This is a genomic window from Lelliottia amnigena, assembly GCF_019047465.1.
Taxonomy (GTDB): domain Bacteria; phylum Pseudomonadota; class Gammaproteobacteria; order Enterobacterales; family Enterobacteriaceae; genus Enterobacter; species Enterobacter amnigenus.
This window is the reverse complement of record NZ_CP077236.1, coordinates 2,472,903-2,588,245: the sequence shown is the minus strand read 5'-3', so window position 1 is coordinate 2,588,245 and position 115,343 is coordinate 2,472,903. Positions and strand designations below refer to the sequence as shown.

99 protein-coding genes and 1 riboswitch (2 of these 100 cut by a window edge) are annotated in these 115,343 nt (G+C 53.6%); of the genes, 40 read left to right on the top strand and 59 right to left on the bottom strand.

What is annotated here, in order from left to right; all coding sequences use genetic code 11:
- From I6L74_RS12115 to I6L74_RS12100, 4 genes are all read right to left on the bottom strand, one after another.
- A protein-coding gene (locus tag I6L74_RS12115; protein WP_059180091.1) for a polysaccharide deacetylase family protein crosses the window boundary here: on the bottom strand, window positions 1-118 show its beginning. 1,130 nt of this gene lie to the left of the window's left edge; 118 of the gene's 1,248 nt are visible here — the first part of the coding sequence; the start codon lies at window positions 116-118; the stop codon falls past the left edge of the window.
- Window positions 119-180: 62 nt separating this feature from the next.
- Window positions 181-621, bottom strand: a complete 441-nt coding sequence (locus I6L74_RS12110; protein WP_059180092.1) for a PTS sugar transporter subunit IIA — start codon at window positions 619-621, stop codon at window positions 181-183.
- A gap of 107 nt (window positions 622-728) precedes the next feature.
- Window positions 729-1,499 carry an ABC transporter permease gene (locus tag I6L74_RS12105; protein WP_059180093.1) on the bottom strand — a complete coding sequence of 257 codons (771 nt, stop codon included), beginning with the start codon at window positions 1,497-1,499 and terminating at the stop codon, window positions 729-731.
- Window positions 1,496-2,422, bottom strand: coding sequence for an ABC transporter ATP-binding protein (locus I6L74_RS12100; protein ID WP_059180094.1), 927 nt, complete (start codon window positions 2,420-2,422; stop codon window positions 1,496-1,498). Before I6L74_RS12100 ends, I6L74_RS12105 begins: the two co-directional genes overlap by 4 nt.
- A gap of 107 nt (window positions 2,423-2,529) precedes the next feature.
- Here I6L74_RS12100 and can point away from each other — a divergent pair, with 107 nt between their 5' ends.
- Window positions 2,530-3,192 (top strand): carbonate dehydratase, encoded by a 663-nt coding sequence (gene can, locus I6L74_RS12095; RefSeq protein ID WP_059180095.1) that lies wholly within the window; start codon window positions 2,530-2,532, stop codon window positions 3,190-3,192.
- Between the two features lie 43 nt (window positions 3,193-3,235).
- On the opposite strand, the gene hpt is transcribed toward can, so the two are convergent.
- Window positions 3,236-3,772: a hypoxanthine phosphoribosyltransferase gene (hpt, locus tag I6L74_RS12090; RefSeq protein WP_012016081.1), complete on the bottom strand. Its 537-nt coding sequence runs from the start codon at window positions 3,770-3,772 to the stop codon at window positions 3,236-3,238.
- 206 nt (window positions 3,773-3,978) lie between these two features.
- On the opposite strand from hpt, the gene I6L74_RS12085 reads away from it, so the two are divergent.
- Entirely contained in the window at window positions 3,979-6,369 is a 2,391-nt protein-coding gene (locus I6L74_RS12085) for a glucose/quinate/shikimate family membrane-bound PQQ-dependent dehydrogenase (protein WP_059180096.1), read from the top strand.
- A 183-nt stretch (window positions 6,370-6,552) separates the two neighbouring features.
- On the opposite strand, the gene cueO is transcribed toward I6L74_RS12085, so the two are convergent.
- Window positions 6,553-8,127, bottom strand: a complete 1,575-nt coding sequence (gene cueO, locus I6L74_RS12080; RefSeq protein WP_059180237.1) for a multicopper oxidase CueO — start codon at window positions 8,125-8,127, stop codon at window positions 6,553-6,555.
- Window positions 8,128-8,271: 144 nt separating this feature from the next.
- On the opposite strand from cueO, the gene I6L74_RS12075 reads away from it, so the two are divergent.
- From I6L74_RS12075 to speD, 3 genes are all read left to right on the top strand, one after another.
- The gene (locus tag I6L74_RS12075; RefSeq protein ID WP_041689592.1) at window positions 8,272-8,619 is read left to right on the top strand and encodes a YacC family pilotin-like protein; all 348 of its coding nucleotides are present in this window, start codon (window positions 8,272-8,274) and stop codon (window positions 8,617-8,619) included.
- 116 nt (window positions 8,620-8,735) lie between these two features.
- The gene (gene speE, locus I6L74_RS12070) at window positions 8,736-9,605 is read left to right on the top strand and encodes a polyamine aminopropyltransferase (protein WP_059180097.1); all 870 of its coding nucleotides are present in this window, start codon (window positions 8,736-8,738) and stop codon (window positions 9,603-9,605) included.
- 1 nt (window position 9,606) lies between these two features.
- Complete coding sequence (speD, locus tag I6L74_RS12065; RefSeq protein WP_012016076.1) at window positions 9,607-10,401, top strand: adenosylmethionine decarboxylase; 795 nt, start codon at window positions 9,607-9,609, stop codon at window positions 10,399-10,401.
- Between the two features lie 31 nt (window positions 10,402-10,432).
- Here speD and yacL read toward each other — a convergent pair whose 3' ends face one another.
- A complete protein-coding gene (gene yacL, locus I6L74_RS12060; protein ID WP_059180098.1) occupies window positions 10,433-10,795 on the bottom strand; it encodes a protein YacL in 363 nt (120 codons plus the stop codon).
- 190 nt (window positions 10,796-10,985) lie between these two features.
- The gene (gene acnB, locus I6L74_RS12055; protein WP_072241938.1) at window positions 10,986-13,583 is read right to left on the bottom strand and encodes a bifunctional aconitate hydratase 2/2-methylisocitrate dehydratase; all 2,598 of its coding nucleotides are present in this window, start codon (window positions 13,581-13,583) and stop codon (window positions 10,986-10,988) included.
- A gap of 415 nt (window positions 13,584-13,998) precedes the next feature.
- Between acnB and I6L74_RS12050 the strand changes: the two genes are divergently transcribed.
- Both I6L74_RS12050 and I6L74_RS12045 read left to right on the top strand, forming a co-directional pair.
- The gene (locus tag I6L74_RS12050) at window positions 13,999-15,552 is read left to right on the top strand and encodes a DUF3300 domain-containing protein (protein ID WP_059180100.1); all 1,554 of its coding nucleotides are present in this window, start codon (window positions 13,999-14,001) and stop codon (window positions 15,550-15,552) included.
- 10 nt (window positions 15,553-15,562) lie between these two features.
- Window positions 15,563-16,357, top strand: a complete 795-nt coding sequence (locus tag I6L74_RS12045) for a DUF2950 family protein (RefSeq protein WP_059180101.1) — start codon at window positions 15,563-15,565, stop codon at window positions 16,355-16,357.
- A 65-nt stretch (window positions 16,358-16,422) separates the two neighbouring features.
- Here the strand turns inward: I6L74_RS12045 and traT are convergent, their stop codons facing one another.
- From traT to pdhR, 5 genes are all read right to left on the bottom strand, one after another.
- Entirely contained in the window at window positions 16,423-17,154 is a 732-nt protein-coding gene (gene traT, locus I6L74_RS12040) for a complement resistance protein TraT (RefSeq protein WP_059180102.1), read from the bottom strand.
- A 195-nt stretch (window positions 17,155-17,349) separates the two neighbouring features.
- Window positions 17,350-18,774, bottom strand: coding sequence for a dihydrolipoyl dehydrogenase (gene lpdA / locus I6L74_RS12035; protein ID WP_012016070.1), 1,425 nt, complete (start codon window positions 18,772-18,774; stop codon window positions 17,350-17,352).
- 176 nt (window positions 18,775-18,950) lie between these two features.
- Window positions 18,951-20,840 carry a pyruvate dehydrogenase complex dihydrolipoyllysine-residue acetyltransferase gene (gene aceF / locus I6L74_RS12030; protein ID WP_059180103.1) on the bottom strand — a complete coding sequence of 630 codons (1,890 nt, stop codon included), beginning with the start codon at window positions 20,838-20,840 and terminating at the stop codon, window positions 18,951-18,953.
- Window positions 20,841-20,854: 14 nt separating this feature from the next.
- Entirely contained in the window at window positions 20,855-23,518 is a 2,664-nt protein-coding gene (gene aceE / locus I6L74_RS12025) for a pyruvate dehydrogenase (acetyl-transferring), homodimeric type (RefSeq protein WP_059180104.1), read from the bottom strand.
- Window positions 23,519-23,713: 195 nt separating this feature from the next.
- Window positions 23,714-24,478, bottom strand: a complete 765-nt coding sequence (pdhR, locus tag I6L74_RS12020) for a pyruvate dehydrogenase complex transcriptional repressor PdhR (RefSeq protein WP_012016067.1) — start codon at window positions 24,476-24,478, stop codon at window positions 23,714-23,716.
- Window positions 24,479-25,015: 537 nt separating this feature from the next.
- Between pdhR and aroP the strand changes: the two genes are divergently transcribed.
- The 3 genes from aroP to I6L74_RS12005 all read left to right on the top strand — a co-directional run bounded on the left by aroP (window position 25,016) and on the right by I6L74_RS12005 (window position 28,909).
- Entirely contained in the window at window positions 25,016-26,389 is a 1,374-nt protein-coding gene (gene aroP, locus I6L74_RS12015) for an aromatic amino acid transporter AroP (protein WP_096759570.1), read from the top strand.
- A gap of 162 nt (window positions 26,390-26,551) precedes the next feature.
- Window positions 26,552-27,949, top strand: coding sequence for a glycoside-pentoside-hexuronide (GPH):cation symporter (locus I6L74_RS12010; RefSeq protein WP_059180106.1), 1,398 nt, complete (start codon window positions 26,552-26,554; stop codon window positions 27,947-27,949).
- Between the two features lie 9 nt (window positions 27,950-27,958).
- On the top strand, window positions 27,959-28,909 hold the full coding sequence (locus I6L74_RS12005; RefSeq protein WP_059180107.1) for a glycoside hydrolase family 43 protein: 951 nt from the start codon (window positions 27,959-27,961) through the stop codon (window positions 28,907-28,909).
- Between the two features lie 18 nt (window positions 28,910-28,927).
- Here I6L74_RS12005 and ampE read toward each other — a convergent pair whose 3' ends face one another.
- A complete protein-coding gene (gene ampE / locus I6L74_RS12000) occupies window positions 28,928-29,782 on the bottom strand; it encodes a beta-lactamase regulator AmpE (protein ID WP_059180108.1) in 855 nt (284 codons plus the stop codon).
- Window positions 29,779-30,342 (bottom strand): 1,6-anhydro-N-acetylmuramyl-L-alanine amidase AmpD, encoded by a 564-nt coding sequence (gene ampD / locus I6L74_RS11995; RefSeq protein ID WP_059180109.1) that lies wholly within the window; start codon window positions 30,340-30,342, stop codon window positions 29,779-29,781. Before ampD ends, ampE begins: the two co-directional genes overlap by 4 nt.
- A gap of 87 nt (window positions 30,343-30,429) precedes the next feature.
- Here ampD and nadC point away from each other — a divergent pair, with 87 nt between their 5' ends.
- From nadC to hofC, 4 genes are all read left to right on the top strand, one after another.
- Window positions 30,430-31,323, top strand: coding sequence for a carboxylating nicotinate-nucleotide diphosphorylase (gene nadC / locus I6L74_RS11990; protein WP_059180110.1), 894 nt, complete (start codon window positions 30,430-30,432; stop codon window positions 31,321-31,323).
- A gap of 185 nt (window positions 31,324-31,508) precedes the next feature.
- A complete protein-coding gene (ppdD, locus tag I6L74_RS11985; RefSeq protein WP_012016060.1) occupies window positions 31,509-31,946 on the top strand; it encodes a prepilin peptidase-dependent pilin in 438 nt (145 codons plus the stop codon).
- A gap of 11 nt (window positions 31,947-31,957) precedes the next feature.
- Complete coding sequence (gspE, locus tag I6L74_RS11980; protein WP_059180111.1) at window positions 31,958-33,343, top strand: type II secretion system protein GspE; 1,386 nt, start codon at window positions 31,958-31,960, stop codon at window positions 33,341-33,343.
- Window positions 33,333-34,529, top strand: a complete 1,197-nt coding sequence (gene hofC / locus I6L74_RS11975) for a protein transport protein HofC (RefSeq protein WP_059180112.1) — start codon at window positions 33,333-33,335, stop codon at window positions 34,527-34,529. Before gspE ends, hofC begins: the two co-directional genes overlap by 11 nt.
- A 32-nt stretch (window positions 34,530-34,561) precedes the next feature.
- Here hofC and I6L74_RS11970 read toward each other — a convergent pair whose 3' ends face one another.
- Entirely contained in the window at window positions 34,562-35,605 is a 1,044-nt protein-coding gene (locus I6L74_RS11970; RefSeq protein WP_059180113.1) for a GMP reductase, read from the bottom strand.
- 228 nt (window positions 35,606-35,833) lie between these two features.
- On the opposite strand from I6L74_RS11970, the gene coaE reads away from it, so the two are divergent.
- The 3 genes from coaE to yacG are packed head-to-tail and all read left to right on the top strand — an operon-like array spanning window position 35,834 to window position 37,401.
- Window positions 35,834-36,457 carry a dephospho-CoA kinase gene (gene coaE / locus I6L74_RS11965; RefSeq protein ID WP_059180114.1) on the top strand — a complete coding sequence of 208 codons (624 nt, stop codon included), beginning with the start codon at window positions 35,834-35,836 and terminating at the stop codon, window positions 36,455-36,457.
- Window positions 36,454-37,197: a cell division protein ZapD gene (gene zapD, locus I6L74_RS11960; RefSeq protein WP_059180115.1), complete on the top strand. Its 744-nt coding sequence runs from the start codon at window positions 36,454-36,456 to the stop codon at window positions 37,195-37,197. The genes coaE and zapD overlap by 4 nt, the downstream gene beginning before the upstream one ends.
- A 9-nt stretch (window positions 37,198-37,206) precedes the next feature.
- Window positions 37,207-37,401 carry a DNA gyrase inhibitor YacG gene (gene yacG, locus I6L74_RS11955; protein ID WP_059180116.1) on the top strand — a complete coding sequence of 65 codons (195 nt, stop codon included), beginning with the start codon at window positions 37,207-37,209 and terminating at the stop codon, window positions 37,399-37,401.
- Between the two features lie 33 nt (window positions 37,402-37,434).
- On the opposite strand, the gene mutT is transcribed toward yacG, so the two are convergent.
- The 23 genes from mutT to leuO all read right to left on the bottom strand — a co-directional run bounded on the left by mutT (window position 37,435) and on the right by leuO (window position 64,681).
- Window positions 37,435-37,836 carry an 8-oxo-dGTP diphosphatase MutT gene (gene mutT, locus I6L74_RS11950; RefSeq protein WP_059180117.1) on the bottom strand — a complete coding sequence of 134 codons (402 nt, stop codon included), beginning with the start codon at window positions 37,834-37,836 and terminating at the stop codon, window positions 37,435-37,437.
- Window positions 37,837-37,893: 57 nt separating this feature from the next.
- The gene (secA, locus tag I6L74_RS11945; protein WP_059180118.1) at window positions 37,894-40,599 is read right to left on the bottom strand and encodes a preprotein translocase subunit SecA; all 2,706 of its coding nucleotides are present in this window, start codon (window positions 40,597-40,599) and stop codon (window positions 37,894-37,896) included.
- Window positions 40,600-40,659: 60 nt separating this feature from the next.
- A complete protein-coding gene (gene secM / locus I6L74_RS11940) occupies window positions 40,660-41,163 on the bottom strand; it encodes a secA translation cis-regulator SecM (protein ID WP_072241940.1) in 504 nt (167 codons plus the stop codon).
- Between the two features lie 277 nt (window positions 41,164-41,440).
- The gene (lpxC, locus tag I6L74_RS11935; protein ID WP_059180119.1) at window positions 41,441-42,358 is read right to left on the bottom strand and encodes a UDP-3-O-acyl-N-acetylglucosamine deacetylase; all 918 of its coding nucleotides are present in this window, start codon (window positions 42,356-42,358) and stop codon (window positions 41,441-41,443) included.
- A gap of 101 nt (window positions 42,359-42,459) precedes the next feature.
- On the bottom strand, window positions 42,460-43,611 hold the full coding sequence (ftsZ, locus tag I6L74_RS11930; RefSeq protein WP_006173842.1) for a cell division protein FtsZ: 1,152 nt from the start codon (window positions 43,609-43,611) through the stop codon (window positions 42,460-42,462).
- 112 nt (window positions 43,612-43,723) lie between these two features.
- Complete coding sequence (gene ftsA / locus I6L74_RS11925) at window positions 43,724-44,980, bottom strand: cell division protein FtsA (RefSeq protein WP_012016049.1); 1,257 nt, start codon at window positions 44,978-44,980, stop codon at window positions 43,724-43,726.
- Window positions 44,977-45,825, bottom strand: a complete 849-nt coding sequence (gene ftsQ, locus I6L74_RS11920) for a cell division protein FtsQ (protein ID WP_059180120.1) — start codon at window positions 45,823-45,825, stop codon at window positions 44,977-44,979. The genes ftsA and ftsQ overlap by 4 nt, the downstream gene beginning before the upstream one ends.
- Window position 45,826: 1 nt before the next feature.
- Complete coding sequence (locus I6L74_RS11915) at window positions 45,827-46,747, bottom strand: D-alanine--D-alanine ligase (protein ID WP_059180121.1); 921 nt, start codon at window positions 46,745-46,747, stop codon at window positions 45,827-45,829.
- Window positions 46,740-48,215 (bottom strand): UDP-N-acetylmuramate--L-alanine ligase, encoded by a 1,476-nt coding sequence (gene murC / locus I6L74_RS11910; protein ID WP_059180122.1) that lies wholly within the window; start codon window positions 48,213-48,215, stop codon window positions 46,740-46,742. The genes I6L74_RS11915 and murC overlap by 8 nt, the downstream gene beginning before the upstream one ends.
- 58 nt (window positions 48,216-48,273) lie before the next feature.
- Window positions 48,274-49,338, bottom strand: coding sequence for an undecaprenyldiphospho-muramoylpentapeptide beta-N-acetylglucosaminyltransferase (gene murG / locus I6L74_RS11905; RefSeq protein WP_059180123.1), 1,065 nt, complete (start codon window positions 49,336-49,338; stop codon window positions 48,274-48,276).
- On the bottom strand, window positions 49,335-50,579 hold the full coding sequence (gene ftsW / locus I6L74_RS11900; protein WP_059180124.1) for a cell division protein FtsW: 1,245 nt from the start codon (window positions 50,577-50,579) through the stop codon (window positions 49,335-49,337). The genes murG and ftsW overlap by 4 nt, the downstream gene beginning before the upstream one ends.
- The gene (gene murD, locus I6L74_RS11895; RefSeq protein ID WP_059180125.1) at window positions 50,579-51,895 is read right to left on the bottom strand and encodes a UDP-N-acetylmuramoyl-L-alanine--D-glutamate ligase; all 1,317 of its coding nucleotides are present in this window, start codon (window positions 51,893-51,895) and stop codon (window positions 50,579-50,581) included. Before murD ends, ftsW begins: the two co-directional genes overlap by 1 nt.
- Window positions 51,896-51,897: 2 nt before the next feature.
- Window positions 51,898-52,980, bottom strand: coding sequence for a phospho-N-acetylmuramoyl-pentapeptide-transferase (gene mraY / locus I6L74_RS11890; RefSeq protein WP_012016042.1), 1,083 nt, complete (start codon window positions 52,978-52,980; stop codon window positions 51,898-51,900).
- Window positions 52,974-54,332 carry a UDP-N-acetylmuramoyl-tripeptide--D-alanyl-D-alanine ligase gene (gene murF / locus I6L74_RS11885; protein ID WP_059180126.1) on the bottom strand — a complete coding sequence of 453 codons (1,359 nt, stop codon included), beginning with the start codon at window positions 54,330-54,332 and terminating at the stop codon, window positions 52,974-52,976. The genes mraY and murF overlap by 7 nt, the downstream gene beginning before the upstream one ends.
- A complete protein-coding gene (murE, locus tag I6L74_RS11880; RefSeq protein ID WP_059180127.1) occupies window positions 54,329-55,816 on the bottom strand; it encodes a UDP-N-acetylmuramoyl-L-alanyl-D-glutamate--2,6-diaminopimelate ligase in 1,488 nt (495 codons plus the stop codon). Before murE ends, murF begins: the two co-directional genes overlap by 4 nt.
- Window positions 55,803-57,569, bottom strand: a complete 1,767-nt coding sequence (locus I6L74_RS11875) for a peptidoglycan glycosyltransferase FtsI (RefSeq protein WP_012016039.1) — start codon at window positions 57,567-57,569, stop codon at window positions 55,803-55,805. Before I6L74_RS11875 ends, murE begins: the two co-directional genes overlap by 14 nt.
- 15 nt (window positions 57,570-57,584) lie before the next feature.
- Entirely contained in the window at window positions 57,585-57,950 is a 366-nt protein-coding gene (ftsL, locus tag I6L74_RS11870) for a cell division protein FtsL (protein ID WP_014068894.1), read from the bottom strand.
- The gene (gene rsmH, locus I6L74_RS11865) at window positions 57,947-58,888 is read right to left on the bottom strand and encodes a 16S rRNA (cytosine(1402)-N(4))-methyltransferase RsmH (RefSeq protein ID WP_059180128.1); all 942 of its coding nucleotides are present in this window, start codon (window positions 58,886-58,888) and stop codon (window positions 57,947-57,949) included. Before rsmH ends, ftsL begins: the two co-directional genes overlap by 4 nt.
- Before the next feature lie 2 nt (window positions 58,889-58,890).
- The gene (gene mraZ, locus I6L74_RS11860; protein ID WP_012016036.1) at window positions 58,891-59,349 is read right to left on the bottom strand and encodes a division/cell wall cluster transcriptional repressor MraZ; all 459 of its coding nucleotides are present in this window, start codon (window positions 59,347-59,349) and stop codon (window positions 58,891-58,893) included.
- Between the two features lie 600 nt (window positions 59,350-59,949).
- Window positions 59,950-60,954: a catabolite repressor/activator gene (gene cra, locus I6L74_RS11855; RefSeq protein WP_059180129.1), complete on the bottom strand. Its 1,005-nt coding sequence runs from the start codon at window positions 60,952-60,954 to the stop codon at window positions 59,950-59,952.
- Between the two features lie 178 nt (window positions 60,955-61,132).
- On the bottom strand, window positions 61,133-61,624 hold the full coding sequence (ilvN, locus tag I6L74_RS11850) for an acetolactate synthase small subunit (protein WP_012016034.1): 492 nt from the start codon (window positions 61,622-61,624) through the stop codon (window positions 61,133-61,135).
- Window position 61,625: 1 nt separating this feature from the next.
- Window positions 61,626-63,350, bottom strand: a complete 1,725-nt coding sequence (gene ilvI, locus I6L74_RS11845; RefSeq protein ID WP_059180130.1) for an acetolactate synthase 3 large subunit — start codon at window positions 63,348-63,350, stop codon at window positions 61,626-61,628.
- Between the two features lie 386 nt (window positions 63,351-63,736).
- Window positions 63,737-64,681, bottom strand: coding sequence for a transcriptional regulator LeuO (leuO, locus tag I6L74_RS11840; protein ID WP_059180239.1), 945 nt, complete (start codon window positions 64,679-64,681; stop codon window positions 63,737-63,739).
- Between the two features lie 632 nt (window positions 64,682-65,313).
- Here leuO and leuL point away from each other — a divergent pair.
- The 5 genes from leuL to leuD all read left to right on the top strand — a co-directional run bounded on the left by leuL (window position 65,314) and on the right by leuD (window position 70,172).
- Window positions 65,314-65,400 (top strand): leu operon leader peptide, encoded by an 87-nt coding sequence (gene leuL, locus I6L74_RS21640; protein WP_106379788.1) that lies wholly within the window; start codon window positions 65,314-65,316, stop codon window positions 65,398-65,400.
- A gap of 90 nt (window positions 65,401-65,490) precedes the next feature.
- Window positions 65,491-67,062, top strand: coding sequence for a 2-isopropylmalate synthase (gene leuA, locus I6L74_RS11830; protein WP_059180131.1), 1,572 nt, complete (start codon window positions 65,491-65,493; stop codon window positions 67,060-67,062).
- Window positions 67,062-68,153 (top strand): 3-isopropylmalate dehydrogenase, encoded by a 1,092-nt coding sequence (leuB, locus tag I6L74_RS11825; protein ID WP_059180132.1) that lies wholly within the window; start codon window positions 67,062-67,064, stop codon window positions 68,151-68,153. The genes leuA and leuB overlap by 1 nt, the downstream gene beginning before the upstream one ends.
- Window positions 68,154-68,155: 2 nt before the next feature.
- On the top strand, window positions 68,156-69,556 hold the full coding sequence (gene leuC, locus I6L74_RS11820) for a 3-isopropylmalate dehydratase large subunit (protein ID WP_059180133.1): 1,401 nt from the start codon (window positions 68,156-68,158) through the stop codon (window positions 69,554-69,556).
- 10 nt (window positions 69,557-69,566) lie between these two features.
- Window positions 69,567-70,172 carry a 3-isopropylmalate dehydratase small subunit gene (leuD, locus tag I6L74_RS11815; RefSeq protein ID WP_059180134.1) on the top strand — a complete coding sequence of 202 codons (606 nt, stop codon included), beginning with the start codon at window positions 69,567-69,569 and terminating at the stop codon, window positions 70,170-70,172.
- A gap of 71 nt (window positions 70,173-70,243) precedes the next feature.
- Here the strand turns inward: leuD and I6L74_RS11810 are convergent, their stop codons facing one another.
- Together I6L74_RS11810 and sgrT are read right to left on the bottom strand one after the other, a co-directional pair.
- Window positions 70,244-71,422, bottom strand: coding sequence for a sugar efflux transporter (locus I6L74_RS11810; RefSeq protein ID WP_059180240.1), 1,179 nt, complete (start codon window positions 71,420-71,422; stop codon window positions 70,244-70,246).
- A gap of 117 nt (window positions 71,423-71,539) precedes the next feature.
- Entirely contained in the window at window positions 71,540-71,692 is a 153-nt protein-coding gene (gene sgrT, locus I6L74_RS11805) for a glucose uptake inhibitor SgrT (RefSeq protein ID WP_072241948.1), read from the bottom strand.
- Window positions 71,693-71,780: 88 nt separating this feature from the next.
- On the opposite strand from sgrT, the gene sgrR reads away from it, so the two are divergent.
- The 4 genes from sgrR (at window position 71,781) to thiQ (ending at window position 76,865) form a co-directional block, all read left to right on the top strand.
- The gene (gene sgrR, locus I6L74_RS11800) at window positions 71,781-73,436 is read left to right on the top strand and encodes an HTH-type transcriptional regulator SgrR (RefSeq protein WP_059180135.1); all 1,656 of its coding nucleotides are present in this window, start codon (window positions 71,781-71,783) and stop codon (window positions 73,434-73,436) included.
- Window positions 73,437-73,472: 36 nt separating this feature from the next.
- Window positions 73,473-73,573: riboswitch (TPP riboswitch) on the top strand.
- Window positions 73,574-73,604: 31 nt separating this feature from the next.
- The gene (gene thiB / locus I6L74_RS11795; protein WP_059180136.1) at window positions 73,605-74,588 is read left to right on the top strand and encodes a thiamine ABC transporter substrate binding subunit; all 984 of its coding nucleotides are present in this window, start codon (window positions 73,605-73,607) and stop codon (window positions 74,586-74,588) included.
- On the top strand, window positions 74,564-76,174 hold the full coding sequence (gene thiP, locus I6L74_RS11790; RefSeq protein WP_059180137.1) for a thiamine/thiamine pyrophosphate ABC transporter permease ThiP: 1,611 nt from the start codon (window positions 74,564-74,566) through the stop codon (window positions 76,172-76,174). The genes thiB and thiP overlap by 25 nt, the downstream gene beginning before the upstream one ends.
- Window positions 76,158-76,865: a thiamine ABC transporter ATP-binding protein ThiQ gene (gene thiQ / locus I6L74_RS11785; RefSeq protein WP_059180138.1), complete on the top strand. Its 708-nt coding sequence runs from the start codon at window positions 76,158-76,160 to the stop codon at window positions 76,863-76,865. Before thiP ends, thiQ begins: the two co-directional genes overlap by 17 nt.
- Window positions 76,866-77,142: 277 nt before the next feature.
- Here the strand turns inward: thiQ and I6L74_RS11780 are convergent, their stop codons facing one another.
- Both I6L74_RS11780 and araC read right to left on the bottom strand, forming a co-directional pair.
- A complete protein-coding gene (locus I6L74_RS11780; protein ID WP_059180139.1) occupies window positions 77,143-77,910 on the bottom strand; it encodes a DedA family protein in 768 nt (255 codons plus the stop codon).
- Window positions 77,911-78,038: 128 nt separating this feature from the next.
- Window positions 78,039-78,881 (bottom strand): arabinose operon transcriptional regulator AraC, encoded by an 843-nt coding sequence (gene araC, locus I6L74_RS11775; protein ID WP_059180140.1) that lies wholly within the window; start codon window positions 78,879-78,881, stop codon window positions 78,039-78,041.
- Between the two features lie 337 nt (window positions 78,882-79,218).
- Between araC and araB the strand changes: the two genes are divergently transcribed.
- The 6 genes from araB (at window position 79,219) to rluA (ending at window position 89,374) form a co-directional block, all read left to right on the top strand.
- Window positions 79,219-80,928, top strand: a complete 1,710-nt coding sequence (gene araB, locus I6L74_RS11770) for a ribulokinase (protein ID WP_059180141.1) — start codon at window positions 79,219-79,221, stop codon at window positions 80,926-80,928.
- Window positions 80,929-80,938: 10 nt separating this feature from the next.
- Entirely contained in the window at window positions 80,939-82,441 is a 1,503-nt protein-coding gene (araA, locus tag I6L74_RS11765) for an L-arabinose isomerase (protein ID WP_059180142.1), read from the top strand.
- Between the two features lie 51 nt (window positions 82,442-82,492).
- Complete coding sequence (araD, locus tag I6L74_RS11760) at window positions 82,493-83,188, top strand: L-ribulose-5-phosphate 4-epimerase (protein ID WP_059180143.1); 696 nt, start codon at window positions 82,493-82,495, stop codon at window positions 83,186-83,188.
- A gap of 120 nt (window positions 83,189-83,308) precedes the next feature.
- Window positions 83,309-85,666: a DNA polymerase II gene (gene polB, locus I6L74_RS11755; protein WP_059180144.1), complete on the top strand. Its 2,358-nt coding sequence runs from the start codon at window positions 83,309-83,311 to the stop codon at window positions 85,664-85,666.
- Window positions 85,667-85,795: 129 nt separating this feature from the next.
- Window positions 85,796-88,702: an RNA polymerase-associated protein RapA gene (rapA, locus tag I6L74_RS11750; RefSeq protein WP_059180145.1), complete on the top strand. Its 2,907-nt coding sequence runs from the start codon at window positions 85,796-85,798 to the stop codon at window positions 88,700-88,702.
- Between the two features lie 12 nt (window positions 88,703-88,714).
- Window positions 88,715-89,374: a bifunctional tRNA pseudouridine(32) synthase/23S rRNA pseudouridine(746) synthase RluA gene (gene rluA / locus I6L74_RS11745; RefSeq protein WP_059180146.1), complete on the top strand. Its 660-nt coding sequence runs from the start codon at window positions 88,715-88,717 to the stop codon at window positions 89,372-89,374.
- Between the two features lie 33 nt (window positions 89,375-89,407).
- Here the strand turns inward: rluA and djlA are convergent, their stop codons facing one another.
- On the bottom strand, window positions 89,408-90,229 hold the full coding sequence (gene djlA / locus I6L74_RS11740; protein ID WP_012016013.1) for a co-chaperone DjlA: 822 nt from the start codon (window positions 90,227-90,229) through the stop codon (window positions 89,408-89,410).
- Window positions 90,230-90,469: 240 nt separating this feature from the next.
- Between djlA and lptD the strand changes: the two genes are divergently transcribed.
- From lptD to apaH, 6 genes are read left to right on the top strand one after another with little or no spacing between them, the layout of a single operon-like run.
- A complete protein-coding gene (lptD, locus tag I6L74_RS11735; protein WP_059180147.1) occupies window positions 90,470-92,815 on the top strand; it encodes an LPS assembly protein LptD in 2,346 nt (781 codons plus the stop codon).
- A gap of 53 nt (window positions 92,816-92,868) precedes the next feature.
- Entirely contained in the window at window positions 92,869-94,155 is a 1,287-nt protein-coding gene (gene surA / locus I6L74_RS11730) for a peptidylprolyl isomerase SurA (RefSeq protein WP_059180148.1), read from the top strand.
- Window positions 94,155-95,141, top strand: coding sequence for a 4-hydroxythreonine-4-phosphate dehydrogenase PdxA (pdxA, locus tag I6L74_RS11725; RefSeq protein ID WP_059180149.1), 987 nt, complete (start codon window positions 94,155-94,157; stop codon window positions 95,139-95,141). Before surA ends, pdxA begins: the two co-directional genes overlap by 1 nt.
- Window positions 95,138-95,959, top strand: coding sequence for a 16S rRNA (adenine(1518)-N(6)/adenine(1519)-N(6))-dimethyltransferase RsmA (gene rsmA, locus I6L74_RS11720; RefSeq protein WP_012016009.1), 822 nt, complete (start codon window positions 95,138-95,140; stop codon window positions 95,957-95,959). Before pdxA ends, rsmA begins: the two co-directional genes overlap by 4 nt.
- A 3-nt stretch (window positions 95,960-95,962) precedes the next feature.
- The gene (gene apaG, locus I6L74_RS11715) at window positions 95,963-96,340 is read left to right on the top strand and encodes a Co2+/Mg2+ efflux facilitator ApaG/CorD (protein ID WP_059180150.1); all 378 of its coding nucleotides are present in this window, start codon (window positions 95,963-95,965) and stop codon (window positions 96,338-96,340) included.
- Between the two features lie 3 nt (window positions 96,341-96,343).
- Window positions 96,344-97,192 (top strand): bis(5'-nucleosyl)-tetraphosphatase (symmetrical) ApaH, encoded by an 849-nt coding sequence (gene apaH / locus I6L74_RS11710; protein WP_059180151.1) that lies wholly within the window; start codon window positions 96,344-96,346, stop codon window positions 97,190-97,192.
- 47 nt (window positions 97,193-97,239) lie between these two features.
- Here the strand turns inward: apaH and folA are convergent, their stop codons facing one another.
- From folA to I6L74_RS11665, 9 genes are all read right to left on the bottom strand, one after another.
- Window positions 97,240-97,719 carry a type 3 dihydrofolate reductase gene (gene folA, locus I6L74_RS11705; RefSeq protein WP_059180152.1) on the bottom strand — a complete coding sequence of 160 codons (480 nt, stop codon included), beginning with the start codon at window positions 97,717-97,719 and terminating at the stop codon, window positions 97,240-97,242.
- Window positions 97,720-97,833: 114 nt separating this feature from the next.
- Complete coding sequence (gene kefC / locus I6L74_RS11700) at window positions 97,834-99,699, bottom strand: glutathione-regulated potassium-efflux system protein KefC (protein ID WP_059180153.1); 1,866 nt, start codon at window positions 99,697-99,699, stop codon at window positions 97,834-97,836.
- Entirely contained in the window at window positions 99,692-100,222 is a 531-nt protein-coding gene (gene kefF / locus I6L74_RS11695) for a glutathione-regulated potassium-efflux system oxidoreductase KefF (protein WP_059180154.1), read from the bottom strand. Before kefF ends, kefC begins: the two co-directional genes overlap by 8 nt.
- A 104-nt stretch (window positions 100,223-100,326) precedes the next feature.
- On the bottom strand, window positions 100,327-100,560 hold the full coding sequence (locus tag I6L74_RS11690; protein ID WP_012016003.1) for a YgdI/YgdR family lipoprotein: 234 nt from the start codon (window positions 100,558-100,560) through the stop codon (window positions 100,327-100,329).
- A 101-nt stretch (window positions 100,561-100,661) separates the two neighbouring features.
- Window positions 100,662-101,150 carry a toxin-antitoxin system YwqK family antitoxin gene (locus I6L74_RS11685; protein ID WP_059180155.1) on the bottom strand — a complete coding sequence of 163 codons (489 nt, stop codon included), beginning with the start codon at window positions 101,148-101,150 and terminating at the stop codon, window positions 100,662-100,664.
- A gap of 127 nt (window positions 101,151-101,277) precedes the next feature.
- Window positions 101,278-104,502, bottom strand: coding sequence for a carbamoyl-phosphate synthase large subunit (carB, locus tag I6L74_RS11680; RefSeq protein ID WP_059180156.1), 3,225 nt, complete (start codon window positions 104,500-104,502; stop codon window positions 101,278-101,280).
- 18 nt (window positions 104,503-104,520) lie between these two features.
- Complete coding sequence (carA, locus tag I6L74_RS11675; protein WP_059180241.1) at window positions 104,521-105,669, bottom strand: glutamine-hydrolyzing carbamoyl-phosphate synthase small subunit; 1,149 nt, start codon at window positions 105,667-105,669, stop codon at window positions 104,521-104,523.
- A gap of 454 nt (window positions 105,670-106,123) precedes the next feature.
- Window positions 106,124-106,945, bottom strand: a complete 822-nt coding sequence (gene dapB / locus I6L74_RS11670; protein WP_059180157.1) for a 4-hydroxy-tetrahydrodipicolinate reductase — start codon at window positions 106,943-106,945, stop codon at window positions 106,124-106,126.
- 152 nt (window positions 106,946-107,097) lie between these two features.
- Window positions 107,098-107,727, bottom strand: coding sequence for an alanyl-tRNA editing protein (locus tag I6L74_RS11665; protein ID WP_059180158.1), 630 nt, complete (start codon window positions 107,725-107,727; stop codon window positions 107,098-107,100).
- Between the two features lie 92 nt (window positions 107,728-107,819).
- Between I6L74_RS11665 and I6L74_RS11660 the strand changes: the two genes are divergently transcribed.
- Window positions 107,820-108,725, top strand: coding sequence for a LysR family transcriptional regulator (locus I6L74_RS11660; RefSeq protein ID WP_059180159.1), 906 nt, complete (start codon window positions 107,820-107,822; stop codon window positions 108,723-108,725).
- 17 nt (window positions 108,726-108,742) lie between these two features.
- Here the strand turns inward: I6L74_RS11660 and ispH are convergent, their stop codons facing one another.
- The 5 genes from ispH to ribF are packed head-to-tail and all read right to left on the bottom strand — an operon-like array spanning window position 108,743 to window position 114,492.
- A complete protein-coding gene (gene ispH / locus I6L74_RS11655) occupies window positions 108,743-109,693 on the bottom strand; it encodes a 4-hydroxy-3-methylbut-2-enyl diphosphate reductase (protein WP_059180160.1) in 951 nt (316 codons plus the stop codon).
- Window positions 109,674-110,144 carry an FKBP-type peptidyl-prolyl cis-trans isomerase gene (gene fkpB / locus I6L74_RS11650; protein WP_059180161.1) on the bottom strand — a complete coding sequence of 157 codons (471 nt, stop codon included), beginning with the start codon at window positions 110,142-110,144 and terminating at the stop codon, window positions 109,674-109,676. Before fkpB ends, ispH begins: the two co-directional genes overlap by 20 nt.
- Before the next feature lie 55 nt (window positions 110,145-110,199).
- The gene (gene lspA, locus I6L74_RS11645; RefSeq protein ID WP_059180162.1) at window positions 110,200-110,700 is read right to left on the bottom strand and encodes a signal peptidase II; all 501 of its coding nucleotides are present in this window, start codon (window positions 110,698-110,700) and stop codon (window positions 110,200-110,202) included.
- Window positions 110,700-113,516 (bottom strand): isoleucine--tRNA ligase, encoded by a 2,817-nt coding sequence (ileS, locus tag I6L74_RS11640; RefSeq protein WP_059180163.1) that lies wholly within the window; start codon window positions 113,514-113,516, stop codon window positions 110,700-110,702. The genes lspA and ileS overlap by 1 nt, the downstream gene beginning before the upstream one ends.
- A gap of 37 nt (window positions 113,517-113,553) precedes the next feature.
- Entirely contained in the window at window positions 113,554-114,492 is a 939-nt protein-coding gene (gene ribF / locus I6L74_RS11635; protein ID WP_059180164.1) for a bifunctional riboflavin kinase/FAD synthetase, read from the bottom strand.
- 328 nt (window positions 114,493-114,820) lie between these two features.
- On the opposite strand from ribF, the gene rpsT reads away from it, so the two are divergent.
- A complete protein-coding gene (rpsT, locus tag I6L74_RS11630) occupies window positions 114,821-115,084 on the top strand; it encodes a 30S ribosomal protein S20 (RefSeq protein WP_012015991.1) in 264 nt (87 codons plus the stop codon).
- 57 nt (window positions 115,085-115,141) lie between these two features.
- Here rpsT and nhaR read toward each other — a convergent pair whose 3' ends face one another.
- On the bottom strand, window positions 115,142-115,343 hold the 3' end of the coding sequence (nhaR, locus tag I6L74_RS11625; protein ID WP_059180165.1) for a transcriptional activator NhaR. The gene runs 701 nt beyond the window's last position; only the last 202 of its 903 coding nucleotides appear in the window; the start codon falls outside the window, past its right edge; its stop codon occupies window positions 115,142-115,144.

Sequence of the window (115,343 nt, the reverse complement as noted above, 5' to 3'; positions counted from 1 at the left end):
TGGCCGCATCTTCGGTGGTTTGCATGTACTGAGCGGGTAAGCCTTGCTGGCTTAATAAACTGGCAGAAACGCCGCCGGATACCAGTAGCAAAAGCAGGAAAATGATACGCGTGAGCATGAGGTTTGTGTCGAAGCGGAAAACTGGCGTTATTGTAACAAAAGCGGCATCAATACCAATGTTTAATTCTTATACAGGTCGTGCAGCAGGACAAAAGGCGGGTTTTTCTGTTGCTGATGCCACAGGCTGCTTACACCGGGGATCTCCTGTCCGACAATCATATCGCGAAATTCAGCGCTGCTAAGCGTTTCCCGTAGCGGATACATCATTTCGAGTAGCTCATAATTAATGCCGGAAATGACTTCGCAATTTTCATGCTTATGGCTCAACAATGCGGCCGCACGATAGGGTGCCGCACCGGATTTGTCGGTGAGGAAAATCACACCCTCGCCCGTATCCGTTTGATGCTGGGCATCACACATCATACGACTGAGCATATTGGTGCTCAGCCCAGGCCAGTAGTTGACCGCGAGACATTGTGGCAGCGGACCAAAATTCTTCTCCAGGCGTTCGAGAAAAGCCTGAGCGTTGTCATCATGACAGGTAATCACCCAACCCAGCATAGCGTCTCTCCTTAGCAGACGAGTAGTTTAGCGGAGTGACGATGAGTTTACGGTGATAACAGTCAAGAAAATGTCCCGGCAGACTCAGTACTGCCGGGATAGTGAGCTTAGCTGCGCAGACCGCGCCCACGCTGGATCAGATACCAACACAAAATGTAGAAAGCGATGATAAAGACGCCCAGAACCGCGACAGTGGTGAACAGCGGCACGTCCGTGATACCGAGGAAACCAAAGCGGAAGCCGCTGATCATGTAAACAATCGGGTTCAGGTGCGACAGCGCCTGCCAGAATGGCGGCAGCAGCGTCAGCGAATAGAACACCCCGCCGAGATAGGTCAGCGGCGTTAACACGAAGGTGGGGATCAGGCTGATATCATCAAACGTGGTCGCAAATACGGCGTTCAAGAGACCCGCTAACGAGAACAGAATCGCCGTCATCAGCAACGTTAACGCAACGAACAACCACGAATGTACCTGGAACGGTACAAAGAACAGTGAAATGGCCGTCACCAGAATGCCAACACACAGGCCACGCGCCACACCACCGCCAACATATCCGGCGATAATCACGTGCGTAGGAACCGGCGCGACCAGCAGCTCTTCAATGTTTCGCTGGAATTTGGCGCTAAAGAACGACGACGCCACGTTCGCGTACGCGTTGGTGATCACCGCCATCATGATTAAACCTGGGACAATGAATTGCATGTAGGTGAAACCATGCATTTCGCCAATACGGGAACCAATCAGATTACCGAAGATGATGAAATACAGCGTCATGGTGATCACGGGCGGGACCAGCGTCTGGATCCAGATGCGCATAAAGCGGTTAATTTCTTTCGCCCAGATACTTTTCAGCGCCACCCAGTAAAGATGCGTCATGCCTGCTCTCCTCTTTTATCATGGACCAGCGAGACGAACAGTTCTTCCAGTCGGTTGGCTTTGTTTCGCATACTCAATACCTGCACGCCCTGCGCGCTCAGCTGTGAAAACACGCTGTTAATACCCTGCTCACGCAGAACTTCCACTTCCAGCGTCGACGTATCCACCAGACGATACTGGTAGCCTTCTAGCGTTGGCAGCGGGCTTTTCGATGCCAGATCGAGGATGAAGGTTTCCGACTTCAGCTTGGAGAGCAGATTTTTCATCGAGGTATTTTCCACCAGTTCACCGTGCTGGATGATACCGATGTTACGACAGAGCATTTCGGCTTCTTCAAGGTAATGCGTTGTCAGAATAATCGTGGTGCCTTTATCGTTTAAATCCTTCAAAAAGCCCCACATTGAGCGGCGAAGTTCGATATCCACGCCCGCAGTTGGCTCATCAAGGATCAGCAGCTTGGGTTCGTGCATCAGCGCACGAGCGATCATCAAACGACGCTTCATCCCGCCGGATAACATGCGCGCACGTTCGTCGCGTTTTTCCCACAGATCGAGCTGTTTTAAATACTTTTCGCTACGCGCGACCGCGTCATGGCGCTCGACGCCGTAGTACCCCGCCTGATTGACCACAATCTGCTGCACGGTTTCAAAGGGGTTGAAGTTAAACTCCTGCGGCACCAGCCCCAGTTGGCGTTTGGCGTTGACCACGTCTTTTTCCAGGTCATATCCGAACACCGCGACTTTGCCGGAAGATTTGTTTACCAGCGAGCTGATAATACCGATGGTGGTGGATTTCCCCGCGCCGTTCGGCCCCAGCAGGGCATAAAAATCCCCGGCCTCCACTTTCAGATCGATCCCGCGTAGCGCCTGGACGCCGCCCGGATAGACTTTTTTAAGCTGCTCAAGCTCCAGTGCAATTGTCATGAAATAAGCTTACCTATAGTTCTGACACACGTTGTGTGGTTTCAATAAAAGTCGAGTTACCCTATATTAGCGCAACGCTATTACTCGGTTACAGGTCGTTAACCTCTATGAATGACATAGATACACTCATCAGCAACAATGCACTATGGTCAAAAATGCTGATAGAAGAGGATCCGGGATTTTTCGAAAAACTGGCGCAAGCGCAGAACCCGCGCTTTCTATGGATTGGATGTTCCGACAGCCGCGTCCCGGCAGAACGCCTGACAGGTCTTGAACCCGGCGAACTGTTCGTTCACCGTAACGTTGCAAACCTGGTGATTCACACCGATCTCAACTGCCTGTCCGTTGTTCAGTACGCCGTGGACGTTCTGGAAGTTGAACATATTATTATTTGCGGCCACTACGGCTGCGGTGGCGTACAGGCAGCAATCGAAAATCCGGAACTGGGTTTGATCGATAATTGGCTACTGCACATTCGCGATATCTGGTTCAAACATAGTTCACTGCTGGGTGAAATGCCGCAGGAACGTCGTCTGGACACGCTATGTGAACTTAACGTGATGGAACAAGTGTACAACTTAGGACACTCGACCATTATGCGTTCAGCGTGGAAGCGCGGGCAGAAGGTGTCAGTTCATGGCTGGGCATACGGTATTCATGACGGGTTGCTGCGCAATCTGGAAGTTACCGCGACTAACCGCGAAACGCTTGAACAACGCTATCGTCAGGGTGTGTCTAACCTGACAAAAAAACACGTCAATCATAAATAAGCGTGCAAAAACCGGGCGTGACCCGGCTTTTACTTTTCTTCGTTTACTCGTCCAGCAACACGACTTTGCCGACATACGGCAGATGGCGATAACGCTGCGCATAATCAATGCCGTAACCCACCACGAACTCATCCGGAATCGAGAAGCCGATAAATTCCACCGGAACGTCGACTTCACGACGCGAGGGTTTATCCAGCAGGGTGCAAATCGCCAGCGATTTTGGCCCACGCAGGCTCAGGATTTCGCGCACTTTAGACAAGGTGTTACCGGAGTCGATGATGTCCTCAACGATTAACACATCTTTGCCACGAATATCTTCATCCAGGTCTTTCAGGATTTTCACATCACGCGTGGTCGACATGCCGCTGCCGTAGCTGGAGGCGGTCATAAAATCGACTTCGTGGGACACCTGCACTTCGCGGCACAGGTCTGCCATGAACATGAAGGAGCCGCGCAGCAGACCCACCAGCACCATTTCGCTGCCGCTGTCCTGATAACGCTCGGTGATTTGACGACCCAGTTCAGCGATACGCGCTTTGATCTCCGCTTCCGGGATCATCACTTCAACAGTATGTTTCATTTTACTAACCGTATGATTTTAAAACCAATCTATCAATGAGGATGCCCTGGCGTCCGGCATTGATTCACAAGCCCTGCAGTATACCAGCAAATGGATTGGCCTGGCGCATGAGTTGTTAAAAGCTCAATTTGTGATTCCGATCACACTTGTTAATACCTATAATTAATTGCTATCAAAATTTTAACAAAACTGAAGAGTACTTTTCTATGGCTGAAACAAAAGTTCAACAGTCGCGTCTACTGGTGACATTAACAGCAGCGTTCGCAGCGTTTTGCGCACTCTATCTGTTAATCGGTGGCGTCTGGCTGGTCGCATTAGGCGGCTCCTGGTATTACCCGATTGCGGGCCTGGTTATGGTTGGCGTAACCGTTCTGCTCTTAAAGGGTAAACGATCCGCACTGTGGCTCTATGCTGCACTGCTTCTTGTCACAATGATTTGGGGAGTCTGGGAAGTTGGCTTCGACTTCTGGGCGCTGACGCCGCGCAGCGACATCCTGGTCTTCTTTGGGATTTGGCTGATCCTGCCATTCGTCTGGCGTCGCCTGAGGGTTCCTTCCAGCGGTGCGGTTGCCGCGCTGGTGGTTTCCCTGCTGATTACGGGCGGCATGCTAACCTGGGCTGGATTTAACGATCCGCAGGAAGTGAAAGGCACGCTGAGCGCAGATTCCACACCCGCTGCGGCAATCTCTGACGTTGCAGACGGTGACTGGCCGGCTTATGGCCGCAACCAGGAAGGCCAACGTTATTCTCCGCTGAAGCAAATCAACGCCGATAACGTTAAAAACCTGAAGGAAGCCTGGGTGTTCCGCACTGGCGACCTGAAGCAGCCAAACGATCCGGGCGAACTGACCAACGAAGTGACGCCGATCAAAGTGGGCAACATGCTTTACCTGTGTACCGCGCACCAGCGTCTGTTCGCGCTTGATGCCGCTACCGGTAAAGAGAAATGGCACTTCGACCCGCAGCTTAATTCTAATCCGTCCTTCCAGCATATTACCTGCCGTGGCGTGTCCTATCACGAAGCCCGTGCGGATAATGCCAGCCCGGAAGTGGTGGCCGATTGCCCGCGTCGCATCATGCTGCCGGTCAACGATGGCCGACTGTTCGCCATTAACGCCGAAACCGGCAAGCTGTGCGAAACCTTTGGCAACAAAGGCATTCTGAATCTGCAGACCAATATGCCGGATACCACGCCGGGTCTGTATGAACCGACCTCCCCGCCGATTATCACCGATAAAACGATTGTGATCGCAGGTTCGGTCACGGATAACTTCTCGACTCGCGAAACGTCCGGTGTGATCCGTGGTTTCGACGTTAACACGGGCAAACTGCTGTGGGCCTTCGATCCGGGCGCGAAAGATCCTAACGCGATTCCGGCGGATGAACACACGTTCACCTTCAACTCGCCGAACTCCTGGGCGCCTGCGGCGTATGACGCGAAGCTGGATCTGGTGTATCTGCCGATGGGTGTGACCACCCCGGATATCTGGGGCGGTAACCGTACCCCAGAGCAGGAACGTTACGCCAGCGCCATCGTGGCGCTGAATGCAACGACCGGGAAACTGGCCTGGAGCTATCAGACCGTACACCACGACCTGTGGGATATGGATATGCCGTCCCAGCCGACGCTTGCAGATATCACCGTTAACGGCAAAACCGTTCCGGTGATTTATGCCCCGGCGAAAACCGGCAACATCTTTGTACTCGACCGTACCAACGGCAAACTGGTGGTTCCAGCGCCGGAAAAACCGGTTCCGCAAGGTGCAGCCAAAGGTGATTACGTCACTAAAACGCAGCCTTTCTCGGATCTGAGCTTCCGTCCGAAGAAAGATCTGACCGGTGCCGATATGTGGGGCGCCACCATGTTCGACCAGCTGGTGTGCCGCGTGATGTTCCATCAGCTGCGCTATGAAGGCATCTTCACGCCGCCGTCTGAGCAGGGCACGCTGGTCTTCCCGGGGAACCTGGGGATGTTCGAATGGGGCGGAATTTCGGTTGATCCTAACCGTCAGGTAGCGATCGCTAACCCAATGGCGTTGCCGTTCGTCTCTAAGCTGATCCCACGCGGTCCGGGTAATCCAATGGAACAGCCGAAAGACGCGAAAGGTAGCGGTACAGAAGCGGGTATTCAGCCGCAGTACGGCGTACCGTTTGGCGTGACGCTGAACCCGTTCCTGTCACCGTTTGGCCTGCCGTGTAAACAGCCTGCATGGGGTTATATTTCCGCGCTGGATCTGAAAACCAATCAGGTTGTGTGGAAAAAACGTATTGGTACGCCACAGGACAGCATGCCGTTCCCGATGCCAATTCCAGTGCCGTTCAATATGGGTATGCCGATGCTGGGTGGACCGATTTCCACCGCAGGTAACGTCCTGTTCATCGCGGCGACCGCAGATAACTACCTGCGTGCATACAACATGAGCAACGGTGAAAAACTGTGGCAAGGCCGTCTGCCTGCGGGTGGACAAGCGACGCCGATGACCTATGAAGTGGATGGCAAGCAGTATGTTGTTATCTCTGCGGGCGGTCACGGTTCGTTTGGTACGAAGATGGGCGACTACATTGTCGCGTACGCTCTGCCTGACGATGTGAAATAAAAGCAAAAAGGCAACTTCGGTTGCCTTTTTTAATGTCTGTTCCCTCTCCCGCGCGAGAGGGCCAGGGTGAGGGCATCAGTCCGCACAAGGTCAAAGCAAAAAGGCAACGCCAGTTGCCTTTTTTAGTGCCTGTTCCCTCTCCCGCGGGAGAGGGCCAGGGTGAGGGCATCAGGCGACGCGGGTCTACACCGTAAACCCGAGCATCATTCCCGTATCTTCATGCTCCAGCAGATGACAGTGCGCCATATAGGCGAATTCCTTCGGCGCGTCGTGCTCGAATTTCACCAGTACCTCACTCACGCCACCTTCCACGCGAACCGTATCTTTCCAGCCCGTACGATGGGCCGCTGGCGCTTTACCGTTCTCTGATAAAATGCGGAACTGCGTGCCGTGAATGTGGAACGGATGCAGCATCATGTCGCCTTCACCCGATATCACCCAGCGCTCATACTGCCCTTTCGCGGCAGCAAACATCGGCGTATCCATATCAAAGGCCTTGCCATTAATGCGGTTAGCGTTGTGGAAATCAAATTTATGATCGCCGTGATTCATCCCGCCCATATTCCCATGGTCCATCTTGCCGTGGTCCATATTCATATGGCCCATCATTTGTCCGTGCTGCATCCCGGCCATCGCCTGGTCGCCGTATTTATTCATCAGCGCCTGCATGCCCATCATGTCGAGCATCGGATCCATAGAGAGCTGGAGTTTACGCTGCGTTAATCCCTCCAGGGACGGCAGCGCAGGCATGGCGGCGAGCGTGTCTGGCATTTCGCCAGAAGCCGTGACCAGCAGTGGCTGAATGCGCAAAACGGGATGCGGTTTATCGAACGGTGCGACGGCCATGCCCATCTGGCTTACGGGCAGCGTGAGGAGATCAAACGGCTTACCGTCGCTGATATCAACCAGCACTTCGAAACGCTCGCCCATCAGCATCGGCAGTTCGCTGACCTTCACCGGCTCGGCCAACAGCCCACCATCGCTGGCTATCACGTACATCGGGCGCCGATCGCTGGTGGCAAAATTGAGTGAACGCGCGTTACACCCGTTAAGCAATCGCAGCCGTAGCCAGCCTTTCGGGGCGGCGTGTTGCGGATAAATCGCGCCGTTGGTCAGAAGCGTGTCGCCAAACCAGCCCACCGCCGCCGTCATCACATCCAGCTGATAATCGATTTGCCCGTCAGCACTGAATTTTTTGTCCTGCACGATGACCGGCACATCGTCGATGCCCCACTGTTTTGGCAGGCGCAACAAGCGGCTTTCGTCATCCTCAATCAATACCAGCCCCGCCAGCCCCATTGCCACCTGATGGCCCGTTTTACCGTGCTGATGCGGATGGAACCAACAGGTCGCTGCGCGCTGGTCAGGCGTAAACGTCACCGTGCGCTGGCCGCCCGGTTTGATAATGCCCTGCGGCCCACCGTCAACGTCGCCCGGAACCTCAAGGCCATGCCAGTGCAACGTCGTCTCTTCAGCAAGCGTGTTATGAATATTAACCGTGACCTCTTTGCCTCTGCGCAATTGAAGGGCAGGCCCAAGCAAATTGCCGTTATATCCCCATGTGGTGGCGTTATGGGGGCCAAAGGCAGATTTCCCTGACTGTACGACGAGCTGAATGCGGCTGCGCGCATCTGCGGCCAATAAATCAGGGATCGGTAATGCGGGTCTGTCGACGGCAAAAGCAGTGCGACTCCAAAGCGGTAATGCGCTGGCAGCCCCCAACACAGCTGAATATTTCAAAAAATCACGACGTTGCATGTTCATTCCTTTTTTCCTGCAGGCGATATTTTGAGCTTAAACCCTCCCCTAACCGGAAGGTCAAGTAAAGTGGCAATAATAAAGGTCGTCTCGCTGGTCGCAAATATGCTAACGTTAAATTTCCGTGATGCAGTGGTAGAAGCAATGAAGACGTTTTTCAGGACAATTTTGTTCGGCAGCCTGATGGCTATGTGTGCGAACAGTTATGCGCTAAGTGAAAATGAAGCGGAAGATATGGCCGATTTAACGGCGGTTTTTGTTTTCCTGAAAAACGATTGCGGTTACCAGAATTTACCCAATGGGCAGATTCGTCGCGCACTGGTCTTTTTTGCCCAGCAGAATCAATGGGATCTCAGCAACTACGATAGCTTTGACATGAAGGCGCTCGGTGAAGACAGTTACCGCGATTTAAGCGGCATTGGCATTCCTGTCGCGAAAAAATGCAAAGCGCTGGCCCGCGATTCGCTCAGCCTGCTCGCCTACGTCAAATAATCTTCCCGACGCCCCTTTGTTGAAATAATGGCCGTGCTTGCGCGGTTCTTGTTCGCTATGATGTTGCGCCCATATTGCGTGGGTGTAATAGATATTAACAAAGGAGGGTTCAGCTCATGACCGATAAAACAGTGTGGCACGAAACGCTGCATGACCAGTTTGGTCAGTACTTTGCCGTGGATAACGTGCTCTATCACGAGAAAACCGATCATCAGGATTTGATCATTTTCGAGAACGCTGCATTTGGGCGCGTGATGGCGCTGGATGGCGTAGTGCAAACGACCGAACGTGATGAGTTTATTTATCATGAAATGATGACCCATGTGCCATTACTGGCGCACGGACACGCAAAACATGTGCTGATTATCGGCGGTGGCGACGGCGCAATGCTGCGTGAAGTGTCTCGCCATAAATCTATCGAAACGATCACGATGGTGGAAATCGACGCCGGTGTCGTCTCGTTCTGCCGCCAGTACCTGCCCAATCACAACGCTGGCAGCTATGACGATCCGCGCTTTACGCTGGTGATCGACGACGGCGTCAACTTTGTGAATCAGACCAATCAAACGTTTGACGTGATCATCTCCGATTGCACCGATCCGATTGGCCCTGGCGCCACGCTCTTCACCTCGTCATTCTACGAAGGCTGCAAACGCTGCCTGAACCCTGGCGGGATTTTCGTTGCCCAGAACGGCGTCTGCTTCCTGCAACAGGACGAAGCGATCGACAGTCATCGTAAACTGAGCCATTACTTCGGTGATGTCAGTTTCTATCAGGCTGCGATTCCTACCTATTACGGCGGGATTATGACCTTCGCGTGGGCGACGGATAACGACGTTTTACGCCATCTCTCCACCGAGATCATTGCTGCACGCTTTCATCAGACCCACCTGAAATGCCGTTACTACAATCCGGCCGTCCACACGGCAGCGTTCGCCTTGCCGCAATATTTGCAAGACGCACTGTCCTCTAAGGAGGTGAGCTAAATTGAAAAAACTGAAACTGCATGGCTTTAACAATCTGACGAAAAGCCTGAGTTTTTGTATTTACGATATCTGCTACGTTAAAACCGCAGAAGAGCGCGATGGTTATATCGCCTATATCGATGAACTCTACAATGCCAACCGTCTGACCGAAATTCTGTCAGAAACCTGCTCCATCATCGGAGCCAATATTCTAAACATTGCGCGTCAGGACTATGAGCCGCAGGGCGCGAGCGTCACGATTCTGGTGAGCGAAGAGCCTGTGGATCCACAGCTTATCGATCCGACCGAACATCCAGGCCCTCTGCCAGAAGCGGTGGTGGCCCATCTCGACAAAAGCCACATCTGCGTGCATACCTATCCAGAGAGCCACCCGGAAGCCGGGCTGTGCACTTTCCGCGCCGATATCGAAGTGTCGACCTGCGGTGTGATTTCACCACTCAATGCGCTGAATTATCTTATCCACCAGCTTGAATCCGATATCGTGACGATTGATTATCGCGTGCGCGGTTTTACCCGTGACATCAATGGCATGAAGTATTTTATCGATCATGAAATTAACTCGATTCAGAACTTTATGTCTGAAGACATGAAGGGGCTGTACGACATGATGGACGTGAACGTGTATCAGGAAAATATTTTCCACACCAAGATGTTGCTTAAGGAGTTTGACCTTAAGCACTACATGTTCCATACCCAGCCAGAAGACTTAAGCGAAGAAGAGCGAAAGGTCATCACCGACCTGCTCTGGAAAGAGATGCGCGAAATCTACTACGGCCGCAATATTCCGGCCGTGTAAAACACGCCAGGAGCAAGGATGCTCCGGTGGATCACTTCTGTTGCATAAACTCACGGTAGGCTTTCACGACCTGTAAAAAGTCCTCAACGCCGCACAGCGAGAAACTCTCTTCATCGTAATAGCTCATACCCTCTTCCATTTCGTCGCCCGAGATTTCCATCTGGTTGGCGCGCACCATGACTTCTTCACCGTCCATCCATAAGGTGTATTCGTGTCCAATACGCTGCCAGGATCGCTCGCTGCCTTTTATCGTGCGTGCCGCTTGTTCCACTTCATCGAGCAACGCGAGGTTTTCTTTGACCTCTTCGTTAAACCAGTGCCCGACCACTTCGTGGCCCATCGACATACGCACTTTCACCACACCGGTGATATCGCGTAAGAATTCGTAATCCATCGTATTTTCCTCTGCAAAGCCAATAGCGTAATTATCGCAGCAGAGAGGAAGAAAAAAAGCGGAACGCGCGGGAGGAATGAAAATAAAAAGGTGAGAGCACGACGTTGCGGTCTGATGCCCTCACCTCTGCCCTCTCTCATGGGAGAGGGTTCAAACATTTAAACCGTCTGCGAAGAGACGGTTTTGCTGTTTATACTGCCGTCTGGAAAATCACGCCGTCCGCTTTCTCGGTGTACTGAGAGAGCTTATCGAAGTTCAGATAACGGTAGGTATCCACCGCCGTCTTATCTACCTGCGCCACGAAGGTCTGGTACTCTTCCGGCGTTGGCAGTTTGCCAATCAGCGCCGCTACCGCCGCCAGTTCCGCAGAGGCCAGGAAGACGTTCGCGCCCGTCCCTAAACGGTTCGGGAAGTTACGGGTCGACGTAGAAACCACCGTTGCACCGTCAGCGACACGCGCCTGGTTGCCCATACACAGAGAGCAGCCAGGGATTTCGATACGCGCACCGCTCTTACCAAACACGCTGTAGTAGCCTTCTTCGGTCAGCTGTGCGGCATCCATACGGGTTGGCGGAGCCACCCACAGACGCGTTGGCAGCTGGCCTTTATGCGTATCCAACAGCTTACCAGCAGCGCGGAAGTGGCCGATGTTGGTCATGCAGGAACCGATAAACACTTCGTCGATCTTTTCTCCTTGCACGGCAGACAGCGGACGCGCGTCATCAGGATCGTTTGGTGCGCACAGGATTGGCTCTTTGATATCCGCCAGATCGATGTCGATCACTGCGGCATATTCTGCATCAGCATCGGCTTCGAGCAGCTGCGGATCCGCCAGCCATTTCTCCATGCCCTGGACGCGACGCTCCAGCGTACGACGATCGCCGTAGCCTTCTGCGATCATCCACTTCAGCAGCACGATATTTGAGGTGAGATACTCAATAATCGGTTCCTGATTGAGCTTGATGGTACAGCCCGCAGCAGAACGCTCAGCGGAAGCATCGGTCAGTTCGAACGCCTGCTCCACTTTCAGATCTGGCAGGCCTTCAATCTCAAGGATACGGCCAGAGAAGATATTGATTTTGCCTTTCTTCTCAACGGTCAACAGACCCTGTTTGATCGCATACAGCGGGATCGCATGCACCAGATCGCGCAGCGTAATGCCCGGCTGCATTTTGCCTTTAAAGCGCACCAGAACGGATTCCGGCATATCCAACGGCATCACGCCCGTTGCGGCCGCAAACGCCACCAGACCAGAACCCGCCGGGAAGGAGATGCCAATCGGGAAACGGGTATGGGAGTCACCGCCGGTGCCGACGGTATCCGGCAGCAGCATACGGTTCAGCCACGAGTGGATAACACCATCGCCAGGGCGCAGTGAGACGCCGCCACGGTTCATGATGAAGTCAGGCAGCGTGTGGTGCGTGGTCACATCGACCGGTTTTGGATACGCAGCCGTATGACAGAACGACTGCATGACCAGATCGGAAGAGAAGCCCAGGCACGCCAGATCTTTCAGCTCATCACGGGTCATCGGGCCGGTGGTGTCCTGAGAACCCACAGACGTCATCTTCGGCTCGCAGTAAGCACCAGGACGCACGCCCGTCACGCCACAGGCGCGACCCACCATTTTTTGCGCCAGAGAATAGCCGCGATCGCTTTCCGCCACGTCTTTCGCCTGACGGAAAATGTCGCTATGCGGCAGACCCAAGGCTTCGCGCGCTTTGGTCGTCAGGCCACGGCCGATGATCAGCGGAATACGACCACCTGCACGAACTTCATCGACCAGAACGTCGGTTTTCAGTTCAAACGTAGCCAGCAATTCGTTGGTTTCGTGGTTACGCACTTCGCCTTTGAACGGGTAAACGTCAATCACGTCGCCCATGTTCAGGTTATTAACGTCTACCTCGATTGGCAGTGCGCCTGCATCTTCCATGGTGTTAAAAAAGATAGGGGCAATTTTGCCGCCGAGGCACAGGCCGCCGCCGCGCTTGTTCGGGACATGAGGGATATCATCGCCCATGAACCACAGCACGGAGTTGGTCGCAGATTTACGTGAAGAACCGGTTCCGACGACGTCACCGACGTAGGCCAGCGGGAAACCTTTTTTGGCTAACTCTTCAATTTGCGCGATCGGCCCAACCGCACCAGGCTGATCCGGCACAATCCCTTCGCGGGCATTTTTCAGCATTGCCAGGGCGTGCAGAGGGATATCCGGGCGAGACCAGGCATCCGGTGCTGGAGACAGATCATCAGTGTTCGTTTCGCCAGTCACTTTGAATACGGTGACGGTCATTTTTTCTGCCAGCGCTGGACGGTTCAGGAACCATTCAGCATCAGCCCATGACTGCATAACCTGTTTTGCGTAGCGGTTACCCGCTTTCGCTTTTTCTTCAACGTCGTAGAAGTTGTCGAACATCAGCAACGTTTGGGAAAGCGCTTTGGCGGCAATCGGTGCCAGCGTTTCACTTTCCAGCGCGTCAATCAGCGGATGAATGTTATAGCCGCCCTGCATGGTGCCGAGCAGTTCAATCGCTTTTTCAGGGGTGACCAGTGGGGAGGTTGCTTCGCTTTTCGCAATCGCAGCAAGAAAACCGGCTTTCACGTAGGCTGCTTCATCTACGCCAGGCGGTACACGGTTGATCAGCAAATCTAACAGGAATTCTTCTTCGCCCGCAGGCGGATTCTTCAGCAGCTCGACGAGCGCGGCCATTTGGGTTGCATCTAAAGGTTTCGGTACAATTCCCTCGGCGGCACGTTCTGCTACGTGCTTACGGTATTCTTCTAGCACGACGGTTCTCCTCGCTCTCATTATCATAATGCGGCATACACGTTGTGTATCCAGGCTTATCTTCACGCTCCTGTGAGACAGCAGTTTGTAGGGTAAATGCCCGATACCGCGTCGGGCAGCATAGCAGGATTTCTGCACAGTGTTAATGTGTTTACAAAAAAGCAACATTAAATAATTTGCTGAATCGTTAAGGATGGTATAGCGGGGAGAGAGGACAATTTTCAGAGGTAAAACTTGCCTTTTGAAATTCAAACGCCGTTTTATCTATCACGTATAATTTGTGTAATAAATGCTCACACTCTTTATCCGTACACTTCGGGTGGTTTCCCAAGATTCGTCAAAACGCAAAAACACGGGTGAATATACTCGCGGCAACAAGAACGCCAATCGACACTGCTTACGCTGGAGTCACACTATGAAGTTGCCCTTTAAGCCACACCTGATTGTGCTGTTATGCAGTGCCGGGCTGTTAGCCGCGTCCGGCGTCATGTTTGTGAAAAGCCGCGCGCCGGAGAGCGTATCCACGCCGTCAGCAGCGACGCCACCCGCAGCGCCACAACCCGTGGCCCAGCCCCCCGTAGCAGTCGTTGCACCAACCTACACCGCCGCGCAAATCGATCAGTGGACCGCCCCTATCGCACTGTATCCTGACGCGCTGCTGTCGCAAATCCTTATGGCATCCACGTATCCGGCGAACGTCATCCAGGCCGCACAGTGGTCGCAGGATAATCCCAAAATGCAGGGTGATGCGGCTATTCAGGCGGTGAGTGGCCAACCGTGGGATCCGAGCGTCAAATCGCTGGTCGCCTTTCCACAGCTGATGTCGCTGATGGGTGAAAACCCGCCATGGGTCCAGAATCTCGGCGACGCATTCCTCGCACAGCCCAAAGACGTGATGGATTCTGTGCAACGCTTACGTTTGCTGGCGCAGCAGACAGGTGCGCTGCAATCGACGCCGCAGCAAACGGTAACGACCGAAAAGAAAAAGGAACCCGCTCAGACTGCCAATGCCACTTCAAACGCGACCGTGGCGGCAACCAATCCCACGATGATCAAGATCGAATCCGCCGATCCACAGGTGGTGTACGTCCCGACGTATAATCCCGCCACGGTCTACGGGACCTGGCCCAACGCCAGCTATCCGCCGGTCTACCTGCCGCCATCACCCGGTGAGCAATTTACGGATAGCCTGGTGAAAGGCCTGGGCTTCAGCCTGGGAGTAGCAACAACCTACGCGATTTTCAGCAATATCGACTGGGATGACGACGATGACTGGGATCATCACCACCACGATAACGATTACGACCGAAACGGCGGTTATAACCGTAACGGCAATAACAACATCAATATCAACGTCGATAACTTCAATAAAATCAGCGGGGATCGTTTAACAGACGCCCATCGCAACTGGCAGCATAACCCGGCCTATCGTGACGGTGTGCCCTATCCGACCACCCCGCTCAATAACCGTTTCCATCCCACCAACACGGCGACAGGTTTGAGCACCACACAGCAAAAACCGGCGAATCGCGATAGCCAACGGCAGGCGGCGCTGGCCCAGGTACAACAATCGACGGGCAAAACACTATCTCAAACGCAGCGCCCTGCGACAAAAGATGCGCAGCGTCAGGCGTCGAGCGCTCAGCTCAAACAGATTTCACAGCGCAATAATTATCGCGGGTACGACAACACCAAACCCCAGACCACGCAAAGAGCGGCCAATAAAGTGCAGCGTGAGAATCGTCAGACAACTTCTCAGCGTCAGGAAAAACGTGTTTCGCCAACCCTCCAGCAGCGAAACACGCAACCTCGCGCGAATGCCTTAAGTGGAAACGATAGTCGCTCAGGGAACTGGCAGTCGCAACAGCAGCGCGGATCGCAAAGCCGGCAAATGGCATCCCGCCCCCATCAACCGGCGAGACAAATGCCTGCTGGCCGGACTGAACATCGTGAACTTCGTCATCGCTAAGGGAATCGACATGAAAAAGAAAATACTCGGTGGAATGATACTGTTGATGGTTTCCACTTTTGCGATCGCACAACAGCACTTCAGCACACCCGAGCAGGCGACCGACGCATTGGCAAAAGCCATCAGCGAGCAAAATGAACGCGAAATGAAGAACTTGCTTGGGGATGACTGGCGCAATTTCTTGCCGCCTGAAGGGGTCGACCCAGACGCCGTGGACCGTTTTGTACGCGACTGGAAGGTAAGCCACTCGACGGTCATTGCGGGCGATATCGCGCATCTGGTGGTGGGCGACAGCAACTGGCAATTGCCTATCCCCGTCGTGAAAGGGGCATCCGGCTGGCAGTTTGATATGCGCAAGGCGGCCGATGAGATCCTGACGCGTGAGATTGGTCGCAACGAGCTGGCCGCTATCGAAGCGCTTCATGCTTACGTTGATGCCCAGCAAAGCTATTACGCGCTCAACCAAACCTTTGCGCAGAAAATTATCAGTTCAGAAGGAAAGAAAGATGGCCTTTACTGGCCTGCCGCCCCTGGCGAAGCGCCCAGCCCGCTTGGCCCCGCGTTTAGCCCACAGGTGCCGGGCACGGGCTATCACGGCTATCGGTTTCGCATTTTACCTGACAACAACAACGGTTTTGCGATGATCGCCTGGCCCGTCAGCTACGGTCAGACAGGGGTGATGAGTTTTGTGATTAACCAGGATGACAACGTTTATCAGGCCAATCTGGGTGAGGAAACGCAGCAAAGAGCAGAGGCGACAGCTGCGTACCCTCAGGATAAAAACTGGCAGCTTGTGACACCCTAGATAACGCGGGGGAGGAATTGTGTTTGCCGGGTCAACCAAGGTGTCCCGGCAAACAGCAACGGTGATTACAGAATGTTAGCGACGGATTTCGCCAGTTGAGCTTCCAGAACCGGCTTCGCTTCTTCGAACTTCAAGTTCACTTTGTTCGCGTTTGAAACAACACGCGTTTGATATTTCGCGCGATCGCCTTGTTCAGAGCTGGTCTGCAATTTCACACCAGAGGTGCCTTGACGCAGGGCGGCGATATTGTCGGTTGTCACCTTCGCTTTGCTACGCTCAGAAATCTGCAGGTCAGTCACCATGGTATAGTTCACGTCTTCAACCATTGCATCTGCAGCCATGCCAATCAGACCTGCGGCCAGACCCACACCCAGTGCAGCACCGGAAGAACTGCTGTTGTAGGCCGTGATCCCTGCACCCAGCGCAGCACCGACCGCAGCACCTTCGTAGCCGGTTTTCAGGTAGCCCTGAGTCTCGCGCAGGTCCATTTTATTCGCTTTAAGCACGTTTGCCTGAACCCAGTAGTAAGCACTTTCTGGGGAGTTGGTCACTTTATACCCTTTCGCGCTCAGATCGTTAGCCAGCAGCGTTTGCAGGTTACTCATGTCTTTATCAGAGGTATTTTTTACCTGAATATAAACAGTTTTCTCGCTGGACGGCTCAAGCCAGATAGTCTCGCTCATCTGGGTTTTCACTTCCAGATTACGTTTTTTCACAGCGGTAGTCATCGCGCCGCACCCTGTCAACGTCAGCGCTGCCGCGACTAAACCAATCACAGCCACTTTTTTCAAAGACATTTTTTTTCCTTTTTGTGTAATAAAGAGTCCAGAACTTAATAACCGCGCAGCCATTAGCCACACAATGGTGAAAAAGTTATCGGCAGATCACGGTAAACTTTTAATAAAAACATCAATGAAATAGCTACTAAATCGGGTAGTTTTCAGGCAAAAAAAAAACGCCTCCGGAGAGGCGTTTTCATCGCTGCAAGAAGATTATTTCTTCTTGGCTTTCGCGTTCGGCAGGTCGGTGATGCTACCTTCAAACACTTCAGCCGCCAGGCCCACTGACTCGTGCAGAGTCGGGTGCGCGTGGATGGTCAGCGCGATGTCTTCAGCGTCACAGCCCATTTCGATAGCCAGACCGATTTCACCCAGCAGTTCGCCGCCGTTGGTGCCGACAATCGCACCACCGATGACACGGTGAGTTTCTTTGTCGAAGATCAGTTTGGTCACGCCGTCTGCGCAATCAGAAGCGATAGCACGGCCAGAAGCAGCCCACGGGAAGGTGGCGGTTTCGTAGCTAATGCCTTTTTCTTTCGCTTCTTTCTCGGTCAGACCCACCCAGGCAACTTCTGGCTCGGTGTACGCGATCGATGGGATCACTTTCGGATCGAAGTAGTGCTTCATGCCCGCGATAACTTCAGCGGCAACGTGGCCTTCGTGAACACCTTTGTGCGCCAGCATTGGCTGACCGACGATGTCGCCGATTGCAAAGATGTGCGGCACGTTGGTGCGCAGCTGTTTGTCCACACGGATAAAGCCACGGTCGTCAACTTCTACGCCCGCTGCGCCCGCATCGAGGTTCTTACCGTTCGGCACACGGCCGATAGCAACCAGCACCGCGTCGTAACGCTGCGCTTCGCCAGGGGCTTTTTTGCCTTCCATGGAAACGTAAATACCGTCTTCTTTTGCTTCAACGGCAGTCACTTTGGTTTCCAGCATCAGGTTGAATTTCTTGCTGATACGTTTGGTGAAGACTTTAACGATGTCTTTGTCCGCAGCCGGGATAACCTGGTCGAACATTTCAACCACGTCAATCTCTGAACCCAGCGCATGATAAACGGTCGCCATTTCCAGACCGATGATACCGCCACCCATAACCAGCAAACGCTTAGGTACGGATTTCAGCTCCAGCGCATCGGTGGAATCCCACACGCGTGGATCTTCATGTGGAATGAACGGCAGTTCAATCGGACGGGAACCCGCCGCGATGATCGCGTTGTCAAAGTTGATCACGGTTTTGCCGTTTTCGCCTTCAACTTCCAGGGTGTTTGCCCCGGTGAATTTACCCAGACCGTTAACCACTTTCACTTTACGGCCTTTCGCCATACCAGCCAGACCGCCGGTCAGTTGGGTGATAACTTTTTCTTTCCAGGTACGAATCTTGTCGATATCGGTTTTCGGCTCGCCGAAGACGATACCGTGATCAGCCAGCGCTTTGGCTTCTTCGATAACTTTTGCAACGTGCAGCAGCGCTTTTGAAGGGATACAGCCGACGTTCAGACAAACACCACCAAGGGTGCTGTAACGTTCTACGATGACGGTTTCCAGACCTAAATCCGCTGCGCGGAATGCTGCGGAGTAACCTGCTGGGCCTGCCCCAAGTACCACGACCTGAGTTTTGATTTCTGTGCTCATCATGACCTCTTAATTTATACCCGTCGTCCACCGGGTCGTTCTATCCGCCCGCAGTTTACAAAATTGTTAACAATTTTGAAACAACAAACGGCTCACGAAATATCGCTTTCGCCAGTAACCTCACAACCTTCATGAGATTAGAAGACAAAAAGCCGGCCGATTGGCCGGCTTTTCGATTACATCACCAGGCGGCGAATGTCGCTCAGGGTGTTGTTGATGATGGTGATAAAGCGCGCACCATCAGCCCCATCGATCACGCGGTGGTCGAAGGAAAGAGAGATTGGCATCATCAGACGCGGCACGAACTCTTTACCATTCCACACAGGTTCCATCGCGGATTTGGAAACCCCGAGGATTGCCACTTCCGGCGCGTTAACGATCGGTGCGAAGTGGGTTGTACCCAGGCCGCCGATGCTGGAGATAGTGAAGCAACCGCCCTGCATTTCGCCGGCAGTCAGCTTACCATCACGCGCTTTCTTGGAAATCACGGTCAGTTCACGGGACAGCTCAGTAATGCTCTTCTTGTTCACGTCTTTGAAGACTGGAACAACCAGACCATTTGGCGTATCAACCGCAACACCGATGTTGATGTATTTTTTCAGCGTCAGACGCTGCGCGTCTTCAGACAGAGAGCTGTTGAAACGTGGCATCTGCTCAAGCGCCGCAGCAACCGCTTTCATGATGAAGACCACTGGCGTGAATTTCACATCCAGACGGCGCTTCTCAGCTTCTGCGTTCTGCTGTTTACGGAACGCTTCCAGATCGGTGATATCGGTTTTGTCGAAGTGCGTAACGTGCGGGATCATTACCCAGTTACGGCTCAGGTTCGCGCCAGAGATTTTCTGGATACGGCCCAGCTCAACTTCTTCGATTTCGCCAAACTTGCTGTAGTCGATCTTCGGCCATGGCAGCATGCCTGGCAGACCGCCGCCGGATGCAGCAGCAGGTGCAGCTTCAGCACGTTTCACCGCGTCTTTCACGTAAGTCTGAACGTCTTCGCGCAGGATACGACCTTTACGGCCGGTGCCTTTCACTTTCGCCAGGTTGACGCCGAACTCGCGCGCCAGACGGCGAATCAGTGGAGTGGCGTGAACGTAAGCGTCGTTTTCAGCGAACTCAGATTTGCCTTCTGCTTTTGCAGCAGGGGCCGCAGCAGGTTTAGCAGCCTGAGCCGGTGCAGCAGCAGGTGCTGGCGCAGCAGCCGGAGCCGCCGCAGGCGCAGCGCCTTCCACTTCGAAGACCATAATCAGAGAACCGGTAGACACTTTGTCGCCAGCGCTGATTTTAATTTCTTTCACGGTACCTGCGAACGGAGCCGGGACTTCCATTGAGGCTTTGTCGCCTTCTACGGTGATCAGTGACTGTTCAGCGGCAACTTTGTCGCCCACTTTCACCATCACTTCAGTCACTTCAACTTCGTCACCGCCGATATCCGGAACGTTAACGTCTTTCGCGCCAGAAGCCGCTGGTGCAGCCGCAGCTGGCGCCGCTTCTGCTTTAGCCGGAGCCGCAGCAGGTGCGCTACCCGCGACTTCGAAGACCATAATCAGAGAACCGGTAGACACTTTGTCGCCGGTATTGATTTTGATCTCTTTGACCACGCCTGCGAACGGAGCCGGAACTTCCATAGAGGCTTTGTCGCCTTCTACAGTAATCAGGGACTGTTCAGCCGCAACGGTGTCGCCGACTTTAACCATGATCTCAGTGACTTCAACTTCGTCGCCGCCGATATCCGGTACGTTAACCTCTTTTGCAGCCGCGGCTGCTGGTGCCGCAGCTGGAGCTGCCGCTTCTTTCTTCTCTTCCTGCGCAGGTGCAGCTGCTGCTGCACCGTCGGCGGAATCGAAAATCATGATCAGTTTGCCCGTCTCGGTTTTATCGCCAACGGAGACTTTGATCTCTTTAACGATGCCAGCCTGTGGAGACGGGACTTCCATAGAGGCTTTGTCGCCTTCTACGGTGATCAGCGACTGTTCAGCTTCAACTTTGTCGCCTACTTTGACCAGGATCTCGGTGATCTCAACTTCATCAGCCCCGATGTCCGGTACATTGATTTCGATAGCCATTATTCTTTTACCTCTTACGCCAGACGCGGGTTAACTTTATCTGCATCGATGTTGAATTTGGTAATTGCTTCCGCAACCACTTTCTTATCGATTTCGCCACGTTTAGCCAGTTCGCCCAGCGCTGCAACCACCACATAAGAAGCATCAACTTCGAAGTGGTGACGCAGGTTTTCACGGCTGTCGGAGCGACCGAAGCCATCGGTACCCAGTACGCGGTAATCATCAGCCGGTACATAAGTACGAACCTGCTCGGCGAACAGTTTCATATAGTCAGTAGATGCCACTGCCGGCGCGTCGTTCATCACCTGAGCAATGTACGGAACGCGCGGAGTTTCCAGTGGGTGCAGCATGTTCCAGCGCTCACAATCCTGGCCATCACGCGCCAGTTCAGTGAAGGAGGTCACGCTGTACACGTCGGAACCGACACCGTAGTCGTTCGCCAGGATCTGCGCTGCTTCACGAACGTGACGCAGGATAGAACCGGAGCCCAACAGCTGAACTTTACCTTTGCTACCCGCAACGGTTTCGAGTTTGTAGATACCTTTACGGATACCTTCCTCAGCACCTTCCGGCATCGCCGGCATGTGGTAGTTTTCGTTCAGCGTGGTGATGTAGTAGTAAACGTTCTCTTGCGCTTCACCGTACATACGAACCAGACCGTCATGCATGATGACTGCCACTTCGTACGCGTAAGACGGGTCATAAGAGATACAGTTCGGGATAGTCAGAGACTGAATGTGGCTATGGCCATCTTCGTGCTGCAGACCTTCGCCGTTCAGTGTCGTACGACCGGAAGTACCACCGACCAGGAAGCCGCGAGCCTGTTGGTCGCCAGCCTGCCAGCACAGGTCACCGATACGCTGGAAACCGAACATAGAATAGTAGATGTAGAACGGAATCATCGGCAGGTTGTTGGTGCTGTAAGATGTTGCAGCAGCCAGCCAGGATGCGCCTGCGCCCAGCTCGTTGATACCTTCCTGCAGAATCTGACCTTTCTCGTCTTCTTTGTAGTATGCAACCTGCTCACGGTCCTGAGGGGTGTACTGCTGGCCGTTCGGGCTGTAAATACCAATCTGACGGAACAGACCTTCCATACCGAAAGTACGCGCTTCATCAGCGATGATTGGAACCAGACGATCTTTGATCGACTTGTTTTTCAGCATCACGTTCAGGGCACGAACGAAAGCGATAGTGGTAGAGATCTCTTTGTTCTGCTCTTCCAGCAGCTGGGAGAAATCTTCCAGAGCAGGCAGTTCCAGAGTCTCAGTGAAGTTCACCTGACGGGACGGCAGGTAGCCGTTCAGTTTCTGACGCTGTGCGTGCAGATAGGTGTGTTCTTCAGAGCCTTCCGGGAAGGTGATGTAAGACAGGTTTTCTACCTGCTCATCGGTCACTGGCACGTTGAAACGATCGCGGACGTAACGAACGCCGTCCATGTTCATTTTCTTCACCTGGTGCGCGATGTTTTTACCTTCGGCGGTGTCACCCATGCCATAACCTTTAACGGTATGCGCCAGGATAACAGTTGCTTTGCCTTTGGTGTCTTGTGCGTTTTTCAGTGCTGCGTAGACTTTCTTCGGATCGTGACCACCACGGTTCAGTGCCCAGATCTGATCGTCAGACCAGTCGGCAACCAGCGCTGCGGTTTCAGGATATTTACCGAAGAAGTGCTCACGAACGTAGGCACCGTTTTTGGATTTGAAGGTCTGATAATCGCCGTCAACAGTTTCCTGCATCAGCTGCATCAGTTTACCGCTGGTGTCTTTACGCAGCAGCTCATCCCAACGACCGCCCCACATCACTTTAACCACGTTCCAGCCAGCACCCGCGAAGATGCCTTCCAGTTCGTTGATGATCTTGCCGTTGCCGGTTACCGGACCATCCAGACGCTGCAGGTTACAGTTGATGATGAAGCACAGGTTGTCCAGCTTCTCACGGGTTGCGATAGTGATCGCACCTTTAGATTCTGGCTCATCCATTTCGCCGTCGCCCAGGAAGGCGTAAACGGTCTGTTGAGAGGTGTCTTTCAGGCCACGGTGTTCCAGATATTTCAGGAATTTAGCCTGGTAGATCGCACCGATTGGACCCAGCCCCATAGAAACGGTCGGGAACTGCCAGAATTCTGGCATCAGTTTCGGGTGCGGATAAGAAGACAGACCTTTACCGTGAACTTCCTGACGGAAGTTGTTCATCTGCTCTTCAGTCAGACGACCTTCCAGGAACGCACGTGCGTAGACACCCGGAGAGATGTGGCCCTGGAAGTACACCAGGTCGCCGCCGTCTTTCTCGGTGCGTGCGCGGAAGAAGTGGTTAAAGCACACTTCATAAACGGTCGCAGAAGACTGGAAGGAAGCCATGTGGCCGCCCAGTTCCAGGTCTTTCTTGGATGCGCGCAGAACGGTCATGATCGCGTTCCAGCGAATTGCAGAACGGATACGGCGTTCCAGATCCAGATTGCCCGGGTATTCCGGTTCGTCTTCAACGGCAATCGTGTTTACGTAGTTGCTAGCCCCTGCACCTGCTGCTACTTTCACGCCGCCTTTGCGGGCTTCTGAAAGCAACTCATTAATCAGATACTGAGCACGCTCAACACCTTCTTCACGGATGACCGATTCGATCGCTTGTAGCCAGTCGCGAGTTTCGATCGGATCCACGTCATTTTGGAGACGTTCTGACATGGGGGTATTCCTTATCTATCTAATACGTTGATTTGTCTGGAACCTGTCCCATTGGGCTTTCTGTTCTTCATCTTTCAGGCTGTCGCTTTGTTGGCGGCATTTGCTCACCGCTGCGATACAACTCAAACTATTTCGAACGACAAAAGCACAATAAGACAGGTTCTGCGTTTAGTTGCCGCGCTCTAAAAAAGGCGCTTAATCCTTTCTTTGCTGTATGCGACGCAGTGAACGTTCGCGACGCGATTGTTCACGGCTGCGGTCCAGCAAGATTTCCTCAATGAAAGCCAGGTGGCGGTGCGACGCTTCACGCGCATGCTCCGGTTCCCCGGCCATTATCGCCTCGAATACACGAGTACGATGGTTGCTGACCAGCGGAAGCATTTCCCGGCGGGCATACAACAATTCAAAATTTTGTCGAACATTCTGGGCCAGCATCGGCTCCATGCAGCGTAGCAGATGGAGGAGTACCACATTGTGAGCCGCTTCGGTGACGGCAATTTGGTACTGGACGACGGCATCGGACTCGGCGTCGAGATCGCCTGACTCTTGTGCCCGTTCAATGGCCTGATGAAGCTCGCGAATACGTTCACGGTCTTCATCATTGCTGCGCAGTGCCGCGTAATAAGCAGCGATACCTTCAAGCGCGTGACGGGTTTCAAGCAGGTCAAACTGGGATTCTGGGTGGTCAGACAGAAGCTCTACCAGCGGATCGCTGAAGCTCTGCCACAGGCTGTTTTGAACAAAAGTTCCGCCGCCCTGGCGACGAAGCAGCAAGCCCTTGGCTTCGAGACGTTGAATCGCCTCACGCAGAGAGGGACGGGAAACATCGAACTGTTTAGCCAGTTCGCGTTCAGGCGGGAGTTTTTCACCGGGGCGCAGAGTCCCTTCGAGGATCAAAAACTCCAGCTGCTGCTCAATCACATCGGATAGTTTTGGTTGGCGAATTTTGCTGTAGGCCATATTCCCTGTCTTACGCCTTTTTGCCCGGAGTCAATTGGTCTTACCAATTTAATATTCGTATCGGTAAAGTAACAAAGTATTCACCTTCTGTCCATCGTGGTTTTGATTGAAATCAGTAAACCCGGCACATTTTAACAACCTTACAGAAATAACGTTTCAGAAATGTAACTTTGCACAAATGAATTGATTACCCATAAAGAGGCAGTTTTAACTTTAATGAAACGCGAAATACGCCATTTGAACCGATTCACCATGACAAATAATGAATTTTTAACCCCCTAATGAAGCATTTTTATTCTTTACCCAGATAAAAGGGGTTAACGGCAGCAACTTACAATTGCTTTCTTTTTATTCAACTCGTCATCGACCCTTTATAAAGCAGGTGCATTCGCGAGCGCTTACCACTATTCTGACGCTTAAGGAAGATGCCTTCCGTTTTTTAGGTCATTTGAACCGTAACGAAATAAATACATGAAATGGAATTTCATAATTACACACGCCATAGCGTGAACATAACAACCACACACGAGGTTTCACATAATGGAAGGTCAACAGCATGGCGATCAGCTGAAGCGCGGCCTTAAAAACCGCCATATTCAGCTTATTGCTTTGGGTGGCGCTATCGGCACCGGCCTGTTTCTGGGCAGCGCATCCGTTATTCAGTCAGCAGGCCCAGGCATTATTCTCGGCTACGCTATTGCCGGTTTTATCGCGTTCTTAATCATGCGTCAGTTAGGCGAAATGGTCGTTGAAGAGCCGGTAGCAGGCTCCTTCAGCCACTTTGCCTATAAATACTGGGGTGGCTTTGCCGGCTTCGCGTCAGGCTGGAACTACTGGGTGCTGTACGTTTTGGTCGCGATGGCAGAACTCACCGCCGTCGGGAAATATATTCAGTTCTGGTATCCGGAAATCCCAACCTGGGCTTCCGCGGCAGTCTTCTTTGTGCTGATCAACGCCATCAACCTGACCAACGTCAAAGTGTTCGGTGAGATGGAGTTCTGGTTCGCGATTATCAAAGTGATCGCCGTGGTAGCAATGATCCTCTTCGGCGGCTGGTTACTGTTCAGCGGCAACGGCGGCCCTCAAGCCACCGTGCGCAACCTGTGGGAGCAAGGCGGTTTCCTGCCTCACGGCATGACCGGTCTGGTGATGATGATGGCGATCATTATGTTCTCGTTTGGTGGCCTTGAGCTGGTGGGTATCACCGCCGCAGAAGCCGATAACCCGGAGCAGAGCATCCCGAAAGCCACCAACCAGGTTATCTACCGTATTCTGATTTTCTATGTGGGTTCGCTGGCCGTTCTGCTCTCTTTACTGCCATGGACGCGCGTAACCGCTGATACCAGCCCGTTTGTGCTTATCTTCCATGAGCTGGGCGACACCTTCGTGGCAAACGCCCTGAACATCGTGGTGCTGACTGCAGCGCTGTCCGTTTATAACAGCTGCGTGTACTGCAACAGCCGCATGCTGTTTGGTCTGGCTCAACAGGGTAACGCACCAAAAGCGCTGCTGAATCTGGACAAGCGTGGCGTGCCGGTGAACACCATTCTGGTTTCAGCGGTGGTCACCGCCCTTTGCGTACTGATTAACTATCTGGCCCCGGAATCAGCGTTCGGTCTGCTGATGGCGCTGGTTGTCTCTGCGCTTGTCATCAACTGGGCGATGATAAGCCTCGCGCACATCAAGTTCCGTCGTGCTAAGCAATTGCAGGGTGTGAAAACGCGCTTCCCAGCCCTGTTCTATCCTATCGGTAACTGGGTTTGCCTGGCGTTTATGGCGGCGGTGCTGGTGATCATGCTGATAACACCGGGTATGGCAATCTCCGTTTATCTGATCCCGGTTTGGGTCGTGATTCTGGGTATTGGCTACCTGTTCAAACAGAAAAACGCGAAAACTGTTAAAGCCCATTAATCTCGTCTGACTCAGTGCCCGGCCTCGGGCACTGAGCGTGTTACCTCCCTCACAAATTCTCACCCACAGCGATTTCATCCATATCACCGCCTTTATCTTGCTACGCAAATATTCATTTGCCAGCAAATAATTCTCTCCATACTGCAATTCGGAGAGCTGTCGATGAATAACAATAAACTGTCAGTCAAAGAAAAGATCGGCTATGGGATGGGCGACGCGGGATGCAACATCATCTTCGGCGCCATCATGTTGTTTGTTAACTATTTTTACACGGATATCTTTGGACTCGCACCGGCACTGGTCGGCGTTTTACTGCTGTCGGTACGCGTCATCGATGCCATTACTGACCCGATCATGGGCGCGATTGCGGATCGTACCCGCAGTAAATATGGCCGATTTCGTCCATGGCTGCTATGGATTGCCTTCCCCTACGCGCTGTTCAGTGTGCTGATGTTTACGACGCCAGAGTGGACGTACAACAGCAAAGTTATCTATGCTTTTGTCACTTATTTCCTGCTGTCACTCACCTATACCGCCATCAATATTCCTTACTGCTCGTTAGGCAGCGTGATCACCAACGATCCTAAAGAGCGCGTGGCGTGCCAGTCCTATCGCTTCGTGATGGTAGGTATTGCCACCCTGCTGCTGTCGTTAACCTTGCTGCCGATGGTGGAGTACTTCGGCGGGGATAACAAAGCCAAGGGCTACCAGATGGCGATGACGGTGCTGGCGCTTATCGGCACCTGTATGTTCCTGTTCAGCTTCGCGACCGTGCGGGAGCGTATTCGCCCGGCGGTTCAAACCAACGACGAACTGAAAAACGATCTGAAAGACGCGTGGAAAAACGATCAGTGGGTGCGCATCTTACTGCTGACATTGTGTAACGTCTGCCCGGGCTTTATCCGCATGGCGGCGACAATGTATTACGTCACCTGGGTTATGGGGCAAAGTACCCACTTTGCGACGCTGTTTATCAGCCTGGGTGTCGTCGGGATGATGCTCGGAAGCATGCTGGCGAAAGTCCTGACCGACCGCTGGTGTAAACTGAAAGTGTTCTTCTGGACCAACATCGCGCTCGCAATTTTCTCCTGCGCGTTTTATTTCTTCGATCCCAAAGCCACGACGACGATTGTCGCGCTCTACTTCCTGCTGAACATTCTGCATCAGATCCCTTCCCCGCTGCACTGGTCGCTCATGGCGGATGTGGACGATTACGGCGAGTGGAAAACCGGCAAACGCATCACCGGGATCAGCTTCTCCGGCAACATTTTCTTCCTGAAGTTGGGGCTGGCGATTGCCGGTGCGATGGTGGGCTTTCTGCTCTCCTGGTACGGCTATGACGCCGGTGCAAAAGCGCAAAGCGCCGAGGCAATCAACGGAATCGTATTACTCTTTACCGTGATTCCGGGCGTCGGCTATCTGCTCACTGCGGGTGTGGTACGCCTGTTGAAAGTGGACCGTGAAACGATGAAGCAAATTCAGGAAGACCTTGAGAAGCGTCGCACCAACTATCGCGAACTGAGCGACTATCAGGAACTGAAAACGGCTGAGACAAAATAAGGAAGCCCCATGCGTAACTGGCCAAATCCCTTTATCGAACAACGTGCCGACCCGTATATTTTGCATCACGAGGGGCAATATTATTTCATTGCCTCGGTACCAGAATACGACAGGCTGGCCCTTCGCCGCGCCGACTCGCTGGAAGGATTGCGCAGCGCAGAAGAAATTGCGGTGTGGCACAAACCGGACACCGGCCCGATGAGTGAGCTCATTTGGGCTCCGGAACTGCATCACATTGATGGAAAGTGGTACATCTATTTTGCTGCGACGCACACGCAAGCGCTGGATAAGTTGGGTATGTTCCAGCACCGGATGTTTGCACTCGAAGGTACAGGCGGCGATCCGCTTAATGCACAGTGGGTCGAGAAAGGACAAATCAAAACCCCGTTTGATACCTTTGCGCTCGACGCCACCACCTTTGTTCATCACGGCAAACGCTGGTATCTGTGGGCACAAAAAGCCCCGGATATCTCGGGTAATTCCAATCTGTATCTATGCGAAATGGAAAATCCCTGGACGCTGAAAGGCGATCCCGTGATGCTGAGTAAACCGGAGTATGACTGGGAATGCCGTGGATTTTGGGTTAACGAAGGGCCGGCGGTTTTAGTGCACGACAACAAACTGTTTATCAGCTATTCCGCCAGTGCGACGGATGAGAACTACTGCATGGGGCTGCTGTGGATAGACATGAATGCCGATCCTAAAAACCCGCAAAACTGGCACAAAGCGCCGCGTCCCGTATTCACCACCAGCTATGAAAATCGCCAGTACGGGCCGGGGCATAACAGCTTCACGCAGACGCCAGACGGCGAAGATGTGCTGGTGTATCACGCGAGAAATTACACTGAAATTGAAGGCGATCCGCTGTACGATCCCAACCGTCATACCCGTCTGAAATTGGTATGTTGGAACGAAAACGGAATGCCCGATTTTGGCATCCCGCCCGCCGATACGCTTTAATTGACGCGGTACGCTGGGTTAAACCAGCGTACCGTAGATGGTCAACAGCGCCACCAGCACCACAATCACAAATGACGTTTTCTTCGCCATCGACACCGCCGCTTTTGGGGTCTCGACTTTATCCGTATGCGGTTCGCGCGCGAGTGAGAATTGCGCCAGGCGGGTTAGCACCTGATATTGCGACGTATGGCGATCGGCAAGGGACGCAAACCACGCCGGAAGCGCTTTCTCTCCGTGACCGATCAACGCATACACTACCCCCACCAGACGCACCGGCAGCCAGTCCAGCACATGAAGAATACCGTCGATACCGGATTGCAAACGTTCATGCGGCGTCAGGTAGCGGGCAAGCCATGTCTGCCAGGCGCGTAAAAATGCATAGCCCATCAGTAATACTGGGCCCCACGCCCCGCCCGCCACAAACCAGAACAGCGGCGCCAGATAATAACGGAAGTTGATCCACAGCAGAGCGTTTTGCAGCTCGCGTAAATAATCGCGTTCGTTGCAATCGGGCGGAACGCCATGGATCAGCGTCAGCTCGCTCGCCATCGCGCCACGCGCATGGCTGTCATCACGGGAAGCCGCTTTCAGGTAGGCGTGATAGTGCAAGCGCACTTTCCCCGCGCCGATACACAGCACGCCGAGCAGGATCCACACCACCAACAGCGGAACGTTGAAAAATAGCCCATAAAGCGCGCGCAGTAGCAGGTAAACCACCCCCATGACGACAGCCGTCATTAGGATCGTGCGCAACATTGAAAAGTGCTTAATCCGACGGAACAGCACTTCCATCCGGTGATCCAAATGCCAGTGTTCGCCCAGTTTGAACAACCGTTCGGCGATCATCACCAGCAGCATGGTGAACAACGTCATGTCATCTCCTTGTCTGACGAAGCGGTAAGCATGGCGCGAAACCTGGACCAGTCAAAAGCCGGTCCTGGATCGGTTTTTCTCACCGGTGCGATATCGCTATGCCCAGTGATGTTGTCGGAAATTGCCGGATAGCGCGCGATCAGTTCTCGCGTCAGCGTACACAGTGCCTGGTACTGCGCATCGGTGTAAGGCGTGGTATCGGTGCCTTCTAGCTCAATACCAATCGAAAAATCATTGCACCGCTCGCGTCCATGATATGACGACACACCGGCGTGCCAGGCGCGCTTATCAAAAGGAACATACTGGACGATTTCACCGTCGCGGCGAATCAGACAATGGGCCGAAACGCGCAGATGCGCGATCTCAGCAAAAAAGGGATGAGCGTTGGGATCAATTGTTCCAGTGAATAATGCGTCTATCCACGGACCACCAAATTCGCCAGGCGGCAGGCTAATGTTATGGACGACCAGCAGTGAGGGCGACTCGTCCTCCGGGCGGCAATCATGGTGCGGCGAAGGTACATGCCGCGCGTCCACCAGCCATCCGTTTTGTAACTGCATGCTGGCTCTCCTTATATATGGTGCTGATACTCGGTTCAGAGTAGCATGTTTCAATCTTATGATTCGTTACCAATTTGGAGTTTTATCATGCCGCCTCGCCGTTACAACCCCGACCACCGACGTGACGCGCTTCTGGAACGTATTAACCTCGATATCCCGGAAAGCGTGGCTCAAGCGCTACGCGAAGATTTGGGCGGTGAGGTGAATGCAGATAACGATATTACCGCACAATTGTTGCCAAAAGAGACACGCTCGCACGCGGTGATCATCACCCGTGAGGACGGCATATTTTGCGGTAAACGCTGGGTAGAAGAAGTCTTCACTCAGCTGGCTGGCGATGACGTAAACGTGACGTGGCATGTGGAAGACGGCGACAGCATCACAGCGAATCAGCCTCTTTTTGAACTCGAAGGCCCTTCCCGCGTGCTGCTGACAGGTGAGCGCACCGCGTTAAACTTTGTCCAGACGCTGTCCGGCGTGGCAAGTGAAGTTCGCCGTTACGTTGACTTGCTGGCAGGCACAAAAACGCAGCTGCTGGATACCCGTAAAACGCTGCCAGGCCTGCGCACAGCGCTGAAATATGCGGTATTGTGCGGCGGCGGCGCCAACCATCGATTGGGTTTATCCGATGCGTTTCTGATTAAAGAGAATCACATTATTGCCTCTGGGTCCGTGCGTCAGGCCGTCGAAAAAGCTTTCTGGCTGCATCCGGATGTTCCGGTCGAAGTGGAGGTTGAAAGCCTGGAAGAGCTTGATGCTGCCATCAAAGCCGGTGCTGACATCATCATGCTGGATAACTTCGAAACGGAACAAATGCGCGAAGCGGTAAAACGGACCAATGGCAAGGCGCAGCTTGAAGTCTCGGGTAATGTCACGCAGGAAACCCTCCGCGCGTTTGCAGAAACAGGCGTGGATTTTATCTCCGTCGGCGCACTGACCAAGCACGTGCAGGCGCTTGACCTCTCCATGCGTTTCAAATAGTTCAGCATTTTGATCCTCTCCTGCGGGAGAGGATCAAAACAAGTTCACGATGCCGCTCGCATAATTTTTACATCCCGATGTAACCACCGCGAATTCTCCTGAATCCCCCTTCACGATCCGTTTTTTGCCGCTCGTTTCTCCTTTTCTGAACTGCCACATTTGCTCCACTTATTTAAGGAGCAGATATGAACAGACAAAAAGGATTTACGCTCATTGAGCTAATGGTGGTCATCGGCATTATTGCCATTCTCAGCGCCATCGGCGTGCCCGCATACCAAAACTATCTTCGCAAAGCGGCACTTACGGACATGCTGCAAACCTTTGTCCCCTATCGCACGGCAGTCGAGCTTTGCGCTCTCGATCATGGCGGTGTCGAGACGTGTGATGCCAGCGTAAACGGTATCCCCTCGCCCACCACCACACGGTATGTCTCCGCAATGAGCGTCGCGAAAGGCACGGTTGGGTTAACCGGCCAGGAAAGTCTCAACGGGCTGGAAGTCGTCATGACGCCAATCTGGGACAATGGCAACGGCATCACCGGCTGGACGCGCAACTGTAATATCAGCGATGACAGTGCGCTCAAACAGGCCTGTGAAGATGTCTTCCGCTTTGATAACAATTGAGGAAGCGAATGATGAATTCGGAACAACTGGTCATGCTGTGCCATCGCCATCATGCGCTTATTCTCAGTAGTGACGCTGAAATGGTGAGTATTGCCGTAGTGGGTACACCTGCAGCGGAAATGATGGAGGCCCTGCGCTTCGCCACACAAAAACGGATTGATATTCAATGCTGGACGGCAGAGCGCATGGAAAAGCATCAGCAGATGTCTTCGTCATCGCATTTGCCCACCATTTCGCAGGATACAAGCCCGGCTGCGGATATTCTTAACCGAACGCTGTTACAGGCACTCAGCCAGCGAGCCTCCGACATCCACGTGGAGCCCGCCGGAAGTGCCTGGCAAATCCGCCTGCGCATCGACGGCGTGTTATATCCGCAGCCCCCGCTGACTGCGGCGACAGGTACCACCCTGATTGCCCGATTAAAGGTGCTAGGTAATCTGGATATCGCGGAGCGGCGGTTACCGCAGGATGGTCAGTTTACCGTTGAGTTGTCGGGAGTCTCGGTCTCTTTTCGCATCGCTACGCTACCTTGTCGCGGCGGAGAAAAAATTGTGCTGCGTCTTTTACATCAGGTGCAGCAGGCGCTTGAGCTTGAGGCATTAGGTATGACGGCCGCCCAGCGTGCCCTTTTCGAGCAAGCGCTCCAGCAACCGCAGGGATTACTTTTAGTGACCGGTCCGACGGGTAGCGGCAAAACCGTCACGCTCTACAGCGCGCTTCAAGCCCGTAATACACAAGACGTAAATCTGTGCAGCGTAGAGGATCCCATTGAGATCCCTCTCGCCGGGCTGAATCAAACACAAATCAACCCACGTGCGGGCTTAACCTTTCAAAGTGTATTACGGGCGCTTTTACGCCAGGATCCTGACATCATCATGGTAGGAGAAATCCGCGACGGCGAAACGGCAGAGATTGCCCTCAATGCCGCCCAGACAGGTCATTTGGTGCTCTCAACGTTACATACCAACTCCACCATTGAGACGCTGATACGGCTTCAGCAGATGGGCGTTGCACGCTGGATGGTTTCCTCTGCGCTTACGCTAGTGATCGCGCAACGGCTAGTCCGCCGCCTTTGTCCTCATTGTACGAAAGAGACCCATCAGGAAACACTCATCCCGCACAACGTCTGGCCGCGACAGCTTCCCCACTGGCAAGCGGCGGGGTGCGATCGTTGTTATCACGGGTTTTACGGCCGCGTTGCCCTGTTCGAAGTACTGGCCATTAATAGCGATATCCGCCAGGCCATTGCCGGGGGTGCCTCCGTTGAAGAGGTCGAAATCAAGGCAAAAAACACCGGCATGACAACGCTGTTCGAACATGGCTGCATGGCCGTCGAGAAAGGACAAACTACCTTTGAAGAATTAATCCGCGTGTTGGGGTTACCGAATGGCAGCTAACCATCTTTGGCGCTGGCGCGCGATGACTGCCGAGGGCGAACTTCAACAAGGGACGCTATTAGCCCCTGACCGCCAGGCGGCTTTGATCCGATTATCACTTAAAGCACTTTACCCACTTCAGCTCGCGCGCAGTCCTCTGCGCCAGCAATGGCAGGCTCAACATTGCTACGAAGTATTTCGACAGCTGGCCACCCTGCTGCAGGCTGGCCTCACGCTTGCCTATAGTCTGCAAATGTTGGCTGAGCAGCATCCCGTTAAACAGTGGCAGGCGCTGCTTAACAACCTTGCTGACGATCTCAGTGAAGGCTGTGCTTTCTCCGATGCCTTAAAAAAATGGCCGGAAGTATTTAGCCCGCTTTATGTCTCCATGATGAAAACCGGGGAACTGACGGGCAAGCTTGAGGAATGTTGCCGGCAGTTAGCACAGCAACAAAAATTGCAGCAACAGCTGAGCGCGAAGGTGAAAAAAGCACTGCGCTATCCGACGATCATACTCGCACTGGCTGTGGTCGTGGTACTCGCGATGGTGACGTTTGTCCTGCCGGAATTTGCCGCCATTTATAAAACATTTAATACACCGCTTCCGATGCTGACGCAGTGGGTGATGGGTTTTGCGACTTTCGTACGCCAGCAAGCTGTTGCTCTCATCCTTGCGCTATTTTTACCCGCCATCGTGATGCGTTGCCTACGGCATCATCTCGGCTGGCAGCGATTCTGTCAGCGCTCTTTACTGCGCCTCCCAATTATGGGATCGCTGGCTCGTGGACAAAAACTCAGTCAGATCTTTACCGTGCTGTCGCTGACCCAGCAAGCGGGCATCGCATTTTTACAGGGGCTGGAAAGTTCTCAAGAGTCCGTTCAGGGGGTGTACTGGCAGGAGGTCCTGAAAGGTGTCAGGGATCGCGTCACGCAGGGGGACCCTATATGGTCGTCATTAACGAAAGCAGGGATCTTCACGCCCTTATGCATCCAGCTTGTACGAACGGGAGAGGTATCCGGTTCCCTTGATAGCATGCTGACCAATCTTGCCCGCCATCATAATGAACAAACCTTCCAGCAGGCCGATGATCTCGCCTCGCTGTTAGAACCCTTACTGCTCATTGTGACAGGGTTAATTATCGGAACGCTGGTGGTGGCGATGTATCTGCCTATTTTCCATTTGGGAGATGCGATGAGTGCAGGATAAAGCTGGCACACGAGTGTGCGCCAGCGAAGCAATTACAAGCTGTTGAAAATGCGGTTTTCCTGTTCCTGAACGCGAATAAACGTTGTACGTTTAGTCAGCTCTTTCAGTCGCGATGCCCCTACATAGGTACAGGCAGAACGCAGTCCACCCATAACATCGCGGGCGGTATTTTCAACAGGGCCACGCAGCGGCAGCTTCACGGTTTTCCCCTCTGCGGCACGATACTGCGCAACACCACCGACGTGGCGGTTCATTGCCGATTCAGAGCTCATGCCGTAGAAGAGCATAAATTTCTCGCCGTTTTCTTCAACGACTGTGCCACCGCTCTCTTCATGACCGGCCAGCATCCCGCCCAACATCACGAAATCAGCGCCGCCACCAAAGGCTTTAGCAACATCGCCAGGCATGGTGCAGCCACCGTCGCTAATGATCTGACCACCAAGGCCGTGAGCGGCATCAGCACATTCAATTACGGCGGACAGCTGAGGATAGCCAACGCCCGTTTTGACGCGCGTAGTACAGACGGAGCCCGGGCCGATGCCGACTTTCACAATATCCGCGCCAGCCAGAATCAACTCTTCGCACATCTCACCGGTCACGACATTGCCTGCGATGATGGTTTTGTCAGGCCATGCTTCACGTGCTTTGCTAACAAACTGCACGAAATGCTCGGAATACCCGTTTGCCACGTCGATACAGAGGAAATTCAGTGCCGGGTTCGCAATCAGAATTTGTTTGGTTTTCTCGAAATCAGTATCAGATGTACCGGTTGAGACCATCACATGCTTGAGCACATCTTCGGAAGCTGAAGCGGCAAAGGCATTCCATTCTTCAACGCTGTAATGTTTATGCACTGCGGTGAGGATCTCGAACGACGCCAACGCCGTTGCCATCGCGAAGGTACCCACGGTATCCATATTGGCGGCAATGATAGGAACACCAGACCAGGTCTGACCGGAATGTTTAAAGGTGAATTGGCGTTCGAGTTCAACGTCTGAGCGACTTTTCAGCGTAGAGCGTTTAGGGCGGATAAGAACGTCTTTGAAACCTAACTTCAGATCTTCTTCGATACGCATGTGGGGATTCCTGGGGTTAGAGGCAAAAATGTGTAAAGCACAACTCCAGTGACGTTATCATACGCACTAATACGTGCTCCGCAAGACTGCGAATTTCTCTTTTTTTACGCTACAATCCTATAAATTTACCTGGTATAAAGCGGGTAATCAGAGGCAGAGCCACGCCACTGTAATTTTAAACTATAAGCCAATGATTTTAATGATGAATAATTCCCAGGATTTTGTTTAATGGGGTACATTGTTGCGTTAACGGGCGGCATCGGGAGTGGTAAAAGCACTGTTGCTGACGCTTTCTCACGCTTGGGTATCGTGATTGTTGATGCTGACATCATTGCCCGACAGGTAGTTGAGCCTCAAACCCCCGGCTTAAGAGCCATTGAAGCGCATTTCGGTAAGGACATCATCAACAGTGACGGCACTCTGAACAGGCGTTTGCTGCGGGAGCGCATTTTTTCTCGACCCGAAGAAAAAACCTGGCTCAATGCACTTCTTCACCCCATGATTCACCAGGAAACTCAACGACAGATATCTGCGGCCACGTCACCCTATGTTTTGTGGGTGATCCCATTGCTCGTCGAAAATCAGCTTCAGCATAAAGCCAACAGAATTCTGGTCATCGATGTTTTACCCGAAACACAGCTTCAGCGAACGATGTTGCGCGATAACGTCACACGCCAACATGCTGAACAAATTCTTGCTGCGCAGGCAACGCGTGAAGCGCGACTTGCCGTCGCAGATGACGTTATTGATAATAACGGCGCACCCGAAACAATTGCATCGGATGTTGCCCGCCTGCACGCACATTATTTGGCATATGCCGCGCAGGCCGCAGCACAGGACAAAACACAATGAGTTCTCATATCCTTTTTGAACACCCGCTGAATGAGAAAATGCGCACCTGGTTGCGTATCGAATTTCTCATTCAGCAGATGTCTTTCCATCTTCCGATCTCCGAGCACGCGACCGCGCTGCATTTTTTCCGCAACGTTGGCGATCTGCTGGATGTCATTGAACGGGGTGATGTTCGCACTGAGTTGCTCAAAGAACTCGAACGCCAGCAACGAAAATTGCAGGGTTGGGCTGAAGTCCCGGGCGTAGATCGGAACCGTATCGATTCAATCCGTCTGAAACTGAAGCAAAGCAGCAGTATTTTGATGGCCGCCCCTCGCGTTGGGCAATTTCTGCGAGAAGATCGGCTAATAGGGCTGGTACGCCAGCGTCTGAGCATTCCGGGTGGGTGCTGTAGTTTTGACCTGCCGACATTACACATCTGGCTGCATATGCCGCAAGAACAGCGTGATACACAGGTAAAAAACTGGATGGGAAGTCTTGAGCCCATGAATCAGGCGCTGACCCTGATACTCGACCTGGTTCGCAATTCAGCACCGTTTCGCAAGCAAACGAGCCTGAACGGTTTTTATCAGGATAATGGCGATGATGCCGACCTGCTGCGCCTGCAGCTATCACTCGGCGATCAGCTTTATCCACAAATTTCAGGCCATAAAAGCCGCTTTGCGATTCGATTTATGCCGCTGGATAGCGAGAACGGAAGCGTGCCGGAACGTCTCGATTTTGAACTGGCTTGCTGCTAAGGAGTGCCAATGTCTGAAGTAATCACCGTTAATTGCCCAACCTGTGGCAAAGCTGTTGTCTGGGGCGAAATCAGTCCGTTTCGCCCGTTTTGCTGTAAACGCTGTCAGCTCATCGATCTGGGTGAATGGGCGGCAGAAGAGAAACGTATCCCGAGCGAGGGCAATCTGTCAGATAGTGATGACTGGAGCGAAGAACAGAAGTAATTATGTTCTCCGCTGGGCCTGCTGACGGTTCGATTAGCAGGCCTTCATACCCTGAATCAGTCTGGTAATAATGGGTTCATTGGCTGGCGGGAATTTGTCAGCCTCCAGTTCGCCTTGCTCTACCCACATCCCGAATTGCCCCTCTTTACCCCAGGGTTCACCTTCCCAGCGCTCAACCATAAAGAACCACAGCGTGATATGACGATCCGGGAACTGATACTCGAGTTTATCGAATAATGTCGCGTTGCACGGTGTAATCCCAACCTCTTCCTGAAGCTCACGAGCCAACGCCTCTTCGGGCGTTTCACCCGCTTCTATTTTACCGCCAGGAAACTCCAGTTTATTTGCCATGTGGGCATCAGCCGCCCGCTGGGTAATAAAGAGTTGATTTAACGGATTGCGAATAATTCCGACGGCTATTTGCAGTATTTTCATAATGTTATGTCCATAAAAAAGGCGCAGAGATCTGCGCCTTTTCGATTTACTCTGTGCTTAGCTTAAACGGCCGTGGCACGACTTATATTTTTTACCGGAGCCACAAGGACACGGATCGTTACGACCCACTTTGCGATCGCCCGTTTGGGCAGCGATTGCCTCAGCCGCTTCATTTTCGTCAGTTTGGTGACTCAGCTGTTGCATCTGCGCCAGACGCTCAGCTTCCTCACGACGCTGCTGCTCCATTGCTTCAACTTCTTCCGGCATGCGAACCTGTACTTTGCCCAGGGTGCTGATCACTTCGTATTTCAGTGATTCGAGCATCGTCGCAAACATCGCGAAGGATTCACGTTTGTATTCTTGTTTAGGATCTTTTTGCGCGTAACCACGCAGGTGAATACCCTGACGCAGGTAGTCCATCGCCGCCAGATGCTCTTTCCACAGGGAATCCAGCGTTTGCAACATCACGCCTTTCTCGAAGTGGCGCATCATCTCGGTGCCGACGACTTCTTCTTTACGCTTATAAACTTCAATCGCGTTTTCAAGAATACGCTCGCGCAAGGTTTCTTCATGCAGCTCCGGCTCTTTGTCCAGCCACTCTTTGACCGGCAGTTCGAGATCGAAGTCATTTTTCAGACGTTCTTGCAGACCTTCGACGTCCCACATTTCTTCCAGTGATTGTGGCGGAATGTAGGCATCGATCGTTGCTTTGAACACATCTTCGCGAATGCTGTTGATGGTTTCGCTCACATCAGTTACATCCAGCAGTTCGTTACGCTGAGTGTAGATTGCACGACGCTGATCGTTAGCAACATCATCATATTCAAGCAGCTGCTTACGGATATCGAAGTTGCGGCTCTCTACTTTGCGCTGCGCATTGGCAATCGCTTTAGTCACCCATGGGTGTTCGATGGCCTCGCCTGGTTTCATACCCAGCTTACGCATCATGCCTGACACACGGTCAGAAGCAAAAATACGCATCAACGCATCTTCCATAGACAGATAGAAGCGTGAAGAACCGGCATCACCCTGACGACCCGCACGACCACGAAGCTGGTTATCGATACGGCGAGATTCGTGACGCTCAGTACCGATGATATGCAGACCACCGGAAGCCAGGACGGCATCGTGACGCACCTGCCAGTCAGCTTTAATTTGTGCAATCTGCTCAGGCGTTGGGTTTTCAATCTCAGCCAACTCTGACTGCCAGCTACCACCCAGCACGATATCGGTACCACGACCCGCCATGTTGGTCGCGATGGTCACTGCTGCCGGGTAACCCGCCTGTGCAACGATATCCGCTTCTTTAGCGTGGAATTTGGCGTTAAGAACGTTGTGCTTAATCCCTGCTTTTTCCAGTTCACGAGAAACCACTTCGGACTTCTCGATGGAAATCGTACCCACCAGAACCGGCTGGCCTGCTGCGGTACGCTCGCGGATATCTTCGATAATCGCCTGAATTTTTTCCGCTTCGGTCATGTACACCAGATCCGGCATATCTTTACGGATCATTGGACGGTTAGTCGGAACAACCACGGTGTCCAGTTTGTAGATGGAGCTGAACTCAAACGCTTCGGTGTCAGCAGTACCGGTCATACCTGCCAGTTTTTCATACAGGCGGAAATAGTTCTGGAAAGTGATAGAAGCCAGCGTCTGGTTTTCGTTCTGAATATCCACGCCTTCTTTGGCTTCAACCGCCTGGTGCAGACCATCAGACCAACGACGACCCTGCATGGTACGGCCAGTGTGTTCATCAACGATGATAACTTCACCGTCTTTGACGATGTAATCCACATCACGGGTAAACAGCGCGTGCGCACGCAGTGCAGCGGTCACATGGTGCATCAGCATGATATTGGTTGGGGAGTACAGCGACTCACCCTCTTCCATGATGCCTTGCTCCACCAAAAGCTCTTCGATCTGAATCAGACCGCGCTCAGTGAGGTTCACCTGACGTGCTTTTTCATCCACGGAGAAGTGGCCTTCGCCCTGGAATGTGTCGGAATCTTCTTTTTCCTGACGAATCAAATGTGGAATGATTTTGTCGACTTTGCGGTACATATCCGAGCTATCTTCAGCCGGACCAGAAATGATAAGCGGGGTACGCGCTTCATCGATCAGAATGGAGTCCACCTCATCGACCAACGCATAGTGCAGTTTACGCTGTACACGTTCTTCTGGGCTAAACGCCATGTTGTCGCGCAGGTAGTCAAAGCCGTATTCGTTATTGGTACCGTAGGTAATATCCGCGCCGTAGGCTTCACGCTTAGCCGGTGCAGGTAAACCAGACATGTTGATGCCAACGGACATGCCCAGGAATTCGAATAACGGACGGTTGTTTTCCGCATCACGCTGCGCCAGATAGTCGTTGACGGTTACGACGTGTACGCCCTTGCCGGACAGTGCGTTCAGATAGGCAGGCAGGGTTGCAGTCAGGGTTTTACCTTCACCGGTACGCATTTCAGCGATGCAGCGTTCGTTCAGCACCATACCGCCGAGCAGCTGCACATCAAAGTGACGCATGCCAAACACACGCTTACTCGCTTCGCGAACCACGGCGAATGCTTCTGGAATCAGGCTTTCTACTGTTTCACCTTTCTCCAGACGTGCGCGGAACTCAACGGTCTTTGCTTTCAGTTCGTCGTCGGAGAGTTTTTCCATCTCCGGTTCCATGGCATTGATGACGGTGACGGCTTTGCGCATGCGGCGCAGGGTACGATCGTTACGACTACCAAAAACTTTGGTTAATAATTTGATTAACATAATAAATTCTCACACGCCCCATGATGGGCAGATAAATTAAAGTATCGAAAAACGGTTAATTTAGCTGAGGCGTTGAGGTCCGGCGCGGATGCCCTGTACCTGGCTAATCCAGGCAGAGACGGAGAAAGCAGCGTGGGGGATAAAAACGATATTTGTCTGCTGACGGACAATGACAGGCGGCTTACTTTCCTGAGTCAGCAAAGCATTTAGCGTATCCAGTAATGCCAGGTGCTGCGCCTGTACAGGCAGCGACTCTTCTGCAACAGGCAATGTCTGAGGTGCCATCGCAAAAGAGAGATGACGGATGACAGTACGGATTGCATGCTGATGCCAGTAATCGACAGTGAAATTCGGGCGACGAGAGGCTTCTAGCAGCGCGAGGTTTGTAAAATTGACTCGCGTGGATAAATCGTGTCGAGCGGTGGTGGTCTTCGCGGGGGTGGACGTCTCGGCATTTGCGCTAAGCACAGGCAAGCCGAAGCCCGCCGCAACCATCCCTAATAAGAGATGCGGCCAGAAGTAACGTCTGCCAAATTGTCGCCAGCGCGTTAGAATCCCGCTCAATTAATCCACCATCGCATGATAAGCCTTGAGTGGCTTACATAAATTTTTTTTAGCGTCCAGATATTACCATTAAAGCTCGAACACAGCAGCAGGAATGACGTACAACAGCAGGTAAAAACGGTCAAGAATGCAGCGAACGCACGAACATAGTGTGCTCTGGCAGGGTAAACATCAGGCAGGAAAATCACGAAATAAATGTAGAAACAAAAACGACTGGTCTTCCTGGCCGGAGAGAGTACCAGGTTAACCAGTCGATTTTACGAAACGGCTTTTACCGTTACGCCAGGACCGTGTTCGGCGCTTTGAATGCCAGAGGCAATTCAGCTTCGTCTTCGAAGGTCACATATTCCCAAGCTTCCTGTTTTGCCAGGACGGCTTGCAATAATTTATTATTCAGTGAGTGACCGGATTTAAACGCGGTAAATGCACCGATAATATTGTGACCGCACATAAACAGGTCGCCAATCGCATCCAGCATTTTGTGACGAACGAATTCATCTTCAAAACGCAGGCCGTCTTCGTTCAGCACGCGATAATCGTCAACAACGATGGCACAATCGAAGCTGCCGCCCAGGCACAGGCCACGGGACTGCAGATATTCGATATCACGCATGAAACCGAAAGTACGGGCACGACTGATTTGACGCATAAACGCATCAGCAGAGAAGTTCATCGCGTAGCGCTGGGTACTGGCATCAATCGCTGGATGGTTAAAGTCGATGGTAAAGTCCAACGAAAAACCATTAAACGGTTTGAATTCAGCCCACTTGTCGCCATCTTCAACGCGAACCGTCTCTTTGATGCGAACAAATTTCTTCGCACAGTTCAGTTCTTCGATGCCTGCGTCCAGCAACAAATAAACGAACGGAGCAGCACTGCCATCCATGATCGGAATCTCTGGCGCATCGACTTCAATAACAATGTTGTCGATACCCAGACCCGCGAGGGCGGCGTTCAAGTGCTCTACGGTAGAAATCCGCACGTCATGCTCATTGACCAGACAGGTACAAAGCATAGTATCACGCACAGATTTGGCATCGGCCGGGAAATCTACCGGTGGATTCAAGTCGGTGCGACGATAGATGACCCCGGTATTGGCCGACGCAGGGCGCAACGTCAGTGTGACTTTTTTGCCGGTATGTAAACCGACACCAGTCGCCTGAACGATACGTTTAAGTGTCCTTTGTTTGATCATCGTATAATCTCGCCAAATTACTTATCCAACCGAGAGTGTATATCACTAACGGATGGCCAGTTTAGCACAAAGAGCGAAAATCCCCAAATTCCAGCCAATTCTTAGTCAGCTTGCTTGCGCAGGAACGCTGGGATATCCAGATAATCCGGTTCTTTCGCTGTTTGCGGCGTATTATCGTTAACCACTTTAGCGGCTGGTTTCTGCTCTTGAGTCAGCGGAGCCATACCATGCTGCTGGTAACGATCCATGACAGGCTGCTGAGTCTGTTTATTCGTCACGAGGGTAATTTCTGGACGTTTGTCCATGCCAATACCGGTTGCAACAACAGTCACACGCAGTTCGTCGTTCATTTCCGGGTCAAGGGAAGTACCGATAACCACAGTCGCATTATCTGACGCGAACGCACGGATGGTGTTACCCACCGTTTCGAACTCATCAAGACGCAGGTCAAAGCCAGCGGTAATGTTGACCAGAACGCCACGCGCACCCGACAAATCGATATCTTCCAGCAGCGGGGAAGAGATGGCCATTTCAGCCGCTTCTTCTGCACGGTCTTCACCGCTCGCCACGCCAGAACCCATCATCGCGTAGCCCATTTCGGACATCACGGTGCGCACGTCTGCAAAGTCAACGTTCATCAGGCCTGGACGCGTAATCAGTTCAGCGATACCCTGGACTGCGCCTTTCAGCACGTCATTGGCTGCACCAAAGGCGTCAAGCAGAGAAATGCCGCGACCCAAGACTTTCAGCAGTTTGTCGTTTGGAATGGTGATCAGAGAGTCCACATGTTTGGACAACTCGGTGATACCCTGTTCCGCGAATGCCATGCGCTTCTTGCCTTCAAAATTGAAAGGCTTAGTCACAACAGCAACGGTCAGAATACCTAAATCTTTAGCGACCTCAGCGACAACAGGTGCTGCACCAGTACCGGTACCACCGCCCATGCCCGCTGCAATAAACACCATGTCCGCGCCATCAAGCGCAGCACGCAGTGCTTCTCGGTCTTCTTCAGCTGCATTACGACCCACTTCTGGGTTAGCGCCAGCGCCCAGACCTTTGGTGATACCACCACCGATCTGAATAGTCTGGCCTACAGCCGTTTTGCGTAATGCCTGTGCGTCGGTGTTGACTGCAAAGAATTCAACGCCTTCAATGCGCTCACGCACCATATGCTCAACAGCGTTACCGCCGCCGCCACCGACGCCGATGACTTTAATCACCGCGTCGTTGGTTAATTCCATTGGTTCAAACATGGTTTCTCTCCGTTTTTACACTTCATCCTTCACGCTGTAAAAACGTTTTGAAGGACTTCGCGTATGTGCCTGTCGCCTGAGACCGCTAATTTTCTCCGGTCTCTTTAAAAAATCAAAATTCTTTCCGCAGCCAGGAATTGAGTCGTTTGACCCACGACCCGACTGAGGTACGTTTTTCCACTTCCGCTTCACCACTCAAATGGGACTCTTTCCCGTAGTGAAGCAGGCCCACAGCCGTTGAATAATACGGCTCCTGAGCATAATCCGTTAAACCGGTAATATTCAGCGGTGCACCAATACGAACTTGTGTATGGAACACCCGCTGCGCGCAGGCCGCTAGACCTTCAATTTGCGCTGCGCCGCCGGTTAATACAATCCCCGCCGCAAGATGATGCTTCACACCCTGCTGACGAAGCTGTTCTTGTAACTGTAAAATCTCTTCGTTGACGAGGTTAAGCAGCTCGGTGTAACGCGGCTCAATCACCTCAGCCAGGGTCTGCCGTTGCAGACTACGCGGCGGACGCCCGCCCACGCTTGGCACTTCAACGCTCTCATCTTTGCCCACGATAGAGCCCAATGCGCAACCGTGACGGACTTTGATCGCCTCTGCATCGCTCGGTGGCGTACCAAAGGCGTAAGCAATATCACTTGTCACGACGTTCCCAGCGTACGGGATCACTTTGGTATGACGCAAGGCACCACCAGTGTACACGGCGATATCCATTGTTCCACCGCCAATATCGACCACACAAACGCCCAGTTCGCGTTCATCTTCCGTCAGGACCGAATAACTGGCTGCCAGTCCTGCAAAAATAAGTTGGTCTACTTTCAGGCCACAACGTTCAACAGCTTTAACGATGTTTTTCGCCATATCATTGTGACAGGTGATCAAATGCACTTTTGCCTGCATACGCACACCGGAAAGACCGACGGGATTTTTAATACCCTCTTGATAATCGATCGCATATTCCTGCGGGATCACATGCAGCACACGATGCTCATCGCGCACGCGCACCGACTTTGCCGTGTGCACAACATTCTCAACGTCTTCTTGCGTCACTTCTTCTTCGGAAATCGGCACCATCCCAATTTCGTTCTGGCAGCTGATATGCTTACCAGAAAGCGCAAGATAAACGGAGGAGATCTGGCAATCTGCCATTAACTCTGCCTGATCGATAGCACGCTGTACGCATTTCACCACCGACTCAAGGTCGTTTACCCCACCTTTATCCATACCACGGGAAGGGCAACTGCCCACGCCAATGATATTGACCATACCGTCGGGCAGAACTTCCCCTACTAAAGCGGCAACCTTCGCGGTGCCAATCTCTAGTCCAACTACCAGTTTTCTGTCCGTCGCCTTGATCATTGTTGTTCTGCCTGTACCTGTGCCTGATTCTGTTGCTGATTAGGTTCCTCAACCGGAGCCGGCACCCAGCCGACTGCTGCGCCTGAGTCGTAGCGCAAATCAACGTAGCTTATCCGTTTGCCGTCTGTCTGCGCCTGCTGCTGTAAAACGGGGTAAAGTTCTACAAAACGCGCCAAACGCTTCATCGTGTCACCGCGACCAAGATTAAGCTTAATCCCATTCGTTAACGTCAGTTGCCACGAGCGACGAGCGGTCATTGCTGCATCTTTTAACGTAAATCTGTCTTTCGCCAGCACCTGACCCATCTCACGAAAACCTTGTAGGACTTCGTTTTCGCTTCCTTCTGGGCCATACAGCATCGGTAAACTTTGCTTGCTAACACGATCGGCCGGGACGCTGAACGAATTTCCGTCTACGTCAACCATATGCTGATCATTCCAACGCGCTATCGGCACAAATTCAACCAGATGAATCTTCAATTCATCAGGCCATTGCTTTCTTACGCTCGCCTGTTTTATCCATGGCAGACGTTCAATCTGACTCTGAATGATATTGACATCCTGAGTCATGAAGGTCCCAGGCGATCCCAAAGCCAGAATTGACTGGCGAATATCATCGTTGCGTGTGTAATGCCGCTCCCCGGTTACCACCAGTTTTGACAGAGGTAACCGCTGCGCATCTTCCATCCAGCCCAACACCATCCAGCCGCTGATAAACACGGTACACAGCACACCCAGCAGGAAAATAATCCCTGCAAGACGCGTTCCATTACTCCGCCCTGAAGAAGAATATTCCTCTTCTTCTTCACGTTCACGGTTCCGCGTGTTCAATGCAGCCTGAGACATATCAGCCCGCCTGGTCCAGAATACGAACAACTAATTGCGAGAAGCTCATACCGGCCTGACGTGCAGCCATTGGCACCAGACTGTGGCTGGTCATACCCGGTGAGGTATTGGCTTCCAGCAGATAAAATTGACCGTCCCTGTCCTGCATCACATCGATACGCCCCCAGCCACGGCAACCCAAAACAGTCCAGGCTTTGAGCACCAGGGCCTTTAATTCTTCTTCACGTTCTGCTTCCAGACCACTTGGGCAGAAATATTGCGTCTCATCAGAGAGATACTTCGCTTCATAATCATAGAAGGTTCCAGCCGGTTGGATGCGAATTGACGGTAAAATTTCTTCACCAAGCATCGCCACGGTAAATTCTGGACCGCCAAGCCATTTTTCAATCAGAACTTCTTCATCATGTTGAAAAGCCAATGCTAAAGCAGATGTTAAATCATCAGCTTTCTCTACTTTCGACATGCCGACGCTTGAGCCTTCACGGCTGGGCTTTACAATAACCGGTAACGCCAGCTGTTCAATACGCTGATTAACGCTAACTTCCAGTCCTGATTCGAACTCGCGACGCGTGACTGCAACCCACGGTGCAACAGGCAAACCCGCGCCCTGCCACAGCAATTTACTGCGCAGCTTATCCATGGAAATTGCGGAGGCCATCACGCCGCTACCGGTATAAGGCATACCGATTAAGTCCAGCAAGCCTTGCAACGTGCCGTCTTCACCACCGCGACCATGTAACGCGATAAAGGCTTTATCAAAGCCCATCTCTTTCAAACGCGTTACATCAATTTCTTTCGGATCAACCGGATGGGCATTAACGCCACCTTCACGAAGTCCAGCCAAAACGGCTGCGCCGGAATTGAGCGAGACGTCACGTTCCGCAGAGGTGCCACCCATCAGGACTGCAATCTTATCAGCCATGGTGTTCATCCCCTGAGGTTTGCGGCTTCAGTTTGATTTCAGATAAGTTACGCGCGATTTTGCCGATATTTCCCGCACCCTGTATCAAAATCAAATCGTTACCCGTTAATACCTGCGCCAGCATCTCAGCGGCCTGAGCAGGATCGGAAACCAAAATCGGGTCAACTTTACCGCGACCGCGAATCGTGCGGCACAATGACCGGCTATCCGCGCCCGGAATCGGCGCTTCACCTGCAGGATAGACATCCAGCATCAGTAGAGCGTCCACCTGGCAAAGCACATTGGCGAAATCGTCATACAGATCGCGCGTACGGGTATAACGGTGCGGCTGGAAAAGCATGACCAAATTTTTATCCGGCCAGCCCGCACGGGCTGCCTTGATCGTCGCATCCACTTCCGTCGGATGGTGACCGTAGTCATCGACCAGCATCGCCGTGCCGGATTTACCGTTTACGGGCTCCAGCGGGTATTCACCCAGGAAGTCGAAACGACGCCCGGTCCCCTGGAAGCTCTCAAGCGCGCGTAAAATATCGTCGTCTTCAATGCCTTCTTCTGTTGCCACCGCAACAGCGGCAGCGGCATTCAACGCATTGTGGCGACCCGGCGCATTCAGCGTCACATGCAATAATTCTTTATCCTGACGCGCCAGGGTGAAATGCCCTTGTGCGCCGGTTTGCGTGTAGTTTTCGACACGTACGTCAGCGTCTTCACTGAAACCATAAGTCGTTGTCTGACGCCCGACGCGCGGCAAAAGCTCGCGAATCACCGGATCGTCAACACACATTACCGCACGACCATAAAACGGCAGATTGTGCAGAAAGTTTATGAATGTCTGTTTTAAATTTTCAAAGTCGCCCTGGTAAGTGTCCATATGGTCGGCTTCGATATTGGTGACAATCGCCACCATCGGTTGCAGATGCAGGAACGACGCATCGCTCTCATCCGCTTCTGCAATCAGATAACGGCTGTGGCCCAAACGAGCGTGCACGCCTGCCGCTTTGACCAGACCGCCATTGACGAAAGTTGGATCAAGGCCAGCCTCCGCATAAATACTGGATACCATCGCCGTGGTCGTCGTTTTGCCATGCGTACCCGCAACCGCAATTCCGTGACGAAAACGCATCAGTTCTGCCAGCATTTCTGCACGGCGGATCACCGGGATGCGCGCTTCATGCGCCGCTACAATTTCAGGGTTATCAGATGAGATCGCGCTAGAGACCACGACCACACTCGCATCACGTACGTTTTCCGGGCGATGGTTGAAATAAATTGTCGCCCCAAGCGACGCCAACTGTTGCGTAACGGGGTTCGGTGCCAGATCGGAACCGCTGATCTGATAGCCTTCGTTAGCCAGAACTTCGGCAATACCACCCATACCTGCGCCGCCAATGCCAACGAAGTGGATGTGCCGGACGCGACGCATCTCGGGCACGATTGAACGCAGTTTCGCCAGTTGTTGTGTATTCATTCTCTAACCGCCATCGATACTTCTTAAAATTCGCGCAACGCAAAACGCGCTACAAGGGTTAAGCCTTTGCTGCCAGGCTCACTTCATTTGCCACCCGTTCGGTCGCATCAGGAATCGCTGCCGCGCGCGCGCGTTCAGCCATTTCCAGCAATGTGTCTCGATTCCAGCCCGCCAGAGTGGTGGCGACCGCTTCTGCGGTAAACTGCGGCTGTTCAAAAATTTTGGCGGCGCCCGCTTTTTCAAGCGGTAACGCATTCCAGTACTGCTGACGATCCTTGTGCTGGAAAGGCACAAACACCGCAGGCAAACCTGCCGCGGCAATTTCACTCACCGTCAGCGCGCCAGAACGGCACACCACGACATCCGCCCAGGCATACGCCGCGGCCATGTCATCAATGAATTCAGTGACTTTATGCTGAGGTTGACCCGCTTCAGCGTAAGCCTGTTCCACGGTTTGCTGCGCCCCTTTGCCGCTTTGATGCCAGATAGTCACGGCATCACCCAGCTTTGCAGCCACCTGCGGAAGCGTCTGGTTCAATACCCGCGCGCCTTGCGAGCCGCCGATAACCAACACGCGAACCGGGCCGTCACGTCCTATAAGACGTTCCTGCGGGAGAGGCAAAGCCAACACGTCAACACGCACTGGATTCCCCACAACATCCGCATTCGGAAATGCTCCAGGAAAAGCCTGCATCACTTTGGTGGCGATTTTCGCCAGCCATTTGTTGGTCAGTCCGGCGATGCCGTTTTGCTCATGCAGAATAACCGGAATACCCAGCGACCATGCCGCGAGACCGCCAGGACCTGAGACATAACCGCCCATGCCCAAAACAGCATCAGGCTTAAACCGCTTCATGATGGCGCGCGCCTGTCGCCAGGCATTAAAAATGCGCAACGGCGCGAGCAACATCGCTTTGATGCCTTTGCCGCGCAGGCCTGAAATGCGGATAAAGTCGATCTCAATACCGTGTTTTGGTACCAGATCCGCTTCCATACGATCGGCGGTTCCTAGCCAGCGCACTTGCCAGCCCTGATCCATTAAATGGTGCGCGACCGCCAGTCCCGGGAACACATGTCCGCCAGTACCGCCCGCCATCACCATTAACCGCTTCGGTTGATTCATCGTGAACCTCGTGTAAACGCCTGGGCTTTTTCCAGGCGCGTCTCATAATCTATGCGCAATAAAAACATAATGGCGGTCGACATAATCAACAGGCTCGAACCACCGTAGCTGATCAACGGCAACGTCAGGCCCTTAGTCGGCAGCATACCGGCTGCCGCGCCAACGTTGACCAATGCCTGGAAGCTAAACCAGATACCAATTGAGCAGGCCAGGAAACCGGAGAAGCGATGATCGATTTCCAGCGCTTTTCGGCCAATCGACATGGCGCGGAAAGCGACGAAGAATACCATTAAAAGTGCCAATACCACACCGATATAACCCAGTTCCTCCCCGATGATGGAGAAGATAAAGTCGGTATGAGCCTCGGGCAGATACTCCAGTTTTTGTACGGAATTACCTAAACCCTGCCCCCAGATTTCGCCACGGCCAAAGGCCATTAACGATTGGGTCAGCTGGTAGCCACTGCCAAACGGATCTTCCCACGGGTTCCAGAAAGAGGTCACGCGGCGGATACGATACGGTTCGGCGAGGATCAGCAGTACGACCGCCGAAATCCCCATGCCGATGATGGCGATAAACTGCCACAGTTTTGCACCCGCCAGGAAGAGCATCGCCAGGGTCGTGACGAACAACACTACGACCGTACCGAGATCCGGCTGCGCCAGCAGTAAAATCGCCAGTACCAGAATCACACCCATCGGCTTTAAGAAGCCGCGCAGGTTGTTACGCACCTCATCAACCTTGCGCACAAGGTAGTTTGCGAGATAGCAGAACAGCGACAGCTTGGTAAATTCAGCAGGCTGAATACGCAGCGGGCCAAAGGCAATCCAGCGCGAAGCACCGTTGACCGAACTCCCCACCACCAGCACGATCAGCAGCATAATAATCGAGGCGATCAGCATGGCGGTGCTGTGGCGCTGCCAAAATTCCATTGGCAAACGCAGCGTGATCAACGCCAGGCAGAACGCCAGAATAATGTACAAACCATCACGTTTAGCGAACAGGAAGGGATCGTTTGCCAGGCGCTGTCCAACCGGCATGGAGGCGGATGTCACCATGATAAAACCGATCGCAGCCAGCCCCAGCGTCAGCCAGAGCAGCATACGGTCATACATAATCAGGCTATCGGAATCTTTATCCCGGGAGGCCATCACCCAGCCCTTCAATGCCGCAAAGAGCCACGCCAGGATCCCAAATCCAGGCAGGCGCGGTATTTTCAGGCGAGGGAGAGATAAACGCATCAGCCTAACTCCTTCGCCAGGCGGGCGAAGAGATCGCCACGCTGTTCGAAATTCTTAAACTGATCGAGACTCGCGCAGGCTGGAGACAGCAGCACCATATCGCCCGGCTGAACATTCGGTGCAATCAGGCGAATCGCCTGTTCCAGAGTTTCGGTTTGTGTGGCGATGTCCGGGCGCAACGCGGCCAGTTCAGCACCGTCGCGGCCAAAGCAGTATACGCGGATGTTATCGCCTGACAGATAGGGCTTGAGAGATGAGAAGTCCGCCGATTTACCGTCACCGCCGAGCAGCAGATACAACGTGCCATCGACGCGTAATCCGTTCAGCGCGGCTTCTGTGCTGCCGACGTTAGTGGCTTTAGAGTCGTTAATCCAGCGAACGCCGTTATGCTCAAGCGCCAGTTGGAAGCGATGCGCCAGGCCAGTAAACGTGGTCAATGCTTTCAGACTTGATGCACGCGGTAGACCCGCAGCGTCTGCCAGCGCCAGCGCCGCCAGCGCATTGGTGTAGTTATGTTGTCCAGAAAGTTTCATCTCTTTCACGTTCAACACTTTCTCACCTTTCACACGCAGCCAGGTTTCGCCCTGCTGATGATTCAGGTGATAGTCACCCATATTGATGCCAAAACTCACGCAGCGCTCGTCCGCACCGCGCACTGGCATGGTCAGCGCATCGTCGGCATTCACTACGCACACTTTGGCATTTTCATAGACGCGCAGTTTGGCCGCACGATATTGCTGTAAGCCAAACGGGTAACGATCCATATGATCTTCGGTCACGTTCAGGATCGTCGCAGCAACGGCGCGCAAACTCGACGTAGTCTCCAGCTGGAAGCTAGAGAGTTCCAGCACGTACAATTCACGTTCCTGATCCAGCAGCATCAGTGCAGGTAAACCGATATTGCCGCCGACTCCCACGTTCATGCCCGCGGCTTTCGCCATTTCACCCACTAGCGTGGTGACGGTGCTTTTGCCGTTGGAGCCGGTGATAGCGATAACCGGTGCCTGCGCTTCGCGGCAGAACAACTCGATATCGCCAACAATCTCGACGCCCGCATCGGCTGCGGCACTTAACGAAGGGTGCGCCAGAGCAAACCCTGGGCTTGCCACAATCAAATCGGCGGCCAGCAGCCAGTCATCATTCAGACCACCAAGGTGGCGTTCAACCTCTTCCGGAAGTTTATCCAGACCCGGCGGTGAAACACGCGTATCCATCACACGCGGCGTCACGCCCCGTCCGAGGAAAAAGTCCACGCAGGAAAGCCCCGTCAGGCCTAACCCGATAATAACGACTTTTTTGCCCTGGTAATCTGCCATGATTAACGCACCTTCAGTGTTGCGAGGCCAATTAGCACCAGCATCAGTGAAATAATCCAGAAGCGCACAATCACGCGCGGCTCCGGCCAGCCTTTCAGTTCATAGTGGTGATGAATCGGGGCCATACGGAAGATGCGCTGACCGCGCAGCTTGAAGGAACCGACCTGTAAAATCACCGAAAGCGTTTCAACAACAAATACACCACCCATGATCACCAGCAAGAACTCCTGACGCAGCAGCACGGCAATAATGCCCAGCGCGCCGCCTAGCGCCAGCGAACCGACGTCACCCATAAAGACCTGAGCCGGATAGGTGTTAAACCACAGGAAGCCAAGCCCCGCGCCGACAATCGCCGTACAGACGATCACCAGTTCACCGGCGTGGCGCAGATAAGGAATGTGTAAGTAATTGGCAAAGTTCATGTTACCGGTTGCCCATGCCACCAGCGCAAAGCCACCTGCGACAAAGACGGTTGGCATGATCGCCAGACCGTCGAGGCCGTCGGTCAGGTTCACAGCATTGCCGGTGCCCACAATCACGAAATACGCCAGCAGGATGTAGAACAATCCAAGCTGTGGCATCACGTCTTTGAAGAAAGGTACAACCAGCTCAGTTGCCGGTGTGTCTTTACCCGCCAGATAAAGCGCGAACGCCACGCCCAGCGCAATCACCGACATCCAGAAGTATTTCCAGCGGGCGATAAGGCCTTTGGTGTCTTTACGCACCACTTTGCGGTAATCATCAACGAAACCAATAATGCCGTAACCAATCAGCACAGTGAGTACACACCAGACGTACGGGTTGGACGGGTAAGCCCACAGCAATACGGATACCACAATCGCGGTGAGGATCATGATCCCGCCCATTGTTGGCGTACCGCGTTTGCTGAAGTGCGATTCTGGGCCGTCGTTACGGACAACCTGGCCGAAAGAGAGTTTTTGCAGACGGGCAATCATGCGCGGGCCCATCCACAACGAGATGAACAGTGCAGTCAGCAGGCTGACGATGGCGCGAAACGTCAGATAAGAAAAGACGTTAAAGCCTGAGTAATATTTGACCAAATGTTCGGCCAGCCAAACTAACATGTTCCGTTCTCCTGTAATGCGTGCACAACCTCTTCCATGGCGGCACTACGTGAACCTTTCACTAAAACAGTCACAATTTGATGCTCTGTAACTAACTCTTTCAAACGTGTAATCAGCGCAGTTTTATTAGCAAAATGTTCACCGACGCCGCTCGCCTGGCTGATCGCCTGGCTTAAAATTCCTGCACTTAATACGCAATCAATACCGGATGCTTTTGCCGCTTCGCCCACCTGCACATGGCACGCTTCGCTCTCGTCACCCAGCTCAGCCATATCGCCTACAACCATCACACGATAGCCTGGCATTTCTGACAGCACCTGTACCGCGGCGGTCATGGAGCCGACGTTAGCGTTGTAAGAGTCATCCAGCAGCAGCTTGTTTTCAGCCAGTTGGATGGGGAACAAACGTCCTGGCACGGCCTTGAGGTTTAACAGCCCCGCTTTGATTGCATCGTGCGTTGCGCCAACGGCCATTGACAGTGCCGCAGCAGCCAGTGCATTCGCAATATTGTGACGACCCGGCAGAGGCAACAGCACGTCCACATCGCCCGTTGGGGTCTTTAAGGTAAATTCCGTGCCGTGTGAGGTCACATGGATATTTGTCGCGGAAAAATCGCTGTTCGCAGCATTTGGCGAGAAACGCCAGGTTTTACGCGAGCCAATGGTGCTTTGCCAGTTCAGCCAGTCATTGTTATCGGCATTCATAATGGCAATGCCGTTCTCCGGCAGGCCGCCATAAATTTCACCTTTCGCTTTTGCCACGCCTTCCAGCGAGCCAAATCCTTCAAGATGCGCTGCCGCAAGGTTATTGACTAATGCCGCTTCCGGACGCGTCAAATCAACAGTCCAGGCAATTTCACCCTGGTGATTGGCGCCGAGTTCAATCACGGCGTATTGATGTTCTTGCGTCAAACCCAGTAGCGTCATTGGCACGCCGATGTCGTTATTCAGATTGCCGGCAGTGTAAAGCGTATTGCCACATTGGCTGAGTATCGCAGCCGTCATCTCTTTGACAGAGGTTTTGCCGGAAGATCCCGTCAGCGCCACAACGCGCGCAGGAACCTGCTGGCGAACCCATGCAGCCAGCTCACCAAATGCCTGGCGCGTGTCTTTCACCACCAACTGCGGCAGATCGATGTCAAGTTTACGACTCACCAGTAACGCACCAGCGCCGTTCTCTTTTGCTTGTTCGGCAAAATCATGCGCATCAAAGCGCTCGCCTTTCAGCGCGACGAACAAACAGCCCGGCGTAATTTTTCGGGTATCCGTCGTCACCGCATCAACAGTCAGATCCCGACCCTGCAGCTCGCCATTCAGCACCGTAGCAGCCTGGCGTAGCGTAATGCTAATCATGCCAACGCTCCCAGCAGACGCGCAGCCGTCACACGGTCGGAATAATCCAGACGATGTGCACCGACAATTTGATAGTCTTCATGACCTTTGCCTGCCAGCAGCACAACGTCATTTTCTTTGGCCTGCATAATCGCATTGGTGACCGCTTCGGCGCGGCCTTCAACCACTCGAGCGTGCCCCGCATCCATCATGCCGGCGAGGATATCGTTGATAATGGCGCGCGGTTCTTCCGTACGCGGGTTGTCATCGGTCACAACAGGAATATCCGCGAACTGTTCAGCAATCGCCCCCATAAGTGGGCGCTTACCTTTGTCGCGATCGCCACCGCAGCCGAAAACGCACCACAGCTTACCGGTACAGTGCAGACGCGCGGCCTGGAGCGCTTTTTCCAGCGCATCCGGGGTATGGGCGTAATCAACCACCACCGTCGGTTTGCCCGGTGCGGTAAAGACCTCCATCCGCCCACAAACAGGCTGCAAGCGTGCGGCCGTATTCACCAGCTCGGCCAGTGGATAATCCAACGCCAACAGCGTGGCCAGCGCCAGCAACAGATTGCTGACGTTAAATGCGCCCATCAAACGGCTTTCGATTTCGCCTTCGCCCCATGAAGAAGCAAAGCGAATCGTTGCGCCGCTGTCGTGATAATTCACGTCCGTCGCCTTCAGCCAGCGGCCATGGCAATTCGGATTGATATGGTCTTCCATGGAGACCGCAACTGCATCAGGCAATTTTGCCAGCCAACGGCGGCCCACTTCGTCATCGGCGTTGATGATCGCCTGACCGCAGTGATGCGTGGAATAGAGCAGCCATTTTGCTGCTTCGTAATTTTCCATGTCCCCGTGATAATCGAGGTGGTCGCGACTCAGGTTGGTAAACACAGACGCTGCAAACTTCAGCGCTGAAACGCGATGTTGCACCAAACCATGTGAAGAGACCTCCATGGCGGCAAACGTCGCACCCTGACCTGCGAGGCCGGAAAGGACATGCTGCACATCAACCGCTGAACCGGTGGTGTTCTCCGTTGGATTGACTTTACCCAGCAGACCATTGCCCACCGTGCCCATCACCGCGCCCGTTTCACCCAATAACTGGGCCCACTGCGCCATCAACTGCGTGGTGGTGGTTTTGCCGTTGGTCCCGGTGACGCCAACCAATCGCAACTGGTCAGACGGTTCATGATAAAAACGTCCCGCCAGGGCGGAAAGACGCTCATTCAACTGACTGAGGTAGATGACCGGCACGCCGTGCATTTCGCGGATTTCACCGTCGGTTGCGTCATCTTTTGCCTCAGCAATAATGGCAGCTACACCTTGCGCAATCGCCTGCGGGATATATCGACGCCCGTCCGCCTGATGACCGACTACCGCAACGAAAAGATCGCCCGACGCAGCCACACGGCTGTCGAGTACCATCTCTCGCAGTGCCCGCGCAGGTACGTTTTGCACCCACGGAGCAAGAAGGTCGCGCAAATTACGATCTGCCACCTGTTCCCTCGCCTTGATTAGTTACAAATTCACTTTTTTCGCCCGTCGACAGCGCATCTGGTTCGATATTCATGGTACGCAAAACGCCGCCCATGATGGCACCGAACACCGGCGCGGAGACGGCGCCACCGTAGTATTTACCCGCCTGTGGATCGTTAATAACGACCACCAGCGCAAATCGGGGATTGCTTGCAGGCGCAACGCCTGCGGTGTAAGCAATGTATTTATTGATGTAGCGACCGTCCGGCCCCACTTTTTTCGCTGTACCGGTTTTGATGGCGATGCGATAGCCTTTGATCGCTGCCTTCACGCCGCCGCCGCCAGGCAGCGCCACGCTTTCCATCATATGTACCACGGTACGAACGGTGGATTCCGGGAAGATACGCTCGCCCGGAACCGGTGGATCAACTTTGGTGATCGACAGGGGACGATATACGCCATAGCTGCCGATCGTTGCATAGACTCGCGCCAACTGTAACGGTGTTACCATTAGCCCGTAGCCGAAAGAGAAGGTGGCCCTCTCTATGTCAGACCACCGTTGTTTTTGAGGATATAAGCCACTGCGTTCTCCGACCAACCCCAAATTGGTCGCCTTTCCCAGCCCAAAACGTGAGTAAGTTTCTACTAACGCTGAGGACGGCATCGCTAACGCCAGCTTAGAAACACCGACGTTACTCGACTTCTGCAAAACCCCGGTCAGGGTCAATTCGCTGTAACGCGCCACATCTTTGATTTCGTGGCCGTTAATTCGGTAAGGAATGGTATTTAGAACGGTATTTTCATTAACGATGCCACGCTGCAGCGCGGTCATTACCACCATCGGTTTCACAGTCGAACCCGGTTCGAACACGTCGGTGATGGTACGGTTACGCATGATATCTTTCTGCGTACCGGTAAGATTATTCGGGTTATAAGACGGGCTGTTCGCCATCGCCAGGACTTCGCCAGTGCTGACGTCCACCAGCACGGCGCTGCCAGATTCGGCTTTGTTAAACGCCACCGCATTATTCAGTTCGCGGTAAACCAGCGCCTGCAAACGTTCGTCAATACTCAGCGCGAGGTTGTGCGCCGCCTGACTGTCCGTTGAAGAGATATCCTCGATCACGCGGCCGTAACGGTCTTTACGTACCACACGCTCGCCTGGTTGTCCGGTCAGCCATTTATCAAAGCTTTTTTCGACCCCTTCAATACCCTGGCTATCGACGTTGGTAAAGCCAATGAGGTGAGCGGTCACTTCTCCTGACGGATAATAGCGGCGTGACTCTTCACGCAGATGAATCCCCGGCAGTTTGAGTTTCTTAATGTAATCGGCCATATCAGGGTTCACCTGACGCGCCAGATAGATAAATCGCCCTTTCGGGTTGGCATTGACGCGCGCCGCCATTTGGTCGAGCGGCATTTTCAACGCATCGGCAAGCGCTTTCCAGCGATTATCCAGCGTGACGCCACCAGCATCATGCAGCTCTTTCGGATCGGCCCAGATCGCTTTAACGGGCACGCTCACCGCCAACGGGCGACCAGAACGGTCAGTGATCAAACCGCGCGAAGTGGACACTTCCTGCACGCGCAGGGAACGCATATCTCCCTGTCGCACCAGCATGTCCGGCGCGATAATCTGTAACCACGCAGCACGACCGAGCAACAGACACAGCGCCAGTAAAATACAGCCACAAAGCAACGCAAAACGCCAACTCACAAAGTTGGCCTGTTCTTCCTGACGTTTCGGTTTTTGCGTTTTCGCCGCTGCTCTCATGCGTCGCGTGTTCCCTTATTTTTGTACTACAATATTTTCCTGCGAAGGATCAACATGCTGCAGCTGCAGCTTTTCCGTTGCGATCCGTTCAACCCGGCTGTGATCGCCGAGCGCATTTTCTTCAAGAATCAGGTTTCGCCATTCGATATCCAGCGCATCACGCTCGAGCACCATCTGCTCGCGCTGCGCGGTCAGTAAACGGGTATGGTGTGCGGTTGTTACGACCGTCACGGCCGTCACAATAATGCAAATGAACAAGCAGAGTGGCAGCTTCCCAAACCGCAAAAGATCGTCGCCGATCACGCCAGGCAAGGCATGGCGCTCGTTGCTTCCTAACGATCCTTTAACTTTGCTTAGGGTCTCTGTCACTCTGCTGATCATGCGTTCGTCCTTTCTGCGATGCGCAGCACTGAACTACGGGCGCGTGGATTCTCTGCCACCTCTTCTTCGCCCGGCATCATCTTGCCTAGTACTCGCAAATAACGGCCGCCCAGTTTACTGAGTTGCTCTTCCGTCATCGGCAGCCCTGCTGGAACCTGAGGACCGCGGCTTTGTTCGCGCATAAAACGCTTCACAATACGGTCTTCCAGCGAATGGAAGCTGATAATGGATAACCGCCCACCTGGGGCCAGCACGCCGAGCGAGCTTTTTAGCGCCAGCTCTATTTCCTCCAGTTCACTGTTGACCCAAATGCGCACCGCCTGGAAGGTACGGGTCGCGGGATGTTTGAATTTGTCTTTAACCGGCGTTGCCGCCGTCACCACTTCTGCCAGCTCTTTCGTGCGTGTCATCGGCTCAATACGATTACGCTCAACGATGCCGCGCGCGATACGTTTACCAAAACGCTCTTCGCCAAAGGTTTTAATCACCCAGGCAATATCGGCTTCTTCAGCAGTCAGCAGCCATTCGGCAGCGGATTGACCACGCGTTGGGTCCATACGCATATCCAGCGGGCCATCACGCATGAAAGAAAATCCGCGTTCTGCATCATCAAGCTGTGGTGATGAAACGCCAAGATCGAGAAGAATCCCGTCGATCTTGCCCGTGAGATCGCGCTCGCTTACGTAGTCAGCCAACGCTGAGAAAGGCCCATGAACAAATGAAAAGCGTGGATCATCGATAGTCTTCGCAACGGCAATTGCCTGCGGATCGCGATCGATTGCCAATAAGCGACCTTCCGCTCCCAGTTGGGAGAGGATCAGACGCGAGTGACCACCGCGACCAAATGTGCCATCAATATAGATGCCATCAGGACGAATATTCAGACCGTTTACGGCCTCGTCCAACAGCACCGATGTATGTTTATAATTTTCCGTCATATTTATAGAGACAAGTCCTGCAATCGATCCGATAACACACCGGAATCAGATTGTTCAGCGTCGATATCTTCCTTGACCTGTTGATACCAGGTCGTTTCATCCCACAGTTCAAACTTGTTGAACTGCCCGACCAGCATCACTTCTTTTGTTAGACCAGCATGTTGTCGCAACACAGGCGCAATCAGTAAGCGCCCCGAGTTATCCATCTGACACTCACTGGCATGACCCAACAACAACCGCTGCACGCGGCGTTCCTGCGGGTTCATGCTCGACAGTCGCGACAGCTTTTGCTCGATAATTTCCCATTCGGGTAAGGTGTAAAGCAGCAGGCAGGGGTGGTTAATGTCAATGGTGCACACCATTTGACCTGACGCGTTTTCGATCAGTTGGTCGCGGTATCGGGTTGGTACCGATAAACGCCCCTTACTGTCGAGATTGACTAACGTCGCCCCACGGAACATGCCAGCTCCACCCCTTATCGCCACTTTAACCCACAAATTCCCACATAAAGGAGTTTACGGAGCGAAGGAAAAGCTTGTCAAGCCGGGACTGCCGCGATAAGGACTCGAAAGCGCCCTATTTACCGACATAACCCAACTTGATTAATAACTGCACAACTTACGAGACAAATTAACGTCATGAATATTTGTAAGAAAAAAATGAATATTCAGAGGAGCGTTAAAATTCACTCTCTATCCATACAGGCAAATATAAAGTGTCAGTTTGCGACGCGGGCGGCATTTTAAGACATATCGTCAGGGGATGACAGCGCCAGATTCAACGCACAAGCCAGAAAGCGCAAGCGGTGGCACTGCAAGTCAGATATGAAAGATAAAAACGGCTGATAATTCAGCGAGGGAATAGTCTTTGTAACAAAACAATACAAAAAATAGTGATAAGCGAACTCTTAATAACCTTAAAAATGCCGCTGAAGGGTGAAAAGGAAATAATAAGAATAGCAGGCTATGGTTCTTAAGGAATTATCCTAAATTTAGTCAGGTTATTATTTCCCGTAATATTCGGAAAAAAACAGGGCTGCTATTGCTGCCCTGATGACTGTTTTAGTGACGGCTTAACACACCGCGACGGTAAAGGTTACGTTTGATACGGGTCAGACCCGGTTTCGGCTTACGAGGTTCATCGAGGCTCGCGAGGACAATTTCCAGCACGCGCTCCGCAACGTCACGGTGACGCTGCGCCACGGCAAGCACCGGGCATTGCAGGAAGTCGAGCAGCTCGTTATCACCAAACGTCGCAATGGCCAGCTCAGTCGGCAATTTGCCTTCGCGTCGTAGCGTAACGTCCATCACACCTTGTAGAAGGGCAAACGACGTGGTAAACAGCGCCTGCGGCATCGGGTGCGTCTCAAGCCACTTTTCAAACAGCTGAGCAGCGGCTTCACGCTCGTAGCTATTGGCATAGAGATAGTGGACTTCACGCGGATCGTCTTTCCAGGCGTTACGGAATCCCTGCTCACGCAGGAAGCTGACGGACAGCTCGGGTAACGCGCCAAGATAAAGCACGGTTTCCGCAGGGAAGGTGCGCAGCTCTGCAGCCAGCATTTCCGCGTCGTCCTGATCGGCACCGACTACGCTGGTAAAGTGTTCACGATCCAGCGCACGGTCAAGGGCGACAATCGGGAACGAGTCGTTCGCCCAACGCTGGTAGAACGGGTGCTCTGGCGGCAAGGAAGTGGATACGATAATCGCATCCACCTGGCGTTGCAGCAGATGCTCAATGCAGCGCATTTCATTATCGGGTTGATCTTCAGAACAGGCGATCAGTAACTGATAACCACGCTGACGCGCCTGGCGTTCAAGATAATTAGCGATACGGGTGTAGCTGGTATTTTCCAGATCCGGAATGACCAGACCAATAGAGCGGGTGCGTCCGGCACGTAAACCGGCGGCGACAGCGTTCGGATGGTAGTTATGCTCACGCACCACCGCCATGACTTTTTCAACGGTTTTATCGCTAACACGGTACTGCTTCGCTTTACCGTTGATCACATAGCTTGCTGTAGTTCGTGACACGCCCGCAAGCCGGGCGATTTCATCCAGTTTCACAATTGCCCCTTAAAAGAAAAAAAGAGTCCATGGCCTTGTCAGGTTTATGGTTATACCTTTTTACATCTAAGCGCAGAATAGTCCTGGCGGCAATAGCTTTTATCTCGCTTACGCTGCGTTTCGATAAAAAAAAGCCTGACTTTGCAGGCCAGGCTTAAAGAGGCGAACTTTTTTACGGCTACCGCATAATTTTATCGCCGCGAGACAACCCCACGATGCCGGAGCGCGCGACCTCAACGATTTTGGCGACATCACGTATCGAAGCAAGGAAGGCATCGAGCTTGTCGCTGGTTCCGGCCAACTGCACCGTATATATAGAAGGGGTAACGTCGATAATCTGCCCACGGAAGATATCCGTATTGCGTTTGACCTCGTCACGGCCGTACCCGCTAGCCTGAATTTTTACCAGCATGACTTCGCGCTCAACATACGCGCCCTGCCCTAATTCACTGACTCGCAGCACATCCACCAGCTTGTGTAGCTGCTTTTCAATCTGCTCCAGCACTTTCGCATCGCCAACGGTCTGGATGGTCATGCGGGATAATGTAGGATCGTCAGTCGGGGCCACGGTCAGGCTTTCAATGTTATAGCCGCGCTGGGCAAAGAGTCCAATCACGCGGGAGAGCGCACCAGACTCGTTTTCCAGTAATACAGATAATATCCGGCGCATATCAGGTTCTCTCCGTTTTGCTGAGCCACATTTCATCCATACCGCCGCCGCGAATATGCATCGGATAGACGTGTTCTGTTCCGTCAACGATGACATCGACAAACACCAGGCGGTTATTCCTGACATGCTCGAGCGCCTCGGCAAGCTTCGATTCCAGCTCCGCCGGATCGCTGACACGAATGCCCACGTGACCGTAGGCCTCTGCCACGCGAACAAAATCTGGCAGCGATTTCATGTACGACTGGGAGTGACGACCAGAATAAATCATGTCCTGCCACTGCTTCACCATCCCCAGATAACCGTTATTCAGGTTCAGCACCAGCACGGGCAAATCGTATTGCAGTGCCGTGGAGAGTTCCTGAATGTTCATCTGGATACTGCCGTCGCCCGTCACACAAACGACGATTTCGTCCGGGAGCGCCAGCTTCACGCCCAACGCGGCAGGCAAGCCAAAGCCCATCGTGCCGAGACCGCCGGAGTTGATCCAGTGACGAGGCTTATCAAAGGGATAATAGAGCGCCGCAAACATCTGGTGCTGGCCCACATCAGAGGTCACATAGGCTTCCCCCTTAGTCAGACGCCAAATGGTTTCGATAACAGCCTGCGGTTTAATATGTTCGCTTTGCGTGTCGTATTTCAGACAGTGGCGGGCACGCCACTGCTCAATCTGCTGCCACCAGTCTCGAATATCATCCAGTGGCTGCGTTGGCGTTTCATGCGCCAGCAGTTCGAGCATTTGTTCCAGAACCTGTAGCGCATCTCCGACAATAGGCACATCAGCGGGCACGGTTTTGGAAATAGACGTCGGGTCGATATCAATATGCAACACCGTCGCATTCGGACAGTACTTGGCCAGATTGTTGGTCGTGCGATCGTCGAAACGCACACCAACGGCAAAAATCACATCAGAGTTATGCATCGTCATGTTGGCTTCAAACGTGCCGTGCATGCCCAGCATGCCCAGCGCCTGACGATGTGTTGCCGGAAACGCGCCTAGCCCCATCAATGAGGAGGCAACAGGCAAGTTTAATTTTTCGATAAGCTCACGCAGTTGTTCGTGACAATGCGCGTTTACCGCGCCGCCGCCAACGTAGACAACCGGGTTTTTAGCCGCAATGAGCGTTTGCAATGCCCGCTTAATCTGTCCCTTGTGGCCCTGCGTGGTCGGATTATACGAGCGCATGCTCACCGAATCAGGCCAGACGTAAGGTAATTTATTGGCAGGATTGAGAATATCTTTCGGTAAGTCGACCACAACCGGGCCGGGACGACCGCTGGCCGCCAGCCAGAATGCTTTTTTCAGCACCCCCGGAATATCTTCCGTTTGCTTCACCAGAAAACTGTGTTTCACCACCGGGCGGGAGATCCCCACCATGTCGCACTCCTGGAAGGCGTCGTAGCCAATCAGCGAGGTTGCAACCTGTCCGGAAAGGATCACCAGCGGGATGGAATCCATATAGGCGGTAGCAATACCCGTTATCGCGTTGGTAGCGCCTGGGCCTGACGTCACCAGTACGACGCCCACTTCCCCAGTGGCACGCGCCAAACCATCAGCCATATGTACAGCGGCCTGCTCGTGGCGCACCAGAACATGATCGATGCCACCTACGGTGTGCAACGCATCATAAATATCGAGGACTGCGCCTCCGGGATAGCCGAATACTTGCTTCACGCCCTGATCGATGAGCGACCGGACGACCATTTCGGCGCCAGACAACATCTCCATGGTTTGCCTCCAGGCTTATTGTTGTTATAGACGAACACAGGAATTCATTTCCTCGTCGTCTTGCTGAGCAGGGCTTCCCCTGTCATAGATTTTTGCAGAGTGGCTTTCACCATAACCGCTCGCCCTAAGGCAGGCAATCGGCAAACCATGGCGTGAAGAAACGCTAGAAAGCAGAATACACAGGGGATACGTGAGAATTCAGTGAATTCATCTGAGATAAGCTTTTCCGATGATAATTCATCGCCAAAAAAGACGTAGTGTCAGTAATTTATCTATTTTTGAGGGGTAAACAACGTTAAGAAAAAATGCCGACGGGATAAAATTTTGCATTATAAATAAATAGCGGGATAAACCAGATGTTTCACATCGATTTATCCCGAACCGTGTTAACGACGGCAAACACTGGCTAATAGCTCTTCCATCCACTGATGACCTTTATCGCGCCCGGCGGCTTCATGCCAGGAAAGGTAACAGGTACGACTATTTAATTTTAGCGGCAGCGGCATAACTTGCAGATTTAACCTATCTGAGAACTCTTCCGCCAACCAACGAGGAGCAATAGCCACCAGATGCGTCTGTGAAACAATATTTAATACGCTCACCATCGCCATTCCTTGATAAGCCACCTTTGACTGTTTATCGGGTGTGTCATACCACGGCTGGCTGAAAGAGGCATATCTGTCGAGCGCGACCACTGCATGTTGCTCTTGATACACATCACTTTCGAGGAGAGGCCCATTTATGCGCGGGTGCGTCCTGCTGGCGACTAATACCATTTCATCATTAAACAGCGGCACGCAAGAAAACTCCGGACGACGGAACTCTTCATAGCCAATCACAAATTCCGTTTCCTGATAACGCAACTGGTGTTCTGTGTTCTGATTAAGTGAAGATTTAAATATCAGATTTATATTCGGTGCAATGGCTTCGACTTTATTATAGATAACCGAAGTTAAATAGTTATCCAGCGGACTGCACACGCAGAGATGAAAAACGCGCTCACTGCTAACAGGCTCAAAACCCGATCCGGGAAGCTCATTTTGCACCAGCTGCAATGCCTGCCGTATCGAACCAAAAAGTTGACAAGCCCTTGCTGTAGGCTGAATCCCACGGCCGTATCTGACAAATAATTCATCATTGAACATCAGTTTAAGCCGAGCAACAGCATTACTCACTGCAGGCTGCGACATCCCTAATGACTGCGCCGCGCGAGTAATATTCTGCTCCTGCATAACAGCATCAAAAACAGTTAATAAGTTAAGATCCACCGTCCGTAATTGCGGACGGGTCCCGTCACCCACGTGAGTCCGTTCAATTTTGCTTTCTAACATATCTAACTCCACCGTCACGCTAAACTCCTTTTATCTTTGTGCAGTAATAACCTCTAAAGATATTATTTATCATGCAGATAAAATCAGAGAAAGAGAAAGGTTTAAATTTCGGAATATATAAATACTTACGGCAAATAACGTGAAGATGTAAAGACATACTTAAGCGATAAGTGCCAAAAGTGATAACTAAAACATTAGGATTGGAATGAAACCATAAATCTAATGAATAAACAATAAGCCTTATGATGAACTCATATTTAAGCTTTATTAAACTATTCAACACCATCAATACGTGATAGTTAACAACCCATGATCATTGTGCGATTTTCATTCACCTTAGCCGGACGAGATAAGACCCTAACTTGATGAATTAAATAGAATAAATCCACACTCACAAAACATATCAAGCAATATCGAATTGAAACGAATTATATTAAATTAATTCTTAAAGTTTATTTTGAGTCCAATATTAGACTAATTAATTACCTGCAACGATAAAAACCAGCACAATACGCTAAAATAGAAAACCACATACCTTCATTTCTTTAGGCCGTTTTTCATCGCAGGGGTTGACTTGGATCGGCATATCCAGTACCACTAAAGGCATAACGCATTCATCTGGAGCATGATTCATGATTCGTACCGTTCGTTCTCTCAGCCTACTACTACTAAACGCATCCCATTTGCGCGGTAGGCTGGCGAACGAAATTCAACGTTGAATCGTCTCCAGTAAACAAGAAACCCGCGCCAGTGCGCGGGTTTTTTTATGCTCGTAGCAAGGCGCCCCAGGACAGACAAGGACCAAACCCATGAGCCAGCAAGTTGTTATTTTCGATACAACCTTACGTGACGGTGAACAGGCGTTGCAGGCAAGCCTGAGTGTGAAAGAGAAGCTGCAAATTGCGCTGGCCCTTGAACGTATGGGTGTTGACGTGATGGAGGTGGGTTTCCCTGTCTCTTCACCGGGTGATTTTGAATCCGTACAAACTATCGCGCGCACCATCAAAAATAGCCGCGTCTGTGCTCTGGCCCGTTGTGTTGAGAAAGATATCGACGTTGCAGCAGAGTCGCTGAAGGTGGCCGAAGCCTTCCGTATTCATACCTTTATTGCCACCTCGCCGATGCATATCGCCACCAAGCTGCGCAGCACGCTGGACGAAGTCATCGAACGCGCAGTTTATATGGTCAAACGCGCCCGCAATTATACCGATGACGTCGAGTTCTCATGCGAAGACGCCGGTCGTACCCCCATTGCCGATCTGGCGCGCGTCGTCGAAGCCGCGATCAACGCGGGCGCGAAGACCATCAACATCCCGGACACCGTCGGCTATACCATGCCGTTTGAATTCTCCAACATCATTACCGGCCTGTACGAGCGCGTACCAAACATCGATCAAGCCATTATTTCTGTTCACACCCACGACGATTTAGGCCTGGCCGTCGGCAACGCGATTGCCGCCGTTCATGCTGGTGCCCGTCAGGTAGAAGGTGCCATGAACGGGATTGGCGAGCGTGCGGGGAACTGCTCGCTCGAAGAAGTGATCATGGCGATTAAAGTGCGCAAAGACATTATGAATGTGCAGACCCGCATTAATCACAGCGAAATCTGGCGCACCAGCCAGACCGTCAGCCAGATTTGCAACATGCCAATTCCGGCGAACAAAGCGATTGTTGGCACCGGCGCGTTCGCACACTCCTCCGGTATCCACCAGGACGGCGTGCTGAAGAACCGCGAAAACTACGAAATCATGACGCCGGAGTCGATCGGCCTGAATCAGGTGCAGCTGAACCTGACCTCCCGTTCTGGCCGTGCGGCGGTGAAACATCGCATGGAAGAGATGGGCTACAAAGAGACCGACTACAACATGGATCACCTGTATGACGCGTTCCTGAAATTGGCCGATAAAAAAGGTCAGGTGTTCGATTACGACCTGGAAGCGATCGCGTTCATTAACAAGCAGCAGGAAGAGCCTGAACATTTCCGTATGGATTACTTCAGCGTGCAGTCGGGCTCCAGCGATATCGCGACCGCCTCCGTCAAACTGGCCTGCGGCGATGAGATTAAAGCCGAAGCCGCGAACGGTAACGGCCCGGTGGACGCCATTTATCAGGCAATCAACCGCATCACCGGATACGACGTCGAACTGGTCAAATATGATCTGAGCGCGAAAGGACACGGTAAAGATGCGCTGGGTCAGGTGGACATCGTTGTCACCTATAACGGTCGCCGTTTCCACGGTGTTGGCCTGGCAACAGACATTGTGGAATCGTCCGCCAAAGCCATGGTGCATGTGCTGAACAACATCTGGCGCGCCGCCGAAGTCGAGAAAGAATTACAACGCAAAGCTCAGAATAAAGAGAACAATAAGGAAACCGTGTAATGTCGAAGAATTACCATATTGCTGTGTTGCCGGGCGATGGAATTGGCCCGGAAGTGATGACACAAGCCCTGAAAGTCCTGGAAGCTGTACGCACGCGTTTCGCGATGAAAATCTCGACCAGCCATTATGATGTGGGCGGTATCGCGATTGATAACCACGGCACGCCGCTGCCGAAAGCAACGGTTGAAGGCTGTGAAAACGCGGACGCGGTCCTGTTTGGATCCGTCGGCGGCCCGAAATGGGAACATCTGCCACCCGCTGGACAACCTGAGCGCGGCGCGTTATTGCCACTGCGTAAGCACTTCAAACTGTTCAGCAATCTGCGCCCTGCAAAATTGTATCAGGGCCTGGAAGAGTTTTGCCCGCTGCGTGCCGATATTGCCGCTAACGGCTTCGACATTCTGTGCGTGCGCGAATTAACTGGCGGTATCTACTTCGGTCAGCCAAAAGGGCGCGAAGGCAGCGGTCAGCACGAAAAAGCGTTTGATACCGAGGTGTATCACCGTTTTGAAATCGAACGTATTGCGCGTATTGCGTTTGAGTCTGCGCGCAAACGCCGTCACAAAGTGACCTCCATTGATAAAGCCAACGTCCTGCAGTCCTCTATCTTATGGCGTGAAATCGTCAATGAAATCGCCAACGAGTACCCGGACGTGGAGCTGGCGCACATGTACATCGACAACGCCACCATGCAGTTGATCAAAGACCCGTCGCAGTTTGACGTCCTGCTGTGTTCTAACCTGTTCGGCGATATTCTCTCTGACGAGTGCGCCATGATCACCGGCTCGATGGGCATGCTGCCATCCGCCAGCCTGAACGAAGAAGGTTTTGGTCTGTACGAACCCGCAGGCGGTTCGGCTCCGGATATCGCGGGCAAAAATATTGCCAACCCCATCGCGCAGATTCTGTCACTGGCGCTTCTGCTGCGCTACAGCCTGGATGCAAACGATGCAGCAGATGCGATTGAAAACGCCATTAACCGCGCGTTAGAAGAAGGCATCCGTACCGGCGATTTAGCGCGCGGCACGGCGGCAGTCAGTACCGATGAAATGGGCGATATCATTGCCCGCTATGTCGCAGAGGGGGTGTAATCATGTCCAGGACGTTATACGAAAAATTGTTTGATGCCCACGTCGTGTACGAAGCGTCAAATGAAACCCCGCTGCTGTATATTGACCGCCATCTGGTCCACGAAGTCACCTCTCCGCAGGCGTTTGACGGCCTGCGAGCGCACAACCGCCAGGTTCGCCAGCCAGGCAAAACCTTCGCGACCATGGATCACAACGTTTCCACCCAGACCAAAGATATCAATGCGTCTGGCGAAATGGCCCGCATCCAGATGCAGGAGCTGATCAAAAACTGCAACGCGTTCGGCGTTGAGCTGTACGACCTGAACCACCCGTATCAGGGCATCGTCCACGTTATGGGCCCGGAACAAGGCATCACGTTACCGGGCATGACCATCGTCTGCGGCGACTCCCATACCGCCACGCACGGCGCATTTGGCGCGCTGGCGTTTGGTATTGGCACCTCCGAGGTTGAACACGTTCTGGCGACGCAAACCCTGAAACAGGGCCGCGCGAAGACCATGAAAATCGAAGTCACAGGCCATGCCGCACCGGGTATTACTGCCAAAGATATCGTGCTGGCGATCATCGGTAAAACCGGGAGTGCCGGCGGGACAGGCCATGTTGTCGAGTTCTGTGGTGATGCAATCCGCGAGTTGAGCATGGAAGGTCGCATGACCTTGTGCAATATGGCTATCGAAATGGGCGCGAAAGCGGGCCTGGTTGCGCCAGATGAGATCACATTTAACTATGTGAAAGGACGTCTGCACGCACCGAAAGGCACCGATTTTGATGAGGCGGTTGAGTACTGGAAAACCCTGCAAACTGACGAAGGCGCAACCTTTGATACCGTCGTCACGCTGCGGGCAGAAGAGATCGCCCCGCAGGTCACCTGGGGAACTAACCCAGGCCAGGTTATCTCCGTGAACGACAATATTCCCGATCCGGCCTCGTTTGCCGATCCGGTTGAGCGCGCCAGCGCCGAAAAAGCACTGGCGTACATGGGCCTGAAACCCGGTATTCCCCTGACCGAAGTGGCGATCGACAAAGTCTTTATCGGCTCTTGCACCAACTCCCGTATCGAAGATTTACGCGCTGCCGCCGAAATTGCCAAAGGCCGCAAAGTGGCGCCTGGCGTGCAGGCGTTAGTCGTCCCAGGCTCTGGCCCGGTGAAAGCGCAGGCGGAAGCAGAAGGTTTAGATAAGATCTTTATCGAAGCCGGTTTTGAGTGGCGTCTGCCGGGCTGTTCCATGTGTCTGGCGATGAACAACGACCGTCTGAATCCGGGTGAACGTTGCGCCTCGACCAGCAACCGTAACTTTGAAGGCCGTCAGGGCCGTGGCGGTCGCACGCATCTGGTCAGCCCGGCGATGGCAGCAGCAGCGGCTGTCACCGGTCATTTCGCCGATATTCGTGTTTTAAAATAAGGAGACAATCATGGCAGAGAAATTTACCCAGCATACAGGCCTGGTTGTCCCTCTGGACGCGGCAAACGTGGATACTGATGCCATTATCCCAAAACAGTTTTTGCAGAAAGTCACCCGCACTGGCTTTGGTGCACACCTGTTTAACGACTGGCGTTTTCTTGACGATCAGGGCCAGCAGCCGAACCCAGAATTCGTGCTGAACTTCCCGGAATTTAAAGGCGCTTCGATTCTGTTGACGCGCGAAAACTTCGGCTGCGGTTCATCGCGTGAGCATGCGCCGTGGGCACTGACGGATTACGGGTTTAAAGTGGTTATCGCGCCGAGTTTCGCCGACATCTTTTACGGCAACAGCTTCAACAACCAGCTGTTACCCGTGACGCTGAGCGACGAGCAGGTCGACGAGATGTTCGCGCTGGTAAAAGCCAATCCGGGCATCACGTTTGAAGTGGATCTGGAAGCGGAAGTCGTCAAAGCGGGCGATAAAACTTACGCCTTTAGTATTGATGCGTTCCGCCGCCATTGCATGATCAACGGTCTGGACAGCATCGGACTGACGCTCCAGCATGAAGATTCTATTGCGGCCTACGAGAACAAACAGCCTGCATTTATGAACTAAAATGAATGGCCCGTGTTAAGCGGGCCATTCATCAGTGTGCAAAACCAGGCTTTAAACTACCCCTTCTCCTTTCACACATCCTTCACCCGGCAGGTGAGCGCCAGCGTTAATAGAGAAATTGCCGCAATCACCCAGTACACCGCAAAATGTCCGTAGCTTTGTACCAGCGCGCCCTGAATCACGCCCGCCAGAATCACCCCGGTTGAAATACTGTTGGTGAAAAGCGTCGTCGCTGACCCTGCTCTTCCAGGCATCAGGTCCTGGAACCACAGCATGCCGATCCCGGCGACAATTCCGATGAAAATCGCGTTAAACAACTGGAGCGCCAGCAGCGCTTCGCGACTGTGAAACATAATTAACCCGAGATAAAACAACACCCCTGCCGCCACAGCCACCACCATCATCCGGCGTTTACCAAAGCGTTTGACGTAATAACCCGCCAGGATCATCGCGGGAATTTCCAGCCCGGCGGCCGTCCCCATCAAGATCCCCGCCAGCTTGTCCGGCAAACCCAGATCGTTACTGATCCACAGCGGCATATCGATGATGTACATGGTGTTGCAAGTCCACATCAGCGTCGAGGCGATAAACAACATGCGCACATTTTTGTTCTGCCAGCCGCTAATCTGCGTCACGGGCTTATCGGTCGCCTGCTCTATCCGGGCAACCGACGGCAGTACGCACGCGATCAGCACCAGACTGATAGCAAAGATCCCCGCGGCGATAGAAAACATCACGGTAAAGCCATAATTCAGCGCGATCATAAACGCCAGCGGCGGGCCGATGACCCACGCTAAGGATAACTGGGCGCGCATTACTGAGCTGAACATCACCACTTCTCGTGCCGAGTTATCGGCATACTCGCGCGCCAGGGCAAAGAGCTGTGGCATAGCGGTATTGGCCAGCGATGCCAGCAGCACGCCACAGGTGATAAGCGTCAGATAATGGCGGTTGAACGCGAACAACAGCGCGTTACCGATCGCCATCGCACAGCAAAACAGAATCAGCTTGCGGCGATCGCCCTGACTGTCCGAGCGCTTTGCCAGCCACAGGCTCACCAGGATCCCGGCGATGGCGTTGACGGTATAAAAGAGCCCAACCCAAAACGGCTGCGCGCCGACTTCGCGGCTGAGGAACAAGCTCAACGTCGGAGCCTGAAGCGCTCCCGCCACGCCCATCATAAACGCCACCAGCATAAAAGCGGCGTACACCCCATTCAGGCGCCGACCCATCGTCATCAACCAGAGCATGCTCAGATCCTTGTTAAAACGAATAAACAGAGGGAATAGTAAACGAAAAAAGCCAGCAAAAACATTTTGCTGGCGGGTGATAAGCACCAATACTCAGTCACACATGATCGAGGCAAGTCAGCGATCCGAGGTCGTTTGCGTAACCTCCCACTGCATCAATTCTTCCAGCATTTTCAGCCGCTGCTCGGCGCACTGGCGGGCCAGCCAGGACACTCCTTTTGTCGCTAAAAAGTACTGCTGATAAAACTGACGTGCGGTTGACCTCTTCATCATTCACTCCCTTGCTTCATCGGAAATGATTATTGGCTTAATATAGGGATTAATAAATTGATGATTTTTTGGCAGGAGTTCCCCTTTTATGGCGTCAGGTCGTCTGCAACAACAATTCATCCGCCTCTGGCAGTGCTGCGAAGGCCTGGAGCGGGAGACCACGCTCAACGAACTGGCTGAACTCCTGAACTGTTCACGCCGCCATATGCGCACGCTCCTCAACACCATGCAGCAGCAGGGCTGGCTCAACTGGGAAGCCGAAGCCGGGCGCGGTAAACGTTCACGTTTGACGTTCCTCTATACCGGCCTCGCCCTGCAACAACAGCGCGCCGAGGATCTGCTGGAGCAGGATCGGATTGATCAGCTGGTGCAACTGGTCGGCGATAAGGCTGCGGTGCGTCAAATGCTGGTGTCCCATCTGGGGCGTAGCTTCCGCCAGGGACGCCATATTCTGCGCGTTCTCTACTATCGGCCGATGAAAAATTTGTTACCCGGCAGTGCATTACGTCGATCCGAAACGCACATGGCGCGGCAGATCTTTAGTGGCCTGACGCGCATAAATGAGGAAAATGGGGAACTGGAAGCCGATATTGCTCACCACTGGCAACAGCTTTCGCCCCTGCACTGGCGTTTCTTTTTGCGTCCAGGCATTCATTTTCATCATGGACGTGAGCTGGAAATGGACGATGTTATCGCGTCGCTGCAACGTGCCCGCGAACTGCCGCTCTATTCTCATATCTCGCGCATCCACTCGCCAACGGCCTGGACGCTGGATATCGAACTTTCGCAGCCCGATCAGTGGCTGCCATGGCTGATGGGCTATGTGCCGTCGATGATTTTGCCGCACGAGTGGCAATCGATGCCTCATTTCTCCAGCCAGCCTGTCGGCACGGGCCCATATGCGGTGACACGCAATAACAATAATCAACTCAAGATTCGCGCCTTTGATGACTACTTTGGTTATCGCGCACTGATTGACGAAGTGAATGTCTGGGTATTGCCCGACATCAGCGAAGAGTTCAGCCCTGGCCTGACGCTGGAAGGCCCCACCGAAGGCGAAAAAGCCGTTGAGAGCCGACTTGAAGAGGGCTGTTACTACCTGCTGTTTGATGCCCGCACGCATCGCGGAGCCAGCCGCGACGTGCGCCAGTGGGTGAGCCAAATTCTCGCCCCCGCCAATCTGATTTATCAGGCGGAAGATCAACACCAGACTTACTGGTTCCCGGCGTATGGGCTGCTTCCTCGCTGGCACCATGCCCGCCCCGGACGCGGCGAGAAACCCGCCGGGCTGGAATCCATCACCCTGACCTATTATCGCGAACACGTTGAGCACCGTTTTATCGCCAGAATCATGAGCAAACTGCTGGCGGCAGAGGGCGTGAAGCTCGAGATTCAGGAAGTGGAATATGATGAGTGGCATCGCGGCGAAGCGGTGAGCGATATCTGGCTCAACAGCGCGAATTTCACCCTGCCGCTCGACTTCTCCCTGTTCTCACATCTGTTTGAAATCCCGCTGATCCAGCACTGTATTGCCCGCGACTGGCAGCAGGACGCCGCGCAATGGCGCGCCGGGGAAATGAATCTCGCCGTCTGGTGCCAGCAGCTGCTGTCGCAGCAGGCGATGGTTCCGCTGATCCACCACTGGCTGATGATCCAGGGGCAGCGCAGTATGCGCGGTATGAGAATGAACACCTTAGGCTGGTTTGACTTTAAATCGGCCTGGTTTGCACCGCCGGAACCATAACACTTTCGTAATATTCACCAAATCATTACACTACTGCTGTTCTCAACGGGGTGCTGCATCAATGATGTGCGCTGAGATAATACCCGTCGAACCTGATCCGGATAACGCCGGCGAAGGGATTTGAGGCTGTCGCTCAAAATCCTTTGCCACTCAACTTTGAGGTGCAAAGTGTTAAAAAAAGTTCTCCCCCTGCTGGCGCTGTTTGCGCTGCCTGTTTTTGCCAAGCCCGTGTTAACGGTCTACACCTACGACTCCTTCGCCGCTGACTGGGGCCCTGGACCGGTCGTCAAAAAAGCCTTTGAAGCCGACTGCAACTGCGAGATGAAATTCGTGGCGCTGGAAGACGGCGTCTCGCTGCTGAACCGTCTGCGCATGGAAGGTAAAAACAGCAAAGCCGACGTGGTGCTGGGCCTCGACAATAATCTGCTGGACGCGGCCTCACAAACCAAACTGTTCGCCAAAAGCGGCGTGCCCTCCGAGGCGGTTAACGTTCCCGGCGGCTGGAAAAATGACACGTTCGTGCCGTTCGATTACGGCTACTTCGCGTTTGTGTATGACAAAAACAAACTCAAGAATCCGCCTAAGAGCCTGAAAGAACTCGTTGAAAGCGACCAGAAATGGCGCGTGATTTACCAGGACCCGCGCACCAGCACGCCGGGTCTGGGCCTGCTGCTGTGGATGCAAAAAGTCTACGGTGACAACGCGCCAGAAGCGTGGCAGAAGCTGGCGGCGAAAACCGTTACCGTCACCAAAGGCTGGAGCGAAGCCTACGGCCTGTTCCTCAAAGGCGAAAGCGACCTGGTTCTGAGCTACACCACCTCGCCGGCATATCACATCATCGAAGAGAAAAAAGACCATTACGCGGCGGCGAATTTCTCTGAGGGGCACTATTTGCAGGTGGAAGTGGCCGCACGTACGGCAGCCAGCAAACAGCCTGAACTGGCTGAAAAGTTCCTGAAATTTATGGTTTCACCGGCATTCCAGAATGCGATCCCGACCGGCAACTGGATGTATCCGGTGACCAACGTGACTTTGCCTGCGGGCTTTGATCAGTTGACCAAACCACAAACGACGCTGGAATTTACCCCGCAGCAGGTTTCCAGCCAGCGCGCAGCATGGATCAGTGAATGGCAACGCGCTGTCAGCCGTTAATCCCCGGCTGGCTGATCCCGGGGCTGATTGCCGCCACGTTAATGGTGGTCGTCAGCCTGGGTGCTTTTCTGGCGCTGTGGTTTAACGCGCCAGAGAGCGATCTCGTCGCGCTTTGGCATGACAGCTATCTCTGGCATGTCGTGCGTTTCTCTTTCTGGCAGGCGTTTCTCTCTGCGCTGATCTCCGTCGTGCCGGCGATTTTTCTGGCTCGCGCCCTGTACCGCCGACGCTTCCCCGGTAGGAAAATCCTGTTGCGCCTTTGCGCCATGACGCTGATTTTACCGGTGCTGGTCGCGGTGTTCGGCATTCTGAGCGTTTACGGCCGCCAGGGGTGGATCGCTTCGCTACTGAGCGTTTTTGGTATCGAGTGGACCTTCTCGCCTTACGGTCTGCAGGGCATTTTACTGGCCCACGTCTTTTTCAATATGCCGATGGCGACGCGACTGTTTTTACAGGCACTGGAAAATATTCCCGGTGAACAGCGCCAGCTCGCCGCACAGCTTGGTATGCGCGGCTGGCCGTTCTTCCGGTTTGTCGAATGGCCGTGGCTGCGCCGCCAGATCCCACCGGTTGCCGCGTTGATCTTCATGCTCTGTTTCGCCAGCTTTGCAACGGTTCTGTCGCTGGGGGGCGGGCCACAGGCAACAACCATTGAACTCGCGATTTATCAGGCGCTCAGTTTTGACTACGATCCGGGCCGTGCGGCGATCCTGGCGATGGTTCAGATGTTCTGCTGTCTGGGGCTGGTGCTGCTCAGCCAGCGTCTGAGCAAAGCGATCGCGGTGGGCAGCCATCAGGTTAGCGGCTGGCGTGACCCGCAGGATCGCTGGCGCAGCCGGGTTACGGACATCGTACTGATTGCGCTGGCGTTGCTGCTGATGCTCCCGCCATTGCTCGCGGTGGTGGTGGATGGCCTCAATCTGAATGTGATTTCCGTGCTGCAACAGCCTGTGCTGTGGCAAGCAACCGGCACCTCGCTGCGCATTGCCATCGGTGCCGGTTTGCTGTGCGTCCTGCTGACAATGATGCTGTTGTGGAGCAGCCGTGAGCTGTACGCGCGTCAGGCCAGAGTCGCCGGACAAGCGCTGGAGCTGAGCGGAATGCTGATTCTGGCGATGCCGGGCATTGTGCTGGCGACCGGTTTCTTCTTACTGTTTAACAGCACTATCGGCCTGCCCGCTCACGCGGACGGCATCGTGATTTTCACCAACGCGCTGATGGCGATCCCCTACGCGCTCAAAGTGCTGGAAAATCCGATGCGCGACGTCAGCGCCCGTTACACTTTGCTTTGTCAGTCACTGGGAATGCGCGGCTGGCAGCGGTTGAAAGTGGTCGAACTCCGCGCACTAAAACGCCCGATTGCTCAAGCGTTGGCCTTTGCCAGCGTGCTGTCGATTGGCGATTTCGGTGTCGTGGCGCTGTTTGGCAATGACGATTTCCGCACGCTGCCGTTCTGGCTCTACCAGCAAATAGGCTCCTATCGCAGTCAGGACGGCGCTGTCACGGCGCTGTTGCTTCTGCTGCTGTGCTTTACCTTGTTCACCGTTATCGAAAAACTACCGGGGCGTGATGCTAAAACTGACTGATGTAACCTGGCTTTACCAGCACCTGCCAATGCGTTTTACCCTGACCGCGAAGCAAGGTGAAATGATCGCGATTCTCGGTCCCAGTGGGGCGGGCAAAAGCACCTTGCTCAATCTGATTGCCGGTTTCCTGCCGCCCGCGCGCGGAGAGATGACGATTAACGGTCAAGATCATACTCACACGCCCCCCTCGCAGCGTCCGGTGTCGATGCTGTTTCAGGAAAATAATCTGTTTACCCATCTGACCGTCCGCCAGAACATTGGGCTGGGAATGGATCCGGGGCTGAAACTGACGGCGGGGCAACGTCAAAAATGTGATGCTATTGCACAGCAAATGGGGTTGACGGAATTGAGCGATCGCCTGCCGGGAGAGTTGTCCGGCGGCCAGCGTCAGCGCGTGGCGTTGGCGCGCTGTCTGGTTCGGGAGCAGCCGATTTTACTGCTTGATGAGCCGTTCTCAGCCCTCGATCCCGCGCTGCGACAAGAGATGCTGCAGCTGGTGAAGGACGTGTGTCAGCAGAAGCAACTCACCATGCTGATGGTGTCGCACAGCGTGGAAGACGCCGCCAGCATTGCGCCACGAGCGGTGGTGATTGCCGACGGGCGCATCGACTGGGATGGCGAAACGCAAGCGCTGCTTAGCGGAAACGCCAGCGCCTCAGCGCTGCTGGGAATACATGCGCAGCCGGTTTAGGCACTGAATCGTCTGATGCCCTCACCCCGCCCCTCTCCCACAGGGAGAGGGAGAAAACCCACTGACATGCACGCAGCGAGAAAGAGAAAATCTGCTGACTTGCACACAATGAGAGGGAGAAAATCCGCCGACATGCACACAGCGAGAACGAGAAAACCCGCCGACTTGCACACAATGAGAGGTAGAAAATCCGCCGAGTTGCGCGCAGCGAGAAGGAGAAAACCCGCTGACATGCATACAGGGAGAAGGGTAAAACCGCGATCGAAAAGAAGAAAAATTACCGGCTTACCACCTTCAGTAAAATCTCACCGTACACCGGCATGAGCGGATGACGAATCAGCGCCGCCAGCGCGACTACCGCAACGCCCAAGAGTAACGGCGCAAGCCAGATCAAACGACTGCGCGGCAAATAGTGCGTCAAACGATCCGTCCCGGCTTTGGCGCTGCGCCATAAACGCCAGCACAGCCAGACGCCCACCCACAGCAACAGCGCGGTCGCTAGCAGCAGCCATTTGAAGTCACCGCTTTGGGCATCAACGGGAATATCGGTCGCCGCACCGGCCAGGATCCCGGGCAGGAAATAGAACGGCGGCCAAAGGACGCAGCCGATGATATTGGGCAGGATAAATTTGGCAACCGGCAGATCCAGCATCCCGGCAACCATTGGCACCAGCGGACGCGTGGGGCCGACAAATCGCCCAACCAAAATGGTAAACATGCTGTGCTGATGCAGGGCATGTTCCGTTTTATCGAGCAACGCCTTGTTCTTTTTCATGAATGACCAACGGTGCAGCGGCTTTTTAAAGCGCCAGCCCAGCCAGAACGACAGCCAGTCTCCCAGCAGACAGCCTATAATTCCGGCCGCCCATGCCTGCCAGAAGTTAACCTCCCCGCTGCCAATCAGGGCACCCAGCCCCGCCATCATGACTGTCCCGGGTAAAATCAATCCCACCAGCGCCAGCGATTCCAGGAAGGCCACCAGCGCGACAGCAATCAGCGAATACGCGACGGATTGAGTAATAAAATGTTCCAGCAATGCCTGCATAACGATTCCGGTCAGATGACGAAGCAGGGATTCTGCGAAGCGCTTCCTGCCGCGTCAAGACAACAATTGTCTGAAGAGTTTACTGGTTACTGCCGGACTTCACCTGTTTGTTTAATTTTTTTTACTATTTATTCACATCCGGCGCGGAATTCGCTGGGGCTGGCACCGGTACATTTTTTGAATACGCGCGAAAAATAGAGCTGATCTTCAAAGCCCACGTTGCGCCCGACGGTGGCGATCGGCATTCGCGTTGTACTGAGCAGCAGTTTGGCCTGACTGATGCGCTGATCCTCTCGCCAGCTCAACACGCTGACGCCAAGCTGCTGGCGAAACAGGTGCGACAGACGCGATGGCGACAGGCAAACGTGCTGGGCGACACCCGCAATATCAAACTGGCTGTCCGCCAGATGGTCACTGATGTACTGGCAGGCGTCGCGCACGCGGTGATCCAGCGGCGGGTTAAGCGATGCGTTGATCGCCTCCATGCGCCGCAGCAGCAGCTGTTCCAGCAGGTTTATCGCCAGCAGTTCCGCGTAACGCCCCCCTACCTGCGCATCAATAATCTGGGCAAACAGTTCGCGAAACTGCGCCTGGTGCGCCTCATCCGGGCGGTAATAACCGGTGTGAGCAAAAATCGCCGGCCACGCCAGCCACTCCTGCCAGTAAGCACGCGGACGGAAATAGACCCACTGGTGATACCACTCTTTGGCATCTGGATGACGTCCGTAGTGATGCACTTCCCCCGGCGGGAACAGCAAAATATCCCCTGGCCGACAGACAAATTGCCGATCGTTATTGTGGATCACCCCTTCGCCACGCACGGTGATATTCAGAATGTACCCCTTCATTCCGAGCGGTCGATCGACAAAAAAGTCGAGATAGCCGTCGGCTTCAATGGGGGTCAAACCCGCGACCAGATGGGCGTTGAAGGAGTAACCCGGCAGCAAGGGATCGTTTTGTATTTCGGCCATAAATTGGTGACTCCCAACGGTCAAGAAGGAAACAAATTGTCCATATCGAGAAAAGCGGTCTAAAAACGGGGCGTTAAAAGACGTTCATTGCATCCGCGCGCTTTCCGATCCGCCTTAATTCAGCATTTATCCCAGATTTATCCGCCACTTCAGGCGAAACAGCAGTAACAAAAGTGTCTATAACTACGGCAGAAATGTCCACATTGATTATTTGCACAGCGTCACACTTTCAACCTTAACAGCAATTTAGTCCATAAGATTAGCGGATCCTGCCTGACGATTTTTTCCCTCAATCTCTAATGTTGATTCATACCCGTTTTTTGATGGAGCAACAGAAATGGCAATTGCGATTGGCCTCGATTTTGGAAGTGACTCGGTACGCGCTCTGGCGGTGGAGTGTCGTACGGGGCAGGAAATAGCGACCAGCGTCGAATGGTATCCGCGCTGGCAAGAGGGGCGTTACTGCGATGCGCCAAATAATCAGTTCCGTCATCATCCGCGTGATTACATCGAATCGATGGAAGCGGCGATCAAAACCGTGCTGGCCGAGTTGAGTAAAGAACAGCGTGCGCAGATTGTCGGAATCGGCGTGGACAGTACCGGCTCAACGCCTGCGCCTGTCGATGCTGAAGGCCGCGTGCTGGCGCTGCGTCCTGAATTTGCCGATAACCCGAACGCCATGTTCGTGCTGTGGAAAGACCATACCGCGGTCGAAGAAGCCGAAGCCATCACCCGTTTGTGCCATCAGCCGGGCAAAGCCGACTACTCGCGCTACATCGGTGGGATTTACTCCAGCGAATGGTTCTGGGCAAAAATCCTGCACGTCACCCGCGCGGACCGCGCCGTGGCGCAAGCCGCTGTCTCCTGGATTGAGCTGTGCGACTGGGTTCCGGCGCTGCTGTCCGGCACAACGCGACCTGAGGATATCCGTCGCGGGCGCTGTAGCGCAGGGCATAAATCACTCTGGCACGAAAGCTGGGGCGGCCTGCCACCTGCTGCGTTCTTTGATGAGCTCGACCCGATTATCAACCAGAGCCTGAAATACCCGCTCTTTACCGACACCTTCACCGCCGATATCCCGGTAGGCACGCTCAACGAAGAGTGGGCGCAACGCTTGGGTCTGCCACAAAACGTCGCGATTTCCGGCGGCGCGTTCGACTGCCATATGGGTGCCGTTGGCGCTGGCGCGCAGCCGAATACGCTGGTCAAAGTGATCGGCACATCAACCTGCGACATTTTGACCGCCGATAAAGCCACCGTGGGCGACCGCGCGGTAAAAGGCATTTGTGGCCAGGTTGACGGAAGCGTTGTCCCTGACTTTATCGGTCTCGAAGCCGGGCAGTCCGCCTTTGGCGATATCTACGCCTGGTTTGGACGCGTGCTGTGCTGGCCGCTGGATCAGCTGGCCGCGACGCATCCGGAGCTGAAACCGCAAATTGATGCCAGCAAAAAAATGCTGCTCCCGCAGCTCACCGAGGCGTGGGCAAAAAATCCGTCTCTTGATCATCTCCCGGTGGTGCTCGACTGGTTCAACGGTCGCCGTACTCCGTTTGCCAACCAGCGACTCAAAGGGGTGATCGCGGATCTCAACCTGGCAACCGATGCGCCTGCGCTGTTTGGCGGCCTGATTGCGGCGACCGCGTTTGGGGCGCGCGCGATTATGGAGTGCTTCACCGAACAAGGTATCGCCGTAAACGAGGTGATGGCGCTGGGCGGTATCGCCCGTAAAAATCAGGTGATCATGCAGGCCTGCTGCGACGTCCTGAATCGTCCGCTGCAAATTGTCGCCTCCGATCAGTGCTGCGCGCTGGGTGCGGCGATTTTTGCCGCCGTCGCGGCAGGCGTTCACGCCGATATCCCGACCGCGCAGCAGCACATGGCGAGCAAAGTTGAAAACACGCTTCAGCCGCGCCCTCAGCAAGCACAACGCTTTGAACAACTTTATCAGCGCTACCTGCAATGGTCGAAAAGCGCTGAACAACACTATCTCCCTGTCGCCGCCCCCGCCAAAAACAGCGCGGAAAAACCGGCAACCCTGACACATTAAGGACACGATAATGACCATTTTTAATAATTATGAAGTGTGGTTTGTGATTGGCAGCCAGCATTTATACGGACCGGAAGCGCTGCGTCAGGTGACTCAACACGCGGAACACGTTGTTAATGCGCTGAACGCAGAAGCTAAACTGCCGTGCAAACTGGTGCTTAAACCGCTCGGCACCACGCCGGACGAAATCACCCACATTTGTCGCGACGCCAATTACGACGATAAATGCGCTGGTATGGTGGTGTGGCTGCACACCTTCTCTCCGGCCAAAATGTGGATTAACGGCCTGACCATCCTCAATAAACCGCTGCTGCAGTTCCATACTCAGTTCAACGCGTCCCTGCCATGGGATAGCATCGATATGGACTTTATGAACCTGAACCAGACCGCGCACGGCGGCCGCGAGTTTGGTTTTATCGGTGCGCGTATGCGCCAGCAGCACGCGGTAGTGACCGGGCACTGGCAGGATCAACACGCGCAAAAACGTATCGGCTCCTGGATGCGTCAGGCCGTATCAAAACAAGATACCCGCCATCTGAAAGTGGTACGTTTCGGCGATAACATGCGCGAAGTGGCCGTCACCGACGGTGATAAAGTCGCAGCACAGATTAAATTTGGCTTCTCAGTGAATACCTGGGCGGTCGGCGATCTGGTACAGGTGGTGAATGAAATCAGCGATGGCGATGTGAGCGCGCTGGTTGATGAGTATGAAAGCAGCTATCGCCTGACCGCGGCCGCTCAGGTTAAAGGCGATAAACGCCAGAACGTGTTGGATGCTGCGCGTATTGAGCTGGGCATGAAGCGCTTCCTTGAACAGGGCGGCTTCCATGCGTTCACCACCACGTTTGAAGATCTCCATGGCCTGAAACAGCTTCCAGGCCTCGCAGTACAACGTCTGATGCAGCAGGGCTACGGCTTTGCGGGCGAAGGCGACTGGAAAACCGCCGCCCTGCTTCGCATCATGAAGGTGATGTCGACCGGTCTACAGGGCGGCACCTCATTTATGGAGGATTACACCTACCACTTTGAGAACGGCAACGATCTGGTGCTGGGCTCGCACATGCTGGAAGTGTGTCCTTCGATCGCCGTTGAAGAGAAACCGATCCTCGACGTGCAGTATCTGGGCATCGGCGGCAAAGCCGATCCAGCACGCCTGATCTTCAACACCCGTACTGGCCCGGCGATTAACGCCAGCCTCATCGACCTGGGCGATCGTTTCCGCCTGCTGGTGAACTGCGTTGATACCGTCGAAACCCCGCACTCTCTGCCGAAACTGCCGGTGGCGAACGCGCTGTGGAAAGCCCAGCCGGATCTGCCAACGGCGTCCGAAGCGTGGATCGTGGCCGGTGGTGCACACCACACCGTCTTCAGCCATTCGCTGGACCTGAACGACATGCGCCAGTTCGCTGAACTGCACGACATCGAGCTGACCGTTATCGACAACGATACCCGTCTGCCAGCGTTTAAAGACGCGCTGCGCTGGAACGAAGTGTATTACGGTTCAAAACGTTAACAGGGAACCTTTAGCCTGCCGCAGGGCGGGCTTTTTTTCCTGGAGGATTGCATGTTAGAAGATCTCAAACGTCAGGTACTCGACGCCAATCTGGCGCTGCCAAAACATAACCTCGTCACGCTGACCTGGGGCAACGTGAGCGCCGTCGATCGTGAAAAAGGCGTGTTTATCATTAAGCCGTCCGGCGTTGATTACACGGTGATGACCGCCGACGATATGGTGGTTGTCAGTCTCGCGACAGGTGAAGTGGTGGAAGGCAACAAAAAGCCCTCCTCGGATACGCCGACCCATCGCCTGCTGTATCAATCATTTCCGTCGATTGGCGGCATCGTACATACGCACTCTCGCCACGCCACTATCTGGGCGCAGGCCGGGCTTTCTATCCCCGCGACAGGCACCACGCACGCGGACTACTTCTACGGTGCGGTGCCCTGCACGCGTAAAATGACCGACGGCGAAATCAACGGCGAATATGAGTGGGAAACCGGCAATGTGATTGTCGAAACCTTTGAAAAACAAGGGCTCGATGCTGCCCAGATGCCGGGCGTGCTGGTGCACTCTCACGGCCCGTTCGCGTGGGGCAAAAACGCCGAAGATGCGGTGCATAACGCCATTGTGCTGGAAGAGATCGCCTATATGGGCATCTTCACGCGCCAGTTATCTCCGCAACTGCCGGATATGCAACAAACGCTGCTGGATAAACACTATCTGCGCAAACACGGCGCGAAGGCCTATTACGGCCAGTGATCGTGCCCTCTCCCCGTGAGAGGGCTGCAAAACGCACGCCATAACACCTGTATAAAATCCCAGCACAACATCCCTAACCAGGCTATAATCAGGCCTGGTTTTGTTTGATGGGATAATGGCGTGGCGCAGGCGCAAGAAGGCTTTTTACTGACCCGGCACTGGCGGGACACGGCTCAGGGCACCGAGGTCGAATTCTGGCTGGCGACGGATACCGGTCCGCTGAACGTGACGCTGCCGCCGCAGGAGTCCGTGGCGTTTATACCGGAACAGCACGTCGAAAAAACGAAGGACGTGCTGCGCGGTGAAAACGGCTGGCGCATCACGCCGCTGGACCTGAAAGATTTCCACCGTCAGCCCGTTTACGGCCTTTATTGTCGCGCCCATCGCCAACTGATGCGTTTCGAAAAGCTGCTGCGTGAAGCGGGCGTTACCCTGTATGAAGCGGATATCCGCCCGCCTGAACGTTTCCTGATGGAGCGTTTTATCACCGCCCCCGTTTGGGTCGACGGTACCCCGCAGGGCAGCAAGCTCACCAACGCCCGGCTGAAACCCAATCCACATTATCGTCCCCCTTTGAAATGGGTGTCGCTGGATATCGAAACCACGCGCCACGGCGAGCTGTACTGCATCGGGCTGGAAGGCTGCGGGCAACGCATTGTGTATATGCTTGGGCCGCCAAACGGCGATGCCTCCGGGCTGGATTTTGAGCTTGAGTACGTTAACAGCCGCCCGCAATTACTCGAAAAGCTGAATCAGTGGTTTGCCAGACACGATCCCGATGTGCTCATCGGCTGGAACGTGGTGCAGTTTGATTTGCGCGTCCTGCAAAAACACGCCGAACGCTATCGCATTCCGCTGGTCCTCGGGCGCGGCAATAGCGAGCTTGAGTGGCGCGAGCACGGTTTCAAAAACGGCGTGTTTTTCGCCCAGGCGAATGGCCGTTTGATCATCGACGGTATCGACGCGCTGAAATCGGCTTTCTGGAGTTTTTCCTCTTTCTCGCTGGAGGCGGTGTCGCGAGAGCTACTCGGCGAAGGGAAATCGATCGATAATCCGTGGGATCGCATGGACGAGATCGACCGACGCTTTCACGAAGATAAACCGGCGCTGGCCACTTATAACCTGAAAGACTGCGAGCTGGTAACGCGCATTTTCCACAAGACGGAGATTATGCCGTTCCTGTTAGAGCGCGCGACCGTCAACGGTCTGGCGGTCGATCGTCACGGCGGATCGGTCGCCGCGTTTGGTCACCTCTATATTCCTCGTATGCACCGCGCCGGTTACGTCGCCCCCAATCTTGGCGAAGTCCCTCCTCAGGCCAGCCCTGGCGGCTATGTGATGGACTCCAGGCCTGGGCTGTATGACTCGGTTCTGGTGCTGGATTATAAAAGTCTGTATCCGTCGATCATTCGCACGTTCCTGATCGATCCGGTCGGTCTGGTGGAAGGTATGGCGCAGCCCGACGAGGCGCACAGCACCGAAGGATTTTTAGGCGCACGCTTTTCGCGCGAGAAAAACTGCCTGCCAGAAATTGTCAGCCAGATCTGGCACGGCCGCGAAGAAGCCAAACGACACGGCAATAAACCGCTCTCCCAGGCTCTGAAGATCATTATGAATGCTTTTTACGGCGTGCTGGGGACCAGCGCCTGCCGCTTCTTCGATCCGCGTCTGGCCTCGTCGATCACGATGCGTGGACACGAAATTATGCGCCAGACCAAAGCGCTGGTGGAATCGCAGGGCTATGACGTGATTTACGGTGATACCGACTCGACGTTCGTCTGGCTAAAAGGCGCGCACAGCGAAGAAGACGCCGCGAAAATCGGCAAACATCTGGTCTCTTTCGTGAACGAGTGGTGGCATAACCATTTGCAAAAAGAGCGCTTAACCAGCGCGCTGGAACTGGAATTCGAAACCCACTTTTGTCGATTTTTGATGCCGACAATTCGCGGCACTGAACAGGGCAGCAAGAAACGGTATGCAGGGTTAATTCAGGAAGGCAAAGAGCAACGCATGGTATTTAAAGGCCTGGAAACCGTGCGTACCGACTGGACGCCGCTGGCGCAGCAGTTCCAGCAAACGCTGTATCTGCGCGTGTTTCGCAATGAACCGTATCAGGATTACGTCCGCGAGACGATTGCCAGCCTGATGGCCGGCGAGCTGGACAGCCAACTGGTCTATCGCAAGCGCCTGCGCCGCCCGCTGGAAGAGTACCAGCGTAATGTGCCTCCGCACGTTCGCGCAGCGCGTCTGGCGGATGAGGAAAACGTGCGCCGTGGCCGCGCGCCACAGTATCAAAATCGGGGGACCATTAAGTATGTGTGGACCACCAGCGGCCCGGAGCCCGTGGATTATCAACAGTCGCCGCTCGACTACGATCACTACCTCACGCGACAGCTTATGCCCGTCGCCGATGGAATTTTACCTTTCGTCGACGATGATTTTGCTACACTCATGACAGGACAACTTGGGCTATTTTGACGCGTGACGAAAACGCCTTCATCCAGTACCATAGCGCCCTTTCCATTCCCGGACCCATTTTTCGATGGCCGTCATTCTGCGACGGCGGTTGAACTATTGCCTGCAATTAAAGATTAGAGCCGAACAACTATGCCTTTTACACTTGGTCAACGCTGGATCAGCGATACAGAAAGCGAACTCGGATTAGGAACGGTAGTGGCGCTGGATGCGCGAATGGTCACTATTATGTTCCCTGCAACCGGTGAAAACCGTCTGTATGCACGCAATGACTCCCCTGTTACCCGTGTCATGTTTAATCCGGGCGACACCGTCACCAGCCATGAAGGCTGGCAGCTGAAGATTGAAGACGTAAAAGAAGAGAACGGGCTGCTCGCCTATATCGGAACGCGTGTCGATACCGATGAAGCAGACGTTATGCTGCGCGAAGTGATGCTCGATAGCCGTCTGGTGTTCAGCAAGCCTCAGGATCGCCTGTTCGCCGGCCAGATTGACCGTATGGACCGCTTCGCACTGCGCTATCGCGCGCGCAAGTTCCAGAGCGAACAGTACCGCATGCCGTGGAGCGGCCTGCGTGGACAGCGCACCAGCCTGATTCCGCATCAGCTCAACATCGCTCACGACGTGGGGCGTCGTCACGCGCCGCGCGTGCTGCTGGCGGATGAAGTAGGCCTGGGTAAAACCATCGAAGCGGGCATGATTTTGCACCAACAGTTGCTGTCTGGTGCCGCGGAACGTGTGCTGATCGTGGTGCCTGAAACCCTGCAACACCAGTGGCTGGTCGAAATGCTGCGCCGCTTTAACCTGCGTTTTTCCCTGTTCGATGACGAGCGTTATGCCGAAGCCCAGCACGACGCTGAGAACCCGTTCGAAACCGAGCAACTGGTGATTTGCTCCCTCGACTTTGTGCGTCGCAGCAAGCAGCGCCTTGAGCATCTTTGCGATGCTGAGTGGGATCTGCTGGTCGTCGATGAAGCGCACCATCTGGTCTGGAGCGAAAACGCCCCAAGCCGCGAGTACATGGCGATTGAACAGCTGGCGGAACGCGTCCCCGGTATTCTGCTTCTGACGGCAACGCCAGAACAGCTGGGACTGGAAAGCCATTTTGCGCGCTTGCGCCTGCTCGATCCCAACCGTTTCCACGATTTTGACGTGTTTGTTGAAGAACAGCAGAATTACCGTCCGGTGGCCGATGCGGTCGCCCTACTGCTGGCTGGCAAACATCTTTCCAACGATGAGCTTAATACGTTGAGCGATTTGATTGGTGAACAGGATATTGAGCCGCTTTTGCAGACGGCCAACAGCGATCGTGACGGCGCTGAAGCCGCGCGTCAGGAACTGGTTTCCATGCTGATGGACCGCCACGGCACCAGCCGCGTGCTGTTCCGTAACACCCGTAACGGTGTCAAAGGTTTCCCGAAACGCGAACTGCACACCATCAAACTGCCGCTGCCGACGCAATATCAGACGGCGATTAAAGTTTCTGGAATTATGGGTGCGCGTAAAAGTGCTGAAGAACGCGCTCGCGATATGCTGTATCCGGAGCAGATTTATCAGGAGTTTGAAGGCGATACCGGAACCTGGTGGAACTTCGATCCACGCGTTGAATGGCTGATGGGCTATTTGACCGCGCATCGTTCGCAGAAAGTGCTCGTGATTTGCGCCAAAGCAGCCACCGCGCTTCAGCTGGAACAGGTCCTGCGCGAGCGTGAAGGTATTCGCGCGGCGGTGTTCCACGAAGGGATGTCTATCATCGAACGTGACCGCGCGGCGGCATGGTTTGGCGAAGAAGACAGCGGCGCGCAGGTTCTGCTGTGTTCCGAAATCGGTTCAGAAGGCCGTAACTTCCAGTTCGCCAGCAAACTGGTGATGTTCGATCTGCCGTTTAACCCGGATCTGCTGGAACAGCGTATTGGCCGTCTGGACCGTATTGGCCAGGCGCATGATATTCAAATCCACGTCCCGTACCTGGAAAATACCGCGCAGTCCGTGCTGGTGCGTTGGTTCCACGAAGGGCTGGATGCGTTTGAACATACCTGCCCGACCGGACGCACCATTTACGATCAGGTGCACAGTGATTTGATTGGCTATCTGGCATCGCCGGAAAATACCGACGGTTTTGACGATCTGATTAAAACCTGTCGCGAAAAACACGATGCGCTGAAGATTCAGCTGGAGCAGGGTCGTGACCGTCTGCTGGAGATCCACTCCAACGGCGGCGAGAAAGCACAAGCCCTGGCAGAAAGCATTGAAGAACAAGATGACGACACCAGCCTGATCAGCTTTGCGATGAACCTGTTTGATATCGTAGGGATTAACCAGGACGACCGTGGCGAAAACATGATTGTTCTGACGCCGTCCGATCACATGCTGGTGCCTGATTTCCCTGGCCTGCCGGAAGATGGTTGCACCATCACCTTTGAACGTGATGTGGCACTTTCTCGTGAAGATGCGCAGTTCATCACCTGGGAACATCCGCTGATTCGTAACGGCCTGGATCTGATTTTGTCCGGTGATACCGGGAGCAGCACCATTTCGCTGCTGAAAAACAAAGCCCTGCCGGTGGGTACGCTGCTGCTTGAACTGATCTATGTCGTTGAAGCACAGGCACCAAAACAGCTGCAACTTAACCGCTTCTTGCCTGCGACACCGGTGCGCCTGATGCTGGACAAAAATGGCACCAACCTGGCGGCTCAGGTGGAGTTTGAGAGCTTTAACCGTCAGCTCAGCGCGGTGAATCGTCATACGGGCAGCAAGCTGGTGAATGCCGTTCAACAGGACGTCCACGCCATATTGCAGCAGGGCGAAGCGCAAATTGAGAAAGCCGCGCGAGCGCTGATCGATTCCGCACGTCGCGAAGCCGATGAAAAACTCTCGGCAGAACTTTCTCGTCTGGAAGCGTTAAGAGCCGTGAACCCGAACATCCGTGACGACGAACTGGCAGCCATCGAGAGCAACCGTCAGCAGGTGCTCGAAAGCCTGGATCAGGCGAGCTGGCGACTGGACGCGCTGCGTCTGATCGTTGTGACGCATCAATAAACGGAGCGCGACATGATCATGGAGACCTACAATCCGCCAATGGACCCCTGGTTGGTCATTCTGTATCAGGATGAGCATATTATGGTGGTCAACAAGCCGAGCGGGTTGTTGTCCGTGCCAGGCCGTCTGGAGGAGCACAAAGACAGCGTGATGACCCGCGTACAGCGCGATTATCCTCAGGCAGAATCTGTGCATCGTCTGGATATGGCGACCAGCGGTGTGATTGTCGTGGCTCTGAACAAAGCCGCCGAGCGCGAACTGAAGCGTCAGTTCCGCGAACGCGAGCCAAAGAAACAGTACATCGCGCGAATCTGGGGACATCCGGAAAAAGCGGAAGGGCTGGTAGATTTACCCCTGATCTGTGACTGGCCGAACCGACCAAAGCAAAAAGTGTGCTTTGAGACCGGCAAAGCCGCGCAGACGGAGTATGAAGTGTTGGAGTATACGCCGGATAACACCGCGCGCATTTTGCTCAAACCGATTACGGGGCGTTCGCATCAACTGCGTGTGCATATGCAGGCGTTAGGTCATCCGATTCTGGGGGATCGCTTTTACGCGACATCGGAAGCGCTGGCAATGGCGCCGCGTCTACAGCTGCATGCTGAGAGGCTGACCATTACCCATCCGGCGTTTGGCACGTCGATGACGTTTAAAACGCCTGCCGACTTTTAATGTCCGCCCGGTTTTTGCCGGGCAGACACCGCATTATTTAAAGCCTTTCTGCTCTTTAATCAGCTCGTACGCTTTCTGAATTTCCTGCGCTTTCTGCTTCGCCATCTCCATCATTTCCGGTGGTAACCCTTTAGCAACGAGTTTATCCGGGTGATGCTCGCTCATCTGCTTGCGATAGGCGCGCTTTATGGTGGTCGCATCGTCAGTCGGTTTAACTCCTAAAACGTTACAGGCGTCTTCCAGCGTTGGACCACGCTGCGCCTGTTGCCAGCCGCCACCCGCGGATTGCTGCTGTTGCTGATAGCCACCGCCAAACTGCGCGCCGCCCTGCATCATGCGCAAGAACTGATCGAACTGCATACGGGAAATACCCAGCTCTTCAGCAATCACGTACAGTACGTCTCGTTCGTTCGGATGCAGCGAACCGTCGGCGAACGCCGCCTGAATCTGGATTTCCAGAAACATCCTAATCAAATCAAAACGTCCGAAGCAGACGCTACGGAACTGACGCATTTTCTCGCGCAGCGGGTAATTATCCGCTTTACCGATGCGAAAGGCGTTTTGCGCCGCCACACGAGATTCACCGTGCAGACTCATTCGATCCATGAATACGCTAGCGATCTGAATGTCTGCTTCCGTAACCCGCCCCTTCGATTTGGTTAAGTGCCCCATCACCTCAAAAGTGGTGGCGAAAAACAGCGCCTGACGCTCACGCTGGTTGGCAAACATCGCAATCTTGCGACTGCGTGCTTTATCAAACATATGCCCGATAATCAGGCCCAGTAAGACGCCCCAAAACCCTGCGCCCATCAATAATGCGAATGCGACGCCAATTATTTTACCCCAATACTGCATATACTCCCCGTACGGTCATGTTCCTGGTCCGACTCAACTTCATTATCTCAGTGGTCGAGCCACGGTCAATTGAGGGACATCGCCTATAATTTGCATTATCATACTCGCCATTCGATAGCGAGCCTAACACTCTGACTCGCAAACGGGCAGGATTAACGCTGGTACTGCGCTGATGAGTAAGATAGTCTCTGACCGTTTGCCAGCGTAACGCCACTGATGATGGAACACTAAATACAACGTATGAAAAAACGTATCCCCACCCTCCTGGCCACCATGATTGGTGCGGCCCTGTATAGCCAACAGGGGCTAGCCGCCGATCTCGCCTCGCAGTGTATGCTGGGCGTCCCAAGCTACGATCGCCCGCTGGTTCAGGGCGATACGAACAGCTTGCCTGTCACGATTACTGCCGACCATGCGAAGGGTAATTACCCTGATAACGCCACGTTTACGGGCAATGTCGACATTAATCAAGGCAACAGCCGTTTGCAGGCAGATGAAGTTCAACTTCATCAGAAGCAGCCCGAAGGCGCGGCTGCTCCGGTACGCACGGTCGATGCACTGGGCAATGTGCACTATGACGACAATCAGGTCATCCTGAAAGGTCCGAAAGCCTGGTCAAACCTGAATACAAAAGATACTAACGTCTGGGAAGGTGATTACCAGATGGTCGGCCGTCAAGGGCGCGGTAACGCGGACCTTATGAAACAGCGCGGTGAAAATCGCTATACCATTCTGGAAAACGGCTCTTTCACCTCTTGCCTTCCTGGCTCGAATACCTGGAGTGTGGTGGGAAGCGAAGTGATTCACGACCGAGAAGAACAGGTCGCTGAAATCTGGAATGCGCGCTTTAAACTGGGCCCAGTGCCCGTTTTCTATAGCCCTTATTTGCAGTTACCGATCGGTGATAAGCGCCGCTCGGGCTTTTTGATCCCGAATGCCAAATACAGCACTACGAACTATTTTGAGTTCTATCTGCCGTATTACTGGAACATTGCGCCCAATATGGACGCCACGATTACGCCGCACTATATCCATAAGCGCGGCAATATTATGTGGGAAAATGAGTTCCGCTACCTGACCCAAGCTGGTGCAGGTCTGATGGAGCTGGATTATCTGCCTTCAGATAAAGTTTATGAAGATGAACACCCTACTGAGGGCGATCGCCACCGTTGGTTGTACTACTGGCAACATGCTGGCGTCATGGATCAGGTGTGGCGCTTCAACGTCAATTACACCAAAGTCAGCGATCCAAACTACTTTAACGACTTTACCTCTAAGTACGGTTCCAGTACCGATGGCTATGCGACGCAGAAATTCAGCGCAGGCTATGCAATTCAAAACTTCAATGCCACGGTATCGTCCAAACAGTTCCAGGTCTTTAGCAACCAGACGCGCAGCACCTACGGTGCAGAACCACAGCTGGACGTTAACTGGTATCAAAATGACGTTGGCCCGTTTGATACCCGCATCTACGGTCAGGCCGTGCATTTTGTAAACACCAATTCAGATATGCCGGAAGCCACGCGTTTACACATCGAGCCGGTAGTGAATTTGCCGTGGTCTAACGATTGGGCGAGTCTGGATACCGAAGCCAAGCTGATGGCAACGCATTACCAGCAAAAGAATCTCGATAATTACAACAGCACTAATAACGCAGATCTGGAAGAGTCCGTAAACCGTACGTTGCCGCAATTCAAGATGGACGGGAAACTGATTTTCGAACGTGATATGAATCTGGCGAGCGGTTATACCCAAACGCTGGAACCGCGTATGCAGTATTTGTATGTGCCTTATCGCGATCAAAGCAACATCAATAACTACGACTCTGCCTTCCTGCAATCGGATTACAGCGGCCTGTTCCGCGACCGTACCTATGGTGGTCTGGACCGTATCGCATCAGCAAACCAGTTGACCTCTGGCGTCACCACCCGCGTATATGATGATGCTGCCGTTGAACGTTTTAACGTTTCTGTGGGTCAAATCTACTACTTCACCGAGTCGCGCACCGGTGATGATGATATCAACTGGGAAAAAGACAACAAAACCGGTTCGCTGGTTTGGGCGGGTGACACTTACTGGCGCATGACCGATCGTTGGGGTCTTCGCGGTGGGGTGCAATACGATACGCGCCTGAATAATGTCTCGACGAGCAGTACCTCCCTTGAATATCGTCGTGACGAAGATCGTTTGGTGCAGTTAACCTACCGTTATGCCAGCCCGGAATATATCCAGGCGACATTGCCGAACTTTACCGCTCAGCAGTATAAAGAAGGTATTTCTCAGGTGGGGGGTACTGCAAGCTGGCCAATCGCCGATCGCTGGTCTGTCGTGGGGGCGTACTACTTCGATACCAATACCAGCAAGGCAGCTGACCAAATGTTAGGTTTGCAATATAACTCCTGCTGTTATGCGATTCGCGTCGGTTACGAGCGTAAACTTAACGGCTGGGATACCAGCAACAATCAGAGCAAATACGATAACGTGATTGGCTTTAATATCGAGTTGCGCGGCCTGAGTTCCAACTACGGTCTGGGTACTCAGCAGATGCTGCGTTCGAACATTCTGCCGTATCGTAGTTCCTTGTAATGTGCTTGATTTACAACGTAATCCGCTTTGCGGTTAATTGAAATGGAAAAAGTATGAAGAACTGGAAAACGCTGCTGCTCGGTATCGCTATGGTTGCGAACACCAGCTTCGCCGCGCCACAGGTTGTTGATAAAGTCGCCGCCGTTGTAAATAACGGTGTAGTCCTTGAAAGCGACGTGAATGGCATGATGCAATCTGTGAAGCTCAACTCGGGCCAGGCAGGCCAGCAACTTCCTGATGACGCCACGCTGCGTCATCAGATCCTGGAACGTTTGATCATGGATCAAATCGTGTTGCAGATGGGCCAGAAAATGGGCGTTAAAGTCACTGACGAGCAGCTCGATCAGGCGATTGCTAACATTTCTAAACAGAACAATATGACGTTAGATCAGATGCGCAGCCGTCTGGCCTATGACGGCATCAGCTATGCGACTTACCGCAATCAGATCCGTAAAGAGATGCTGATCTCAGAAGTACGCAATAACGAAGTGCGTCGCCGCGTCACCATTCTGCCGCAGGAAGTGGATCAACTGGCGAAGCAGGTGGGTAATCAGAATGATGCCAGCACCGAGCTGAACCTGAGCCACATCCTGATTCCACTGCCGGAAAACCCAACGTCCGATCAGGCCGCTGAAGCTGAAAGCCAGGCGCGTTCTATCGTTGAACAGGCGCGCAACGGCGGTGACTTCGGTAAACTCGCGATTACCTATTCTGCTGACCAGCAGGCGTTGAAAGGCGGCCAGATGGGTTGGGGTCGAATTCAGGAACTGCCTTCTATTTTTGGCCAGGCGCTGAGCACAGCGAAGAAAGGCGACATCGTGGGTCCGATTCGTTCAGGTGTGGGTTTCCACATCCTGAAAGTGAACGACATGCGTGGTCAGAGCCAGAACATCTCCGTAACGGAAGTGCATGCTCGTCATATTCTCCTGAAACCTTCTCCAATCATGACGGACGATCAGGCTCGCGTGAAGCTGGAGCAGATTGCGGCTGATATCAAGAGCGGAAAAACCTCATTCGCTAACGCGGCAAAAGAGTTTTCTCAGGATCCGGGTTCTGCTAACCAGGGCGGTGATCTTGGCTGGGCAGCGGCAGATATCTACGATCCGGCTTTCCGTGATGCGCTGATGAAGCTGAACAAAGGCCAGATGAGCACACCGGTCCACTCTACTTTCGGCTGGCATTTGATTGAACTGCTGGATACGCGCAACGTGGATAAAACCGACGCAGCGCAGAAAGACAGAGCTTACCGTATGCTGTTCAACCGCAAATTCTCTGAAGAAGCGGCAACCTGGATGCAAGAACAACGCGCCAGCGCATACGTAAAAGTACTGAGCAACTAATGCAACCACAGCGTGTTGTCATCACTCCCGGTGAACCCGCCGGGATTGGTCCTGAACTCGTCGTCCAGCTTGCGCAGCGTAGCTGGCCGGTTGAGCTGGTGGTCTGCGCAGACGCAACACTATTACAAGACCGGGCAACTATGCTCGGTCTGCCTTTAAGGCTCTTGCCCTATCATGCCGACAAGCCACCTGTTCCGCAGCAGCAAGGCACATTAACGCTTCTCCCCGTTGCACTTCGCAAACCTGCTACGCCCGGCGTACTTAGCACCGATAATGGTCATTACGTGGTGGATACGCTCGCTCGCGCCTGTGATGGGTGTTTGAATGGCGAATTTGCGGCGCTGATTACTGGTCCGGTTCATAAAGGTGTCATTAACGACGCAGGCGTTCCCTTCACCGGGCACACCGAATTCTTCGAAGAGCGCTCGCACAGCGATAACGTGGTCATGATGTTGGCAACGGAAGAGCTGCGCGTTGCACTGGCAACAACGCATTTGCCGCTCAAAGCCATCTCCGACGCAATAACGCCAGCACTACTGCGTGAAATCATTACGATTTTGCATCACGATCTGCGCACCAAATTTGGTATTGCGGATCCGCACGTACTGGTCTGTGGCCTCAATCCACATGCGGGTGAAGGCGGGCATATGGGTACGGAAGAGATCGATACGATCATTCCGGTGCTGAATGAGATGCGCGCGAAAGGGATGAATCTGAGCGGGCCGCTACCAGCGGATACCCTTTTTCAGCCTAAATATCTTGATAGTGCGGATGCTGTGCTCGCGATGTACCACGATCAGGGCCTGCCCGTGCTAAAATACCAGGGATTTGGCCGTGCAGTGAATATCACGCTCGGCTTACCTTTTATTCGAACGTCCGTTGACCACGGTACTGCGCTGGATCTGGCAGGAAAAGGCAAAGCGGATGTCGGCAGTTTTATTACGGCGCTTAATCTCGCCATCAAAATGATTATTAATACTCAATGAATACTAGAGTCCATCAGGGCCACTTAGCCCGCAAACGTTTCGGGCAAAACTTCCTTAACGATCAGTTCGTTATCGAAAGCATCGTGTCAGCCATCAATCCACAAAAAGGCCAGGCAATGGTCGAGATCGGTCCAGGCCTTGCAGCCCTGACTGAGCCCGTAGGCGAACGTCTCGACGAAATGACCGTTATCGAACTGGATCGCGATCTGGCTGCGCGTCTGAAAACGCATCCGTTCCTGGGGCCAAAGCTGACCATTTATCAGCAAGACGCCATGACCATGAACTTTGCCGAGCTGTCGGAGAAACTGGGCCAGCCGCTGCGTGTCTTCGGTAACCTGCCGTATAACATCTCCACGCCGCTGATGTTCCATCTGTTTAGCTATACTGATGCCATTGCTGACATGCACTTCATGCTGCAAAAAGAGGTCGTCAACCGACTGGTTGCAGGGCCAAACAGTAAAGCGTATGGTCGATTAAGCGTGATGGCGCAATATTACTGCCAGATCATTCCCGTGCTGGAAGTGCCGCCAACGGCCTTTACGCCAGCGCCGAAAGTGGAATCTGCAGTTGTGCGTCTGGTTCCACACGCTGTTATGCCGCATCCGGTCAAAGAGCTACGCGTGCTGAGTCGCATCACCACTGAAGCGTTTAACCAGCGCCGTAAAACGATTCGCAACAGCCTCGGTAACACCTTTACCGTGGACGTGTTGACTGAATTAGGTATCGACCCGGCCATGCGTGCGGAAAATATTTCCGTTGAGCAGTACTGTAAGTTAGCGAATTACATTAGCGATAACGCGCCGCCAAAGGAGAGCTAAGCCATGATCGATTCGCCCCGCGTATGTGTTCAGGTACAAAGCGTCTATATCGAATCGCAGTCCACGCCGGACGATGAACGTTTTGTTTTTGCTTACACCGTAACCATTCGCAATCTGGGGCGGATGCCTGTGCAACTGCTCGGGCGTTACTGGCTTATCACCAACGGCAATGGCCGCGAAATCGAAGTCCAGGGTGAAGGTGTGGTGGGCGAACAGCCCCACATCGCCCCTGGCGAAGAGTTTCAATATACCAGCGGTGCCGTTATTGAAACACCGATGGGTACCATGCAGGGCCATTATGAAATGGTTGATGTCGACGGCAATACGTTCCGTGTTGCGGTCCCTGTTTTCCGCCTCGCTGTTCCTACATTTATCCATTAAAACATGTCTACATATCTCATTGGCGATGTTCACGGTTGCTACGATGAACTGATCGCGCTGTTAAAGCAGGTGGATTTTACACCAGGACAAGACACCCTCTGGCTGACGGGCGATCTCGTCGCGCGTGGCCCTGGCTCGCTGGACGTGCTGCGATTTGTTAAATCACTGGGCGACAGCGTGCGCCTGGTATTGGGCAATCACGATCTGCATTTGCTGGCTGTTTTTGCCGGGATCAGTCGCAATAAACCTAAAGATCGCATTACGCCGCTGCTTGAAGCTCCCGATGCTGACGAGCTGATCAACTGGTTGCGTCGCCAGCCTTTGTTGCAGATTGACGAAGAGAAAAAGCTGGTCATGGCCCACGCCGGGATCACGCCACAATGGGATCTGCAAACGGCAAAAGAGTGCGCACGCGATGTAGAAGCGGTGCTGGCGAGTGACTCGTACCCGTTTTTCCTGGATGCGATGTATGGCGATATGCCGAATAACTGGAGTCCTGAGTTAAGCGGTGTGGCACGCCTGCGGTTCGTGACCAACGCCTTTACGCGGATGCGCTACTGCTTCCCGAACGGGCAACTGGATATGTACTGTAAAGACACGCCGGAAAACGCCCCTTCACCGCTCAAGCCGTGGTTTGCGATTCCGGGTCCCGTCACCAATGAATACAGCGTGGTGTTTGGCCATTGGGCATCGCTCGAAGGTAAAGGCACGCCAGAGAATATCTACGCGCTGGATACGGGTTGCTGCTGGGGTGGCGATATGACCTGTCTGCGTTGGGAAGACAAAGCCTACTTTATTCAGCCGTCGAATCGGCAACTGGATTTAGGAGAAGGTGAGGCGGTCGCCTCCTGACGGACAAGTTCCCTCTCCCGAGCAGGAGAGGGAGAGGGAGACCAATTTTAGCGACGTTCCAGAACTTCGAAGCAATAGCTGTGTGAGTTCTGCGCATCAGCATCGTGGAATTCGCTGAACACGGATTCCCACTCATCCGGATCGTAGTCCGGGAAATGGGTATCCCCTTCCACTTCCGCATCAATGTGCGTCAAATACAGCTTCTGCGCTTTTGGCAAGAACTGCTCGTACACACGCCCCCCGCCAATCACCATAATTTCGTCGGCGTCGCCACAGGCCGCAATCGCGTCATCGACAGACTTAACCCACTCAACACGATCGTCAGTACCAGGCTGGCTACTGATCACGATGTTTTTACGCCCCGGCAATGGACGACCAATTGACTCCCAGGTCAGGCGGCCCATCACTACCGGCTTGTTTAACGTCGTACGTTTAAACCACGCGAGATCGGCTGGGAGATTCCATGGCATGGCGTTTTCCATACCAATTACGCGATCTACCGCCAGCGCTGCAATCAGACTGATCATTGAAAATTTCCCGGATGCAAAAAATTGCCGCCACTATACGTAAAGCTTAATCTTTCGTCGACTACAGCCAGAGTAAAGAAGCGGAAATTTTTCAATATTGCTGGAAACGCCACGTCACACCGTCGGTTTACTCTCCGGCTCATCGCGTGGATCGCCAGTGTGCTTGCCCTCTTCCGTACCCTGCCAGCCGTGACGCTGGGTCAATGACAGGTGATTACGGTCCTCATTAATGATTTCCGTCAGCATCGCGCTGGTGCGTTTTACCGCCGCGGCGCGGGATGAAGCATCCCCGTCGGCCATCTCCACCATCTCTTCGACCATATCCAGATTGAAACGGCGGAACAGATCGGCGCGTTCCCGCGCTTCGTACGCCCCCAGGCCTAAACCTTCCAGTGCCATGCGCCCGGTTTTGAGCGCCCCCTCAAATGTCTCACGCTCTGGCGTTTCAACACCCGCCTGACGCAGCTTGATGTAATGATCGACATCGCGGGCCCGCGAGATAATTTTCAGATTCGGGAAATGTTCCTTCGCCAGTTCTGCCAGCTGCAGGTTGGTGAGCGGATCGTCAATCGCATTGATCAACACTTCCGCTTTTGCCGCACCTGCAGACTCCAGCAGATCGACACGCGTGGCATCGCCGTAAAAGACTTTCATGCCGAATTTACGCAGCGTTTCGATATGGTCAGGATCGTGATCCAAAATCACCATTTTTACGCCGCTGGAGAGCAACAAACGACCGGAGATCTGACCAAAACGACCAAATCCGGCAATGATCACCCGCGGTTGTTCTTCGTCTATTTCATCCGCTTCGCGCTCCTGCTCGCTGCCCGACTGTTCGAGGCGAGTCAGCAGTACCAGCAGAATCGGCGTCACGGCCATCGACAGCGCAACGGCGAGGGTTAACGCTTTTGCCCATTCCGGATCCAGCACGTTTGCCATTTGCGCCGCGCCAAAGACCACGAATGCGAACTCACTTCCCTGCCCCAGCAGCACGGCAAACCAGCGGCGCTGTCTGTTCGGGACGTTCAGTGGGCGAGCAATCAGCCACAGCATCCCCATTTTAATGACCAGGAAACCGACCAGCAGGATGAGGATCCGCAGCGGATGCGTCACCAGCGTGCCAAAGTCTACCGACATGCCGACACCGATGAAGAACAGCCCCAGCAGCAAACCTTTGAAAGGCTCGATATCGCTTTCCAGCGCATGACGATATTCCGAGCTCGCCAGCAAAACGCCCGCCAGGAACGCCCCCATCGCCATGGATAAACCCGCCTCTTCGAGAAGCAGGCCAAAGCCAAACACCAGGAAAAGGGCCACGGCGCTGAACACTTCGCGCAGGCCGGAACGCGCGACAAAGCGCAGCAGCGGGCGCGTCACATAACGCCCGAGCAAAATCACCAGCGCCAATGCCCCCGCGACTTTTAGCGCCGACAGCGCAAAGGCACCCAGCGTGGTCGATGAACCGCTTGCCGCCAGGAGCGGGATCATCGCCACCAGCGGGATAGCCGCGATGTCCTGGAACAGCAACACAGAAAAAGTGCTGCGCCCCATCTGGGAAACCGTCAGGTTACGCTCGTTCATCGCCTGCATCGCAATGGCCGTCGACGAAAGTGCCAGCGTCATGCCGATCAGCTCCGCGACTTTCCAGTCCATTCCCAATAAGATGCAAAAACCGCCCAGCAACGCACCACAGGCAACCATCTGCAACGCCCCACCGCCAAAGACCGAGGCGCGCAGTTTCCACAAACGCCGGGGATCCAACTCCAGACCAATCACGAAGAGCATCAGCACCACGCCGATTTCAGCAAAATGCAAAATCGACTCGGCATCGGTCACCAGGCGGAAACCCCACGGACCGATAATGCAGCCTGCAATCAAGTAGCCGAGTACGGAACCTAAACCGAGACGCACGGCAACGGGCACGATGAGAGCAGCCGCTCCCAAATAGATCAGCGCTTGTATGAGCGTATGGCTATCCATTGTGCGTCTCCTGCCAGTCGAGTAAGCGTTGTTTGTAGTGACGCGCCTGAGCCTGTAGCGTTTCGTCGTCGCAGACAAACGTGCAGTGCATCGCAAAAGGAGGGAGCCATTTCAGCCCGCAGTAAAGCGCGGTCGCCTGGAGCGGTTGCGCCAGTACGTCGAAACCAGGATGAGAGCCAATATCAAAATGCGCTTCGCCACCGCCCGTGGTGACAGCCCAGAGCACACTTTTGCCTTTCAATGCATGGCCGTTATGCCCATACGCCCAGCCGTGGGAGAAGACTTTGTCGATCCACAACTTCAGCAGCGCGGGCGTGCTGTACCACTGCATTGGATGTTGCCAGACGATCAGATCGGCACGCGAAATCGCCTCCTGCTCGGCGGCGATATCGATATTAAAATCGGGATAGAGTTCGTAAAGAGAGCGTATTTCTACGCCATCGAGCGCTTTTACCTGGTCAAGCATCCGCTTATTGGCGTGCGAATGACGCGGATAAGGGTGCGCATAAATAATTAAGATCATCAATTAGCCTGTTGTTTTACTGCCTCTTTTAACAAAAGAGTGTAGTCAGTAATTCAACAGGCTAATAGTGAATATTATTGACGAGGCAAATGGATAAAACTGACTTAGTTTTTCAGTTCGCCCATCGATTTCACCTGGTCGCGGTTAATCTGCTCGGTCTTGCCAGTTTCCGCATTTTCGTAGGACACCAGTCCGGTGTCGTCATCAACCTGCGGTTTACCATCGGTGACAATCGTTTTGCCGTCGGTCGTTTTCACCGCTTGATTCGATGAACAACCGGCTACGGTAAAGAGCGCTGCGGCTGCAAAAATGGATGTCAGCAAAAGTTTATTTTTCATGATGTTCTCCCTGTTGATCGTCATTTCTTACCTTCTGACCCTACACTTTAGCGGCAATATCCGACCGCCAGGAAAAATGCAGAACACTCTGATGCCGCGCCTTAACGTTTCTGTGGGAAACCATCTTTATAGATAACTGTTTGTAAAACCTTGCCGTTGGCATCGTAGGTTTTCGCTTCGCCGTTCGCGACGCTATCCTTGAAGGTAATAGTGGTGCGCAGTTTTCCCTCCTGGGTATAGCCCTGAGAAAGCCCTTCTGCCTTACAGTTCACCAGCGGTGTGTGCGTTCTTAACGTGCCGTTCGGATAGTAAATATCAATGTATTCATTGAAGCAGCGGTTCTTCACCACGGTCTCAAACTTCTTGCCGCCGTTGTCATATTTCTCAATCAGTTTCCCTTCCGGCACGGTTTCCGCCACGTTGATCACTGGCGTGGTGAGCTTTTTCTGCGGCTGGAGATCGTCCTGCAGCCCTTTAGCATAATCAGGCGTCATGCCCATGCCATCAATCGTGTTGGTCACTGAAGAGGCAAAACCCGCACAGCCAGACAACAGCGAAACCAGAGATATCACGACAAGTGAACGTTTCACGACACACTCCTTTTATTTTGAATGCATAAAAGGTGCGGCTAACGCGCGCGCTACGCAACCGCCAAAAATGGCTGGAAAGGCAATAAAAAACCCGCCGAAGCGGGTTTTGGGATGATTCTGAGACGTGTTACTTCGCGATTTGCGCGTGCATTTCCTGCACTGAAATTACTTTCTCGGTGGCATCCGCATTCAGCGCCATCGCCGTGGCGAAACCGCCGTTCAGGGTGGTGTCGTAATGCACTTTGTACTGCAGCGCACTGCGGCGAATCAGCTTGGAGTCTTCAATCGCCTGACGCCCTTCGGTGGTGTTGATAATGTAGGTGTACTCGCCATTCTTGATACGGTCCTGAATGTGCGGACGGCCTTCATGCACCTTGTTCACCAGACGCGGGTTTATGCCGGCTTCACCCAGCACGATGGCGGTGCCGTGCGTGGCATCCAGCTCAAAGCCCTGCTTCAACAGCTTCGCCGCCAGGTCCACCACGCGCTCTTTATCGCCTTCGCGAACGGAGAGCAGCGCGCGCCCCTGTTTTCTCATGGTAGAGCTGCTGCCCAGCTGCGCCTTCGCGAATGCTTCTGCGAAAGTGCGGCCCACGCCCATGACTTCACCGGTTGAGCGCATTTCTGGCCCTAACAGCGGGTCAACGCCCGGGAATTTGTTAAACGGCAGCACCACTTCTTTCACCGAGTAGTACGGTGGGATAATTTCTTTCGTTACGCCCTGCTGCGCCAGCGTCTGACCCGCCATCACGCGTGCCGCCACTTTCGCCAGCGGTACGCCGGTGGCCTTAGAGACAAACGGTACGGTACGCGCCGCGCGCGGGTTGACTTCAATCAGATACACTTCGTTATCTTTCACGGCAAACTGCACGTTCATCAGACCGCGAACCTGCAGCTCGAAGGCCAGTTTCTGCACCTGCTGGCGCATCACGTCCTGGATCTCCTGGCTCAGGGTATAAGCCGGAAGAGAACACGCAGAGTCACCGGAGTGAACGCCAGCCTGTTCGATGTGCTCCATGATGCCGCCAATCAGCACCGTTTCGCCGTCGCAGATAGCATCCACATCCACTTCCACCGCATCGTCAAGGAAACGGTCCAGCAGGACTGGCGCATCATTCGAGACGCTGACAGCGGTCTGGAAGTAACGGCGCAGGTCAGCTTCGTCGTAGACGATTTCCATCGCACGGCCGCCCAGCACGTAGGACGGGCGCACCACCAGCGGATAGCCGATCTCTTTTGCCTTTTCAACGGCCATTTCAATCGCCGTCACCGTGGCGTTTGCAGGCTGTTTCAGCTTCAGGCGGTCAACCGCTTTCTGGAAGCGCTCGCGGTCTTCTGCACGGTCAATCGCATCCGGGCTGGTACCAATAACCGGAACGCCAGCGGCTTCCAGTGCGCGCGCCAGCTTCAGCGGCGTCTGGCCGCCGTACTGCACGATGACGCCTTTTGGCTTCTCGATGCGCACGATTTCCAGCACGTCTTCCAGCGTGACCGGCTCAAAGTACAGGCGGTCAGAGGTATCGTAGTCGGTGGAGACTGTCTCTGGGTTACAGTTGACCATAATGGTTTCGTAACCGTCTTCGCGCAGCGCCAGCGAGGCGTGTACGCAGCAGTAGTCAAACTCAATGCCCTGGCCGATACGGTTTGGACCACCGCCGAGCACCATAATTTTATCGCGGTCAACTGACGGGTTCGCTTCGCACTCATCTTCGTACGTGGAGTACATGTACGCCGTGTCGGTCGCGAATTCCGCAGCACAGGTGTCTACGCGTTTGTAGACCGGGTGCAGGTTGTACTGGTCGCGCAGCTTACGAATTTCTGATTCACGCACGCCTGCAAGCGTAGCCAGACGCGCATCGGCAAAGCCTTTACGCTTCAGCATGCGCAGGAAGTCCGCGTCGAGTCCGGTGATACCCATTTCCGCAACTTGCTCTTCCAGACGCACCAGCTCTTCAATCTGCACCAGGAACCAGCGGTCGATGTTGGTCAGGTTGAACACGCCATCGACGGACAGACCCGCGCGGAACGCATCGGCGATGTACCAGATACGCTCGGCACCCGCGTCTTTCAGTTCACGGCGGATTTTGGTCAGCGCTTCAGGGTCATCCAGGCTCACTTTCGGGTCAAAGCCCATCGCCCCCACTTCCAGGCCGCGCAGCGCTTTCTGCAGGGATTCCTGCTGAGTACGGCCAATCGCCATCACTTCGCCGACGGATTTCATCTGCGTGGTCAGGCGGTCGTTTGCGCCCGCAAATTTCTCGAAGTTAAAGCGAGGAATTTTCGTCACAACGTAGTCAATAGACGGTTCGAACGACGCCGGAGTACGGCCACCGGTGATGTCGTTCATCAGTTCGTCGAGGGTGTAACCCACCGCCAGTTTCGCCGCCACTTTCGCAATCGGGAAGCCGGTTGCTTTGGACGCCAGCGCGGAAGAGCGTGACACGCGCGGGTTCATTTCGATAACAATCAGGCGACCGTTTTTCGGGTTCACGGAGAACTGTACGTTAGAACCGCCGGTTTCAACGCCGATTTCACGCAGCACCGCCATCGAGGCGTTACGCATGATTTGGTATTCTTTGTCGGTCAGGGTCTGCGCTGGCGCCACGGTGATGGAGTCGCCGGTGTGGATGCCCATCGCATCGAAGTTTTCAATCGAGCAGACGATGATGCAGTTGTCGTTTTTATCACGCACCACTTCCATCTCGTACTCTTTCCAGCCAATCAGCGACTCGTCAATCAGCAGCTCTTTGGTTGGGGAAAGATCCAGACCGCGCTCGCAAATCTCTTCGAACTCTTCGCGGTTGTAGGCAATCCCGCCGCCGGTCCCGCCCATGGTGAAGGAAGGACGGATAATGCACGGATAGCCCACGTCAGCGGCAACCGCCAGCGCTTCTTCCATGTTGTGCGCGATGCCGGAACGTGCGGTATCGAGGCCGATTTTTTTCATTGCCACGTCGAAACGGCGGCGGTCTTCAGCTTTATCAATCGCATCGGCAGTCGCACCAATCATGGTGACGCCAAATTCAGCCAGTACTCCCTGACGCTCAAGCTCCAGCGCACAGTTCAGTGCAGTCTGGCCGCCCATGGTTGGCAGAACCGCATCCGGACGTTCTTTTTCAATGATTTTGCGTACCACTTCCCAGTGAATCGGCTCGATGTAGGTTGCATCGGCCATTTCCGGGTCGGTCATGATCGTCGCCGGGTTGGAGTTCACCAGAATGACGCGGTAACCCTCTTCGCGCAGGGCTTTACACGCCTGCGCGCCGGAGTAGTCGAATTCGCAGGCCTGGCCGATAACGATCGGGCCAGCGCCAAGGATCAGGATGCTTTTTATGTCTGTACGTTTTGGCATGATTCTCTAGGCTCCTGATTATTTAGCGGTCTGACGGTACTGCTCAATAAGGTCGATAAAGTGATCAAACAGCGGCGCGGCATCGTGCGGGCCTGGGCTCGCCTCCGGGTGTCCCTGGAAACTGAACGCGGGCTTATCGGTGCGATGAATACCCTGCAGAGTCTGGTCGAATAGCGATTTATGCGTTACGCGCAAGTTGGCAGGCATTGACGCCTCATCAACCGCAAAACCGTGGTTCTGCGCGGTAATCATCACCGTATCATTATCGATATCTTTCACCGGGTGGTTACCACCGTGGTGGCCGAACTTCATCTTGATGGTTTTCGCACCGCTCGCCAGCGCCAACAGCTGATGGCCGAGGCAGATGCCAAATACCGGAATATCGGTTTCAAGGAAGGTTTTGATTGCGTCGATAGCGTAATCGCACGGCGCCGGGTCACCAGGACCGTTGGAGAGGAAAATCCCGTCCGGATTCATTTTCAGCACGTCGTCAGCAGGCGTTTGCGCCGGAACAACCGTCAGGCGGCAGCCGCGATCCACCAGCATGCGCAGAATGTTGCGCTTAGCGCCGTAATCGTACGCGACGACGTGGAACGGCAGCTCATCTTCTTTCTTCGCTTCTGGCAGTTCGCCCGCCAGCGTCCAGCTGCCTTGTGTCCAGCTGTATGCTTCGGAGGTGGTGACTTCTTTTGCCAAATCCATGCCGTTCAGGCCTGGGAAGGCTTTCGCTTTTTCCTGTGCCAGCGCAGCATCAAGGTTGTCCCCGGCAATGATGCAGCCGTTCTGTGCGCCTTTCTCACGCAATAAACGGGTCAACTTACGGGTATCGATATCGGCAATCGCCACGATGTTGTGACGCTTGAGGTAAGAAGAGAGGTCCTCCGTACTGCGGTAGTTACTGGCAATCAGCGGCAGGTCGCGAATAATCAGACCTTGTGCATGGACCTGGGAAGATTCAGCATCGGCTTCATTGGTGCCGACATTACCGATATGGGGGTAAGTAAGGGTGACGATTTGGCGGGAATAGGAAGGATCAGTGAGGATTTCTTGATAACCGGTCATTGAAGTATTGAAAACGACTTCCCCAACCGCCGAACCTGTTGCCCCTATGGCCCGACCGATAAACTGGGTTCCGTCTTCCAGAACCAATAGCGCTGACTTAATCAAAACACCCTCCAAAGAATATTCACTCACTTTATCTGCATATTAATTCACAACAAGGTCATGAAGCAACGCAAATTTGCTGCCAGTGGATTTTCGGCAAACGGCGGCATTCTCGGGATTTGTAGGGGCAATGTCAACTGAAAACGGATATTTTACGTATTCTTTTAGCCACCTGGTGATAACAAAGGGTCTTAATCGATAAAAAGATCAACCAAATCACGGAGGAAAACGTTTGTACACGGAGTTTAATTGATTTCGGCAGCGTGCCACGGTAAAAACCAGACCAAATGGTCAAAATTCACAGTAACGCAACAAAAAAAATGAATAAATCGTATTAAAAAACATATTACACATAGAATTTGAATTGGAATGGTTAAAATAAAAGGGCAATAAATTATTGCCCTGTGTAATCAATTAATTATGACTACAATAACCACATCACGAAGGGTAAATAAACTCATAATTCGTTGAGATTAAGCACATCTCGCATATCAAAAAGACCGTTTTCTTTCGATTTCAACCACAATGCAGACCGCACAGCGCCATTAGCGAAGGTCATTCTGCTGGAGGCTTTATGCGTGATCTCCACTCTCTCACCAATATCGGCGAAAATAGCGGTATGTTCGCCGACGATATCGCCTGCACGCACGGTTGAAAAACCGATTGTCCCCGGCACGCGTTCACCGGTGTGACCTTCACGTGTATAAACCGCACAGTCTTTTAAATCTTTATCAAGTGCATAAGCAATCGCTTCGCCCATCGCCAGAGCCGTTCCGGATGGCGCATCGACTTTATGGCGGTGATGCGCTTCGATAATTTCGATATCCGTATAGTCGCCCATCACTTTGGCCGCTTTTTCCAGCAGTTTGAGCATAACGTTGACGCCCACGCTGAAGTTCGCAGCAAAGACAATCGCGATATCCTGTGCGGCGTCTTTAATCGCTTGCTTGCCTGCATCATCAAAACCCGTGGTACCGATGATCATCCCTTTACCGTGCTGGCGACAAAAAGCCAGATGATCCAGCGTGCCTTCCGGGCGTGTAAAATCGATGAACACATCAAAATCAGCTTTAACCGCCTCAAGACTGCTTTGCACCGTAACGCCTGAATGCCCTGCGCCAGCCAGCTCACCCGCATCCGTACCCAAAAGCGTAGAGCCTTCGCGTTCCAGCGCCGCACCCAGCACAACGCCCTCCATCTGCAGCGCAGCCTGAATCAGCTGACGGCCCATACGTCCACCCGCGCCCGCAATCGCGACACGGACCTGTGCATCATGCATAGTTATTCTCTTACGTTAAAAGTATGTAAATCGTTTTCAGATTAACCAGCCTTTGAGAAGGCTGCCATCTAAAACGCCGATAATTAGAATTTTATGATAAACAGGGAGAGATATCAGTAAAAGGCATGATTCGAGCCGAGAGCGGAACAGCATCACAGAACGCGATAACTCACGATGAGCTGTCCCTTTTTCTGCTTAACGTTACTTATCTCCACCTCTCCCAGTTTACTGAGATCGGAAATATGGGTACCGCCACATAAATAGGCCGGTAAATCGCCAAACCACACTTTCCTGCGGCCTTCGTCCATTTCCACGTTACGCATGAGTTTCTCGGATCGCCAGCCATCGATACGTTCTTTGAACATGTCGGCACTGGGTGCAGCACCGTCTTCACCCGGTATGAACGTGATCCGCCCTTCGCCTGGCCAGTGGTGAGCTTTTACCGGACGCCAGCCAAAGCGCTCCCCGGCATAGCCAATCAGATGACCAGCCGTATGCCAGCGGGAATGAAGATCTCTCACTGCGGCATCGATCTGGATATCCACTTCGCCCCTGGCAAGCGAACGCGCCAGAATGTGCACGATATTCTCGCCACGCTGAACAACCTCTTCTACCGTGACCCCAGCTATCCAGCCTTTGTCCGCCGGTTGCCCACCGCCCTGTGGATGGAAAAGGGTCCGATCCAGCTCAATGGCATAGCGACCATCCTGCTCCTCGGTGCAACGCACGATCTGCGCCCGGCCCGCTGTCATATCTTTGGTGTAATAAAGACGCTCTGTCATGGTTGTTCTCCTCTTAATCATGACAGTATATTCAATACGTGAACGTTGATAATTAGCCTCTTAAACAATGAACTTTTGCCTGAGAAACACAAATGAAAGCGACATTGCTTCCCGATCTTGCGACCTTTGTTGCCATTATTGAACACGGGAGCTTTTCTGCTGCTGCCCGAATTGTCGGTGCCACGCCGTCCGCAATGAGCCGCTGCGTCTCGCGGCTGGAACAAGAGATGGGCGGCAAACTGCTGCATCGAACCACGCGTAAGCTGGCGCTTACCGAAACCGGGAAATCGGTATATGAACACGCACTGGATATGCTTGAGGCAGCGAAACAAGCACTCGATTCTGGCAGCAGTCTGCAAACCGTTGCGCAAGGAAGGCTGACGCTGAGTGTGCCCAAGGCGGTGGGGCGATTTGTCATTCATCCACTGATCCCGGAATTTCTCAATCGTCATCCGCAAATTGATGTGTGTCTGCGCCTTGAAGACCGCTATATGGATCTGATTGATGACGGTGTGGATCTTGCCTTACGAATCACTAATACACCGTCTCCGGGCCTGTATGGCAAAGCCCTGATGCCCGTGACCCATATAATTGGCGCAACGCCAGAATATCTCCGTCGGACAGGCATACCGCTGCATCCGCAGGATCTGCGTACGCATAGCTGTATTTCATTGGGTGAAACCCCTGCCGATTCTCGCTGGAAGTTTTCACTTCATGGGAAAACAGAAACTGTGCAAACGCGTGGACGCTATGCCGCCAACCATACGGGCGTGCGGCTGGATGCCGTAAAACGTCATTTGGGTATTGGTAGCTTACCGCTATTTACCGCTCGTGAAGCGCTGGCGTGTGGGGAGATCGTGCAGGTACTGCCGGAATGGGAATTTATCAGTAGCTATTCGGGTGATCTCTGGCTTCTTTGGACGCGTAACAAACATATGCCAGCCAGAATGCGAGCGATGATTAACTACCTGAGCGAAAAAATGCCAGTCATTCAGTGACTGGCATTTTGGGTATTTTATTCGACTTCTCGCGCGTCGATGCGTAACTCTTTCGGCACTTCGAAAACGATATTCTCTTCGCGGCCTTCCAGCGGCACTGCCTCGCCACCGCCCAGCTCCTGCAAACGCTTGATCACGTTTTGCACCAGAATATCCGGCGCGGAAGCGCCAGCAGTGACGCCCACGCAGTTCACGTCTTTAACCCACGCTTCCTGGATATCGGTCGCATCGTCAATCAAAAACGCCGTTTTCCCCATACGCTGCGCCAGTTCGGCCAGACGGTTAGAGTTAGACGAGTTCTTAGAACCGACAACCAGCACCACATCAGCTTGTTCAGCCAACGCGCGTACCGCTTCCTGACGGTTTGTGGTGGCATAGCAAATATCATCTTTGCGCGGCCCGACGATTTTCGGGAATCGCTTACGCAGAGCGTCAATGACGTCTGACGTATCGTCAACGGAGAGCGTGGTTTGGGTCATGAACGACAGCTTAGCGTCGTTTTTCACGTTGAGCGTCAATACATCTTCCGGCGACTCGACCAGATACATGCCCCCTTCCGGGTTGCTGTATTGACCCATTGTGCCTTCGACTTCCGGATGCCCCGCATGACCAATCAGGATCGACTCTTCACCACGACGGCTGGCGCGGGCGACTTCCATATGGACTTTGGTCACCAGCGGACAGGTCGCGTCAAACACGGTCAGATCGCGACTTTTTGCTTCGTTACGAACGGCCTGAGAAACACCGTGCGCGGAGAAAATCAGGATCGTGCCGTCGGGCACTTCGCTGATCTGCTCGATAAAGATCGCGCCGCGCTCACGCAGGCTTTCAACCACATAGCGGTTGTGCACCACTTCGTGACGCACATAAATAGGCGCGCCGTAGATTTCCAGCGCGTTTTCAACAATGCTGATAGCGCGGTCAACGCCGGCGCAAAAACCGCGCGGGTTAGCCAACAGGATCTGCATTTGTTTCCTCCAGTGCCGGATCGATCTCCAGCACTTCAACATCAAAATGAACGGTACGCCCGGCAAGCGGATGGTTGAAATCGACGGTAATGGAATCGCCGTTGATCTCGCGGATCACGCCAGGCATTTCACTGCCATCCATAGCGGTAAAGAGCATAATTGCGCCGATTTCCGGCTCGCCCGCGTCCATAAATTCGCGACGCGAGAAATACTGGATAAGATCCGGCGACGGCACGCCAAACGCAGCATCCGGCTCGAGCGAAAAGGCTTTTTTCTCGCCTTCTTTCAGACCTAAAAGCTGTTGTTCGAGGCCTTCAGAAAGTGAGGTATCACCGAGGCGAAACAGCGCAGGTTTGCCGTTGTTGCGGGTAGATTCAGCGGTGGAACCATCTTCCATCTTCAGCGTGAAGTGAACCAGGACCGCGCTATTGCTCTGTATGGATTTAGACATGCAAATCGTCCAGTTGTTTTAGCCCGGCGGCATAACGCTCACCGGGCAATAAAGATTACGCCTGTTTCTTCGCGGCAGCGTTTGGCAAAAAGCCTTCCAGCACAATCATCGCCGCGCCAATGCAAATGGCGCTATCAGCCAGGTTGAACGTCGCGAAGTGCCAGTTGCCGACGTAGAAGTCGATCATATCGACGACAAAGCCGTGCCACAGACGATCGAACAGATTGCCCAGCGCGCCACCAATAATCAGCGCGTAAGCAATGTTGTTCAGCTTCTGGCTAGCCTTCGAGCGATACATCATCACGGTCAGCACCAGGCAGATACCCAACGCGATACCCGCGAAGAACCAGCGTTGCCAGCCGCCACTGTCGGCGAGGAAGCTAAACGCCGCGCCGTAGTTGCGCGCATAATGCAGATTCAGTGACGGGAACAGCGGTACCGTATCCCCCAGAGCAAAGTTCTGGAGGATCAGGAACTTGCTGCCCAAATCAATAATCAGCACGACGACCACCAGCCATAGCCAGCGCAGTCCTGTTGAACAAAAAGATTTAGTCATCAGGCAAACTTACGTTTTTCGCCATCACCGGCGATGTTAGTAACACAGCGTCCACAGATTTCTGCGTGTTCCGCCACCTGGCCGACATCGGTGGTGTAATGCCAGCAACGCGGACATTTATCACCTTCGGCTTTTGCCAATGCCACTTTCAGCCCTTTGAGCAGTTCGCTCTGCTGAGCATCAGCGGTAGCTTGTGCATAATCGGCAACCTGAGCACCCGAGGTCAACAGGACAAATCGTAATTCATCACCCAGCGCGGTCAGCTTCGCGGCGAGTTCTGGTTCTGCGTACAACGTCACTGCCGCTTCCAGAGAACCACCGACTTTCTTGTCGGCGCGCGCCTGTTCGATAACTTTGTTCACTTCGCCACGCACTTTCAGCAGCTCGTCCCAGAAGGTATCGTTCATCGCTTCGGTTTCAGCAAGACCAAACAGACCTTCGTACCATTCGCCGGTGAACACGTATTTCTCGCGATCGCCTGGCAGGTAGGCCCAGATTTCATCTGCGGTGAAGGACATGATTGGTGCCATCCAACGAACCAGCGCTTCTGCGATGTGGAACAGCGCGGTCTGGCAGCTGCGACGCGCCACGCTGTCGGCTTTCGCGGTGTACTGACGGTCTTTGATGATGTCGAGGTAGAACGAGCCCATCTCGATGGAGCAGAAACGCATCAGGCGCTGCACCACTTCGTGGAAGTCGTAAGACTCGTAGGCTTTCAGAATATCTTCCTGCGCCGCTTGCGCACAGCCTACCGCCCAACGATCCAGAACGACCATCTCTTCCGGTTTCACCATGTCGGTAACCGGGTTGAACCCGTTCAGGTTGGCGAGCAGGAAGCGCGCGGTGTTACGGATACGACGATAGCTGTCGGCAGCGCGTTTCAGGATCTCATCCGATACCGCCATCTCACCGGTGTAGTCCGTTGATGCCACCCACAGACGCAGAATGTCCGCGCCGAGTTTGTTCATCACGTCCTGCGGAGAAACGGTGTTACCGATGGATTTGGACATTTTACGGCCCTGACCATCCACGGTGAAACCGTGAGTCAGCACCTGACGGTAAGGCGCTTTGCCTTTCATCGCGGTAGAGATCATCAGAGATGACATGAACCAGCCGCGGTGTTGGTCAGAACCTTCCAGATACATATCGGCAGCGTGACCCGAGAACTCAGGACGCACGTCAACTACGGAAGAGTGGGTTGAGCCAGAGTCGAACCAGACGTCGAGGGTGTCAGGCACTTTCTCGTAATTGTCGGCGTCAGCGCCCAGGATCTCTTTTGAATCCAGATCCCACCATGCCTGGATGCCGTCGGCTTCAACGCGTTTGGCTACATCTTCCATCAGTTGGAGGGTATTCGGATGCAGCTCCTGCGTCTCTTTATGCACAAACAGAGACATAGGCACGCCCCAGGTACGCTGACGGGAGATACACCAGTCAGGACGGTTGGCGACCATGGATTCGATACGCGCCTGGCCCCAGTCCGGGATCCACTGCACGCCTTTGATCTCTTTCAGAGACTGCGCGCGCAGGCCTTTCTGATCCATGCTGATGAACCACTGCGGGGTCGCACGGAAGATGATCGGCGACTTATGACGCCAGCAGCATGGATAGCTGTGCTGCATCTTCTCAACGTGCAGCAGCGCACCGCTTGTACGTAGCATGTCAACGATGATGTCGTTAGCTTTGAAGACGTTGATACCGTCCAGCGCCGGGTAGGTGCCCGGCAGATAAGCGCCGTCCGGGCCAACCGGATTCGCGATTTCCAGACCGTATTTCAGGCTGATATTGTAATCGTCCGGACCGTGCCCACCAGCAGTATGAACCGCACCGGTACCCGCTTCCAGCGTGACGTGATCGCCTAAAATGGCTGGCACGTCGAAATCGAGGAACGGATGTTTAAAGCGTAGCAGTTCAAGCTCAGCACCGTTCACCGTACCCAGCACGGTGTAATCCTTGATGTGCGTACGTTTCAGTACGCTCTCAACCAGATCTTTCGCCAGGATCACCGCCTGCCCTTCAATCTGCACCAGCGCATAATCGAAATCAGCAGAGAGGGAAATGGCGCGGTTAGCAGGCAACGTCCACGGCGTGGTGGTCCAGATAACCAGAGAAATAGGGCCGTTTACGGAAGAGACACCGAATTTGGCTTTAACCGCGTCCGGATCTACAGCGTGGAAAGCCACGTCGATAGAAGGAGACGTTTTGTCGTAATACTCTACTTCGGCTTCAGCCAGCGCAGAACGGCAGTCAACGCACCAGTGCACAGGCTTCGCGCCTTTATGCAGGTGGCCGTTACCGATGATTTTACCCAGCGCACGAATAATGTTGGCTTCAGTTTTGAAGTCCATGGTCAGGTATGGACGTGACCAGTCGCCCAGCACACCCAGACGGATAAAGTCTTTACGCTGACCATCAACCTGCGCGGCCGCGTATTCACGGCATTTTGCGCGAAACTCCGCTGCCGTGAATTTCTCACCCGGCTTGCCGTATTCTTGCTCTACTTTCAGCTCGATCGGCAGACCGTGGCAGTCCCAACCCGGCACATAAGGCGAGTCAAAACCCGTGAGCCCTTTGGACTTCACGATAATGTCTTTCAGAATCTTGTTTACAGAGTGACCAATATGAATGCTGCCATTCGCATAAGGAGGGCCATCATGCAGAATGAAGGATTTTTTGCCTTTCTTAGCGGCACGAATGATGCCGTACAGGTCATCTTCGGTCCAACGTGCCAGCATTCCCGGTTCACGCTTGGCGAGATCGCCGCGCATCGGGAACCCTGTTTCCGGCAAATTCAGGGTCGATTTATAGTCACTCATTAGATTCTCGGTTCCGTATTTAAAACTCATTCAGGCGTTAAGCCGGGTTCGATAGCCCAAAATATTCGCGGGCCGTTAACTCATCGCGCGCAATTTGTGCTTTCAGCTCATCAAGCGAAGCAAATCGCTGCTCATTGCGTATTTTTTTACGCAGGATTACATCTATATGGCGACCATAAAGGTCCATTACAACGTCCAGCAGATGTACTTCCAGCTGCTGACGCACACCGGCAACCGTTGGGCGGGTACCAATGTTGGCAACGCCGGGCAAAAGCGTATCGCCAAGCCCGCTGACTTCAACCGCATACACCCCTTTCACCGGGGATACCTGACGACGCAGCGGTACGTTCGCCGTCGGGAAACCTATTGTGCGCCCTAGCGCGTCACCATGCACAACGCGGCCTGAAATCGAGAACGGATGCCCTAAGAGGGTCTCCGCCACGTCCAGCTGGTCGTCGGCGAGTGCCAGGCGAACCGCCGTACTGCTCACACGCACGCCGCCTTCACAGAACGTCATGGTGCTGGTGACATCAAAGCCGAATTCCAGACCCGCCTTCTGTAATAACAAGAAATCCCCCTGACGACCAGCGCCAAAGCGGAAATCATCGCCCACGGCAAGAAACTGCACGCCCAGACGTTTGACCAGCAGATCGCCAACGAAAGCCTGCGCCGTAAGCGCAGCAAAACGTTGGTCAAAACGTACGCACAGTACGTAATCCACGCCACACTCTGCCAGATAGCGCAACTTGTCGCGCAGTCGCGTTAAGCGAGCGGGGGCTTTATCACCCGCAAACAGCTCCAGCGGTTGCGGCTCAAAAATCATCACCACAACAGGCAGACCACGGGCCTGGCCCTCTTTACGCAATCCCTGCAACAGCGCCTGATGACCACGATGTACGCCGTCGAAATTACCAATTGTCAGCACGCACCCATGAGGGGCCTGGCTAAGATTATGTATGCCGCGTATCAGCTTCATGACAGGCTCAAGACAGTGAAAATCGCCAAAGTATACCTTGTACAGCGGTTAACGTTAACTGGCGATTGTTCCCTCACTTCAGAAAGCGGCCATGATTTCATGGACCTTATCTTAAGAAGCAAAAAAATCTGCCTGCCAACTGCGTTTTTTGTGCCGAAAGACTGTATTCAAGAGAGACAAGCTGGTAGAATCCTGCGCCATCACTACGTAACGTAGCGTCGCCATTTAAACGGCGCTTATTTGCACAAATCCATTGACAAAAGAAGGTATAGAGGGCATATTCCTCGGCCTTTGAATTGTCCACATAGATCATATTTGGGAGTTGGACTTGGCTAATATCAAATCAGCTAAGAAACGTGCCGTTCAGTCTGAAAAGGCTCGTAAGCACAACGCAAGCCGTCGCTCTATGATGCGTACTTTCATCAAGAAAGTATACGCAGCAATCGAAGCTGGCGACAAAGCTGCAGCGCAGAACGCATTTAACGAAATGCAACCAATCGTGGACCGTCAGGCTGCTAAAGGTCTGATCCACAAAAACAAAGCAGCGCGTCATAAAGCAAACTTGACCGCGCAGATCAGCAAACTGGCTTAATCGCCACTTGTTGTTGCTTGTTTAAAGAACCCGCTTAACGCGGGTTTTTTTATTGGCTTAACGTGACGCTGGCGGAGTAAACAACGCCGAGTAGTCGCGGTTACAGATGCGCTGCACCGCCGGATGTTGAATCATTCGCTCAGCGAATATCGCGTGGTACTCTTCCATCACGTTATCCACTCGTCCAATCTCCGTTACCTTCTCATCGATATAAAGATCGTGCGCGTACAGCGTCGGCGCGACAAAAATAGCGTTATGC

Coding starts and splice junctions, on each gene's coding strand:
- I6L74_RS12110 (WP_059180092.1), bottom strand. CDS start 621: ATGCTGGGTTGGGTGATTACCTGTCATGATGACAACGCTCAGGCTTTT.
- I6L74_RS12105 (WP_059180093.1), bottom strand. CDS start 1,499: ATGACGCATCTTTACTGGGTGGCGCTGAAAAGTATCTGGGCGAAAGAA.
- I6L74_RS12100 (WP_059180094.1), bottom strand. CDS start 2,422: ATGACAATTGCACTGGAGCTTGAGCAGCTTAAAAAAGTCTATCCGGGC.
- can (WP_059180095.1), top strand. CDS start 2,530: ATGAATGACATAGATACACTCATCAGCAACAATGCACTATGGTCAAAA.
- hpt (WP_012016081.1), bottom strand. CDS start 3,772: ATGAAACATACTGTTGAAGTGATGATCCCGGAAGCGGAGATCAAAGCG.
- I6L74_RS12085 (WP_059180096.1), top strand. CDS start 3,979: ATGGCTGAAACAAAAGTTCAACAGTCGCGTCTACTGGTGACATTAACA.
- cueO (WP_059180237.1), bottom strand. CDS start 8,127: ATGCAACGTCGTGATTTTTTGAAATATTCAGCTGTGTTGGGGGCTGCC.
- I6L74_RS12075 (WP_041689592.1), top strand. CDS start 8,272: ATGAAGACGTTTTTCAGGACAATTTTGTTCGGCAGCCTGATGGCTATG.
- speE (WP_059180097.1), top strand. CDS start 8,736: ATGACCGATAAAACAGTGTGGCACGAAACGCTGCATGACCAGTTTGGT.
- yacL (WP_059180098.1), bottom strand. CDS start 10,795: ATGGATTACGAATTCTTACGCGATATCACCGGTGTGGTGAAAGTGCGT.
- I6L74_RS12050 (WP_059180100.1), top strand. CDS start 13,999: ATGAAGTTGCCCTTTAAGCCACACCTGATTGTGCTGTTATGCAGTGCC.
- I6L74_RS12045 (WP_059180101.1), top strand. CDS start 15,563: ATGAAAAAGAAAATACTCGGTGGAATGATACTGTTGATGGTTTCCACT.
- traT (WP_059180102.1), bottom strand. CDS start 17,154: ATGTCTTTGAAAAAAGTGGCTGTGATTGGTTTAGTCGCGGCAGCGCTG.
- lpdA (WP_012016070.1), bottom strand. CDS start 18,774: ATGAGCACAGAAATCAAAACTCAGGTCGTGGTACTTGGGGCAGGCCCA.
- aceF (WP_059180103.1), bottom strand. CDS start 20,840: ATGGCTATCGAAATCAATGTACCGGACATCGGGGCTGATGAAGTTGAG.
- aceE (WP_059180104.1), bottom strand. CDS start 23,518: ATGTCAGAACGTCTCCAAAATGACGTGGATCCGATCGAAACTCGCGAC.
- pdhR (WP_012016067.1), bottom strand. CDS start 24,478: ATGGCCTACAGCAAAATTCGCCAACCAAAACTATCCGATGTGATTGAG.
- I6L74_RS12010 (WP_059180106.1), top strand. CDS start 26,552: ATGAATAACAATAAACTGTCAGTCAAAGAAAAGATCGGCTATGGGATG.
- I6L74_RS12005 (WP_059180107.1), top strand. CDS start 27,959: ATGCGTAACTGGCCAAATCCCTTTATCGAACAACGTGCCGACCCGTAT.
- ampE (WP_059180108.1), bottom strand. CDS start 29,782: ATGACGTTGTTCACCATGCTGCTGGTGATGATCGCCGAACGGTTGTTC.
- ampD (WP_059180109.1), bottom strand. CDS start 30,342: ATGCAGTTACAAAACGGATGGCTGGTGGACGCGCGGCATGTACCTTCG.
- nadC (WP_059180110.1), top strand. CDS start 30,430: ATGCCGCCTCGCCGTTACAACCCCGACCACCGACGTGACGCGCTTCTG.
- ppdD (WP_012016060.1), top strand. CDS start 31,509: ATGAACAGACAAAAAGGATTTACGCTCATTGAGCTAATGGTGGTCATC.
- gspE (WP_059180111.1), top strand. CDS start 31,958: ATGAATTCGGAACAACTGGTCATGCTGTGCCATCGCCATCATGCGCTT.
- hofC (WP_059180112.1), top strand. CDS start 33,333: ATGGCAGCTAACCATCTTTGGCGCTGGCGCGCGATGACTGCCGAGGGC.
- I6L74_RS11970 (WP_059180113.1), bottom strand. CDS start 35,605: ATGCGTATCGAAGAAGATCTGAAGTTAGGTTTCAAAGACGTTCTTATC.
- coaE (WP_059180114.1), top strand. CDS start 35,834: ATGGGGTACATTGTTGCGTTAACGGGCGGCATCGGGAGTGGTAAAAGC.
- zapD (WP_059180115.1), top strand. CDS start 36,454: ATGAGTTCTCATATCCTTTTTGAACACCCGCTGAATGAGAAAATGCGC.
- yacG (WP_059180116.1), top strand. CDS start 37,207: ATGTCTGAAGTAATCACCGTTAATTGCCCAACCTGTGGCAAAGCTGTT.
- mutT (WP_059180117.1), bottom strand. CDS start 37,836: ATGAAAATACTGCAAATAGCCGTCGGAATTATTCGCAATCCGTTAAAT.
- secA (WP_059180118.1), bottom strand. CDS start 40,599: ATGTTAATCAAATTATTAACCAAAGTTTTTGGTAGTCGTAACGATCGT.
- lpxC (WP_059180119.1), bottom strand. CDS start 42,358: ATGATCAAACAAAGGACACTTAAACGTATCGTTCAGGCGACTGGTGTC.
- ftsZ (WP_006173842.1), bottom strand. CDS start 43,611: ATGTTTGAACCAATGGAATTAACCAACGACGCGGTGATTAAAGTCATC.
- ftsA (WP_012016049.1), bottom strand. CDS start 44,980: ATGATCAAGGCGACGGACAGAAAACTGGTAGTTGGACTAGAGATTGGC.
- ftsQ (WP_059180120.1), bottom strand. CDS start 45,825: ATGTCTCAGGCTGCATTGAACACGCGGAACCGTGAACGTGAAGAAGAA.
- I6L74_RS11915 (WP_059180121.1), bottom strand. CDS start 46,747: ATGGCTGATAAGATTGCAGTCCTGATGGGTGGCACCTCTGCGGAACGT.
- murC (WP_059180122.1), bottom strand. CDS start 48,215: ATGAATACACAACAACTGGCGAAACTGCGTTCAATCGTGCCCGAGATG.
- murG (WP_059180123.1), bottom strand. CDS start 49,338: ATGAATCAACCGAAGCGGTTAATGGTGATGGCGGGCGGTACTGGCGGA.
- ftsW (WP_059180124.1), bottom strand. CDS start 50,579: ATGCGTTTATCTCTCCCTCGCCTGAAAATACCGCGCCTGCCTGGATTT.
- murD (WP_059180125.1), bottom strand. CDS start 51,895: ATGGCAGATTACCAGGGCAAAAAAGTCGTTATTATCGGGTTAGGCCTG.
- mraY (WP_012016042.1), bottom strand. CDS start 52,980: ATGTTAGTTTGGCTGGCCGAACATTTGGTCAAATATTACTCAGGCTTT.
- murF (WP_059180126.1), bottom strand. CDS start 54,332: ATGATTAGCATTACGCTACGCCAGGCTGCTACGGTGCTGAATGGCGAG.
- I6L74_RS11875 (WP_012016039.1), bottom strand. CDS start 57,569: ATGAGAGCAGCGGCGAAAACGCAAAAACCGAAACGTCAGGAAGAACAG.
- ftsL (WP_014068894.1), bottom strand. CDS start 57,950: ATGATCAGCAGAGTGACAGAGACCCTAAGCAAAGTTAAAGGATCGTTA.
- rsmH (WP_059180128.1), bottom strand. CDS start 58,888: ATGACGGAAAATTATAAACATACATCGGTGCTGTTGGACGAGGCCGTA.
- mraZ (WP_012016036.1), bottom strand. CDS start 59,349: ATGTTCCGTGGGGCGACGTTAGTCAATCTCGACAGTAAGGGGCGTTTA.
- ilvN (WP_012016034.1), bottom strand. CDS start 61,624: ATGCGCCGGATATTATCTGTATTACTGGAAAACGAGTCTGGTGCGCTC.
- ilvI (WP_059180130.1), bottom strand. CDS start 63,350: ATGGAGATGTTGTCTGGCGCCGAAATGGTCGTCCGGTCGCTCATCGAT.
- leuO (WP_059180239.1), bottom strand. CDS start 64,681: ATGTTAGAAAGCAAAATTGAACGGACTCACGTGGGTGACGGGACCCGT.
- leuL (WP_106379788.1), top strand. CDS start 65,314: ATGATTCGTACCGTTCGTTCTCTCAGCCTACTACTACTAAACGCATCC.
- leuA (WP_059180131.1), top strand. CDS start 65,491: ATGAGCCAGCAAGTTGTTATTTTCGATACAACCTTACGTGACGGTGAA.
- leuB (WP_059180132.1), top strand. CDS start 67,062: ATGTCGAAGAATTACCATATTGCTGTGTTGCCGGGCGATGGAATTGGC.
- leuC (WP_059180133.1), top strand. CDS start 68,156: ATGTCCAGGACGTTATACGAAAAATTGTTTGATGCCCACGTCGTGTAC.
- leuD (WP_059180134.1), top strand. CDS start 69,567: ATGGCAGAGAAATTTACCCAGCATACAGGCCTGGTTGTCCCTCTGGAC.
- I6L74_RS11810 (WP_059180240.1), bottom strand. CDS start 71,422: ATGCTCTGGTTGATGACGATGGGTCGGCGCCTGAATGGGGTGTACGCC.
- sgrT (WP_072241948.1), bottom strand. CDS start 71,692: ATGAAGAGGTCAACCGCACGTCAGTTTTATCAGCAGTACTTTTTAGCG.
- sgrR (WP_059180135.1), top strand. CDS start 71,781: ATGGCGTCAGGTCGTCTGCAACAACAATTCATCCGCCTCTGGCAGTGC.
- thiP (WP_059180137.1), top strand. CDS start 74,564: ATGGCAACGCGCTGTCAGCCGTTAATCCCCGGCTGGCTGATCCCGGGG.
- thiQ (WP_059180138.1), top strand. CDS start 76,158: ATGCTAAAACTGACTGATGTAACCTGGCTTTACCAGCACCTGCCAATG.
- I6L74_RS11780 (WP_059180139.1), bottom strand. CDS start 77,910: ATGCAGGCATTGCTGGAACATTTTATTACTCAATCCGTCGCGTATTCG.
- araC (WP_059180140.1), bottom strand. CDS start 78,881: ATGGCCGAAATACAAAACGATCCCTTGCTGCCGGGTTACTCCTTCAAC.
- araB (WP_059180141.1), top strand. CDS start 79,219: ATGGCAATTGCGATTGGCCTCGATTTTGGAAGTGACTCGGTACGCGCT.
- araA (WP_059180142.1), top strand. CDS start 80,939: ATGACCATTTTTAATAATTATGAAGTGTGGTTTGTGATTGGCAGCCAG.
- araD (WP_059180143.1), top strand. CDS start 82,493: ATGTTAGAAGATCTCAAACGTCAGGTACTCGACGCCAATCTGGCGCTG.
- rapA (WP_059180145.1), top strand. CDS start 85,796: ATGCCTTTTACACTTGGTCAACGCTGGATCAGCGATACAGAAAGCGAA.
- rluA (WP_059180146.1), top strand. CDS start 88,715: ATGATCATGGAGACCTACAATCCGCCAATGGACCCCTGGTTGGTCATT.
- djlA (WP_012016013.1), bottom strand. CDS start 90,229: ATGCAGTATTGGGGTAAAATAATTGGCGTCGCATTCGCATTATTGATG.
- lptD (WP_059180147.1), top strand. CDS start 90,470: ATGAAAAAACGTATCCCCACCCTCCTGGCCACCATGATTGGTGCGGCC.
- surA (WP_059180148.1), top strand. CDS start 92,869: ATGAAGAACTGGAAAACGCTGCTGCTCGGTATCGCTATGGTTGCGAAC.
- pdxA (WP_059180149.1), top strand. CDS start 94,155: ATGCAACCACAGCGTGTTGTCATCACTCCCGGTGAACCCGCCGGGATT.
- rsmA (WP_012016009.1), top strand. CDS start 95,138: ATGAATACTAGAGTCCATCAGGGCCACTTAGCCCGCAAACGTTTCGGG.
- apaG (WP_059180150.1), top strand. CDS start 95,963: ATGATCGATTCGCCCCGCGTATGTGTTCAGGTACAAAGCGTCTATATC.
- apaH (WP_059180151.1), top strand. CDS start 96,344: ATGTCTACATATCTCATTGGCGATGTTCACGGTTGCTACGATGAACTG.
- folA (WP_059180152.1), bottom strand. CDS start 97,719: ATGATCAGTCTGATTGCAGCGCTGGCGGTAGATCGCGTAATTGGTATG.
- kefC (WP_059180153.1), bottom strand. CDS start 99,699: ATGGATAGCCATACGCTCATACAAGCGCTGATCTATTTGGGAGCGGCT.
- kefF (WP_059180154.1), bottom strand. CDS start 100,222: ATGATCTTAATTATTTATGCGCACCCTTATCCGCGTCATTCGCACGCC.
- I6L74_RS11690 (WP_012016003.1), bottom strand. CDS start 100,560: ATGAAAAATAAACTTTTGCTGACATCCATTTTTGCAGCCGCAGCGCTC.
- carB (WP_059180156.1), bottom strand. CDS start 104,502: ATGCCAAAACGTACAGACATAAAAAGCATCCTGATCCTTGGCGCTGGC.
- dapB (WP_059180157.1), bottom strand. CDS start 106,945: ATGCATGATGCACAGGTCCGTGTCGCGATTGCGGGCGCGGGTGGACGT.
- I6L74_RS11665 (WP_059180158.1), bottom strand. CDS start 107,727: ATGACAGAGCGTCTTTATTACACCAAAGATATGACAGCGGGCCGGGCG.
- I6L74_RS11660 (WP_059180159.1), top strand. CDS start 107,820: ATGAAAGCGACATTGCTTCCCGATCTTGCGACCTTTGTTGCCATTATT.
- ispH (WP_059180160.1), bottom strand. CDS start 109,693: ATGCAGATCCTGTTGGCTAACCCGCGCGGTTTTTGCGCCGGCGTTGAC.
- fkpB (WP_059180161.1), bottom strand. CDS start 110,144: ATGTCTAAATCCATACAGAGCAATAGCGCGGTCCTGGTTCACTTCACG.
- lspA (WP_059180162.1), bottom strand. CDS start 110,700: ATGACTAAATCTTTTTGTTCAACAGGACTGCGCTGGCTATGGCTGGTG.
- ileS (WP_059180163.1), bottom strand. CDS start 113,516: ATGAGTGACTATAAATCGACCCTGAATTTGCCGGAAACAGGGTTCCCG.
- ribF (WP_059180164.1), bottom strand. CDS start 114,492: ATGAAGCTGATACGCGGCATACATAATCTTAGCCAGGCCCCTCATGGG.